Here is a 115,343-nt window from a genome sequence, read left to right as displayed (position 1 = left end):
TAAATTGGACTGGATTTAACATAGCGAGCCGATGGATTAGTTACATCATTAGCACCCACCACCAATGCAATGTCTGCATGAGAAAATTCAGGATTGATTTCGTCCATATCAAATAAATCTGTGTAGGGGACATTCGCTTCAGCTAGTAGTACGTTCATATGTCCTGGCATACGTCCGGCAACCGGATGAATGGCGTATTTTACACTAATACCGCTTGCTTTAAGTTTATCAACAAACTCTCTCAATGCATGATGAGCCTGGCTTGCGGCCATACCGTAACCTGGCGCGATAATAACTGATCTTGCATTTTCAAAAAATTGAAGTGCTTCTTCAACCGTTATGGTTTGTGGTTCTTTTGTGGAATTACTTTTAGTGCTTGGATCGGGTGCATTTGCAACTTTGCCAAATGCACCGAATAAAACATTAAAGATGGAACGATTCATGGCTTTACACATTAAAATAGAAAGAATAAATCCCGAGGCGCCATCCAAAGCTCCGGTAATAATTTGAATGCGGTTTGCTAGCATAAAACCCATCACTGCACCCGTCAGGCCACCGTAGGAATTAAAGATAGCAATGACGACGGGCATATCTGCGGCACCAATAGGTGTCACTAAAAAAACACCAAATATAAATGCAATCGTTAACAAGACATAAAAAAGGAAATTAATTTGAGGGTTAAGACTGAGAAAAACTAACATCGCCACCATGATAAAGAATAAAGAAATATTAACTATGTTTTGTCCTTTATAAGTTAGCGGTCGGGCCGGCAATATGCCATGTAATTTACCAGCTACCATCAAACTGCCCGTAAAAGTTAGTGCGCCTAACATCACTTCGATACAAATGATCCCCATGCTCACATGACCAAGCGAAGTGCGATAACGATAATATTCGGCAATACCAATTAAACAAGCTGCAAGGGCACCACCGGCATGAGAAAATGCGATGCGTTGCGGAATTTTCGTCATAGGAATCCATAACGAAATGGGCAAACTTAAAACTGTACCCAGCACCAAACCTGCGATGATCCATTTATAGGTCACAATGGGATAAAATAAAAGTGTACTTACTACTGCAATAAGCATACCCAACGCTGCAAGGTGCATCCCTCGTCTTGCCGTCTCTGGTGAACTTAATGCTTTAATACCCAGGATAAAACAAACGGAGGAAATTAAATAACTTATTTGCAATATGCTCATGGCTTCACACTCTTCTTATCACCTTTTTTTAACATCCGAAGTATACGATCGGTAATTAAAAAACCACCGACGACATTGATCGTCGAGCAAGTCACTGCAATGAACGCCAAAATGTTAGTCACTATATTATAATTTTCACCCGCCACTGCAATGGAGCCAATTAATGCGATACCTGCTATTGCATTCGTTGCAGCCATGAGGGGGGTATGCATCAACGGCGGGATGCGCGAAATAAGCTGAAAACCGAGAAAACCCGCTAGAACAAAAAGATAGACATCCGCTATTCCAATTTCACTCAGCATCTTTCATATTCCTTTATAAGAAGCTTTATAGATTAACTGCTTGTTTCAGTAAAGGATGGATCGTTTCACCATCATGCGTAATTAAACATCCCTTAATAATATCGTCGGTGAAATCAAACTGCGACGCTTTTAATTGCGGTAAAATGTAGTTTAAAAAATTAAAAATATTCTTAGAATAAAGCTGGCTTGTTTGCAGGGGCATGGTGCTCGGGATATTCATCACACCAATAATCACGACTTGGTGCTTAATAACTATTTTTCCAGGCTCAACAAGCTCGCAATTTCCGCCCTGTTCAACCGCAAGATCAACAATCACTGAACCGGGTTTCATTTGTTTCACCATTGCTTCAGTGATTAACAAAGGTGCCGGTTTACCGGGTATTAAAGCGGTCGTTACAATCACATCTGTTTGGGGTAAGTATTTTTCAATAATATTTTGTTCTTGTTGATAAAATGCCGCACTATGAGCTTTTGCGTACCCAGCAGCATCTTCTGCTTCATGCGTTGTTTCTAAACTGACAAAATCTGCGCCTAAACTTTTCACTTGTTCAGCTGTAATGGGCCGCGTATCGAAGCCAAGAACAACCGCACCTAAACGATGCGCTGTGGCGATGGCTTGCAATCCGGCCACCCCTGCACCAATCACGATAACCTTAGCGGGTAAGATGGTGCCCGCAGCGGTTGTCATCATTGGAAAAATTTTCGGAAGATGATCGGCAGCCATAATGATACTTTTATACCCTGCAAGATTGCTCATGGAACTTAAAATATCCATGGACTGTGCGCGTGCAATGCGGGGTAGTAAGTCAAGTGAAAAAGCCGTAATTTTTTTCGCATTTAATTTTTTTAAAAGATCAGGATAACGCATGGGGGAAAGCGGGCAAATTAAAACACTTTTCTCTTTAAGAAGATTTATTTCATCCGTATGGTCAGGACCATCCAAAGGGCGTTGGACTTTCAAAACAACATCAGATTCACTAAACAAAGACGCGGCGGTGGGTTGGATTTCTGCACCTGCTTTGTCGTAATCAGCATCCGGTATAAAAGCGCTAAGCCCAGCATCCGTTTCTATTTTTACCTTGAGCTCTGCTTTAATCATCTTCATTACAGTTTCGGGAACAGCGGCAACACGATTTTCACCTGGGAAAATTTCTTTGGGAATGCCAATGTTGATCATAAATTCTCCGCTTTTGCAAGGGAACCATCAGAGTTGCTTTATCAAATTGAGCTTTTCAGTGAGCTAACCATTTCAAAGGTGCAGATCTCAGTATTATATAAAGTCTAGTAGGTGAAAAGAAGTGTTTGAGTCGGTATTAAAAAGAGTCGTCCAAAAGATAATTTTAACTTCATTACGCGGCATTTCCGTCTTGAATTGATCAATATAAAATAGAAGAACACTCTTTGTAGGCAGTGCCTATAAGCCAATGATTTACCAAACCAGACTAAACGTATGAAATGCAAAATTATGGCTAGAAATTACTTAGATCAAAATATTTTATCTTATTCCCCTTCTTGACCTTTGATATTAATGACTCTCTCAGCTACATTCAATGCGGAACCTTCAATAAAATTATTATTTAACAATAACTTAGGATAATTAGCTTTAAATTTTTTCGGTTAAAAAGCGCTATACTAAGAGTACGAGCATATATTTTATAAAGAAAAAATAATATTCCAGGGTAATTTAGGTAAGATCATGATTAATATAAAGGATTATGAAAACTTTGAGTTATTAGCTGAGAGTGACTATACAGCTATTTACCGGAGTATGCGTTCAAAAGATGGACAGACCGTTATTTTAAAAACCACGGTAGAAGAGCTCCCTACTCTGTCCGTTAGAGCCTCACTCCAACATGAATATCATGTGCTGCAAAATTTATCGATCCCCGGTTTAAGCAAAGCTCGCGAACTAATTACCCAACAAGACCAACTCATTTTAGTTCTTGACGATGTAGCGGATTATTCTTTAAAAATATTCTTAGATGGCAAACCATTACCTCTTAAAGAATTTTTTACGATTGCGCTACAGATCACAGATAGCTTGGCACAACTACACAGTCATAACATTATTCATAAAGACATTAATCCCAATAATATTGTTATTAAAGCCGATACCCTCCAAGTCCATATTATCGACTTTGGTATCGCCTCAAAAATTGGACAAGAACAACAACAAGATATCCAAAAAAATGTTCTTGAAGGCACACTTGCTTATCTCTCACCTGAACAGACGGGACGAATGAATCGTGTTATTGATTCAAGATCAGATTTATATTCGCTTGGCATTACTTTCTATGAAATGTTGACGGGGCAATTACCATTTGAAGCAAATGATTTTGTCGAATGGGCGCATTGTCACATTGCTAAAATTCCCCCCACAGTTGATAGTATTAATCCTTCTATACCTAAAGCACTCGCGGCTATCATTAGTAAACTATTAGCCAAAACCCCAGAAGAACGTTATGCAAGTGCCGCAGGATTAAAAGCGGACTTAATGATTTGTGCAAAGCAGTGGGAAAATAATCAAACGATTGCTGCTTTCCCCTTAGCTCAATATGAACTATTAAGTAATCTGCAAATTTCACAAAAATTATACGGTAGAGAAAAACAAATTGAACAGTTGCTCGAGGTTTTTAGCCACATTGCCCAAGGACAAAAAGAATTATTATTCGTTCAAGGTTATGCGGGTATCGGTAAAACATCGTTAATTAAAGAAATTCAAAAACCCATCACTGAACAAAGAGGTTATTTTATCAGTGGTAAGTTTGATCAACTAAAACGCGTTACGCCCTACACAGGTTTTATCGAAGCTTTTCAAAATTTAATTAAACAATTACTAATGGAATCGCATGAGCAATTAGAAGCTTATCGGCAGGATTTTTTAAAAGCATTAGGGAATAATGGTCAAGTGATGGTTGATATTATTCCCGCTCTGGAAGCCATTATTGGTCCTCAGCAATCCCTAGCCGAATTATCGCCAACAGCCGCACAGAATCGTTTTATTTTAACTTTTCAAGCTTTTGTTAAAGTGCTAGCTCAACCCAATCATCCTCTCGTTATTTTTTTAGATGATTTACAATGGATAGATAGTGCATCTCTTAAATTATTTTCAGCACTTTTCAGTGATCCAGAATTAAAATACTTTATGATGATTGGGGCTTATCGCGATAATGAACTCACTCAACTTCATCCTTTAGCACTTGAAATTCAAGAACTAGAAAATAATAAAATAATGACGCCAACCGTCCTTAAAATTTTACCTTTACATCTAAAGGATGTTACACATCTTCTTGCTGATACGTTTCATAATAATTCTGAGCAACTACAAATTAAAATGTTAAGCGATGTGTTATTTCGTAAAACAAGGGGAAATCCATTTTACATTAATATTTTTATTAAAATGCTCTTACAAGAAAATAAAATTACTTTCTCCCCACAAAATGGCACCTGGGATTGGGATATAGAAAAAATTGAAGAAGCATCGGTAACTAATAATGTTATCGATTTGTTAACGGGCTGTATTGTTAAATTATCTAAACCTACCCAACACTTATTAACCCTAGCTGCATGTATAGGCCATGTTTTTGATTTACAAAGCTTGAGCATCATCACTGGAAACTCTCTAAAAACGACAGCGCAATATCTTTGGGATGCAGTTGATGCACAGTTAATAACGCCCATCGATGATAATTATCGTTTAATCGAAGGGTTAGATGAAAATGTATCCGGGCCGAAGAGCCAATTAAATAAAATTGTCCAATATCGCTTTATTCATGACCGGATTCAGCAAGCCTCTTATCAGTTACTCACCCATGATGAAAAACAAAAAGCGCATTTAAGTATTGGGCGATTATTGGTGAAAGATGCACCTTTACAAGCCAATGATGAACGATTATTCGATATCTTAAATCATTTCAATCAAGCATTACTTTTATTAACAGATAACGAGGAAAAAGAAAAAGTGTTACAGGCAAATATTTGGGCGGGCTTGAAAGCGAAATCCGCCACTGCCTTTGATGCCGCTAAAAACTACTTTGAAAATAGTTTAAAGCTGATGCCAGAAAATCCATGGAAAACACATTTTAATGAAATGGCGATTTTGTATCGAAATTTGACCGAATGTGAATATTTAACGGCAAACATGCAAGAAGCGGATCGATATTTCGATACACTTATTGAACACTTACAAGATAATCTTCAAAAAGCTGATGCGTACATGATTAAAATGCGTATGCTTAATACGTCGAATCAACATGCTGAGGCTGCCAAATTTGGCTTAGACGCACTCAAGTTATTAAACATTAATTTACCCTATAAACCCAGTGTATTACATGTTTTAAAAGCTATCCTTCTTCTCAAATTACAAGTTGGTGACCCTAGCAAACTTAAAAATGAGCTTAAACCGATGACTGATCCTAAGCTCATTTTGGGGCTTGAAATCATGACCGTCCTTGCAACAATTGCTTATTCATTCAATCATAATTTATTAGGTTTAATTAATTGTGAAGCCACCCGTTTATCTTTAAAACATGGTTATACTAAAGATTCATCAGGATTCATTAGTCTCTATGGATTCATTCTCATCCATATTTTTCATCAATACGTTCAAGGTTTCAATTTTGTCGAGCTTGCTAATAAAATAAGTACATTCTATCCTCCTGTAACGTCTGCTGGTAAAGAACTTACTCTCGGTGGATTTATTAATTATTGGCGTTATCCTCTTGCTACGAGTCTCGGAAATCTAAAAAATGCTTATACATACGGACTTGAACAAGGCGATCTGATGGCGGCTTGGCAAAGTATAGGAATTTACACCAATACTTTGTATGTCATGGGTAGACCTTTAGGAGAAGTGGAAGAGTCTGCGAAAACTGCTTTAGCTTTTAGTAAAAAAGCTAAAGTTTATGAATACTTAGCTGTGACTGAATTGATCCAAAATTCCGTTACTTATTTACAACATCATGATGCCAATTTGGAATTTTTAAATTTTAAGCCGGGTTTAAATAAAGCAGAAAATGCATCACTTTTCGCTTTCAAGGTTAAATTGTTATTTTTACTCAGTGATTATGAAGGCGCAATGGCCGCAGGTATTGAGAATGAAAAATATGCAGCCTTTTCACAAGGATTAGTTACAATTTACGAATATCAGTTCTTTTACGCACTAAGTTTAGCCGCTTGTTACGAAAATATCCCTAAAGCTAAGCAATCGCTCTATTTAAAGAAAATTAAAAAATTACGCGACATCATGCGCAAAAATACCGATTTTTATGCTTTAAATTTCGAGCATTACTATTTATTAATTAAAGCTGAATTAGCCCGCATTCTTCATTATGAACTGGAAGCGCAACAAGGTTATGACCAAGCCATTCAAGCCGCGAAGGAAAACGAATCATTACATGTCATTGCAGTTGCCAATGAATGTGCGGGACGTTTTTATCTGTCTTTAAACAAACCTAAGTTTGCTAAAATTTACCTTCAAGAAGCTCATTATGCTTACGAACGTTGGGGTGCATTAACAAAAGTTAAACAATTAGAGGAAGGTTATCCAAATTATATTGTTAAGCAAAAAAACAATGAAATTTCATTAAGCACTTTAGGTAGAAATACGACAATCACCACCAATACCACAGCTAGTGCCACACTTGATTTTATTTCTATTATTAAAGCCAACCAAGCAATTTCCAGTGAAATTAGATTAGACAAACTTTTGCAAAATTTATTAAAAATTGTAATTGAAAATGCTGGCGCACAACGCGGAGTATTATTAACAGAAAAAAATAAAAAATGGATGATAGAAGCAGAAGGTGATATTGAAAAGCAAACCGTTTACTTAAATCCTACCCAATTTATTGATGAAGAAAGCAATTTACCTTTAAGTCTTATTCAATATTCGCAGCGCACCCTTGAACCGATTATTTTGTCCACAGATTATCATGATGATCTTAGTAGCCATGATCCCTATCTCATTACAGCGAAGCCCAAATCTGCTTTAATGATGCCAGTTCTTTATCAAGGTCAATTGCGCAGCTTACTTTATTTAGAAAACAATAGCATGGCCGATGCTTTCACCCCGTCCCAAGTAGAAGCCTTGCAACTCTTGACCTCTCAGGCTGCCATTGCTTTAGAAAATTCTCATTTATATTTCCAAGCGACGCATGACCAGCTAACGGGATTAGCAAATCGCAACTTGCTTTATCATGTTTTCCAAAAAAGCGCACATCAAGCCAGCATTCATAAGAAAAAACTTGCTATTGTCTTTCTCGATTTAGATTATTTCAAAAAAATAAATGATACGATGGGTCATGAAGTAGGCGATGATTTACTTCGTTATTTTGCTGAGCAAATGAAGGCTTCCATTAAGGAAAATGACTTAGCAGTCCGCTTAGGAGGGGATGAGTTTGTTCTCTTACTCGAAGGAATTGAAAATCCACTTCAAGTTAATACGATCATTAAAAATTTATACGCCCGCTTACAAGAACCCGTTCATTTCAAAGAACATACCATTAAAATTTCTTCCAGCATGGGAATTAGTATGTATCCGAAAGATGGCAATGACATTCACACGTTACTTAAGAATGCTGATACTGCGCTTTATCAAGTTAAAAACCATGGAAAAAATTATCATGAATTCTATTCTCCTGAAATTTTAGAAGAACAAGAATCCATAAACAATATTCACTAACCTTAATTTTTAATTCTCAATTTATGTATCGTATTCCTATTGCATTTTGGAAAAGTAATAGAGAAATACTTGTGTGATTATTGTATATACTTATCAAATATTGAAACCTTTTTTATGCATTACAACCATTGCCTCAGTTGAATTTGATCAAACGAGTTATGAGTTACTATTGTCAATGTTAATGATCAAGGTCTACAACATTGAGTTGAAATGATAAGCGAGCAACAATACGAATAGGTTTAAAAAAACCGTTGTGTGACTTACTCATTCCTTAACAAAATTTAAATGTTGTTTGGCATAAAAACCGTTCACTGCATTTTGTAACTGTTCTGCCAATGCTGAAGGTGGAAGCATTTCCCACTGTACATTTAATAAAGGAACTGGTCTTAAATCATATGTTGTATAAGATTTATCAAAGGCCCAGCCAAAAACATAAAGCAACGTCATCGCTAAATCTCCTGACGTTTTAGGAAATTTGGAATAGAAATTTACGAGTGTATTCCAACGGTCTTGCACTGAACCATTCGTCTGCATAATACTTAGCGCTTTAGCAAAGGCATGGCTTCCATGGGGTTTAAAAATTCGTGCAACATACCCTTGGGGCTTCGAATAAAAATTTAAATAAGCATTTCCAATGAATTGGATATGATCATTGGTTAGGTTTTCAGGATGATGAACAATAGATGCAAACATAGCTAAGTCAGAATCGTCTTTCAAAAGATGATATCGCTTGGCATCTTTCATTTCCTTCACTAACAATTGTGTATTCATGTAAACGATCCTCCACCATAAGGATTAAATAAAAGTAGACAGTATCTACATCGTTTAGTGCCAAACCATCCGCCCAGGCTTACATAATTAGCGCTAAAACACCGGGCCCAGGTCTTAAAGTAAATTACTGACAAAGACAGTAAAGATAGCCTGGGCTGACGGAGCGACACGAAATTAATAGAAATGCATGATAATAAATTAAGAAGGTTAACAATCTATTTTTTTTTCGGGGGAACTTTTTTAGGTCTCATCCCGCGACTACTAAACCACTCATCCCCATACGAAACATAAATCTCCTCACCTTTGCGAATCGTTGCGATAGCCTTAATGCGGGTGAGTTTATTTTTGATATTAATTTTATAATCTGCATTGGGTTCTTCAGCATGGTTGTAGATACTGCCAAAACCTAGCAATAAAGCATAATTTCCCTTGGCGTCGAAATAAAAATCCTCTAAACGCTTATCGCCGCCTTTGGAAACAAGGGTATAACATTCCTCAATTAATTCGCCTTTTTTTATAGTTTTCAGAGCAAAAACACCGTATCCATGCATGCGGGATTTTTTAACAAGTAATTTATTTTGAAAAATTTTGGCTTTCATCGCGGTACCTTACCAATATAAAAAGGGTTAGTGACGTCTCATCAACGTCAATGTTACCAGTATTGTTTTGGAAAGTACTGTAGCTGAGATAGCAAAACATTTCAGCATTTCTATACTTTTTTAGATAACAACATTTTGATACTACGGTTTATTTTGGAAATCTAAGTTGAGATTAGGATAATGATGGGTTAGCCTATAAATTAAAATAGCGGCTTGTTTACTTGCATCATGTAAAGAATCTAAGTCAACTTCTTCGTTCGTAGAATGCTCATCTTTCCCCAGAGGACCTAAACCTACTAAACCGGCAGGTATGATGTCTGCAACATATGAAATATCACCACCGCCCCGTAATTTTGGGGGCAAAGGCTCGAGAACAGGTTTTTTTAATAAAACCCGAATTTCATTATATTGGCTTAACAATTTTTCACCAGCCTGATTAGGCGTCATAGGTGGAATCACTTGGGTAAAGGTTATGTTTGCCTTCGTGTGAGGAAAATGGTTGTCAACAATTTGCTTCATTTTACTTTGAGTATCATTTTTTTGTTCTAACGAGATATAACGTAAATCTCCCCCTGCGTAAGCCATTTTTGCAATAACATTAAATTTACCTGAACCTTCGACTTTCTTTTGAGGAGATCGATAATCAATTTCAGAACCGCCTAATACAATACCGGAATTGATGGTGAGATTTTCAACGTGGCTCAATTCTTTTGCGAAGGCATTTAGAATGCGGGCTAATTCAAAAATGGCCCCACTGCCGACATCAGGTTGGAAAATTAAAGAAGAGTGTTGTTGAATTCCGACGGTCAGTAATTCCCAACTTGTCACGCCTCTTCGTCCCAAACTGGGTGGTCCAGATTCAAAATCAAGAACCACATCGCTCTCTTGAGCTAATTTTTTTAATTCTGCCCGGGCTGTGTTAATGGGATAACCTGCATTTTCCTCATCGCCAATAAAAGCTACCCTAATCGTTGTGTCATCGAGTAAATTAAAACGATTAAGCGCCTTGAGGGCTTCAATGATGACCACATCACCACCCTTCATATCACTGACACCCACGCCTTGCGCCCAATGATTAGATAAAGGTTGAAAGGAATTTTTACCACCCGGAAAAACAGTGTCAAGGTGACCAATGAGAAGTAACCTTTTGCCTTTATTTCCCTTTTTAACACCAAACAAATTTCCTGCGCGATTCATTTCAGTTGGCATTTCTTCCCAATAGGTATCAAAACCCAAGGTGCGCAATTGCGCTTCAAGCAACATCCCAACCTGACGAACTCCCTTAACTTGCTCGGTTTGGCTATTGATATCGACTAAGTCTTTTAAGAGTTTGATTGCTTCTGGCTTACTTTGATCAATGGAAGTACTCAATTTTTTTGTAATTAGATCAATAGGTTCGCCAAAACTAAGCGTTGCGCTTCCTAAGACTAAAAATAGGAATATAAATTTCTGATAAATCGACATAAGGAGTACTTTTTTATTATTGGGCGTTAACTACAAGCTTGTTATTATATTGTTCTCAATCAAAACTATATTAAAATAAGATTAAATCCAAGTTTATTGTAATTTTTAATTGAGCCGAAGTTAGTTCAAGGTTTAAAGTACAGTAACTTCAATAGATCAGAAATCATCAACCTTAAGGAGCGTCTACATGCAGAATCATGATCAAGAAACACGTGAAATTCCTACTAAAGAATATCCAAATCCGAGCGAGGATCAGCCTTCAGATCTTCCAAATAAATAATCATTGCGAGAATAATGTGAGGCCAGATGACGACTTATATTCTTTTTATCGGTGGGAACATTTAGATAAGCGCCGTTATTATGAATTAAGGATTAACAAAGATTTTTTTGGTGATTGGGTGATTACTAAAATTTGGGGTGGAATTAATCAAGCAACAGGTCGCATCATGCATTTTGCCTGTCAAAATCGCGAGGCGGTGGAAAAAACAATTTTGACTATCAAAAAAACTAGAGAAAAGCATGGTTACCTGTGTGTTCACCACGTAAGCTGAAATAATCCTAGAAGGGGAGATAAACTCCCCTTCACACAATTAAGTTTCCAATTTGATCATCATATTTGTGAAATTTTTAAATATCAGTCATCTTAAAATCACTGTGAATTCGATGATTAAACTCCCTATTCATAAAAAACGATTAGCCATTAATGATAGTGCCACCATTGGGATGTAGCACTTGTCCAGATAGATAAGAAGCATCATCAGATGCTAAAAATACATAGCAAGTCGCCACTTCACTGGGCTCGCCTGGACGCTGCATGGGCGTATTGCTGCCAAACTTTTCAACTTTTTCTGCAGAAAAAGTTGAAGGAATCAATGGCGTCCAAATCGGTCCCGGCGCAACTGCATTAACACGGATACCTTGTTTTACTAAATGAGATGAAAGCGAGCGGGTAAAAGAAACAACCGCTCCTTTTGTAGCAGCATAATCGATTAATTCATCATGGCCCTGATAGGCAGTAATAGAAGCTGTGTTAATAATACTTGAATCTTTTTTTAAATGAGGCAGTACGGCTTGCGTTAAAAAAAAGTACGCGAAAACATTGGTTTTGAATGTCTTTTCTAATTGTGCTTTGCTAATGTCGCTAAATTTTTCTTGTACATGTTGTTCTGCGGCATTATTAACTAAAATGTCAATGCGCTTAAATGCTTGCAGCGTTTGTTCTACAACTTCTTTACAAAAGGATTGTTCACTGATGTCCCCAGAGAAAAGTAAACAACGTTGGCCCGTTTGCTCTACAAGCTTTTGAGTTGTTGTAGCATCATTATGTTCATTCAAATAAACAATTGCGACCTGCGCTCCCTCTAAAGCGTAGTAAATGGCTACTGCACGACCGATGCCGCTGTCTCCGCCGGTAATAATAGCCACTTTATTTTTTAATTTACCCGCGGGTCGATATTTTGGATCTAGGCTTTCTGGTAGGGGATGCATTTGCGATTCAACGCCCGGCTGCACATTTTGATGTTGTTTTGGTAAAGTTTTCTTTTTCGATTCATCTTTTGCCATAACTCACCTACTTTTTTGTTAATATAATTTAAAAGACATAAGAAGTAATACTAACACTGCCTTTTTAAAGCGTATCTTAGTGAAAACCCTGAGATGAAATGAACTAATTTTAAAAAATTAATTTTGCGCAAAGAATTTAAGACAAACTGTTTAGCAATTGTGCTAACACATCCATTTGATCTGCTTCTAACGCTGGTTTATCCCAGCGAATACGGTGAATACGTGGAAAACGTAATGCATATCCTGACTTATGACGTGTAGATTTTTGTACTGCATCAAATGCAATTTCTAAAACCAATTCCTTAGCAACTTCACGAACAGGCCCAAATTTCTTTACAGTATGAGTACGCACCCATTTATCCAATTGATAAAGTTCCTCGTCGGTAAAACCGAAGTAAGCTTTCCCAATGGGTAGCAATTGTTTTTCAAACCACAAACCAAAAGTAAAATCTGAATAATAAGAAGACCGTCTACCGGATCCTCGTTGGGCATACATAAGGACAGCATCTACCAAAAAAGGGTCCCGTTTCCATTTATACCAGTGACCGGTTGGCCGTCCAGCAAGATAAGGACTCGTTTTCCTTTTTAACATTAACCCTTCGATAGAAGGGTGCGGTGAATTCATAATGTCTTCGCGTAATTTTTTTAATGATGCTTCATCGGTAAATGATACTAACGGCGACAGAGAAAATCCTTTTAACTTTTTAACGTCAAACCAAGTTTGTAATATCGCCCGTCTTTTTATTAACGGCTCATGACGCAAGTCAATTTGATCTAACATCAATGCATCATAAATAATGATATGACCCGGATAAGTGATTACTAGATTTTTATTGGGCGTTTTACGATTTAAGCGTTGTTGTAAATCATTAAAATTGGCCAGATTATCATTATGATAAACGACAAGTTCCCCATCCAAAATTGCATCAAACGTCATATTGAGAATGACATCGGGAAAAGCTTTGCTAATATCATCGCCTGTTCTACTAAATAAAGCGCGTCCAGCATGGGTACTTACTGCTTGAACACGAATCCCATCATATTTCCATTCCGCAAAAAAATCATCGGGATGAATTTTTAGTAAAGATTTATCATCCAGCGGATGAGATAACATAACAGGATGAAAATTAACACTATTAACAAGATCAGGCTTGGGGGCAGTATTTTCAAGCCATGCAAATAAAAGTTCATAGGGAGGCTTTACAGCATGCCAAACTTCTTCTATTTCACTAATTTCTTTTCCACCATATTCGGCTAGGGCTTGTTTTAAAAATCGTTGCGACACACCGATACGCAATTCACCCGTTCCTAATTTAATAATCGCCCATCGTTCATTTTGAGATGCTGTATTTAACAAATGTAATAAATAATTTTTAATAGCTGATTTATCTGAACTAGAAAAGGTTGTAACAATTTCCTCTATGGAAGGTAATTGTTCAAAATGGGGCATCTGGTTCGGCCATAATAAAGCAACAGTTTCAGAAAAATCACCGACGTAATCCCAAGATAATCGAAATAAAATAGGATCGATAAATTCTTCAACAAGTTCTTGAATCAACGTACGCTTAAAATATTTAAAATTTAAAACACCCGCGATTACGGCAATGGATAACCCACGCTCTGGATCAGGTATGCGAGCAAAATAACTTTTTAACAAAGCAATTTTTTCAAGATGGCTATAAGTGAAATAAAGTTGATTAAGGAGCTCAGCTAGTTCACGCAATTAATCATCCTCATCTTCATAATGTAAATTAGCCACCGCTTTTGCTTGCAAACCTTGCGACGTTGCATAGTACACTAGTGCCTCTTCATTCCCGTGCGTCACCCAAATTTCGGGGGCTTTCACTTGTTGAATCGTCTGAGTCAATTCATTCCAATCGGCATGATCTGAAACGATCAAGGGTAGCTCAACTCCTTTTTGTTTCGCGCGTGCACGCACTTGCATCCAACCAGATGCATAGCCAATAAGGCTATGCGGCAATTTCCTCGACCAACGATCTTGCAAAGCTGATGGCGGACAAAAGACAATTTCACCACCTAAATCCCGCGCATTTTGCGCAGTCACAGGAGTCAACTCACCGAAAGAAAATCCCAAGGATTGGTAGAGTTCGCATAATTTCAACATTGCACCATGCAAGTAAAAAGGCCGATCATAACCTTGCTCACGCAAAGCAAGCATTAAACGTTGACACTTGCCTAGCGCATAAGCCCCAATCAAATGACAACGCATAGGATGCTGTTGCAAGGAAGTCAAAAGTTTATTTATTTCATCTTCAATGGGTGGATGAATAAAAATAGGCAAACCGAAAGTGGCTTCCGTAATAAAAACATCACACGGTACGACTTCAAAAGGTAAGCAGGTTGGATCCGTCCGACGCTTATAATCGCCTGAAATAATGAGCCGGCTACCATGATATTCTAATAAAATTTGGGCGCTACCAATGATATGGCCTGCGGGAATAAATGAAATTTTAACTTCACGATGAACAATTGGTCGATGGTACTTTAACGGCTGCAATAATCCCGCTTGATCTCCATATCTTGCTTTCATGATCTTAAGCGTTTCAGCGGTCGCTAAAACTTTTTTATGACCTGGTCTCGCATGATCGGCATGACCGTGAGTAATAATGGCATAATCAACAGGATAATGCGGATCAATAAAAAATTGCCCAGGCTTACAATAAAGCCCTGCAGATTTTACAGTGATCCAGCTGGTTGGGTGATTAGTCATCTTATTATTATAATTCAATTAACTGATCATATTATTTTGTTTTGATCGAATTAAATAAACTCTCTATATATCATTTGATAACTCGCAATAAAAATCATAATCAACGAAGTCAAGCTTGCCAAAATGAGCAAGGGTTTACCGCCAAAGACTTGATAACTGCCTTCAATTTTATTGACATAACGGCATCGCCACGCCATCAATACGGGCATGAGCGCTTGTAGAATTAAACAGAGTAATCCCGCTATGCCCAAAAGCATGATAAAAGCTTGAGGATAAAACAAAACAACGCCAATAGGCGGAATAAAAGTTGCAAGCATCACGCCCCAACGCGCTTTACTTTCTGCCTTGACTTTAAACCCATCAGCAAGATAATCGGCAAGGCCTAATGAGACACAAGCAAAAGCGGTTAACACACAAATTGATGTAAAACCCCGTGCAAGCATAATAATTGTTTGTTGCGGAACAAAATGTTGTAGCGATGCGAGCAATCCTGTAATAGGTTGATCTAAGGTTTGTAAACGTTCTAAACCGAAATCCCCTTGTAGGGGTACAGAACCAAAAATAGCTGTGTTCCACATAATATAACAAAGTAAAGGCAGTATCGAACCTATAACAATCGCAAGACGCAATTGTTTAATATTATCATCAAAATAATTTCGTAGGCTCGGCACTATAATAGAAAAACCAAAAGAAGTGACAGCAACTGTTACGGCTGATAAAACATAGATCGGTTTTGAAGTTATATAATTGTTTAGATCGATTTGCTGGACGATAAAAAAAATTAACACAAAAATCGTTAAGAGTTTAATCATCATTAATAGACGATTAAATAAATCCACATGTTTAACGCCTGCCATAACAATAGCGCCAAATACACCAACAAAGATAAATGCGCAAACCGCAATGGGTGCGTCAATGCCAATGAGCGCTAAAAGGCCATGAAGAACATCTTGTCCTCCCGCAATGTAGGCTGAGACTAAAGCGTATAAAAAGAATAAATAAACGGTCCAACAAATGATCTCGCCTGATTTACCTAAGGTAGCTTTAGCCATGGAAATCATATTACTTTCTTTTGGAAAGCAGAGATTGACTTCGAGCGTAAGCAAAGCTGTAAAGGTCATTAACATCCAGCAAATGATAAAAAGAACACTGGATCCAAGCACTCCACTTTTAGCTGTGGCGATTGGCAGTCCAAGCATGCCGCCACCGATACATGTCCCTGCAATCAATAAACTACCACCAAATAATTTTGACATAGTGACCGTACTATCGTAAGTAAAACGAATTCTGTAGAGCTTGTTGTAAATCCAGATCAATTTGCTCGTCTTCTTGCGCATTTTGCGGAAAAAAACCTTGTCCATTAATTTTTTTCTGTTGATAAGATGGGTAACTGGGTAATACATTAACGCTGAAATTTTCATTACTATAGGATCTAATGTCTAACAACGTTTTAATAAAAAACGGCTGACTCTCGACAAATCGATTTGTCAGTAGAAGATTGGCAAATGAGCTTATTCGTTGCAGATGATCAGCGCTAATAACTTTTACTGAAAGTATTTCGAGTAAAGATTGATAAAACATACTCAATTGATTAAATGCCTCATCCGCTTTAGAAAAATCAGGATCAGCATCCGCTTCTTCTTTGGTATAAATATTTCTTTCTAAACCTGCTAAATAATTTTTCAAATCAAATTCAACTTGTGTAAGCAATTTTATAAATTGATTAACCTTTCCCATTTGAGGAGAAGGGATCGCTGTCGAGAAAATGCTCATAATGATCCTTTTTTTCTAAGTCCTTAATTTAATCCAATTTATCCTTTATCGCCAGATTATCTTCGTTATATAGAATACTGCGGCCTTCTTTTTTTAACCCTTATAATCGCTTGTTTTTAAACATAATCCTTTGCTCCACCGACTTCGCTCATTGTCCTGTAAAGGGTTAAAGCGGTATTCTAGTAAGAGGACAAAGGAGTGTTGCAATGCGTCATTTTTATAGCCTGGGTCCACTGATCATGACTATCGGCTTCCTGCCTTTTAATGGGTTATTAGGGGCGGCTGCTTCGACGACTGCAATAGATTCGATTGTTCCAGAAAAAAGAATTATAACGCTTGCTCCACCTGCAAAAGAAATAGTTGAAGCACCGAGTGGGTTTATGCATTGCTTCACGGTAAAAGAAGGATGGAATCAAACGCTTTGGGTTCCTGAACATCGTGTTTGCCAATACGAAAATTCATCTCAAGGTGTTGCTTGGATACAAGGCTATTGGAACTGTAGTCAACATAGAATTGATTCAAATGAATGCACAGGTTGGGAATGGAAACCACCGCACTGGGAACCAACATTTGCAGTTTTTTAAAAATTTCTTATAAAAATAAGTGATACGCCGCAGTTAAGTGGATAGCAGCTAAGAGATAAGCATGAATGTTCATGCCTTCTCCCTTGCTTATTTACTATTGGAGTGCGTATGAAATTGAATCTTAATTATTTTAAAATCTTGATGGGTAGTTTCACTATGTTTTGCTTTAGTTTGTTAACCACAAACATTTATGCAGAATATTATATTGCCTATCCAGAAGTTGCGCCTATTTGGGTCGCCAAAAAAGCTAAGTGCGTCCATCATCGTAAAAAAGTAAGACATGTTAAGAAACATTATGTAAAAACCTATCGACCGCGTAACAGTGCTCTTATTTCTGTCTATTATGTTTATCCGCAACCTTCTCCCTGTGGTTGTGGACCTACAGAAGTTAACGTTTCAACTTGCTCAACATGCGCGACTTACAATACTTCTTCGTGTAGTTCTTGTTGGAATCAAAATGCTGCCACCTGTAATTCTTGTGGCAATGGTGTTGGTTTAACCTCATATGATAGAGTTTACTATAATTCGGACAGACCCCGAGGCAGGAATATTTACTATTCTGATTATGGATACGATTTTGCAGATCAGGCGACGGCTGATGATGATCCTTTATACGACCCTAATTTAAACATTGACCGTTAGCTTAGGACGCGCACCATAACGCCGATCACGCATGGCGTAAAAAGCTAGTGCTTTATCAAATTCTTCAGCATTAAAGTCAGGCCAAAACACTTCTGTGAAATAGAGTTCGGTGTAAGCAAGTTGCCATAATAAAAAATTACTAATACGCTGTTCACCACTCGTACGAATCAATAGATCAGGATCTGGAAAATCGGCAAAAGCTGTTTTCTTATGAATTAATTCAAGCGAGATTTCATCACTCCGAAGCTCACCCTTTTCAATATCACTTGCAATGCAACGTAGCGTTTCTCTGATATCCCAACGACCACCATAATTGGCTGCAATAATTAATTTTAGTCCCGTATTACCTGCAGTTAACTTTTCGGCTTTGAGCATTTGTTGACGTAAACGATCATCAAAACGAGTTCGGTCACCGACTATTCTTAATTGAATATTTTGTTCATGAATTTTTTTAACTTCACGTTTCAAAACGGTAATAAATAACTCCATCAGATAACTTACTTCTTGCGCAGGGCGTTGCCAATTTTCACTGCTAAAAGCAAACAGTGTTAAAACTTCAACTTTTTTTTCCGCACAACAGCGAACAATCCGGCGTACAGATTGCGCTCCGGCCTTGTGACCTGCAATCCGCGGTAAATGTTTCTGCTTAGCCCAGCGGCCATTGCCATCCATAATAATTGCAATATGTCGGGGAAGAGTTGTCGCATTCATTAAGTTTTATTGCTCCCTAAACTTTCTTTCCTTAAGCGTTGAGCTCCAGTTACCATTCATTTATTTATCTGTTGTAAGACCTAACTCGCATTCTAGCCTTCCGTTTTTTTTTATCAATCCTTATTTATGGAGTTTTTATCCCTAGTACTTTCCCGTCCCTACTCTTCAGAACTCTACTAAAACGAATGCGGCTTTCCCTTATTCCCTGAGGTATTGGAGCATTATTTTAGGTAAGGCTTTAATTTGATTAGCTATTTAAAATGGTATATGATTGTCAGGTATCTTTAGTACCTGGTGCACTAGTGTGGTATGAAAATAACACGCGAATAGAGGCCCATAATCAGTATCTCGATAGCTTATCCGGACAATGGTGATGCTAAAAGTTGATAGGTACTAAGGACGTTAAAAAAGTAGTATGTTAGCTTAGTTTAGAAGATTAAAGTGGCTTCTATTTGGCTAAATTACAGCGTAAAAAATTAAACATAACGATTTAAGGAGTAAATGTATGTTTAAGAAATTAGTAATTGCAAGTGCAGTTTTAGCAGCAAGTTCCGGTATTGCTTTTGCAGGACATTCTTATAAAGGTGATAGAGATTATAAGGGTGAAATGAGCGTACCAAGTTGTCCAACCTGTGCAACTTATTCTTTTATGTCGGGTCCATATGTTGGCTTAAGTGCTGCAGTTAGAAATAACTACAGTGGCGCGCCAGCTATTTACAAAGGCATCGAAGGCAGATTGTCTCTTGGTTATGCGGGTGTTCTCACACCAGGTTTCTACCTAGCTGGTGAATTATTTGGCGGCGACAGCTTCCAAGTTAAGAACTACAGAAACGCAGATGGTGCCGGAGCTAGATCCACTTGGACATGGGGTGGAAGTATCATCCCAGGCATTATGCTAACAGATTATGTTATGGCATTTGCTCGTGTTGGTGGTGAAAGAACTCGTTTCTCGAACCAAAGTGCAAACGCTTCTGCATGGCATGTTGGCGTTGGTGGTCAAACAAATATTTGCCCAAATTGGGATCTACGTGGCGAATACACCTACAGCAGCTATGGCAGCGTTACGGCGCTTGGTCATCCAAGCACTGACTTGTTCAGTGTTGGCGTTATTTACAAGTTTATGTAAAAATCGTCATAAATCCGAAAGGAGCAGCACTTTAGCTGCTCTTTTTTTTTGTTTAAATTTAGAGGGGACGATTTATAAAAAGAAATTAAATAGAATAAACGGACTTATAAACTTGTTAAATTAAATCTGGTTCACAGTACCAAATCGAATGGTTATTCCTGCATTGATCACAGTCGTATTGAGATCATGCTTTATTGCCTTTAATTGACCGACACTGCCAGTCAGACCGATCGAGTCGGTTAAGGCATAATGAAGTCCTACAACTGGTTCGATGAGAGATCCGCCCCCCAAAGCAAGACTGCCGCCGCCTCCTGCACCAACGAGAACTTCTGCATAAGCTTCTGCGCGACAATTGAAGAAAGGTGCTGTTTGTATGCCAGGACCAATCATCCCAGTCGCATAACCACCTGCATGATTCCCAGCATAGGCAAATGACGCTTGATAAGCCATGAAGAAATAGCGCGAAAGAAGCTGATCGATTTGAAGCGCAACCATATTGATCGGGGGCGTGCCTGACATAAATGTACGTTGGGGATGAAGATAAGTTTGATTAAATAAATGAATGCGAAAAGCTTGGGTAAAAATATTGGTTGTGAGCGGTAAAGCGGTTGATCCTTCTTCTGCAATATCGAGATGGTAAATCAATGCGACCGTTCCGGTTGCAGCTTTGATTTCGCCTTTGGGCGCAACAAGATAACCACCAGACAAACGTGTTGCGAAATGACGGCCTAGCGCAAGCTCTAGACCCAATTGACCGGTTATTAAAACCCCTCCGCCAGAATCAACATTACCGCCACCACCTGCCCCCAAACCTAATTGAGGAACAAGTGCAAAAGAGGTTGACCCTAGAGGATAGTGGTAACCTAATCCACCTAAAACATCCATGTAACCATTTGGAATACCGCTGTAGGCTCCACTTGATTTGACCCACCAAAACCATTCTTTCGTAAAGTAATGATCAAGTTCGGCGCCTATAAGGCTGATCGTACCATCTTGAATTTCGCCCAGTACATTTTTAGTTCCAGCTCTTTGTTTATACGCTTGCAAAATAATAGCGAAGTCATTTCGTTGAAATCCGATGTTGCCTTGGTTACATAAAAAAATATCAGCAAATTTCCACTGATAATTGACTGCATCATGATAATTCACATAAGGGAATTCTAACGGCACATCAAGATCTAAACCGATTTGCTGACTACGGATCAAACCGTCTGGAAAATCAATGTAACTATAGTGCAGCCCGAATCTGACCCATTTAAAGTTGTACATCAGTCCAACATAAGGTTTAATCATCAAACCGCCGCCGACCAAAGATGATCGACCACCACCGCCTCCCGCAAAAAAACCAATATCACCCATGAGATTCGCAACGAGCGGGGCATGAAAACCACCGCCTAGCCCCAAAACAAATAAACCACCTTGCGTGCCCACAACAGATCCATAACCACCAACACCGCCATATACATAAGGCGCTAAGTCAGCGTAATACACTAAGCCCATTAATCCCATCGGACTTAAATGGTTTGGCATTGAGAGCGTATCGTAACTGAAGCGAAAAAAACCGGGCTGTTTTTGCAAGAGTAATGATTTGGGTTGAATATTTTCTATTAACGATTCCGCTTGTAATTCTGACTGAGCCAAAGCAGCAAGCATTAAAATGAAAACTTTTCGATTTAATTTAATATTTCTTTCCATGAAATAAAACATCGGTCAGCAATTAAACACGACGTTGATTAAATCAAATCATTTATGGTTAATCAACTTTTATCTTTTAGGTAAAAATCCTGTAGAAGTCACAGTTACCCTGTAGACGTCGCATTAGGGGAGATTTTAGTCCTGTAAGTGTCACACTTCAGTCCTGTAAACGTCACCAATAATCCTGTAAACGACGCAGTTTATCCTGTGGACGTCGCAGTTCGGAGCTCAAATATTATGTTTTACAATACTTTACAGATCCTAAACATATTAAACACATATAAACATAACAAACAGTTTAGTGGGATAGTTGTCTTTTTTCTTAACTTGTAAAAAGCCACATGTTATGCTTTTTGGGCTTTACGAAAGATTGATAAGGATAAATCAATGGCAAAAATAATTGTAAACGCTACCCATAAAGGGGGCGAAGGAAAAACAACAAATTCCATCATGTTGGCGGAATATTCAGCTTTAGTGCAAAAACTGAAAACCCTCATTATTGATATGGATCCACAAGGAAACTTTTCTGGTCGCTATGTGCGCATGGATTATGATCCTGCTTACAAAGGAGGCAAAATTCCTGCCTTACATCCCGATTTTGAACCTGATTTAGATGATGATTGGGATGGGCGTAGTAGTATTGCTAATATTTTTTATGGTGAAGAAGTCATACCCTATCCCACTTCGATTGCCAACCTCGAATTATTGCCCGCCCACTCGATTAAACTGCAAGAAGCTGAAGCCGTAACCAAAAATGAAGTCGTTGAAAAAGTTCATCTCCAGTTAAAAAAGTTTTTACAACTTCCAGATGTTCAAAAAAATTACGAAATCATTATTATTGATACCCCGCCCTCGAAAGGCCCCCTCACCATTGCTGCGATCAAGGCTGCAACCCATATTGTTATTCCTGCTCAGATGGAACAATTTTCTATCGAAGGAATTTATGGAATGTTGCAATTATGGAAGCAAGAATCATTTTATCGCGCAAAAGAAAATCCTATTGAATTGGTAGGCATCTTACCCAACCAAGTTCGGGACATTAAATTGCATAAGCATTTTTTAAGTGGTTTATGCAAAATGAAGGGGGTTGCCGACTATGTTATGCCTCATGTTATTAAGAAAAGAGCTATTTATACGGAAATTTTAGTTGAGGATGCTAATCCCAAAAGTATTTTCGACTTGCCAGAATCAAATCTTGCGAGAAAAGAATACGAAGGAGCTTGTCGTTATATTATGGAAAAGGTGATGAACTATGGCTAAGAAAAAAGTGTTTCAAATCAGCAATTCATTAACAGAAGGTTTAGAAGAAACAATAACCGCTGCACATCATTATGCGGGTGAATTGAGAGTGGATGTCATACCTATCAAAAGAATTGAAACCGATCCCTCCAATCCGCGTAACTTGTCCGTTAACATTGAAGATCTTTGCCAGGGTTTCAAAGATGGTGAGCCGGATCTTGCACGAAAATCGCAGGAACTTGTTGAATTAGAAACTCTCGCACACTCTATCCGTGAACAAGGCATTATCAATCCTATTTTAGTTTATAAACATGGAGAGAAATATCGACTTATTGCTGGGGAAAGACGAACTCTCGCTTCAGTTTTAGCTGGTAAAACTGAAATCCAAGCCAAAATTTTGGATAGCAAACCGAATGAATTAAAAATTAGTTTGCTTCAATGGATTGAAAATGTTGAACGTTCCGACCTCACCTTATGGGAGCGGTTAAACAATTTAGAAAAAATGCTACAAGCGTATGCTTCCAAAAAAAATATGACTACGGCAGAAGTAACCATCACTGAGCTAAGTAATCTTTTAGGTTGTACAAAACCGCATGCAATGAATTATAAAATAGTATTGATGGCCGAAAACGATTTAAAAAATGCTATCAAAGAGAATAAAATTAAAAACCTTGAAAAAGCAGCTCTTGTTGCGAGCGCGGAAGTATTAAATGTGCGTGAACAATTATTAGCGTCTTGTTTGGAAGGTGCCTCCCTAAAACAAATGAAAGCACTTGCAATAGAAGATACGAATAAAAGAAAACTCCGCTTACTACCTAAAGAGAAACGTGGACGTCGTGCACAAACAATTCATTTTGGGATGACTAAAAATATTAAAGTGGCAAAGCTGTTTATTGATGCGCTCATTGATAGTCAAGCCACGACGCTCAGCACCAATGAACATAGCAATATTGATTGGGAAGATTATGCGTCGGTAACAGAAGCTTTTAAGCAAATTCTTCGTAAGCTCGAAAAACGCTATCCATCTAATAGTTAAAGCAGGATGATTATGAACGATAAAGTGAAAATTACTTTTGTGCTCCCGCAAACATTGCATCTCGAATTAAAGAAAAAAGTGGTGGAAGATGGCTACGATATGAAAGGAAAAAGTAGATGGGTTTCAGAAGCAATCAACGCTTTATTGGCCATGGAAAGTTTTCCTGAATTTGTAAAGATCAATGATGTCATGCGGGGTTTTGAAAAGCTTGAATCCGTTGTTATTTCAAAAGCTTTAAAAAAAGAGTTAGATGCAGCGATCATTAATGTGCGTAAGGTTTATCCAGAAATTAACGGCGTTCAAAGTCGTATTATGCGGACGGCAATTGTACAACGCTTAATTAGGATTAGTTAAGTCACTTAACTTCAACTTAACCCTTTGTATAATAATGAATTATTTAATTTTTAAATCAAAGTTTTTATTGGATTTTTTATAGCTAAATAACCAAATGTGACGTTTGCAGGATAACTTTTTAAGGAAAAAGGTGGTATCTCATGGGCGAGAATAAGAAGACCTTGGAATTGAAGAAACACGTAGCGACTATTCATTCGAGCAATAAGTTGAGCCTTTTGCAACGGAAAATAGCCAATGCGTTGCTTTTTAATGCCTATGAAGACTTACTTAAAAAAGATGAGCATATCATCCATGTTGCAACGTTGTGTAACTTAATTGGTTATGACAGTAACGATCATAAAACGATTAAAAAAGCGTTAGTGAATCTTTTAGCGACAGTTATTGAGTGGAATTTAGTTGATGGCGACCGCTTAGATGCTCAAGGGGTGTGGAATGCGAGTTCTATTATTGCTGATGCAAGCATTGATGGGCCAATTTGTGCTTATTCGTACAGTAATAAAATGAAGAAGTTGTTACACCGTCCTGAACTATATGGTCGATTAAATATGCTCGTACAAGCTAAATTCAAATCAAGTTACGGGCTTGCTTTATACGAGAATTGCATTCGTTATCAAGGGATTGAGCAGACGCCCTGGTTTGATATTTTGAAATTTCGGAAGTTAATGGGTATCGAAGACGGAAAATATAAAATTTTTCGCGATTTTAAGCATCGCGTTTTAGAAAAAGCTGTCGAGGAAGTTAATAAGTTTTCCCCTTTGCACGTGACTCCTTTGTTTAAAAAACAAGGTCGTCAGGTGGTTTCGATTCAATTTGTGATCAAACCATCCGCTCTCAATGCAGGTGAGAGTAAACCCTCCAACTATCGTGCCAGTCTAACTGAAACGATGAAAACATTTGGTTTAGCGCATCGTCAAATTAATGAAATTTTTGCTCAATACGAGGAGAAATATGTCTTAGAAAAAATTCTACTCATTGAATCCTCAAATAGTTTCATCTCTGGAAAAATTGGTAATCTCGCAAAATACTTATTGAGCGCTTTAAAAGAAGACTATAAATCAAACAAAGGGAGTAAAGATGTTCCACAAAAAATCAAATTAATTACTAGCAAGCCTAATCATGTTGAGCACATGGAAGCTTATCGAAAATACCAAAACAAAGAGATTTTAAAATTATTCGAAGCACAAACCTCTTCTAAAAAACGCCTTTGGCTGATTGAGTTTGAAAAACACTTAGGAAAAAGCATGTATCACGACATTTATAAGCGAGATGGATTAAAAAATATACTGATTCAAGATCAGCTCTGTTTATTCGTCAGACAAAAAAAACCTTCCTTCTTGAAAGTCGTTAAGACCTATGAAGAATTCTCTCTTGGAGCTGTGTAAGCCTTTTTTCGTGTTTCACATAGAACATATGGCAAAATTTGGGCAGCCCTGCTTGCTATTCCCTTTGTTTGAAGCTACTTAAACCTCATAACCAAACGGAATGTTATTGCAAGTCGCAGTAAGATTGGTATTATTTGTAATTTTTATTCAGCCGATTGGAATGCTACGGCTTTTTTCCTTGCAAAACTTAGGGATAGGTTAACCTGCGATGTTTAATAATATTCTCATCCTTTGTATTGGCAACATCTGCCGTAGCCCCATGGGCGAAGCCATCTTCAAACATAAATTGAGCCATCTTGAAGTTGCGATAAGCTCGGCAGGGTTGGGCGCGTTAGTGAACTATCCTGCAGATCCCATGGTCCAAGAATTATTAAAGCTTGAAAATATTGATTGTTCGGAACACCGTGCACGTCAAGTCAATAAAATCATGGTAGATGAAGCGGACTTAATTCTGGTTATGGAAAAAAATCATCGTAATGAAATGATACGGTTGTTCCCCAGTTCCTGCGGTAAGGTTCATCTTTTAGGTAAATGGAGTGAGTTTGAAATTGCTGATCCTTACAAAAAACCTAAGGAAATATTTCAAAATGCATATCGTTTAATCGCGCAGGGTGTAGATGAATGGCAAAAGAGGTTATGGAATTAACATGCGATTATTTTTTATGGGTTGTTTGATGTTAGGGTTAAGTGGTTGCTTTATTGCACCTGGGATGAGAATGGAACCCGCTCCTGTTAATCCCCAATCAATTAGGGCTTCAAAAGAAATCAAACCGATCTTTATACCAATTGATGTCACTTTAGTGCGGGAAATGAATCGTTGTAAATACAACCCAGCGCAGACTTACTACATTGGTCCTTACGATATTCTGAATGTCTATGTCTGGGGACACCCTGAATTTAATGTGGTGACGGGTGTCGCACCTTCTGAGCAAGGCGCCAATGCTTCTCTGAATCGAACTATTTCTCCTACGGGTTATCTTGTAAATGCCCAGGGCAAAATTTTCTTCCCCTTAATTGGCTATGTGGATGTTGAAGGAAAAACCGTCGAACAAGTGCGGACTAACCTTATCCGATTGTTATCTAAATATATCCGTCAACCCCAACTTGATGTGCGCGTAATCGGTTTCAGAAGTAAAAAAATCTATGTGATGGGAGAAGTTTTGCATCCAGGCCTACAACCTTTAACAGATTCGCCAACTTCCCTCATTGAAGCAATCAATTTGGCTGGCGGCATGACGCCTGAATCTGCAGATCCTACGCATATTTTCGTGATTCGGGGAAATTACAGTTGTCCGAAAGTCTATTGGCTTAACGCGCATTCTCCAGCAACTCTTTTGTTAGCAGAGAATTTTAAACTTCAGCCCAAGGATGTTGTTTATATTCCTGCAGCCGGTATCACATTATGGAATAGAGCTATCAGCCAAGTGTTACCCACAATCCAATCTGTTTGGTTTTCTTATTCTGTTATTAAGGGAACGAAATAATGTTTAAACGCACGGGTGCTTTTTTGAATGGACTACATGCAAAGTAAGTATGTGGTGGTGGGCGGGGGCCTTATTGGACTCGCCATTGCTCGAGAATTAACGCATGCAGGGCAAGAAGTTCTCGTCTTAGAAAAAAATATCATTCTCGGTGCTGAAACAAGCTTTAGGAATAGTGCAGTTGTCCATGCGGGTATTTATTATTTGCCGCAAACATTAAAAGCTAAATTGTGCGTCGAAGGTCGTAAACTCTTAATTGATTATTGTGATGAGAAAAAAATTGCCTATAACAAAAGAGGTAAATTGATTGTTGCAACTTCTGATCATCAACTTCCCGCTTTAAATCATTTATTATCCACCGCTAAAGCTAATCAAATAAAAGAATTGATACCTGTTACGGCCGCTTACATTTCTAAGTTAGAACCTGAAATTCTAGCTGTTGCTGGATTATATTCTCCTGAAACGGCTGTATTAGATGGGCATTCGCTTTTAAAACATTTTACACAAGATGTGAAAGATGGAGGCGGTACAATCTTGTGTGGTATCGCCTTTCAAAATGCTACTTTCGATAAAAATCATATTAACATTCAGACTAATCATGCTGGGATGACCATCGTAACATCGTATTTGATTAATGCCGCAGGGCTTTGGGCATCCGCTGTGGCAAGGGAAATTGTTGGAATGCCAATACAAGCTATACCTTTTTCCTATTATGCGAAAGGCCATTATTTTGAATTAACAAAAAGTGCCCCTTTTTCACATTTAATTTATCCATTACCTGAAACATCGGGTCTCGGGATTCATGCTACGACTGACTTAAAAGGCATAACTCGCTTTGGTCCAGATGTAGAATGGGTTAATGAAATTGATTACACTGTTTCACCTCACCTACTGCCCAAATTTTATCATGCGATTAAACAATACTATCCAGCGATTAAAGTAGAAGATTTACAACCTGCTTTTGCCGGTGTGCGGCCCAAAACGCTTCCGCCTGATCAACAACCGCAAGACTTTATCATTCAAGATGCAACAGTGCATGGTCTTAAAAATGTTATTAATTTATTTGGAATGGAATCTCCGGGACTCACTAGTTGTTTAGCTATTGCGAAAGAAGTAAGAAGCCGCATCAAAAAGAATTTCCCTTGTCATTAAGTTAACTCATCCCTTAAAATGCATTCGCGTCAGTGTTTTAAGTCTCACTCTAAGCATTTTAGCTTAATGATGGGCCATGATTTTGATCGCATCCCATCGTGGATTTAGTAAAGGAATGATTCGTTTATGGAGAAAGACGTGGGCTATCATATTTCAGTGATTGGTTTAGGTTATGTAGGATTACCAGTCGCAGTCGCTTTTGGTAAGAAACAACGTGTCATTGCTTTTGATATTAATCCAAAACGGATAACAGAGTTACAAAAAGGGTATGATCATACCCAAGAAGTTTCAACTGAGGAATTAGCTGAAACCAATTTACTTTTTACGCATCACGCTACCGATTTAAAGCAAGCTAATTTTCATATCATTGCGGTTCCTACCCCTATCAATTTAGCAAAACAACCTGATCTCTCGCATTTGTTATCTGCCTCAACGTTGGTTGCGCCTCATTTGAAGAAAGGCGATATAGTCGTGTATGAATCCACGGTTTATCCAGGCGTGACCGAAGAAATATGCGCACCTGTCCTTGAGAAAGAATCGGGTTTAAAATGCGGGGTAGATTTTTTTGTTGGATATTCACCCGAAAGACTTAACCCTGGAGATAGTCAATACAGTTTTACAAACATTTGTAAAGTTGTGTCCGGACAAACCCCGGCTATTTTAGACATCATTGCCGACGTGTATGGAAGTGTAGTAACTGCGGGTGTTTTTAAAGCATCAAGCATCAAGGTTGCCGAAGCTGCTAAAGTCATTGAAAATACACAGCGTGATCTCAACATTGCTTTAATTAATGAAATTTCTATTATCTTTAATAAATTGGGCATTGACACCGCGGAAGTTTTAGAAGCTGCCGGTACAAAATGGAATTTTTTACCCTTTAAACCCGGTTTAGTAGGCGGCCACTGCATTGGTGTCGATCCTTACTATCTTACGCACAAAGCAAATATGAGTGGCGTGCACCCGGAAGTTATTTTGGCGGGCCGTCGTATTAATGACAATATGGGTAAATATATTGCAGAGCGGACGGTGAAAGAAATCAATCGATTAGGGAAGCCGGTTAATGGTGCGCGGATTGGCGTGATGGGTCTCACGTTTAAAGAGAATTGTTCAGATATTCGCAATACAAAGGTTATTGATATTATTCAAGAGTTAAACTCTTTTCACGCTAATATTATTTTGCACGACCCACGAGCAAATCGGGAAATGACTAAAAAAGAGTATGATCTTGAAATCGTCGACTGGGATTTGTTTACCGATTTAGATGCGATTATACTTGCTGTGGCTCATGATAGTTACAGAGATCATCCTCTTGAGGATTTTGTCCGCCGACTAAATAATCCAAAATTGATTATCGATATAAAAGGTGTTCTCGATCCGATTAAACTGCGGGAACAAGGTGTGCATGTTTGGCGTTTATAATTAGTAAAACTTGGTAAAATCTACTGTGCAAATATTTGAAAAAATTAAAAATGATTTATTAGTTACACCCAAGACGTGGTTGGTCACCGGTGTGGCTGGATTTATTGGCTCAAACCTAATGGAAACGCTTTTAAAATTAAATCAAAAAGTTGTGGGGTTAGATAATTTTGCAACTGGTTTTCAGTCTAACATTGATGATGTTTTAAAAAAAATGACTCCGTCTCAACGTAACAACTTTATTTTCCATGAAGGTGATATTCGTAATCCTGATGATTGTAAAAAAGCGGTGGAACATTGTGATTATGTACTCCATCAAGCGGCATTAGGTAGTGTGCCTCGTTCGATAGAAATGCCAGAGATGACGCATCAAACGAATGTAACTGGCTTTTTAAATATGTTGATTGCCGCAAAAAATGAAAAGATAAAGCGTTTTATTTATGCATCATCTAGCTCAGTTTACGGTGACTCGGTTGAATTACCGAAAATAGAAACGCATATTGGCAATCCTTTATCTCCTTATGCAGTTTCAAAATTAACAAATGAATTGTATGCAAAAGCCTTTTCGAACTGTTACGGCTTAAATTGCATTGGCTTAAGATATTTTAATATCTTTGGACCACGACAAGATCCAGATGGTCCCTACGCAGCAGTTATTCCGCTATGGATTACTTCCTTATTAAATGGTCAACCTGTTTATGTGAATGGGGATGGAGAAACATCGCGCGATTTTTGCTATATCGACAATGCAGTACAAGTTAACTTACTGGCCGCCTGCGTTGAGAATCCGGATATTGTGAATCATGTTTATAATGTTACAGTGGGTGAACGCACTTCTTTAAATCAGCTGTACCAAATGATTACGGACCATCTCTCCAAAGCGAATCAACCTATTTATCAGGATTTTCGTCCTGGTGATATTCGACATTCTTTGGCAGATATCAGCAAAACAAAAAATTTGTTAGGGTATAAACCAAATTACAATGTACAAGTCGGACTTGAACAAACCATTGCCTGGTTTCAGTCCGAGCAGGGCAATTAAGTCCTGACAAGAAATGAATGTAGGTTGGGTTGTGCATTTGCGCTGAAAAACCATCCTCATAATGGATAATTGTTGATTCTGCGCAAGCGGTTATCAACCTATGGAACTTAAGTTGAAAGGTTATGCAAATACAATCAATTTTAAATAGAAAAATTAAAGTAGCGCTTGTTGGTTGCGGTAGAATTTCAAATAATCATTTCAATGCAATAAACCATCATCAAACCGATTTAGAATTAATTGCAGTCTGTGATCCCAATTCAGATCGTTTAGCGCAGGCGATAACGCAACAATCCGTGAAAGGCTATGCGACACTTGAGCAATTGCTAGTGGAAGAGCCAACGGTTGATGTTGTCATCTTGTGTACGCCAAGCGGCATTCATGCAGAGCAAACTTGTATTACTGCAGAAGCTGGTAAACATGTCATTACAGAAAAACCCATGGCTACGCGTTGGCAAGATGGATTGCGAATGGTTAAAGCTTGCGATAAAGCAAATGTGTACCTCTTTGTCGTTAAACAAAATCGGCATAACAGTACTATTTGTGCATTAAAAAAAGCGATTGAATCGGATCGCTTTGGTCGAATTTATTTGGTGAATTCCAATGTTTTTTGGACGCGTCCGCAAGCCTATTATGATCAAGATGCGTGGCGTGGTACGTGGGAATTCGATGGCGGTGCTTTTATGAATCAAGCGAGCCATTATATCGATTTATTAGATTGGTTAATTGGTCCGGTTGAATCGGTCCAAGCCATGATGGGTACTTTAGCTCGTAATATTGAAGTTGAAGACACAGGGGTTTTAAATATTAAATGGCGTTCGGGTGCCTTAGGTTCAATGAGCGTGACGATGCTTGCTTTTCAAAAAAACTTGGAAGGATCAATTACTATCCTAGGTGAAAAGGGCATTGTGAAGTTAGGCGGTCCGGCACTTAATCAAATTGAACATTGGGAATTTGCCGATGCCAATGATTCCCAAGATGAAATGGCGCAATTAAATTACGAAATCTCTTCGGTGTATGGCACAGGACACTTACGATATTACGAAAATGTTATTAAAGTATTTCGTGGCGAAGCCAAACCTCAAACGGATGGTCGTGAAGGTTTAAAATCGTTGGAACTATTAGTCTCAGCTTATCTTGCCAAAAAAGAATCAAAAACCATTCATTTACCATTGGAGTTATAGTATGGGGAAAGATTTTTTTGTCCACGAATCAGCTTATATCGATTCCGAAGTTAAAATCGGGCAGGGCACTAAAATCTGGCATTTTAGTCACATACTTTCAGAAGTTTCTATAGGAGATCACTGTTCTTTTGGTCAAAATTGTGTGGTGGGTCCGCGTGTTCTCATTGGTCATCATGTTAAAGTCCAAAATAACGTTTCAATTTATGAAGGGGTTATTTGCGAAGATGATGTATTTTTGGGACCTTCCATGGTATTTACCAACGTTATTAATCCCCGAGCGTTTATTGTGCGCCGCGCAGAATTTAAAACAACTCTTTTAAAAAAAGGGTGTGCAATTGGTGCGAATGCAACGATCGTTTGTGGTGTAACCATAGGTGAATATGCATTGGTTGGCGCAGGCTCAACCGTTACCAAGGATATTAAACCGTTTGCTCTCGTGTACGGCGTACCTGCAAAACAATATGGATGGGTTAGTAAGGCAGGAAATAAACTTGTTTTCAATGACAATGATACTGCTTTCGATGCATTTGATCAGAGCCGCTATCGAATAGAAGCAGATACAGTTTATCCAATGTGAAGGAATACAATGAATATAGCTTTTCATGATTTGCAAAGCCAATACTACGAGTATAAAGAAGAAATCAATTTTGCTATTCAAAAGGTACTGAACTCCAGCCAATTTATCATGGGTCCTGAAGTTGAACAATTTGAAGAAGCATTAGGAGAATTTTTAAATTGTAAGCATGTTGTAACCTGCGCAAATGGTACTGATGCAATATTGTTGGCTCTCATGGCCATTGACATCAAACCTGGTGATGAAATTATTACAACACCTTTTACTTTCATAGCAACTGCCGAAATGATCAGTCTGTTGGGCGCCATACCCATTTTTGTTGATATTGAAGCGGATTCTTACAATATTAATGCAAGTCAAATTGAAGCTAAAATTACCGCTAAAACACGCGCCATTTTACCGGTCTCTTTATATGGCCAGCCGGCCGACATGGATGAAATCAATGCTTTAGCACAAAAATATTCGCATCAATATGATAGAAAATTATATGTCATTGAAGATGCAGCACAAAGTTTAGGTGCACTCTACCGCGAAAAAAAATCGGGTAATTTGAGCGATATAGGATGTTTGAGTTTTTTTCCAACTAAACCTTTGGGTTGTTATGGTGATGGCGGAGCGGTTATCGTGAATGACGATTTAATTGCTGAGCGCATTAAAAGTTTAAGAGTCCATGGTCAAACAAAGCGTTATCATCACAAATATATTGGGCTTAACGCACGGTTGGATACCATTCAAGCAGCTATTTTGCAGGTAAAACTAAAGTATTTCCCTGATGAAATTAAGAAGCGCAGTCAGATTGCCAAATATTACAATGAGCAATTGACGAATGCTAACGTGATGTTGTCGTATGTAAAATCAGATCGTACATCTATCTATGCTCAATACTCCATTCGCGTTAAAGAAAGACAAGAATTCATGAACCAACTTAAAGTTCGAGAAATTCCTACAGCTATTCATTATCCGCAGCCATTACATTTACAACCGTGTTTTAATTATTTGAATCATCATAAGGGAGATTTTCCGGTCGCCGAAAATATAGCCAATGAAATTATCAGCCTCCCCATGAGCGCTCATCTAACAGAATTACAACAGCGTTATATTGTTAATGCAGTTCACGAAATTACTTACGATGTTATTCAAACGCGCACAGTCGGATAATTATTAATGATGGTAAAATGCTAAAGACTTTGATCATAATCAGTCTCTTACTTAATGTCTGGTTGCTGTATAAGCAATCAGATCAACTACGTACGAAAATGATTTTTAAGTTTAAAAAAATGATAAAAAAATCGCTCAGTTTTCTGCGTCTTTTTCCGAATGATAACCATGATCAATATGTAAATACGCCTTTTGCTTATCTTGCGAAAGGATTAAAGATTAGCTACCTTGAGCCGCTTCCTTTGAATCAAGGGGTTTCTCTACCCTCTGAGTTAGTGATCCAGCCAGGCCAATATAAATTTCATCATCATCAATATGACATTCAATGTGATGGCTTATATCGCTTTATTTTTCCCGAAAAATATAACGAGCAGCGTATCGTTTATACCGATGATTTACCGCAATTAATGTCTTCTATTGCTTGGATGCTTACCCACGGTGAACAAGATGATAGCTTGTCTTATAATGAATTAAAATTAAAAGCTAAAAATAATAAATTAATATTAACCTGCGAGGCGGCAACGCGTTTTGCCTTAAAATTCTTAACCTCCGTAAAAATAAAGTCACGTGTTATCGGTACACGCGCGCTGAATCAATTAAATACTTATGATGCTGGGCATTATCTCATTGAAGTCTTTAATCAGAATTTGAATAAGTGGGTTTTATATGACATCGACCAAGATGTTTATTTTACCTATCTAGGAAAGCCTTTATCTTTACTCGAAATGATCGACCATTTAAATGGTGATTATGAAATAAATTATATATCCCAAGATATACGAGCCGATGTCACTTCACATTCTGGCAATTATCCCTTTGTTTTTATTAATGAAGCAAGACTCGCCCATTTAAAACATTGGTACAAAAGAATTATGCAATTAACTTATATAGAAGATCATAACGAAAATATTTCTTGCTATGAATTTGGCGTTCAAAGTAATGAGTTTCCCCGAGGCTTTCTTCCCTCAGTACGCTACATTGAAAGGGATCGTTTTATCTTTCAATATTATCAACAAGGAGCATTATGAATAACGAATTGTCAGGGAAAAAAATATTAGTCATAGGCGGTGCAGGGTTAATTGGAAGTCACATCGTCGACCAGCTGGTTCAAACTGACGTGGCAGAAATTGTTATTTATGATAATTTTGCACGCGGTACTTATGAAAATTTATCGAACGCTCTTTCTGACCCCCGGGTAAAAATATTTGAACTAGGTGGCGATATCATTCAAACAGACATCCTTGATCAAGCAATTAAAGGGAAGGATTACGTATTTCACCTTGCTGCCTTATGGTTATTGCACTGCCATGATTATCCCCGCAGTGCTTTTCACGTGAATATCGAAGGAACTTTTAATATTTTAGAAGCTTGTGTAAAACATAAAGTTAAAAAGCTAATCTATTCCTCATCTGCCTCAGTTTATGGCGATGCGGTGGAATTACCTATGACAGAAGATCATATTTACAATAATAAAACTTTTTATGGTGCAAGCAAAATTGCAGGCGAACATATGTGCCGTGCTTTTTATCACCGCTATGGATTAAATTATGTGGGATTGCGTTATATGAATGTATATGGTGCCCGTCAAGATTATAAGGGAACCTATATCGCAGTGATTATGAAAATTTTAGATCGAATCGACCAAAACCTATCGCCCATTGTCTATGGCGATGGTTCACAAGCGTACGATTTTATTTATGTTACCGATGTGGCTCGTGCTAATCTTTGTGCGCTCCAATCGAGTGCAACAGATGAAAACTATAATGTGGGCAGTGGTGTACAAATTAGCATTAAAACCTTAACTGAAAAACTTTTAAAGATTACAAACTCCCCATTACCCATTGAATATGCCCCCGCCGGTCAATCTTTTGTAACGAATCGTATTGGTGACCCAACGCGTGCTGAGAAGGAAATTGGCTTCAAATATTCTATTGATTTAGAAAGTGGATTAAAAGATTTAATTAATTGGCGTAATTCACATAAAGCTTTAGTTGCTAAAAGTCGCTTAAAAGAGGTATGTGCAGCGTGAAAATTCCTATTACAAAAGCAATGTTTGATCATGCTGAAAAAGAGGCGATTATCAAGCCTTTAGAAACGGGCTGGGTTGTTCAAGGGCCAAATGTTAAAACATTCGAAGAAAAATTTGCAGCCTTTACCAAAACGCCGTACGCGCAAGCACTATCCAACTGTACGACTGCTCTTCATTTAGGATTGCTCGTCATGAAGATAGGACCTGGTGACAAGGTCATTGTTCCATCATTCACTTATGTGGCTTCTGCTAACGCGGTCGAATACACAGGCGCAGATGTTGTGTTTTGTGATATTGATTTAAGTACATTCAATATTAATACTCATCATCTTGAGCAATTATTAAAAAATGATCCTGCTATTAAAGCTATAATGCCCGTCCATTTATTTGGTTTATGTGCAGATATGCCTGCTATTATGGCGCTTGCGGATCAATATCAAGTTCAAGTTATCGAAGATGCTGCTTGTGCATTTGATGCGTGGATTGGAAATCAGCATGCGGGTACTTTCGGTACATGTGGTTGTTTTTCATTTCATCCGCGTAAGTCAATTACTACGGGTGAGGGGGGGATGTTAATTACGCATAATGCGGAATTTGCACAATCGATTTCGCAGCTCAAAGATCACGGTGCCAGCAAATCTGATTTAACACGTCACAAAGAAAAGGGGGGTTCTTTACTTCCTGATTTTAAAATGCGTGGATACAATTATCGGATGACAGATTTGCAAGGTGCGTTGGGTGTGGCTCAAATACAAAAAGCTTCGCAAATCATGTCGGGTCGTAGACGGATTGCAAAATTATACGACCATGCATTGCAATCCATACCCCAACTTCTTATTCCAACGTCTCCTGATCATTATCAACATGGTTATCAATCCTACGTTTGCTTATTTCAAGGCAATGAAAAACTAACTCATTTAACCATTGAAAAAATCGATCGACTTAATGCGCAAAGAAATAGTTTTATGCAAGCCTTGGAAGAAAAAGAGATTGCAACACGCCAAGGTACACATGCAGTGCATACTTTAACTTATTATGCGGATCGCTATCAGCATAAGCCTCATGATTTTTTAATGTCTTATGCTGCGGATCGGTTAAGTATTACCTTACCTGTTTATGCCGATATGACAGATGAAGAATTTAATTATGTGATAGAAAATATTCATGAGGCATTGGGCCAATGTGTGGAATTTGTGGCGTAGTTTGTTTTGGTAATGGCACGCTTAATGTAGAGCAAATTAAATCGATGTGTGATGTAATCGCGCATCGTGGTCCAGACGATGCTGGATATTTTGTTGCACAAAAACAGGAACGAAAAAAAAAACGCGGTGGCTATTACCTTAGTTTAACTGATAAAAAATTTCAAACTGTCAATCCCATGCTGCCTACACTTGATTCTCGGTGGGGAATGTCAGAATTAAAAGCGTGTACTTGGAATATTTTTTTTGGACATAGACGGTTAGCTATTATTGATACGAGTGCAGCCGGTCATCAACCCATGAGTGATTTGTCCAAAGAAATTTGGTTAACTTATAATGGTGAAATTTATAATTTTAAAGAATTGAAAACCGAGTTGAAACAACTTGGTTATCATTTTAGGACACATACTGATACTGAAGTTGTGATCAATGCATACTTAGAATGGGGCATTGAAGCGGTAAATAAATTCAATGGCATGTTCGCATTTGCACTATGGGATAAACGAAATAATTATTTTTATTTAGCACGCGATCGATATGGAATCAAACCGCTTTACTACACACAATTATCAAATGGCACACTTATTTTTGGCAGTGAAATAAAAAGTATTTTAGAATACAAAGCTTATGAAAAAGAAATCGATTGTGAAGCACTTTTAGAATATTTTACCTTTCAAAACATCTTCACTGATAAAACGTTATACAAAGATATAAAAATTCTGTCTCCTGGCCACTTTATGATGGCGAATCTTAGTCATGAAACGCCTAGTTTAAAGTCTACACAATATTGGGATTTTCATTTCCAAGAACCTGATTGTAAGGAATCATCTGAATCTTATATTGAAGAGTTAGATCGTTTATTTACTCAAGCAGTTGATCGACAATTAGTTAGCGATGTCGAAATTGGCAGTTATTTAAGTGGCGGCATGGATAGTGGCTCAATTACTGCGCTTGCTGCAAAAAAAATACCTTACTTAAAAACTTTCACCGTAGGTTTTGATTTACATAGCGCTTCTGGATTGGAACTTGCCTTTGATGAAAGAGAAGCAGCGGAACACATGTCTTATTTATTTAAGACAGAACACTATGAAATGGTATTAAAATCAGGAGACATGGAAAGGTGTTTACCAAAATTTGCATGGCACCTTGAAGAACCGCGTGTTGGACAAAGTTATCCTAATTTTTATGCCAGTAAATTAGCAAGCAAATTTGTTAAAGTGGTTCTGGCGGGTACCGGGGGAGATGAATTATTTGGCGGATACCCTTGGCGTTATTATAAAGCTATTAATAATGATGATTTTAACCATTATATCGATAAATATTATCTCTTTTGGCAACGCTTAATCGATAACTCACAAATTAAGAAAATTTTTGCGCCCATTTGGGATCAAGTTTCCCATGTTTGGACGAGAGATATATTCCGTGATGTTTTTCGCAAACAAGAAAGTACGATTGTGAGCCCCCAAGATTATATTAATCATTCACTTTACTTTGAAGCAAAAACATTTTTACACGGCTTGTTAGTCGTAGAAGATAAATTAAGTATGGCGCATTCATTAGAAACGCGCGTGCCTTTTTTAGATAATGATTTGGTTGATTTTGCGATGAAAGTACCCGTTCATTTGAAACTAGGAAATTTACAAGAGGCACTTCGAATCAATGAAAATGAACCTGGGAATAAGGGTCATAAATATTTTGCAAAAGCCAATGATGGAAAATTAATATTAAGAAGTGCTTTAAAAAAATATATGCCTGATCACATTACACAAGGAAAGAAACAAGGGTTTTCTTCTCCTGATGAAAGTTGGTTTAAAGGTGATTCCATTAGTTATGTCAAAAATAAATTAATGGATGCGAATCGATCAATTTATAACTTACTGGACTTTGGATCTGTCGATGAGATTCTACAGAGCCATTTGCAGGGGCATCATAACAAACGCTTATTTATTTGGTCGTTGCTTAATTTTGAAGAGTGGAGTGATCAATTTTACGCGTAATTAACGATCCGTATATTCATTTTCATTAATAACGTTGGCACTTCAATAAATTAAACAACAAAAGGTTAAAGCCATCGTATGAAAAGAACGGTTGAAGAGTTAGAGACGATTAAAGCTAATTCATCTGCCCACCACTTGGGCATAGAATTCATTAATTTGCTCAAATTGTTATGGCACAAGAAAAAATTAAAATTTAATCGATCATTACCCCTCGGCGAATACTTTGTTGATCGGCATGACAAAGCGGAGTTTCTAGGATTTGGTGAAGGAACAACTTTGTATGATACAAGCATCATCTTAGGCGAGGTTATCGTTGGTTCCAATACTTGGATTGGACCATTTGTTTTATTGGATGGTTCAGGAGGGCTCGCGATTGGATCGAATTGTTCAATTTCGGCCGGCGTACAAATTTATAGTCACGATAGCGTTGAATGGGCTATATCCGGTGGAAAAAAACCCTATCAACACGCAAAAACCATCATAGAAGACAATTGTTACATTGGCCCTAATACGATTATTCAAAAAGGAACCCATGTGGGGAAGGGTTCCATTATTGGTGCAAATAGCCTTGTTAACATCAATATTCCCCCCAACTGTAAAGCTTTTGGCTCACCCGTACGAATCATTCAAGAAATGATAGGATGTGAAATTTGAAAGTAGTCGTCATTGATTACCAACTTGGTAATATTAATTCCATTGTCAATATGCTAAAAAAAATGGGTGTGGAGGCAACAATTTCGAACACCGAACATGACATTTTGACTGCGGATAAGCTCATTTTGCCAGGGGTTGGGGCTTTCGATCATGGCATGCAGAATTTACATAATGCGGGACTTATTGATATTTTAACGGAAGCTGTGCTTCATAAACAAATACCTATACTGGGGATTTGTCTTGGGATGCAATTATTATTAGAGGAAAGTGAAGAAGGTCATTGCAAAGGTCTTGGATGGATCAAAGGTCAATGCGTTCGCTTTAATTCTCCAAATAAGGCAATCAAAGTGCCTCATATGGGATGGAATCAAGTGATTTCAGCTCAGTCAAACTATTCCCTGGCAGACGAAACACGTTTTTATTTTGTACATTCTTATCATGCAGTGTGTACTGAACCGCAACATGTTTTGGCGACTGCTCATCACGGTTATGCTTTTCCTGCAATTATTGGCAAAGCGCATATTTTAGGATCGCAATTTCACCCTGAAAAAAGTCATTTATTTGGCATGCACTTTCTTCAAAAATTTATTGAGTCGACATCATGTTGAGAACGCGGGTTATTCCCTGCCTATTATTGAAAAATGGTCAGTTAGTCAAAACCATTCGATTCCAAAAACCGAATTATGTGGGCGATCCAATCAATATAGTTCGAATTTTTAATACTAAAGAAGTTGATGAAGTTATTTTTCTTGATATTAGCAGGACACCGACAGCTACGCCTCCTGCATTTAAGCTCATTCAGGAAATTGCCTCAGAATGTTTTATGCCCATTGCCTATGGCGGCGGCATTCGAACTTTAGAGGATGTAAAAAAATTATTTGCATTAGGCGTTGAAAAAGTTGCACTTAATACAATTGCATTTGAAGATGAATACTTTATTAGCCGGGTTGCCGAACGCTACGGTAGTCAAAGTATTATTGCATCGATCGATGTTAAAAAGAATTTTTTTGGTCATTACAAAGTTTATTCGCATTGCGGCAAAAAAAAACACGCTTATGACCCTGCAAGCTTTGCTGTTGAAATGGAAAAAAAGGGCGCGGGAGAAATATTATTGACTTCTGTAGACCGTGATGGAACCATGAGTGGTTATGATATTGACCTCATCAAATTGGTTACAAAAGTAGTTAATATTCCTCTCATTGCATGTGGTGGCGCGGGCGAAATTAAAGATTTTGCAAAAGCGGTACATGTTGGGGAAGCATCAGCAGTGGCAGCGGGAAGTATGGTAGTTTATCAAGGCCGGAACCGGGCTGTCTTAACACGTTTTCCGAAACGTGCTGAATTAATAAGTCTCTTACCTTAAGAGACAAGGAAGAACATGAAAGCAATCTATTTTACTGACGAAGCCAAGTGGCAGGAAGAATGGCAAAGAATCCAACTTATTCCAAAAAAGCGCTGTACCCGTTGTCTTTATGATGAAACAACACCTACTATTACTTTTGATGTAAATGGCGTGTGTCATTATTGTCACACGCACGATCAATTAGATGCCCAGTATCAAAGTCCGGAAGGTCGCGCAACACTTGAAAGAATCATTGAAAAAATTCGTTATGAAGGTAGAAAAAAACCTTACGATGTTATTGTCGGCGTAAGTGGCGGGTGTGATTCCTCCTTCCTGGTGCACTTTGCAAAAGAAAAAGGATTGCGTCCTTTGGCAGTCCATTATGATAATACATGGAATTCAACCATTGCTGTTGAAAATATTTTTAATGTCTTAGATAAATTAAATGTTGAGTTATGGACTCATGTTGTTGATAACCATGAGTATGATGATTTATATAAATCCATATTGCAATGCGGTACTGCAGATTTAGAAGCGCCCACGGATTTAGCACTTGCTTCGACCTTAAATATGGCTGCTGAGAAATATCGTATTAAATATATTTTTGAAGGGCACTCTTTTAAAACCGAGGGACTTTCGCCGCTGGGCTGGCTTTACATGGATGCAAAATATATTCATAGCATGCATAAAAAGTTTGGAAAAATTAAAAACCTTAAAACCTACCCTCATTTGTGGTTAGGTAAACAAATGAAATGGATGCTATTGAATCGTTTAAAAAAAATTCGTCCTCTTTGGTATATTGATTACAACAAAGAAGACGTTAAAAAAATGCTAACACAGGAATTCGATTGGAAATGGTATGGCGGCCACCATTTAGAAAATCGGATGACTAATTTTTATCATAGTTATTTTTTGCCACGACGATTTGGAATTGATCAACGCATTAACGGCTATGCAGCATTAGTAAGATCTGGCCAAATGGAAAGAGAGGAAGGGTTAGCGCATTTGAAAATCCCGCCTGGGAGCCAGCCTGACCTTATTGATATGATCAAAAAAAGGTGGGAATTAGATGATCAAACTTTTGTTGATTTAATGACGTTGCCGCGTAAAACCTACAAAGATTTTAAAAGTTATAAATCAACTTTTGAAAACTTACGTCCATTTTTCTATTGCATGGCTAAGCTTAATTTAATACCGATGAGTTTCTATATGAAATACACGTTAAAAGATACGACTAAAGGATAAAACAGGTGCAAGCCCAAAAAGAGCATTTCCATTTTACTTTTGCCAACTTAGAAAGTCACTTTGAGCTTGCACTCTCGCTCGGTTATGAAGTTTTACGATGCCAGGACTACCTTGAACGAAAGATGACAACCCACAGCAAGTTATTAGTGAATCGTGTCGATATTGATGTATCGGTAAAAAAAGCAGAAAGGATAGCGAATATTTTTAACAAATTAGGCATTAAAGCGACTTTTTTTGTTCGTCTTCATGCTAATGAATACAACCCTTTCTCGTTTGAAAATTATCGAATTTTAAAATATATCAAAGAAACAGGGCACGAAATTGGTTATCATTCTGAAGTCAATGATGAAGCTGTCATCTGGAATGAAGACGCTACCCATTGCTTATGGCGTGATATCGATATCTTAAATAGAATTTTCGATATTAAAATTACTGGTGTTGCAAGTCATGGCGGTATGACAGGTCTTAATAATTTAGATTTTTGGAAAGATAAAAAACCGAGGGATTTCAATTTAGGTTATGAAGCCTATGACACTGAACCCGAGTTCGATTTATTTCACAATTCTTTATATGTCTCAGATTCCTGTTGGACATACTGGAAATGTTATAATAATGGCAAACTGATTGAAAATGATCATAGAAATCTAGGTGATCATCTTAAACAAGGCAAGCCCCTTGTTTATTCTCTTATCCATCCTGAAAATTATTTTAATCATCATTTTTACGAATAATAGGTAACAAATGATGGGCTATCAATTATCTGAACTTTGTAAATATATTAACGATGATTATGTATTGCATGGCAATGTTAATGAAATTCATGTAGAAAACATTGCAACGCCATTTACGGCTAATGAAAAATCTCTAGTTTTTATTAGTCCAACGCATGCTGATAAACAAAAAATGTTTAACGCCACGAAAGCAAATTTGATTATTTGTGATGATTCTATTCAATTTTGCTCAAAAACTAAAAAAAATTTGTTAGTTGTGCAAGACCCAAAGTATATCTTTGCTAAAATTGCCAATGCGTTTTTTGTAGAAAAACCCGCAAGCGGAATCCATCCGACGGCCATTATTCATCCGGAAGCAAAAATTGCAGAAGACGTATATATTGGTCCTAATGTTTATATTGGCAAATGTGAAATAAAAAAAAATACGATGATTTACGGCAATACTTATCTTTACGACAATGTATATTTAGGTGAAGGTGTGGTCGTGAACGCTGGCAGTGTTTTGGGCGCAGCTGGATGTGGACAAATAAAAGGTAAGGATAATATTTATATTCCTTTCCCTCATATCGGCAGACTCATTATTGAAAACAATGTTGAAATTGGTCCGCAAACTTGTATTGCTAGAGGAGCTCTGGGTGATACGATTATTAAAGAAAATACCGTCATCGATAGCCAAGTAAAAGTTGGCCATAATGTTGTGATCGAAGAAAATGTTATTATTCTTGCAAATGTTGTTATCGGTGGCAGTAGTATTATAAAAAACAATGTAGTTTTGGCTATTGGTGCTCACATATGTGATTACATTACGGTGGGTGAGCATGCTCACATAGGACCCGGTGTGATTATTATGAGCGATGTAGCAGCGCATGCTAAAGTGGTACCGCGGTTGCCACTAACCTTACCCAAATAAGATAATAGACCGTTTATAGTTAAGGACAAAGGAACAATGGATCATGTAGCCTTAAGAGGGTGTCTCCAGCACAGAGGTGACAGTCAATTTATTTTAGACGAATATACTAAGAAAACTTATACCTATGATGATTTTTATCAAGCTGCTTCAGCCATAGCTGGTTTTTTAAGAAAATTGGGATTGAGCAAAAATAGTAGGCTTTGCATTATCCTCGATAATTCTACGGAACTTGCCAAAATTTACTTTGGTTGTTTATATGCAGGTATTACCGTCGTTCCTATTAATCCTTCCTGGACTAACGATCAAGTTAATTTCGTTTTAGAAGATAGTCAGTCTGAGTTTGTTTTAACTGAATCCAAATATATTGCATTATTATCAAAAAACACAGTTAAACCCATTTTAATCAATCGGGATCCTAATTTATCAAACGATATCAATTTCTATAACTTTAGTGAGATGGAAACCTTTCCTGCACTAAATCCTAATGATTATTTAATGACAGATAATCAAGCTATTATTATTTATACTTCAGGTACAACATCGAGACCCAAAGGCGTCGTGCACACCCTTGGTAATTTAGTCGGTAACGGTAATGTATTTAATGACTTGATGAATGTAGGCCCAGAAAATAGATTTTATAATTTATTACCGATGACATATTTAGGCGGGTATTATAACCTTCTCCTTATTCCTTATTTGGCTAAAGCGAGTGTCGTTCTCACCCGAGCTTTTGATGCAAAAACTATTTTAGGATTTTGGGATAAAGTTATTGAGAATAAAATAAATACGTTATGGTTCGTTCCAACCATCATTGCTATTTTACTTAAAATTGATCGCAGTACGATCGCCTCAACTTATTGTAAAAACCACATCCTTCGTGCTTTTGTCGGCACAGCGCCTTTACCCACGACACTTAAGAAGGAATTTGAAAATAAATATGCAATTTCTCTCCTGGAGAATTACGGTTTATCCGAAACTTTATTTATTGCCATGCAAGGGGTAGATACTCCGCATACAGGTGTGGGTCAAGTTATCAAAAACGTTAAAGTAAAAATCGTTAATGAACATGATCAAGAATGTGCAGTAGCGGTAGAAGGGGAAATTATTGTCGAGACCCCTTTTGTTATGAATGAATATGTTGGTCAGCAACATCATTTTAATAAAAATAATCAAACATGGTTTTACACAGGAGATCAAGGCTATCTTGATCAAAACAATCATTTATTTATCACGGGACGTAAAAAAGATCTTATTATCAAAGGCGGGATTAATATTAGCCCAGCAGCTATCGAAGAAGTAATCTACACTTGTAAAGAGGTGGAAGAATGTGCCGTAGTGGGTGTGCCTCATGAAGTTAGCGGCGAAGAAATTGTTGCAGTGGTGAAATTTAAAAATAAAAATAATATAACGAATATTAAAACCCACATAGCCGAAACATGTCGTTCAAATTTAACTACGTTTCAGCAGCCCGATGCCATTGTTGAAGTTGAAGATTTGCCCCATACTTTCACGGGAAAAATCCAAAAATCGAAATTACGTGCCTGGTTGGTTCACTATAAAAAAGATTCACCCAAAAATACCATGCGTTCCATTGCGTTAAAGCAAAATACTTATTTTAAACCCTCTCAAATCGTCGAGCAGTGTAACCAGGCAATTTCTATCACATATAATAATTGGGTTTATGACCTTCAAAGACAAAATGTTGATGTAACCGTTCTGTCTTTAGGTGAAGCTTTTTTTGATATCCCTTTATTTGATTTTACGTCGTTGCCTTATCCTTCCTTATATCATTACAGCCATTCGCGCGGTATTCCCGAGCTACGCCAAATTTTGGCTCAATATTTTCAAGAAGAGTATGATGTTAAATTTGACCCACTCCATGAAATGATTATTACGGCTGGATCAAAGGTTGCCATCTATATGGTCTTATTGGCATTAATCAATCCAGGGGATGAAGTTATTATTCATGAACCTGCTTGGGTCAGTTTTCCAGAACAAGTAAAATTATGCCATGGCGTTCCTGTTTCTGTGCCTTATCATGAGAGTGTTTTTGATTTTGAAAAATATATTACGAATCGTACTAAAGTCTTAATTATTAATAATCCCAATAATCCTAAAGGCTCAGTCCTTTCTTTAGATGAGATTGCTCATTTATATAAGTTGGCAGAAAAATATAATTTATATATCCTATCTGACGAAGCCTATAGTGATTTTGTTGCAAACAAAGAAGAATTCATTTCCATTGGCAATTTTGACAAAGAATTAAAATTTACAATTATTTGTAATTCTATTTCAAAAAATTTAGGGATTTCCGGTTGGCGGATTGGTTATGTAATTGCTAACCGGCAGTTAATCAACCAAATTTTAAAACTGAATCAACATTTAATTACTTGTCCTGCCACTATTTTGGAATATTATATTACGGAAAATTTTTATAATATTTTAAAAGTTACTAAACCTCAAATCACTACTTTATTAACAAAACGTCAATCGGTTATCGAGTATATTAAGAAAATTGGCCTTAGCTGTTTAGAAGGTACTGCAACATTTTATATCTTTTTATCCATTGCAGGATCTAAGCTAGACTCTGATACTTTTTGCAAAAAATTATTAGAAGATTTTCGCATTGGTGTCGTTCCAGGTATTGGATATGGAAAAAGTTGTGATCAATTTGTTCGTGTATCAATCGGTGCTGAACCCCTTGATAAAATATTTGCAGCGTTAGATAAAATTAAAGCTCTGATTTTACTCACTCATGAATTACATCATCTTACTTCACAAGCGGAAGGCCTAAGCGCCGTTGGCACCGTTTAAGGAAATATTTTAATGCTTATCCATTCGTTACCTGATGAAAGAAATGCTGCTAACGGCTGTAGCCAATTAGTCCATGTGTGTGCAGATTTAAAGCCGCATGAATCAGCGATTATTATTTCTGATCATACGACAAAACATTTAGGCGTTCAGTTAGCTGCCGCTGCAGCAACTGTTTCGTCACATGTCATTCACAAAACGATTGCACCTGCAGCAATGCATGGTAAAGAACCAACTGACGAGGTTGCAAACCTCATGGCAAACGCCAATGTAATTTTTGGTATCACAAGCATGTCAATGGCGCATACTGCTGCACGATACGAAGCGACTCAAAAAGGAGCGCGCTATTTAAGCTTACCCGATTACACTACAGAATTATTAAAACGCCCTGCCCTCTACGTCGATTTTAGAAAAATTTCTCCGATTGCCGATCGTCTCGCTCGACTGTTTACAGTCGCGAATAAAATCCGAATTACCACCGAGTTAGGCAGTGATGTGGTTTTAACTATTTCGGGACGAACGGGAAATTCTGCACCAGGTTGGTGTTATGCACCAGGTGTTTTATCTTCTCCTCCTGATGCAGAAGCCAATGTACCACCTGTCGAAACAGAAACAACTGGCGTTTTAATTGTTGATGGCAGCATCCCTTGCGCGGAGTTGGGTTTACTCCAAAGTCCTATTGCATTGACCTTAAAAGGCGGCAAAATTATTGGGATAGAAGGCCAGCATTCGGCAGTATTAGAAGCACTCTTTGAACGCTTTCAAAATGATGCAGTTCGTGTCGCTGCTGAGTTTGGGATTGGATTGAATCCGGCAGCTGAATTAATCGGATCCATGTTAGAAGATGAGGGGTGTCTAGGGACAATCCATATTGGTTTTGGTTCAAATATTACCATTGGGGGGAAAAATAAAGTGCCTTTTCACTTGGATACTATTGTTAGGAATGCTTCTATTTATGTTGATGATGAAATCATTATGGAGAAGGGTACACTTTCGCCACTGTATGCAGGCAATGAATAAGGTTTTGAAGCCATTTTATGAATATTGAAACGATAATTGTGCAATATTTTTTAGAAAAAGATAAATACAATTTGATAGACCGCAAAGGTATTTTAGAATTTAACTACGTTGATAATCAATTTTTTGGTTCATTAGAATTTATTCAAATGATTGCCGAAATGGAAGATCATTTTGCTATCGCTTTTTCAGATGAGCATCTTAAGCATCCACAGTTTGAAACAGTAGGTGGCTTAATCAATATTATTAAAAGTATACAAAAGGAAGACCGTATTGAAAGTCGCACTTATTAATAATATGAATAATAATTTTTTTGCATTAATGCGATTTTTACGCGATAACGGCATTGATGCGGAATTATTTCAATTGGATGTATTAGATCCACACTTTAAACCGGAATGTGATACCTTTGATGATCTATCTGCAAATTCTACACTTCACACAGTGGGCAGTATTAGTTTCAGAGATTTTTATAAAATTCCTTTTTCTTTAAAATTACAAAAACAACTTCGTCTTTTTAAAAAAAAACTTGAATCATTTGACTTAATTATTGCTTGCGGCGGTCTTGCTATTCTTGAAAAAGCTAACATTCGTATTGATATTTTTATTCCGCACGGTGGTGATTTATATCAATCGCCTTTTATGTTTGATTACAGCATTAAAAAATATTTTCCCTATTCATATTTAATGGAAAAATATATTAAATATCAACGGCTAGCTATTTCGAAAAGTCGCGCTATTATTGCGCTTGCAAGTATTGATAGACATATGTTTGATGCTTTAAAGAAGCTACAGGAAAAGTGGATTGATTTGGCTATTCCCATGGTTTATCCCTTGCAAACTAGTCATACAAAAAGATGGGATTTTTTAAGTCAACATGATTTTGTTTTGTTTAGTCATGCAAGACAAGGTTGGAAAACCGCCTTAGATTATAAAGGCAATGATAAAGCTATTCGTGCTTTTGCTCAGTTTTTAAATCAACAAAATTCTTTTTATACACCGATTATGGTGTTATTCGAATATGGCCCTGATGTATCTGCTTCAAAAACGTTAGTAGAGAAATTAGGGATTAAAAAGCATGTGCGATGGATGCCAACGATGGAAAGAAAGTATATTTATGAAGGCTTACATAAAGCCTCTCTCGTTTTTGATTATTTTCATGATGAAGTCGTCAGTTTTGGTGGGGTCACTTTTGAAGGTTTTAGCTGCTCAGCGCCTGTCATTGGCAATAGCTTATTGTCGGCTGTAAAAGGTATCAATCATACGCTCCCGCTCATTCATGCATTTACTGAAGATGATATTTTAAAAGTTTTATTGGACTATAGTATTAATCCAGATAAATATATTCAGCAAGGCAAAAGTGCACGTCTCTGGTTTGATGAAAATGTAGGAGTGGGTCTTGCTAAAAAATATATTAATTTGATGGAGTATTTAGTGGCAGATAAAACAATATCATTGAAAGATCCTAGATTTCAATTGCCCCCGTTGCAACGTTACATAGGGCCAGATCATATCCAATGAATTTGATAAAAAATAATATATGGAACGTATTATTATACGGATGTGGTTTAGTTGTTGTTAATGGCTTATCATTTTTAATGTTGCCCTTTTATACCCGGCAATTTTCACCCGCTGAATATGCAGTCATCGTCTTAATATTTGTTTGCTTACCTTTTACTCGTTATACTTTGCCCTTAGAAGTATGCCAAGCAGCTCCTATATTTTCAGCCGATGATGAAAAAAATAGTTCTCAGTATATCTCGACAGGATTTTGGTTTACGCTTCTGATAAATATTCAGGTGTGTATATACTTTTACATTGCAAATAATTATTGGCATTTTTTAGATTTATCTTCTTTTCACCTCATCACGATCTTCATTTTACTCACCATTGATTGCTTATTTTATTTTACTTCAAATATATTACGATGGCAGCTTAAGCCCTTTAAATATAATGCAATTATAGCAAGCGCAGCAATTTTGGAAGTCGTTTTAACCATCAATTTTGTTCTCAATTTTCATTTAGGTATTTTTGGTGTATTTTATGCTTGGATATTAAGTCGGCTAACTGGATTGTTATTTGTTTTTTTATATACCAAGCAATTTTATACTCTTAGTTTTAATTTTCGTGTATTAAAAAAAATGCTATTTTTCTCTGCACCCTTAGCACTTTCAAATCTTTCTTATAATTTGAACCGCGCCTTTGATCGATGGATTATTGGCAATTTGATCGGGCTGACAGCGGTCGGTATTTATGGAGCGGGGGCAACAATAGGCGGAGTTATAAGTTTTATTATGGCGAGCCTTTCTGCAGCCCTATCTCCTATTATTTATAAAAATCATGAAAACAAAGATTCGCCGGTGCAAATTTTAAGATTATTTTATCTCGTACTTATTCTTTGCATGGTTGTGGCAATGAGCTTAGTTTTATTTAATAAAGATATTTTACATATACTGGTATCTCCAATTTATTATAGAGAACTTGCTGATCAATCTGTGGTCCCTATCATTATGTTAACCACTATTGTTTCTGGGCTTCATATATTTTCACCAGGCTTGAGTATTAAGAAAAAAACCCATTATATTATTTGGTTTAACTTAATTTCTTTTATTGTTAATGTGAGTTTAGCTTATTTGTTAATCATGCAGTTCAATATTACGGGCGTCGCTTTTGCTACGATGTTAAGCGTTCTAGTGAATACTTTATTATATATGGTGTATGGACAAAAATTTTATAAACTTCCTTTCCGTAGTTCACATTTAATATCGCTTGCTTTACTCTTTTCCAGTTTTTATGCAGGCGCGATTTGGTTAGGAAAGCAAGATTCACTTTTAACCTGGCAAGGGGTCTTTATTAAAAGTACCTATGGCTTATTATTTTTCTCTTTGTCACTGGTGCTCTTTTTACGTATCAATAAAAGTTTAACAGGTAGTTTGCAACGTAAGCATGTTTTCGCCTATCAATTCGCTGAAGAAATTCAATAATGTGCGGCATAGTTGGTTTTTTTGATCAAGTCAAAACTCATGATCGTGAAATGTTGCAGAGGATGACTGATAGCCAGAGGCATCGAGGGCCTGATGCTGAAGGTCATTTATTTGAAAAGCTTGGAAAGTTTCACATCGGTTTAGGCCATCGACGCTTATCTATTCTTGATACAAAATCACATGCCAATCAACCAATGCAATTTGCTTCATTGACCATTGTGTATAATGGAGAAATTTACAATTTTAGTGAAATAAGAATTGAACTTGAAAAAGCGGGCTACATTTTCTTTTCGGCAAGTGATACAGAAGTTATTTTAAAAGCTTTTCATTATTGGGGCGTTAAGTCACTTGAAAAATTTCGTGGTATGTTTGCTTTTTGTTTATATGACAGTGCTCAACAAAAAGCTTATTTAATTCGCGACCGCGTGGGTGTTAAACCCCTTTATTTTTTTTATCATCAACGTTCCTTTATGTTCGCTAGTGAAGTTAAGACGTTTTCATTCTCTCCGTTATTTAAAAAAACTTTGTCAGCCAACGCCATTAATTCCTATTTCCAATATGGTTATGTGGGCACACCTCATTCAATTTTTGAAAATATTGTGAAAGTAAAACCGGGTCACTATGTAGAATTTGATCTTCTTGAAAATACTTTTCATGAGCATCAATACTGGGATTTATCCACTTATTATCATTTGCCCAAGTTGGATTTAACTGATCAAGAGGCAACAGAGACGTTGCATCAACATTGTATTGAAGCTTTTTCTTTACGTATGGTTGCAGATGTGCCTGTTGGAATTTTATTAAGTGGTGGTATTGATAGTTCGCTTATTACTGCTATTTTGCAGAATAACACGACACGTCCTTTAGAAACTTTTACCATGGGTTTTGCAGATCAAGGATATGATGAAGCCCTTCATGCCCAGACAATTGCTGCGTATTTAGGCACAAATCATCATCACAAACGTTGTACCTGGCAAGATGCTGAGTCGGTCATTCTGTCACTGAGTACGATGTATGATGAACCGCTTGCTGATCATTCTGCCATTCCTACGGCTTTAGTTTCTGAATTTGCAAAACAAAAAGTGACTGTTGCTTTATCGGGGGATGGCGGAGATGAATTATTTTGTGGATACCCTTCTTATTCGATCAATGAAGCGCGGTTTAAAAACTTAGATCACATTCCCTTTAAATACCTTTTGGTTCATTTACTTAGTTTGATACCTGATCCTTTACTTGTGGGTTATCAGCTTAATTATGATTGGTATAATCGTTATCTCAAATTAAAAACATGCTTAGGTTCAAAAACGCTTGAAGCTAAATTTCAAGCAGTTATAAAAACATTTACTTATGATGACATTAAAAAATTATTTAGCAAAATATTACCTAACCATTCGCTTACCAAAAATTATGAAAATCTTGAGACCATTGAGCGAATGATGTTTTACGATTTTAAACATTATTTACCCGATAATTTAATGGTGAAGGTTGACCGCGCTACTATGCATTTTTCTTTAGAGGGAAGGGAGCCTTTACTTGATCATAAGATTTTAGAGTTTGCTGCTCGCTTACCCCTTCGTTTAAAGAAAAATAAATTAATTTTGAAAAAAATACTCAATAAATATTTACCGGCCTCGATGTTTGAACGAAAAAAACAAGGCTTTGGTTTACCCCTTAACGAATGGTTAAGGAAAGAATTAAATTATCTAATGAAGCGATATTTAGATGAAACCAATATAAAAAAACAGGGCATATTTGATCCGAAATATGTTAAAAATTTATCCCGCGCATTTAGTTTGAGTAAGACGCATGATCAGCGAGTTTGGACGTTAATTGTGTTCCAGCTGTGGTATGAAAAAAATTTTGCAGAGTCATTTTAGGATTGAAGGAGATTAACTATGGATCTTAAGCTACTAGAAATATTGTGCTGTCCTACTTGTCAAGCCAAGTTGAACTACAAAGCAAGCCAGTTCAATAGCAAAGGACATGTTGTCGAAGGCGAATTGTTATGCCCTAAATGTACTAAGGTTTATCCTATCATTCGTTCTGTGCCGCGTTTTATTTCGATGGACAATTACGCAGATTCTTTTGGTTATCAATGGAATTTATACAAATATACGCAAGTTGATCGATTTTCTAAAACTAAACAATCACAACAACGTTTTTATTTAGAAACAGGTTGGACAAAAGAGACAATGCAAAATAATTGGGTCCTTGAAGTAGGGTGTGGTAATGGCCGATTTCTGGAAGTTTCTTCAAGATCGGATTGTCAAGTTGTCGGAGTAGATATGAGCTCGGCCATTGATGCCGCGCAAGAGTTATACCAAGATAAGGATAACGTCCACTTAATTCAAGCAAGCATCTACGAGCTTCCTTTTAGAGAACAAACTTTTGATAAATGTTATTGTATTGGTGTCATTCAACATACTCCTAGTCCTAAAAAGTCAATTACTGCTTTGCAATCAGTTGTAAAAAAAAATGGCGAACTTGCTTTAACTATTTATGAACGGAAACCATGGACATTATTATATGGAAAATATTTGCTTAGACCGCTGACAACCCGCATTAACAAAAAATTGCTTTTATGGAGCATCAAGATTGTAAGTCCGTTACTTTTCATCATGACCGAAATTTTATTTAGAATTCCTTTCTTAGGTAAATGCTTTAAATTCATCATTCCCTACGCAAATTATGTTGAAATGACAGATCTATCGATGAAGCAAAGGTATGAATGGGCAATCCTAGATACATTTGATATGTTAAGTCCGGCTTATGATTCACCCATGACGGAAAAAGAAGTTTGCCAGTGTCTAGAATTATGTGATATTAAAAATATCACACGGTTACCTAATCCCGGAGTGAATGTAGTCACAATCAAATAACGAAAAATCAAAAATAGTTAGTTTATAATCTAACATTCTTAATGATAATATCCTTCTCATAAGTGGGTAAGGGACTGAATAAGCTTTAATTGGATGGAGATGAGGGATGTTATTTTATATAGATCATTTTATGGAAATCTGGTTATTACCCCCTGGGAATGTTCTATTATTAAGCCTCATTAGTTTTATATTATGGCGAATCTGGCCTGTTATGGGGAAAGTGTTTCTAACTGCTGCAATATTTAGCTTAGGAATACTTAGCATGCCGCTTATTGCTGAAACATTAATGCAGGGTTTGCAATCTCAATACGCACCTTTATCAATAGGAGAACTGACGGCCGATAAGTCGCATCAATCTGCTATTGTCGTGCTTGAAGCTGGATTAAATTATGCAACGCCGGAATATGATGCTCCTACCGTTTCAGAAAGCACGCTGTCGCGGATTCGTTACGCTGCCTTTTTACATCGGAAAACACAAATTCCAATTTTAGTTTCTGGAAATGATCCTTCCAGATTAGAATATAATCAAGCTGATTATATGGCTCAAGGTTTACAGGATTATTTCGGTGTGCCAACTCGCTGGAAAGAAGCGGGAGGCTATAATACTGCCCAAGAAGGTATATTATCAACAGAGATGCTAAAAAAATCTGGGATAAATAAAATATACCTCGTCACGCATGCTCTACACATGCCAAGAGCAATGTATGCCTTTCGTAACAAAGGAATGACAGTGATACCCGCACCAACAGGGTTTAGAGGTTTTGAAACTTCATTGGGTAAAATCTCCAAATTTTTACCCACCATGGATGCTTTAAACACAAGTGCCGTAGCTCTTCGTGAATATATCGGAATCGTATGGTATCAGTTATATTACCGTTTTTAACTGTTGGCTTACTCAGTATCTATGGAATGATTACCAAATGAGTATTGGATCAATTGAATGAATGAAAGAATGCGTAATGTTCTTATCATCACGGACTTATTTTATGCCTCGCCTAGAATTCCTGGCTTATGTAAATATCTAGCGGATTTTGGCTGGAAAGCAACTATTTTGACCGCGCCGCTGGGTAACACAAATAGAGAACGATTGGTTGTGCCAACCGATGATGCAGAAATTTTTGAAGTGCCTTACAAAGGTATGATTAATATTTGTAAAGGTATGATGGGACTTAAGCATAATCAAAGTGTATTTGCACAGTTAGGTCAAAAATTTCTCTCTGCGCGCGAAGAAACTTTAATGGAATCCGTTTTATTTAAGTTGTTTATCTGGGGCGCGACGCTTTTTGCTTATCCAGATGAGATGCGTGGGTGGCGGTTACCTGCCATCGCTGCTGGCAAGAAGCTTTTGCAGGAAGGGAAGTTCGACGCTATTTTATCGAGCTCTTTTCCCGTTACAAGTCATCTCATTGCCTGCAACCTTTCCCGATCTTTAAACATTCCATGGGTGGCTGACTTGCGAGATCTCTGGACGCAAAATCACAACTATCTTTATCCAAAACGAAAATTGATTGAAACGCGGTTAGAGAAAAAAACGCTTCATCATGCTGATGCGTTGTCAACGGTATCTAACTCCCTAGCGAAAAAATTACAGGATCGATACGAAAATAAATATATGTGTGTCATCCCTAATGGATTCGATTCGGCATTGATTAATGATCCCTGCGCGCCCCTAACATCGGAATTTACGATTACTTATACGGGACTTGTCTATCGAGGCAAGCAAAATCCAGGAAGATTATTTCAAGCACTGCATGATTTGTTTGAAGAAGGTAAGCTCGATTATCGTAAAGTCAAGGTTCGGTTTTATGGTGTGGTGCAGAAATGGATTGCTCAGTTAACTAAATTATTTGGCCTCGAAGAAATTGTTGTGCAGCACGGGCCTGTGCTACGCGATGATGTTATAGCCAGGCAGCGAGAATCGCAAGTTCTTCTTTTATGTGGTTGGGAAGAAGAGTATGAAACAGGGGTGTTGCCCTTGAAAATGTTTGAGTATTTCGCTGCGCGACGTCCAATTATTGCAACAGGAGGAACACCTAACGAGCAATTTCGCAATATATTGGCACAAACCAAAGCCGGGCATGATGGCATAACCCTTGATGATATTAAGCATATTCTTTATGAATATTATTGCAGTTTTTTAACAAGCGGAGCGGTTGCCTATCAAGGCATACCATCTGAGATGGATAAGTATAATCATTATGAAATGGCAAAAAAATTTACGCACGCTCTTAATCAAGTTGTTTTAACAAGAAACCAACTCAATTAGATTAACTAAATACTTCAAGATAATCACTAGCGGCTTTCAGTAAATTGTCGTGATGCCCAATATCAAGCCAATATTCATGGATAGGAAATGTTGCCACATGAAACCCTTTTTTTACTAAGTGATTGAGTAAATGTGGCATATCACAATAAGTATTAAAATTAAGGTGGCGGAGTATTTCAGGTTCTAAAATATAAATGCCCCCATTAACAAAATAATTTTTTATTGGTTTTTCTTCGATATCAATCAACCTTGAATCCATTTCATCAATATGAACCAGTCCGAAAGGTATTTTACTTTGGTGCTGACGCACACAAATGGTGGCTATGGTTTTATCTTTTTTTTCCTGGTGAAAATCAAGAACATGACCAAAGTTAATGTTTGTTAAAATATCTGCATTAATGACGAAAAAAGGTTTATGTTCAAGGAAAGGTAATAAACTTAAACTACCAGCCGTGCCAAGTTCCTCAACTTCTTGAATATATGAAATATTAATACCCCAGCGTTCTCCTGTACCAAAATAGTCACGAATCATTTCAGATTTATAATTCAGGGAAAAAATATAATTTTTAAAGCCGCTTTTAATCAAGTTTTCTAAAAGTATCTCTGCAATCGGTTTATTACCAATTTTGATTAATGGCTTAGGGCAGTCCAGCGTTAGGGGACGTAACCTTTTCCCCACACCACCCGCCATTAAAATGATCCAATTATCTCGGGTGCGTTTTTCAAAAAAACTTTCATAAGTTTCTAAGCCGATGACTTGGTTGCGACCATCAACGATTGGGATATGCAAAATATTGAGAGCGTGCATGCGCATAAGAATTTGTTCTTGGCTTTCTGAGATGTTAGCAAAGACAGGATTTTTATTCATAATCTTATCAACGGTCGCTTCAAGCGGTGCATGTTTCAATAAATACCTTCTGATATCACCATCCGTAATGATACCAAGTAACCTTTGATTTTCATCAACGACTAATAAGACACGTAGAGACTTTGCATCTAGCAATTGAATGGCAGTGATGATCGGCGTATCAATGCGAATGAGTACATCTTTCCAATGGCACACCGCCTTGTCCATAAACACTCCATTTTAAGGTTTAAAGTTAGCTCTTATCCCTAAGACGCTAATATATCCAATAAAAAAATCCAATGCTATAATTCTTGCCGGCTAAACGTTTTGCCCTTATTTTACGAATTTAAGATCAATGTTAATTAGGTTAAAAAAGGCATTTTACGATGGGCAGGGATAAAGTTTTTATTATTGCTGAGGCGGGTGTTAATCACAATGGCGAACTTGCGGTTGCGAAACAGCTGATCGACGTTGCAGCTGATGCGGGCGTTGATGCGGTTAAATTCCAACTATATCGCACGGAAGAATTGGTGGTTGCCCAAGTTCCTAAAGCCGATTATCAAATAAGGAATGCAAAAGATAAAACTGAAACTCAATTTGCAATGTTAAAAAAATTGGAATTCAACAACGAACAATTTTCTGAATTAATTCAATATACGAAATTAAAAGGCATTCAATTTTTATGCTCGGCCTTTGATCTCAACAGTATTGACCGGTTAATTCAATGGGGGCTTACCACGTTTAAAATTCCTTCGGGCGAAATTGATAATCTTCCTTACTTACGAAAAATTGGAAAGTTAAATCAGCGCGTGATTTTATCAACAGGAATGAGCTCATTAACTGAAGTAGAACAAGCGCTTAACATTTTGCTGACGAGCGGTACACAGCGTAACAATATTACCATTCTTCATTGTACAACTGAATATCCGGCTCCAATTAACGAAATAAATCTCAAAGCCATGGTAACCATTCGAGAGACATGTAATATAGCTGTAGGATACTCCGATCATACTTTAGGCATTGAAGCCGCGATTGCAGCTGTTGCCTTGGGTGCAATGATCATAGAAAAACATTTTACGCTCGATAAAACAATGTTAGGCCCGGATCATCAAGCTTCTTTAATCCCCTCTGAACTTAAAGAAATGGTTTCATGCATACGCAACATCGAATTGGCTTTAGGGGATGGTATTAAAGTACCAAGTCAAACAGAAATAAGGAATCGAGATATAGCCCGCAAAAGTATTGTTGCCAAACGAAAAATCATGATGGGTGAGATATTCACAGAAGATAATTTGGCAATTAAGCGAGCTGGGAAGGGAACCTCCCCAATGATGTGGGATGCAGTCATGGGTCAAGTTGCGCAACAAAATTATTCTCAAGATGACTTAATATGAAACGTAAAATTTGTATAGTGACTGGCACCCGTGCGGAATATAGCTTATTAAAACCGTTGATTGAATTATTTAATAATGAAAATCATTATGACGTTCAACTCATTGCAACATGCATGCATTTGTCTCATGAATTTGGTTTAACTGCCACCGAAATAGAAAACGATCAATTACCCATTGCAGACAAGATTGAAATGCTACTTAATTCCGATACAGCTTGCGCCATTTCTAAATCCATTGGCATAGGCGTCATGTCTTTTGCTGATTCGCTTCGCCGTTTAGAACCCGATTTACTTTTAGTCGTAGGCGATCGTTTCGAAACATTAAGTGTGGTAATCCCTGCTTTTATGATGAAAATTCCGATTATTCATTTGCATGGTGGCGAAACGACAGAAGGTGCTTTTGATGAAGGCATTCGTCATTCCATTACCAAGATGAGCCATCTTCATTTTACTTCCACAGCCTTACACCGCCGACGCGTTATTCAGCTAGGAGAAGATCCTGACCGTGTCTTTAATGTGGGGGCGATAGGAGTAGAAAATATAAAGAAATTAGTATTAATTCCTAGAGCAGAATTAGAACGTCAGCTTGATTTTAATTTTCTTGAAAAAAATATTTTAGTTACTTTCCATCCCGTTACTTTAGAAAAAAGTAGTTCTGAGAAGCATTTCAATAATCTCTTGTCGGTTTTAGATCAATATAAACAGCTGGGAATTATTTTTACTAAGGCAAATGCTGATCCAGATGGCAAAATAATTAATTCAATGATTGATAAATTTGTTCATAAAAACTCTACTCGGGCCCAATCATATATCTCAATGGGTCATGAAAAATATTTAAGTGCAATGAATTATGTTGATGCTGTTGTGGGAAATTCTTCAAGTGGTATTATTGAAACACCCAGCTTAAAAAAAGGGACGATCAACATTGGTGACCGGCAAGCGGGCCGGAGTCAGGCAACAAGCATTATAAATTGTCCTCCAGAGGCAGCGGATATTGAGGCTGCTTTTGAAAAATTATTTTCTCACGACTTTCAGGCTCGACTTAAAGATGTCGTGAATCCTTACGAAGGGCAGGATACAAGCAAAACAATTTATAATCACATCCATCATTACCCTTTTGCTCAAAGAGCTTTAAAAAAGAAATTTTATGACGTTCAATTCTAAAATGCGCCATTTAGCAATTATTCCTGCGCGCGGTGGTTCCAAGGGATTCCCTAAAAAAAATATGAGGGTATTGCTTGATAAACCAATGATTGCTTATAGCATCGAAGCAGCTCAGCAATCAAAGTGTTTTGATAAAGTAATCGTGTCAACAGAATGTGACGAAATAGCGAAGATAGCAAGTGCTTTTAAAGCGGATGTTCCCTTTGTCAGACCGAAAGAATTGGCAACCGATACGGCTAAAATTTTGGATGTCATTTTGCACACCCTTGATTTCTTCGAAAGTAAAAATCAGTTTTATGATATGGTCACGTTATTGCAACCCACTTCACCGCTAAGAACGGCAGAAGATATTCGTTTGGCCATGCAATTATTAGTTGAACGCGAGGCTGAAAGTATTGTTAGTGTTTGTTCCACCGATCATTCACCCTTATGGACTAATGTTTTGCCAGAAGATCAGAATTTAGAGCATTTCTTAGATCCCAAAATAATGCAAAAGAGGCGTCAAGAGTTACCAGCTTACTATCGGATTAATGGTGCCATCTACATGATTAAAACTAGTGTTTTAAGAAAGGCACGTTCTTTTTATACCGCACAATCCTATGCTTACGTCATGCCACGCAATCGTTCCATTGATGTCGATGAAGCATTAGATTTTTATTTATGTGAAACCCTTTTGATGAATAGATAACCTCATGCCGCACCCGATTCGTCTTATTGCCCGCTTAGACATTAAAGGACCTAATCTTGTTAAAGGCATTCACTTAGAAGGCTTAAGAGTCCTAGGAAGGCCTGAAGAATTTGCAGAATATTATTACAAGCAAGGCATCGATGAATTATTTTACATGGATGTGGTAGCCAGTTTATATGAACGCAACAGCTTAAGTCATATGATAGCTGATCTTGCGAAAAAAATTTTTATTCCGTTAACCGTGGGGGGCGGGATTCGAAGTCTTGAGGATATTCATACGGCTCTTAGGTCAGGTGCCGATAAAGTTTGTATTAACACTGCAGCCATAAAAAATCCTGATTTAATTAAACAAGCCGTTAAAAAATTTGGTTCTTCAACCATCGTTGTTGCCATTGAGGCAATCCGTCAACCTGAAGGTCATCATTTAGCCTATATTGACAATGGCAGAGAATTTACAGGTGTTGAAGTTATTAGCTGGGCTAGAACGTTAAGTATGCTAGGAGTAGGTGAGCTTATCATTACTTCAGTGGATCATGAGGGAACTGGTTTGGGGTTTGATATTAACTTACTAAAAAGCATAACTGATGTTACCGAAGTGCCCATCATAGCGCATGGAGGAGCCGGTAAAGCAAATGATTTAATCGATCTTTTCACTCAATCAACCGTATCAGCTGCAGCAATTGCTTCAATCCTCCATTATCATTATCTCACGGAAGCTCGAACGAAACTTGCGTCCCCTGAAGAGAGTAAAGAAGGTAATTATACATTCTTAAGAGGGAGTGCAAGCAATTCGAAGATTAATCCGTGTGATCCCGCCACGATAAAAACAAAACTTATCGATGCCGGCGTTTTCTGTCGTGTATAAAAGAGTGAACCTTGCCTTGGAATGGGTATTTTGATATAACTAGCCAATATTTAAAATGGCTGAGTCACGCCAAAAGGAAAAATATTATGGAAGAAAAAAATGTTCTTAAAGGAAATTTTGAGACCAAAAAAAAAGTTATCCTTGAAGAAAATCCGCAAGACAATCTTACAAACAGTCAACAAATTGCTAAAGATTTAAAAGAAACGGTTCTCCAAGCCTTGGGCGGCAGCATGGTGTACGTTGAGCGTACAAATTTATCTTGGGATGGGAATTCAGATAAAAAAGGTGAATAAAGATGTCTTCACTTTCTGTAGAATTCGAAGAAATCTTGAGTCAATTGAGTTTAGCTAATTTAAACAAACTCGAAGCAACTTTACTCGCCAACGCCAAAAATAACTTACCCTATTGTGATAAAAAGTTAGATCATTTACGCGCTTTGCTCCCACCCCAAAAACAAGAAAGCGCGATCATTATCAGTGCAGGCCCCAGTATACATCGTCGAAAATCGATCCAATGCATTCTTGATTCGTCCTATGAGGGATGTATTATTGCGGTGGATGCCGCCTATGTTGCTTGTTTACGCGCGGGTTTAATTCCTGACTTTGTCGTATCACTTGATTCTCATGCTACGCGCATGGTGCGCTGGTTTGGCGATCCCAACCTTGCTGAAAATACCAAAAATGATGATTATTTTAAACGTCAAGATTTGGATGTAGAATTTCGAAAAAATGCTGAAACCAAAAATCAACAAAACATTGAATTGGTTAATCGTTATGGGCATCTCACTAGAGGCATTGTTTCTTCCTCAATTCCTTCTAATGTTTTAGATCGATTATTACAAGCTAAGATGGATCTTTTTTGGTGGAATCCGTTAGTCGATGATCCTTATTCTGAAAATAGCTTAACCAAACGCTTATTTGAAATCAATCAACTTTCAGCTTTAAATACCGGAGGCAACGTAGGCACATCAGCGTGGGTATTTGCAACGGATGTTTTAACTATTCCTCACATTGCGATGGTTGGAATGGATTTGGGATATTATGCCGATACACCTTACACGATGACCCAAACTTATCCCCAAATCGTTCAATATAATGAATCGCCAGATCAATTGGACAAATATTTTGTTAACTATCAATTCCCACTCACCCAAGAAAAATTTTATACCGATGTGACTTATTATTGGTACAGAAGAAATTTTTTAGAATTGCTGCAACAATCGAAAAGCCGCACCGTTAATTGCACGGAAGGGGGAATATTATTTGACGACAGGCTGCCTTGCATTTTTTTGAAAGATTTCTTAAATGGTTAAAATTCTTTTTATTAATCCTGTTATACGCGAAGAAGATAATCCTAAACATATTCCTTATGGAATTGCTTTGTTGGCAGCGATTGCAATTAACGATGGGCATCAAGTTCAAGTTTACGATGCGAATGCGTGGCGTAAAGGAGATGAAGTCTTAGAACAAGTATGTGCAGCAGACGATTGGGATATCATTGCGATTGGCGGGTTGACTACTGCATTTGGTTATATCAAAAAGGCATGCAAAATTGTACGCCGTATTAATCCGCAAACTTTTATTCTCGCTGGCGGTGGTTTTTTAACGAGCATGCCTCGGGAAATAATGGATTGGATGCCTGAGATAGATTTGGGTGTAGTGGGTGAGGCTTTTGTAACCTTTCCAGTGGTATTGCGTATGTTTGACGAGCATAAATTAATTAAAATACCTTTGGATTTTCAAAAAACATTGGGCATTATTTATCGCAAATCAAATGGCACGCCCGTTTTGAATGGTGTCCGCCCCAATATTCCTAACTTAGACGCGCTTCCCTGGCCTGCATGGGAATTATTTCCACTTGATATTTACTTTGCTAATTCTAAATTACTCTTTAGCGAAGAATCATTTACCTCCAAACGTCGTTTAGATGTTAATGGTAGCTTGGGGTGCAATCTCATTTGTCGTTACTGTTGGCATTTAGGTACAACGGGCGATATGGTCATTGAAGAAAATGAAGATGGCATTAATGATGTTAGGTTTACCTACGGTAGAAACATTCGTTATCACTCGCCTGATTACATCGTTAACATGGTGCAATATCTTAGAGATACATATGATATCGACTTCATTAGTTTTATTGATGAAAATATGATGACAATGGATGCTTATAGTAAGAGAACATGGATTTTCGATCTATGTGAAGCATGGATTGCAGCGGGTCTACAGCCCACATGTCGAAGTAAAGGTATTCCGCATGATGATAGTTGCAAGGGTGTGCATTGGGGTGGCACGAGTCATGCAACCTTACATCGAAAAGAATCCCTGGAACACATGTTTAAAGCAGGATGTTCACAGTTAGTTTATGGATTAGAAAGTTTCGATCGAGACATTCTCAAAACACTTGGAAAAGGCTCTACACGAGAAAAAAATATAAATAGTGTTGCCATTTGTCAGTCTGCAGGAATCAATCCAATTCCAAATATTATTATAGGTTTTCCCGAAGAAACATTTGAAAGCATTCGCAATACCATCACCGCTTTGTTGGAACTTGGTATTCATGCTAAGCCTCATTTTGCAACGGCCTATCCAGGTAGTGAATGGTATTACGATTATAAAGACAGCATTATTGAACAATATAAAGGTAATTTAGAGGCATATATCGCAGATCTTGGTGATGCAACCAAAATTACAGCAACGATCTCACATCGATTTTCCGCGATGGAGTTGTTAGGTTTGCAAAAGATTGTGGAACTCCGTGACTTGCGGTTGCTTGAATTAACACAAATACATTGGAATGAAGCTGACCAGTTTATGAAACCTTTAGCCACGCCCAAAACATCTTTCAATATGGTAAAAAAGAAAATTCAAGCCCCCTTAGCTAAAGTTGTAGGTTGAATTTAAGCGAGGAAAGTTGCATAAAATTCGTATAACTGTTGTTGATTATCAGATGAGTAATATTTTTAGCATTAAAAATATTTTTGATCATCTGGGATTTCAAGTTAATTTAAGCTCCTTGCCTGAGGATATTATTAAAGCAGATGCACTCGTGATTCCGGGCGTCGGGGCTTTTGGCCAAGCCATGACAAATTTAGCAACTTTAAATTTGCTTGAACCCATTAAGGCATTCATTCATTCAGGCAAACCTTTTCTGGGTATTTGTTTAGGCTTGCAACTACTTTTCACGAAAAGTTATGAATTTGGCGTTCACCCCGGTTTAAACCTTATTGAAGGCGATGTGATTAAATTTCCCGCTGAGATTGCGGGGAATAATATGAGAATTCCAAATGTAGGTTGGAATTCTATTTCGCAAAACAGAAATTGGCAGCACACACCGCTTGAGAAATTAAAAAATAATGAGTTTCTTTATTTCGTCCATTCTTATTATGTTAAACCTCGTGAGGAAAAATACATTTTATCAACCTCACAATTTGGAGATTTAAACTATTGTTCATCGCTAATTAAAGATAATATATTTGCAACGCAATACCATCCTGAGAAGAGTGGCGAAGTAGGATTGGTCATTTTAAATAACTGGATACAACAAATAAGATAATTTATGCCTTTAGAAACAAAATATGGATTACCCGCAAAAGTCATTTTTTGCCAAAGATGTGTTACCTCCAATCAACGTCCAACTTCGTCGATTGAGTTTCAACATCAAAAAAATAGCAAAAAAAATACATTGAATATTGATGTCCACGGGGTCTGTGATGCTTGTCACCAAGCAGAAATAAAAACTAAAATTGATTGGCAGCAACGTGAAACGGAATTAGTAAAGTTGCTTGATCAATATCGCCGTAACGATGGTCAGTATGATTGTCTTATTCCCGGCAGTGGTGGCAAAGACAGTGGCTATCAAGCCCATATTTTGAAACATCAATACGGAATGAATCCGCTCACCATTACTTGGCCCCCTATTCTTTATACAGATTATGGATATCAAAATTGGAAAAATTGGATTGAAGTTGGCGGATTTGACAACCTCACCTTCAAACCCAATGGTCGAGTCATGAAACTGTTAACCAAATTATCTATTGAAAATATCTTGCATCCTTTTCAAACATTTATCTTAGGACAAAAGAATTTAGCGCCAAAAATTGCAGCGCAAATGAATATTGATTTAATTTTTTATGGTGAGAGTGAAGCTGAATATGGTAATCCAATTGCTGAAAATGCTTCGTCTTTGCGAGATCAATCTTACTACATGACTCAAAATCTTGATAATCTTTATTTAGCTGGTCTTTCGCTAAAAGAGTTACAAGAAGTTCATCATTTAACATTGAAAGATCTTATGATTTTTTTACCGGCAACCGTCGAAATGTTGAAGCAAAGGCCAATTGCAGTACATTACTTAGGCTATTATTTACCATGGGTACCGCAAGAAGCTTATTACTATGCGGTCGAAAATACGGGTTTTAAGGCAAGACCGTTTCGAACACAAGGGACATACAGTAAGTACGATAGCATCGATGATAAGATAGATGATTTACATTACTATACGACTTTTATCAAATTCGGCATTGGGCGAGCGACATTCGATGCCTCACAAGAGATCCGCAACAATCATATTTTACGAGATGAAGGTGTAAAATTAGTTGAGAAATTTGATGGTGAATTTCCGGACAAATATTTTAAAGAAATTATGGATTACATTGACTTGCAACCGGAACGATTTATTGAATTATGCGATCAAGCGAGATCCCCACATTTATGGGTGAAAGTAGCAAACGAATGGCGACTTAGACATAATGTTGGTGGGACAGGTGTTGATGACGTCAGCAATACTACAAGGTATGCACATGGAACATAAGAATACTCAACTTAAATATAACTTACCGACCACAGTTATTTTTTGTAAAAAATGCGTCATCTCCAATCAACGTCCAAGAATTACATTTGATAAACACGGTGTTTGTTCAGCTTGTAATTATGCGGCGTATAAGTCTCAAATTGACTGGAGCGAGCGGGAAGTTGAATTGATCAGTATGTTGAAACGATTCAAACGTACTGATGGCGGTTATGAAGTGCTTGTGCCTTCCAGCGGTGGTAAAGATAGCGCTTACATCGCGCATGAATTGAAACATAAGTATGGGATGAATGTCTTAACAGTAACTTGGGCACCTCACTTATACACTGATATTGGTTTTCAAAACTTTCAAAATATGATGCATGTCGGTGGGGTAGATAACATCTTAGCAACCCCCAATGGTATTGTGCATCGAAAATTAACGAAATTATTTTTTGAATTGTTGGGGGATCCTTTCCAGCCTTTTATTTATGGCCAAACCAATTATCCACTTCAAATTGCAGTAAAATTTGGTATTCCCCTTATCATGTATGGTGAGAATGGCGAAGTTGAATATGGCGGAGATATGAAAAATGCTTTTCGACCGACTAGAGATTATAAAGTTGATCATCTTAAGCATTATTTTTCAGGTATATCACCGCTTGATTTACTTAAATTGAATATTTTAGAAAATGAAATCAAAACTTACCTTGCACCCAGTGTAGAAGAATTAGATAAACTTCAATGTGAAATTCATTTTTATGGATATTATAAAAAATGGGTGCCACAAGAAAATTATTATTATTGTACCGAACATACAGGCTTCAAACCTAATATTGAGAGAAGTGAAGGAACGTACTCTAAATATGCTTCCTTAGACGATAAAATAGATGGATTTCATTATTATTTAAGCTTTATCAAATTTGGTCTAGGCAGAGCGACATCTGATGCTGCCCACGAAATTAGAGATGCTCACTTAACGAGAGAAGAAGGTGTGCAGTTGGTAGATAAGTTTGATGGCGAATTTCCCGCTAAATATTTTAAAACTTTTTTACAATATTGCAATATTTCAGAAACGTATTTCTGGGAAGTGATAGAAAGCTGGCGTTCTCCTCACTTATGGAAAAAGGTCAATAATGAATGGAAATTACGCCATACGATTGCCCAAACTGGTGCAGATGATTTTGACGAGATGATGATTGCTGCAGCTGTAAATGAAAAATATCGACCAGGTTAATCGGCTTATTTGGGAAATCGATAATTACGAACATATCGAGAAGTATGGTTCCCTGCAGCGCGGTTTGTTTATTTCATACTGGATGCTCATTCGTTATACGCTCAATCTAAAAGTCGCAGCGCTAGCTGGGTATGATTTGTCACCACCCTCTGTTAAAAAAACTTCCTCATGGAGGTATAAAGTTAGTTTTCTTTTGAATGCTTATCAATATCGGTTAAAAGCCAAAAAAGCTGATTTTTTATTCATCAGCCCATCAATTGGTAATATTGATGATGGGGAATATGTAGAAAATATTTATCACGATTTATTTGCTCAATACCTTATTAAGCAAGGCAAAAAAGTTTTAATTTTAGAACAACCTAATGTGGCTTGGAGAGGGTTTAAAAAAAGAAAATTTAATGTTCCTACTTATGCCATAACTTGGTCTTATTTAAAGCGGAAATTAAAAAGTATCTTCTTATCGCCTTTCGTGAGGATAAAAGATGACAAGATTAATGAATTTAATCTCATTATCAATACCATCATCAAAAAGCATATTCCTAATAATGATACGTTCGTTAAAGAAATAAAATCTCATCTGTTATTTAACATTAAAAATATAAAATTTTATATCGATATGTGGGAGGATGTGGTTAAAAAGTGCAAACCGCGCGCTGTCATGATGCAAGATATTTGTTGTGGTGCAAGTGCAGGTATTGCTTCACTTGTTTTTAAACACCATCATATTTTAGTGATTGAAGATCAACATGGATTAATCGATATTCAAGATATTCAATTCAATTATGGTCTTAAATTGAAGGTTAATCCTCATTACAATCATTTTATGCCGGATTATTTTTTGATTTACGGTAAAAGGTGGTTACAGAATATGAATATTGCTTCCCATAAAATTATTATTGGCAATCCTTATCATGCTCAAGCAAAAGAAAAATATAGTAATTTATCGCCTTGTTATGACTTATTAGTTATTACAGACAGTGAGCGTCCTGATTTCACCTATGCCAAAGTAAAAACTTTATTGGCAAGTCCTTACCAAATTTTATTGCGTCCTCATCCTCGCGAACTAAGTGTCGCACATGAACGATATCGAGAATTATTAGCTTTCAACAATGTGACTTTGGATACTGACCGGGATGTGTATCGTTCAATTCAGCGTGCCAAGATTGTTATTTGTATAGTCGGAAGTTTTATATCCACCGTGGTATGGGAGGCGTTAGCATTAAACAAGCCTGTATTATGTTATCTCAATCATTTTGCAGCGTTAGACCACACATATCATACTGATTTTATTAATTTTTATGATGATGATCAGAAATTACTGAATGCGATCGATGCTATTTTAAGTGAAGATAAAGTATTCGATTTCCCTTTTGCAGATTTTTACGCATTGGATTGGCAGAAAAAATTTGGTAAGTTAGTAAAACAAATATTATAACTATTAAGTATTATAAAGGTGTGGCTTGTATCGATGTAGATTTTCTCTCATCCATTTGATCGTTTCAGATAACCCTTGTTGCAACGTATATTGAGGTTCCCAATCGGTTAAGGTTTTTAGCTTCACATTTGATCCTAGCAGCCGTTCTACTTCACTATGTTTTGGCCGTAATCTTTTTGTGTCTTCGACAATGGTTGCTTGTGGATTAATTTGATTAATAATCTCTTGCGTTAATTCACCCATGGAAATTTCTTTTTGCATTGCAATATTAATTTCTTCGCCTGCCATGTTTTCTGATTTACAAATAGCAATAAATCCGCTAACTATATCTTGAACAAAGTTGAAGTCGCGTGTTGGAGTTAAGTTTCCTAGTTTAATACATTGTTCACCCGCTAAGAGTTGCGTAATAATAGTAGGAATAATGGCTCGTGCAGATTGACGAGGGCCGTAAGTATTGAATGGTCGAACAATAGTGACAGGAAGACCGAAGCTACAGTGGAAAGATTCTGCAAGTCGATCAGCCGCAATTTTAGTCGCTGAATAGGGCGATTGACCTTTCATGGGATGCTTTTCATCAATGGGCACATAAGTAGCAGACCCATATACTTCAGAGGTAGAAGTCACTAACAGTTTTTCAATTGCGTAATCCCGCGCTGCTTGAAGTATATTGAGTGTGCCATTGATATTGGTGGTGACATAGCTTTCAGGAGAATTATAACTAAAGGGAATAGCAATTAATGCGGCTAAATGAAAAACAACTTCTACATCTTTCATTGCTGCTCTAACACAATGAAGATCTCGAATATCGCCTGCAATAACTTCTATTTTATCTTGCATTGTTTGATGGAAAGAATCAATCCAACCCCAATGATTGAATGAATTGTAATAAACGAATGCTCTAACTTTGCATTGTTCTTGGATTAATCTTTCGACTAAATGACTACCAATAAATCCATCACTGCCAGTGACTAAAACGGTTTTATTTTTTAAATCCATAATTAAATCATTTAAACTCGAATGCCAGCTAAATGTTGAAATGCTTTGCTTTGTTGAGATAAATCATCAAATCGTCCAGAGCAAATAATTTCGCCTTTTTCAATGAGGTGAATCATATCATAATCTTTGATCGTTGAGAGACGATGTGCAATGGTAATGATAGTTCGGCCCTGACTTGCTTTGTCTAAAGCTTGCGTGATGGCAAGCTCAGTTTGGTGATCTAAAGATGCGGTCGCTTCATCCATAACTAAAATACTAGGATCATGATATAAAGCGCGCGCAATACCAATACGTTGTCGTTGCCCGCCTGATAAATTAATGCCATTTTCCCCAAGCGACGTATTTAAACCTGCTTTACATTTTTCTTTAACAAAAGTGCTAAGTGATGCCATTTCTAAACAATGCCATACTTTTTCTTCATCAATGTGGGAAGGATCTACACCAAATGCAATATTTTCACGAATGGTAGTCTCATAAATATAAATCATTTCTGGAATATAACCAAAATGCTTAAACCACATCGGAAGATTAGTTGCGGTGATCTCAGTTTCATCAACGTATAATTGACCGGAGGATGGCGATAAAATTCCTAAGACGATATTGAGTAAAGTTGTTTTACCCGCACCCGACGTACCAATTAAGGCAATTTTTTTATTTTTGGGAATCGTTAAGTTTATATTTTTTAGAATAACTTTATCTTCATAGCTAAAAGAAATATTTTTTAAATGAATAGCCTTAGACAAAATGACGGGGAATTGCAAAGGATTTTCGAGGGCGAGCATGGGTGAACTTTGCTTAAAAAGTTCATACTTATTAAGTTCTAAATAAATTTTATTTAAAGAAGGATAACCATACTTAATATGGGCAAGAGATTGTAATAAACGATTAACACTTGGTAACAATTGAATTGCTGCAATACCAAAAATTGAAATAAGCACTAACATTTGCGAGCTGGTGTATCCGGTGTAAATAAATAGAAGCATTAATGATAATACAACCGAGACCAGAATGCTCTCCACTAAAAAACGTGGGCATTGCTGGAAGACAGATGCAAATCCATCAGCCTCTGCGATATTATCAGCATAATTACTAACTTTAGCGATAAAAAAGTATTCTTTTTGATAGATTTTAGTTTCTTTAATTCCTCCCAAACCTTGAATTACACTTTGCGTTAATTGAATATGACTTTGCGAGCGAATGTTGCCAAAATAATTAATTTTATGTCTAATTTTTTTAATGAAAAAGAATGCGGTAATAAAAATGGCCGCTACGACAATTAAAGAAAAAACCGGATTAATAATCAGTAAGGCTAGTATAATGATGCAAGAAGTCACACCTTCGTTTAATAAAGTACCAAATTGGGCAATGGTATTTGAAAGAATAAATATTTCTACATTAATATTGTTAATTAATTCAGGGGAACTACATTTAATATGATATGAATAAGGAAAATGAAGATAGGAATGAAATAATTTCTTTTGAATCTTAGCAACTAATCCCCCTAAAAAGGAAACTTGTTTTTTTAAAACGAGGAAAGCAGTAATATTTTTTAACCAAAACGATAAAATCAAAAAAATGATGGTTAATCCCAGAATCTCTTTGTGACCAAGGTTAACGGCTTTTATAAAGGCTGTATTAGATAAATAATTTGGATCAATCAAAATATTGATAAAGGGAATGATCACACCAATCCCCAGCAAAGATAGAAGCCCCCCACAAAATAGTAAGCCTAAGAATTTAAGGAAATTTTTGTGATCATTTGCGTCTAATAAAAATGAAAATCTAATCCAAAAATCTTTCACCCGTTCCATCCTTCTATTTGGCTAAGCTATCGGGTTTTTAATAAGATATTTTACTAAAAGCATGGCATTTAAGCGCTATTAAGAATAATAGGCTGACTGATTTGAAAATCAAGATTTAGGATGCTGAATGGCGTGTTAAATTCACATAAATACTTTATCCAGTGAATAATATCGTTAGTAAAATTAATTTCCCAGGATAATAAGAAACGAAAGATAGAGATAAGCCGCGTTTATAAAAACTACATATTTTATCATATAGGTTTTTTTTGTAGCCCTCCTCGCAGAGGTGGGGCTGACTAATAATTTACAAAATAAATAATCTATGGGAAAATTCCCAGGGTTTTAATTCTCATATTAAATTTTATATGATTGAGAAAGGAATATATGCAGGACTATAAAGTATGCACATCTTGTGTAATGGACACCACAGATCCTCTTATTTCCTTCGATGATCAGGGTATTTGTCATTATTGTAACGAACTCGCAGTTAAGTACAATGCGGGTAAAAATTTGAGTGTGAGCCAAATTGAAAATGATTTAAAAAATGCTGCAACCCTCATTAAAAAACGCCAAGGCGGAGGGAAATTTGATTGCGTTTTAGGATTAAGCGGTGGGGTAGATAGCTCTTACGTTGCTCATCTTGTTGTTGAAAAAATGGGATTAAGTCCTTTAATAGTCCATTTTGATAATGGATGGAATTCAGCAATTTCTGAGCAAAATATCAAAAATATTGTTAAATGTCTGCGGCTTGATATTACAACTTGTAAGTTGAATTGGGATGAATTTAAAGATCTTCAAAAAGCTTTTCTATCAGCGTCAGTAATGGATATTGAAATGATTACTGATAATATCATTTATGGTGCAGCAGTCCAAATTGCAAAGCAGCATAAAATCAAGTGTATTGTTTCAGGCGTAAATTTTGCAACGGAAAGTGGTTTACCCAGTGCCTGGCGTTGGGAAAAAATTGACGCAAAGAATATTCGAGCAATCCATCGGCGTTTTGGAAAACGTTCCATCAGCAGCTTACCCCTATATGGATGCTGGCAACTGCTTTTTGACCGTTTTTTCAATGGAATATATCATTTTTATCCCCTTAATTTAATCCGCTATAACAAAACAGAAGCCATGCTTTTTTTAAAAAAGAGATTTGATTGGAACTACTATGGCGGCAAGCACTATGAATCAATTTTTACTAAATTTTATCAAGCCTATATTCTTCCTACCAAGTTTGGCATCGATAAAAGACGGGCTCATTTATCCAGCTTATTAAGGAATCAAGAGATAACGAGGGAGGCAGCTCTTGCAGAATGTGACAAGCCTGCCTATGATTTATTAACCTTAGAACAAGATAAGGATTACATCGCTAATAAGCTTGGTTTTTCCAGAGATGAGTTTCAAGCGATCATGGATTTGCCGCCGAAACATCACCACCATTATCCTTCTGAAGTTCGCTTCATTACAAATTTAACAAAATTATCTCGTTTTATGAAAATAAAACAAAACGCCTTTGCTTAAGCGTTCTCATTTTTATCCCCTTTAAAAATCATGATGAGGCTTGTAGTTCAATTGAATAAGTGATAGAAATTTGATTCAGTTTTACCTAACTGATTAAGGGATAAAGGGAATATTTAATTGTATCTGCATAAGTAAATAATAATTAATATGCAATTTGCTAGGAAGAGTAACATGGATAAAATGAGGAAACCCCTTGATGTTTCTTTAGGAAATGATTTCTTAGAGAAAATTGAATTACGTGCAATATTGTATCCCATATGGGTAAATAAATGGTTTATTTCCCTAATTATGTTGATTACTTTGCTTATCGGCATTACCTACGGATACTTAAAAACTCCGCTTTATTCAAGTAACGTTTTGCTGCAGCATGAAGAAAATGGCACTCTTTTAGGAATAGAAAGTTTTCCAGCCGCTTCATTGCTATCCTCAAAAAGCAAATCTGCCGCAGATGTGCAAACTGCACTCATTAAATCACGGTACATTTTGGAGCCTGTGGTCCGGGCATTAAAATTAGATATTATTGCTCAACCTCATCACTTTCCTATTATTGGCAGCTGGTATGCAAGGCTTCATAACGGCTCAATTGATAAACCTTGGTGGGGATCAGATCGATATACCTGGGGCGGAGATAAAATTGTAGTATCTGACTTTATTGTTCCCCAGACAGAAGAAGACAAACGCTATACACTCGTTGCATTGGATAATAATCAATACGAATTATACGATGAAGATAATCAATTTGTTTTAAAAGGTGAAGTTGGTAAAAAAAGCAGCGCCTTAACAGACCAGGGCGAAGTTATAATCACGGTGCAGACACTCGTTGCAGGCATGAACACGGAATTTAGAATTTTTAAAAAACCCCTGCAGCAAATAGTGGACCAATTATCACAAAAAATTCAAATCAACGATTTATATCAAGAAACCCAATTACCGAACCCCACAGGCATTTTAAAATTAACTTTAATAGGGACAAGTCCACAAAGTGTTATTAATATATTAAATGCTGTAGCGAATACTGTTACCGATAAAAATGCACAAAAAAAGGCACAAGAAGCAACGCAAAGTCTTGGCTTTATCAATCAACAATTACCTAGCGTAAAGAAATCTTTAGATGAAGCTGAGAATAGACTGAGTTCTTATCTTGCCAAAGAAGGCATGATTGATATTAGTTCGGCGTCTAAAATTTTGCTTAATAATATCATAGCCACTCAAAAAACTTTAAATACAGTACAAATGAATAAAGCAAGTGCTCTGAAAAAGTATACGCGTTTGCATCCTTTTATCATAAGCATTAGTAACAAAGAAAATTACCTTAAAAATGAATTACAATCCTTACAAAAACGATTAAGTACGCTGCCAGCACGCGACCAATACGCAGTAAGCTTAATGCGTGAAGTTAAAGTAAAAAACCAATTATATTTAATTCTTTTAAACAAAATTCAATCTTTGCAAGTTGCGAAGGGTAGTACCATTAGCGATGTCAATGTTTTAGGTTATGCCACAATTCCTCACAAACCTTTACCAATCGGTATATTTTTTATTGGCCTATGTAGTCTTCTTACAGGTTTTATATTGGGTGTCTCCTGGATTTTCTTTCACAAATTATTGAATCGAAAAATTTCCGACCCCTCTTTTATTGAAAGTCGTTTTGGGCTTTCCAATATGGCTATCATTCCTTATAGCGATAAGCAAATTCGTTTTCAAAATGTTTCCTATAAAGATAAACAAGTTGCCATGCTGGCCCAGTCTGATCCCAAAAATGCCTCTATTGAAGCATTACGAAGTTTTCGGACGGGTGCGCAGTTTGCTATGCTGAATGCTCCCAATAATATCATTAGCATTCTCGGGGTTTCGCCTGCGGTCGGAAAATCTTTTATTTCGGTAAATTTTGCTTATTTACAAGCGGAATCTGGTAAAAAAATAATGCTTATTGATGGAGATATTCGCAAAGGTCATTTAAAGGATTATTTTACCTCAGGTCGTGTTAAAGGGTTAAGCGAAGTGATTTGTGGTACGAGTCGTCTTGATGAAGTCCTTATTAAAGGGCCGTTGCCTAATTTAGATTTTTTACCGGCCGGTGCTTATCCACCTAATCCTTCTGAATTGCTGATGAGTGATCAATTTAAACAATTATTAGAATATGCCTCAACAAACTATGATTTAGTTATTATTGATACTGCGCCTATTCTTGCAGTGACGGATGCGGCAATTATTGCTCGCTATGCAAGTGGCAATTTCTTAGTTTTAGCATCAGATACTCATCTTGTTTCAGAAATTGAGCTCGCTATTAAACGCTTTGACTCTAATGGAGTCGAAATAAAAGGTGTCATTTTCAATTTTTCCAAAGAACAAAAAGGTATCTATCGTAATGGCAATATTCCTACCTACCAATATCAGTATGAATATAAATAATAACTTCACCCTTTAAATGGATGTTGAATTTGCAAAGTAAGGATGTAATTAATTCATGATGAAATTAAGCGCTAAGTTTATATGAAAACGGTCATCTTAGCTGGTGGTCTGGGCACTCGATTAAGCGAAGAGACTGAAGTTAAGCCTAAACCTATGGTCGAAATAGGCGGCAAACCTATTTTATGGCATATCATGAAAATTTATACTGCGCATGGTTTAACGGATTTCATTATTTGTTTAGGCTACAAAGGTTATTTAATTAAAGAATATTTTGCCAATTATGCGCTGCATATGTCAGATGTTACTTATAATTTGGAAGATGACAGTATTGAGCTTCATCATAAAAATGTTGACCCTTGGCGAGTTACTTTAGTCGATACCGGGGAAGATAGTATGACGGGCGGTCGTTTAAAAAGGATTAAACGATTTTTAACAGATGAGGATTTTTGTTTTACTTACGGTGATGGCGTTAGTAACATTAATATTCAGGAAACCATTGCTTTACATCGTAATTCTTCCACATTAGCAACGGTCACAGCTGTTCAACCCCCCGGTCGGTTTGGCGCAATCAAACATGATGGAGAACGGGTTACTCGATTTGAGGAAAAACCAAATGGGGAGGGCGGATCGTGGATTAATGGTGGATTTTTTGTATTGTCGCCCAAGGTTTTAGATTACATTGACCATGACAAAATGTCTTGGGAACAAGAACCCATGCAACAGTTAGCTGCCGAAGGAAAGATGGCGGTATATTTTCACAATGGATTTTGGCAGCCCATGGATACCCTTCGAGACAAGCGGCAATTAGAAGAGTTATGGCAATCGGGCAATCCTCCATGGAAGCTATGGTAATGGACAAATCTTTCTGGGCTAATAAACGTGTTTTTATCACTGGACATACGGGTTTCAAGGGCAGTTGGCTAACGACTTGGTTAAAATTATTAGGCGCATCAGTCACCGGTTTTTCGCTTCCTCCTCAAGGTCATCCTAATTTGTTTGAAGCTGCCAAAGTAGCTGAAGGCATTCATTCTATTGAGGGCGACATTCTACATTATCAAGATTTAGCGACAGCTATTCAAAATGACCAACCTGAAATAATTTTTCACCTCGCAGCGCAATCATTGGTGCATTATTCCTATCATAATCCTATAGAAACCTATCAAGTCAATGTCATAGGCACAGCCAACTTGTTGGAAGCGGTACGGCATGTACCAGGCGTTAAAGGCGTTTTAGTTATTACCAGTGATAAATGTTATGAAAATCGAGAATGGGTGTGGGGCTATAGAGAAACTGATGCGATGGGTGGCTTTGATCCCTATAGTAGTAGCAAAGGTTGCGCTGAATTGGTGGTATCTGCTTACCGTCGTTCTTTCTTTAATGCAGCCCATTATGAAACCCACGGCGTTGCGCTTGCCTCAGCCCGAGCTGGAAATGTTATTGGCGGCGGCGATTGGGCGAGTGATCGATTAATTCCAGATTTAATTCGTTCATTTGTTCAAAATGAAGAAGGCAAAATTCGTAATCCCGCTGCATGTCGGCCGTGGCAAAACATTCTCGATATTTTGTACGGGTATATCTTATTAATGGAGCAGCTCTATAGGAAAGGTCCTGAGTTTGGGGAAGCTTGGAATTTTGGCCCTACGGAAGAAAATGTCAAACCAGTTTCTGTGATTGCGGATAAATTATTATCGCTCTGGCAGGAAGATGCGAAATGGAGTGCAGTTGAAGTCGGTAAAAAATTACATGAAGCAATATGCTTACGATTAGACTCCAATAAATCTCGCATGCTCTTGGGTTGGCAGTCCCAAATGAACATTGATCATGTTTTAAGTCACGCTGTTGAGTGGTATAAAAATTTCTACAGACTTGCTGATATGAGTGAATTTACCCAAAAGCAGATTATTGAATATGGAATGTTGAGGAACCTATGATCAAAGAGCCCTTACATGCTTGTCGTTTTTGTGAAACGCCGCTAAACGCTACCTTAATTGATCTTGGCATGTCCCCACTCTCTAATTCATTTTTGAAGAAAGATGAGCTGCAGAAAAAAGAGAAATTTTATCCCTTACATGCAAGAATTTGTAATGAATGTTTTTTAGTCCAGTTACCTGAGCTTCAGTCGCCAGAAAATATTTTTAAAGATTATGCCTATTTTTCTTCCTATTCGGAGAGTTGGTTACAGCATTGTGCCTCTTATACCAACATGATCGTAGAACGATTCAAAATAGATGCAAAGTGGCAAGTTGTAGAATTAGCAAGTAATGATGGTTATCTTCTCCAGTATTTTGCCGCAAAAAAAATCCCCGTCTTAGGAATAGAACCTGCCGATAACGTCGCACAAGTGGCGCGTGATAAGGGCATTCCAACTGAATCAGTCTTCTTTTCCAAGACAATTGCTGAACAAATGCGTTCATCGTGGGGGAAACAAGCGAATTTAATTATTGCTAATAATGTTTTAGCGCACGTTCCTAATTTAAATGATTTTGTTGCGGGTATTAAAGTTTTATTAGCGCCAAAAGGCATTGTTACCCTTGAATTTCCGCATTTGCTGCGCCTCTTACAAGAAAATCAATTCGATACAATTTATCATGAACATTTTTCTTATTTTTCATTACTCACAGCCGAAAAAGTTTTTTCTCAAAATCAACTTTGCATTTTTGATGTTGAGGAATTAACTGTTCATGGCGGTTCTTTGAGGCTATACGTGAAACATTGTGAGGATGAAGAGCAAACTGTTCAGCCCAGGGTCGCAGCATTACTTGCTCTAGAAAAAAAGGTAGGGCTCGATAACATAAAATCCTATGATGTTTTCTCAGCCAATGTTACGCGATTAAAAACGCAGTTATTAACCTTCATGAACCAAGTGAAAGCGGCAGGTAAAACGATAGCAGGGTATGGCGCTCCGGCAAAAGGTAATACATTATTAAACTATTGCGAGATTTCAGCGCAACTTTTGTCGTTCACAGTTGACAAAAATCCTCACAAACAAGGGATGTACCTCCCTGGTACGCATATCCCTATTTTGCACCCGGACGAAATTAAAAAGGCAAAACCAGATTATCTATTAATCCTTCCTTGGAATTTAAAACAGGAAATTATTAAACAAACCGATTATATTCGAGAATGGAATGGAAAATTTGTGATTCCCATTCCCGAACTGCAAGTGCTTTAAAATGCATTTTAAAAAAACAAGTCTGTTGGGACTCTATATTCTGGAACCTTCTCCTCTAAGTGATGAGCGAGGTTTCTTCGCTCGAACTTTTTGTAAGCGAGAGTTTGAAAGCCAAGGTTTAAAAAGCGAATTTGTCCAATGCAATATTTCTTATAATCATAAGGAAGGAACGCTGAGAGGATTGCATTATCAACAATCTCCTCATGAAGAAACTAAAATAGTTACATGTCGACGAGGCCGTATTTATGATGTAATTGTGGATATAAGGCCCCGCTCACCTACCTTAGGAAAATGGATCGGTATCGAACTCTCGGCAGATAATTTACAGGGAGTTTATATTCCAGAAGGCTTCGCGCATGGTTTTCAAACACTGACCAACGACGCGGAAGTTTCTTATTTAATGGGAAATTATTTTAATGCAGAAGCAGCTACAGGTATCCGCTATGATGACCCCCACTTGAATATCTCATGGCCGAATCCAAAAATGATTATTTCACAAAAAGATAGAAATTTGCCTCTTTTTAATTTATGAATTCAGTCTTTGTCACCGGTGCAAGTGGTTTTATAGGGAGATTTACTCTTGCTCTTTTGATTAAACACAATTATCAAATTCATGCTATTTACTCCCATGCTTTACCTGTCTTCAACCATCCACAAATTAAATGGCACCAGCTAGACCTTCATGATCACTCCAAAGTCGATAGGTTGATGCGGGAAATAATGCCAACGCATTTACTTCATGCGGCTTGGTTTGCAAAGCCAGGTGAATTTTGGACTTCACCGCTCAATAACCAGTGGTTAAAAAGCAGTCTTTTTCTATTTAATTGTTTTATTCAAACTGGCGGCAAGCGGGCGGTTATGGTAGGAAGTTGCGCGGAATATGAATGGGGTTTAGAGCATTGTAGTGAAAGTAAAACGCCCTGTCTCCCGCAAACGTTGTATGGAAAATCTAAATATGCTCTTTATTCCCTGACTAAAAAGCTTGCTTCACAAAATCACATCTCATTAGCTTGGGCGAGATTATTTTTTTTATATGGTCCTTTTGAACATACAGATCGACTCGTCGCCTCAGCCATAGTGAGTTTAATGAACCGGCGAGCTTTTCACGTTCAAAATAGTAATCAATTGAGAGATTTTCTGTATGTTGTCGATGTCGCAGATGGTCTTGTATCTCTATTAAATTCCGATTGTCAGGGATCGATCAACCTTGCCTCTGGTAGCCCTGTTTTAATTAAAGATTTAATACAGCATATTGCTAAACAGTTGGAAGGGACTCATCTGGTAAGTTTTGGAAATTTAGATGCAAGGCAAGACCAGATCACAGCTGATACATCGCGGTTGCAAGATGAATTAAAATGGCAGCCAAGTTACACACTTGATACTGGCCTTCAAGAAACAATTAAATGGTGGAAAGAACGCTCTTATGACTAAAATTCTATATATTTCATTGAACGGAATGACTGAACCATTAGGAGAGTCACAAGTCGTTCAATATCTTCTTAAGCTTAGTAAAAGTCATTCGATTTATTTGCTTTCATTTGAAAAACCCTGTGATACTAAAAAACACGATCACATGGCTCAAAAAATTAAAGAAGCAAATATTGAATGGAAATATTTTATTTATTCTAATCGATTTGGAGTCTTCTCAACTGTTTGGCAACTCATGATGGCTTTTTTTTTATTGTCTCGGTGGAGTTACAGAGAAAAAATTAAAATTGTGCATGCTCGAAGCCTCATTCCAGCTGTATTGGGCGTACTTTTGAAAAAAACCCAAAAAATAAAATTTTTATTTGATATCAGAGGCTTTGCAATTGATGAAAAAATTATTGATGGGCGGTTAAAAGCAGATTCACTGTTAACACGTGTATTAAAAAAAATGGAAGCTTTCGTCTATAAACAAGCGGATCACCTTGTTACGTTGACCCATGCTTCTGTTCCGATCATAAAAGATTTTTATCAAGTCCCGACCGAAAAAATTACGGTGATTCCAACATGTGCGAATATCGAACTTTTCAAAAAGTTGGATAGGACCGAACGCGTTAGATTGCGGACAGCTCTGGGATATTCACCCCAAGATTTCGTGATCTTGCACAATGGCTCTTTAAATGGCTGGGTCGATTTTGATGCTGAATTAAAGCTATTTAAAGCTTTATCTCTTTACAAGCCAGATGCAAAGTTTTTATTCTTAAATCAAAATCAACAAGCATTTATTGAAGAAAAGATTGAAGCTTATCAGTTAAAAAAGGCCAATTGTAAAATTTATGCGGCTGATTTTGCTGAAGTACATCATTTTTTGAATATATCTGATGTTTGTGTTTTTTTTATCAAACCTTCACTTGCCAAACAAGCTTCTGCGCCCACAAAATTTGCAGAACTCATTGCTTGTCATTTGTTCTCTGTGACCAATACGAATTATGGCGATATGGAATTTTATTTAAATAATTATCCTTTGGGTCTTTTGCTAGAATTGAAAGCAGTGCATGATAATCCGCAGCAAGCAGCTCTAAAATTGATAGAATTTTTTGACAATGCTTGTCATACTTCCCCAAAGGTTGAAAAAAGCTTCGATCAGCTCTTCAATGAGCATTTTTCTAATCAGATAGCTATTAATAGGTATAATTGCGTCTATGCAAGTCTGGTTAAGGAACATGGATGAAGATATTACTGTTAGCGAAATATGATCAGGCGGGTGCAAGCTCACGCTATCGCACTCTTCAATACTTATCTTATTTACAGTCTCAAGGCATTGAAGTTGTGGTTAATTCGCTTCTTGATGCTAAATATATAAATTATATTTTTTCAAATAAAAAACCTTCGTTTCTTTATTATGTGAAAGCTTATTTTAAAAGAGCTTATCTACTCACTTTTCAAAAGAAAAAATATGATTTATGTTGGATTGAAGGAGAGCTTTTTCCCTATTTACCATTTGGCCTCGAGAATTTTTTTTTACCAAAGAAATATATCGCTGAATATGATGATGCTATCTTTCACAATTATAATTTGCATCGCATTAAATTAATTAGAGCTTGTTTAGGAAAAAAAATTTCCAAAGTTATGAAATATAGTCATCATGTTATTGTTGGAAATGAATATGTTAAAGCCTACGCATTAACAGAAAAAGTTGCAAATATTACTATTTTGCCTACAGTTGTCGATGCTAATATTTATAAACCAAATAAGTCTACGACGCGTTTACCCGATTCTAAAATTATTATTGGATGGTTAGGTTCTCCAACAACCGTTAAGTATCTTAATATCATCAAGTCCGCACTCCTTGCCGTTGCAAAAAAAACTAATGTTAAGCTTTGTGTCATTGGAGGGGAGTATGAAGTGGAGGGCATTGAAACTGAATCATTTCACTGGCCGTCGAATTGGTCTGAATCGGAAGAAATTGCTCTACTTAATCAAATTGACATTGGCATAATGCCCCTCATTGAATCTCCTTGGGAAAAGGGTAAATGTGGTTTTAAACTTATTAAATACATGGCTTGCGCCAAACCCGTGATTGCATCGCCTGTTAGTATGAATTGTGAAATTGTTGAGCATGGCATTAATGGGTATTTAGCTGAAACATTGGCAGACTGGGAGTTATATTTACTTAAGCTTATTGAAAATGCGCAAGAAAGAAAACAATTTGGAGAGGCGGGAAGAATGCGCATGATTAAGAAATATAGTTTACAAGCGACTTCGCCTACTTTGCATCATATTCTAGCTAACACTTAATTCAAATAAAATAGTTTAATTAATTCAATTACCTAGACAAATAAGGTTTAACATGTGTGGCATTGCCGGTGTTATTAATTATCAAGAAAACATGCTATCAACGTTGCAGCTCGCATTAAAGCATCGGGGTCCCGATGCCCAAACTGTTTATCGAGAAAAAAATGTTGCGCTTGTCCATACCCGATTAGCAATTCAAGATGTTGATCATGGCATTCAACCATTTTTTTATAAAAATTATGCCATTATTTTTAATGGCGAAATATATAACCATCAAGTTTTACGCCAATCCTTGACAGAATTTTCCTTTCAAACGGAAAGTGATACGGAAACGTTGCTTTATCTCTTTATTAAATTTCGATATGAAATGTTTACTCTGATTGATGGCATGTTTGCTTTTTGTATTTATGATAAATTAAATAATAAAATTATTTTAGCAAAGGATCGTGCCGGTAAAAAACCCCTTTATTTTCACAAAACAAATCGCGCCTTCTTTTTTGCAAGCGAATTAAATGCACTCAAATTAATCACCCCACTTGAACCTTCGCATGAAGCTATTCAAACTTATTTAAAAACAGGCGTAATGTGGAGGCCTCATACCGCCTATCAAGAAGTTTATAAATTAGACGCGGCCTCCTATTTAGAAATCAATACGAAAAATTTGTCTTTTCAGATTAAATCCTATTTTAATTTTTTAGCTTATTTTCAGTCGTCAAGCTCTCCCTTAAAATTTGCGCAAGCTGTGGATAAACTTAATGATTACTTAAAACAAAGCGTTGCAGATCGTATTGCAGCAAGTGATGTTGAAGTGGGTGTTTTTCTGAGCGGTGGGATTGATAGCAACTTAATTGCTGCGCTCGCAGCTCAAATTAAGCCGGGTATTAAAACATTTACCGTTAAATTTTCTGGTATGTATGATGAATCCGTGCTTGCTAAGTTAGCTGCTAAAAAATATCAAACTACCCATATAGAATTAAACATCGATTCGCATATCAAGCAAGATATAGAAAAAATATTACTATCCTATGGCGAACCATTTATGGATAGTAGTGCTATTCCAAGCTACTATGTTTCGCAAGAAGCAGCTAAACATGTTAAAGTTGTTTTAAGCGGTGATGGCGCTGATGAGTTATTCGCAGGATACAGACGCTATGTGCCGGCCATGTATTCTTTTGCTACTTATCTGAGCTTCCTTACGCCGTTACTTAAAATTCTTCCCCATCCTACTCATAAAAAATCTGTTTATAATTATTTCTACCGTTTATTAACGACCGCCCGTAAACAAAATTTAGATTACTACTTATCGACCACAACAGATATTTTTGAGGATGTTTTATCAATTGATAATAACCCAGTTACTGCAAATCTTGCTGAATTTGTTCAATCCATTTTTTCGAATTCGACATTAAGTTCCTTAAAAAAAATGCTTTATATTGATTTTAATGTTCTTTTGTTTTGTGACTTACTCGTTAAAATGGATATCGCTTCAATGGCTCATTCTTTAGAAGTGCGCAGTCCCTTTCTTGCTAAAAATCTACTTGAATTTGCCCCGGGATTACCCGATGAATATAAAATCAAAAATTTTAAAACTAAATTCATATTACGCAAATTAGCAGAACGTTATTTACCCACTCAATTAATTAATCAACCCAAGCGTGGATTTGAGGTACCTTTAAAGCATTGGGTGGATAACGACTTGCGTGAGCCTATATTTGACCGATTACAACCAGGTAGTTACGCTACGAATTATATACCTTACGCATTGATAGGCCCCTTATTAGCCAAAAAGTTAAATATTTCTCCAGAAAAACGTGCCAAGATCTTATGGTCGCTTTATTGTCTTGAAGTTTGGTATGCCAATGAAAAAACCGAAAGGTCGAGGGTCTCAAATTATATTTAGGTTGAAGCTCTATTTAAATTTATAGATAATTCCATGCTAATGTCAAAAAATACCACTCGCTGATGAGGATTCTACGAGTTGGAAGGTTTTTATTGTAAAACAGAGAAAACAGGGAGTAGGGATTTATGCATAGTCAGCATAACGAAGTTGTCAGGAAGCGATTTGAAAAAGATGCAAAAGCATTTGATGCTATTTATCAATGTAAAAAAAGCGAATTTTCTGGGTGGTTTAATCGTTTATTTAGAAAACCGATATTTGAACGTTATGACATTGCTTTTGAAGCAATGGGTGATTTAAGAAACAAATCAATATTGGATGTAGGATGTGGATCAGGGGTTTATGCTATCCAATGCGCGATGAAAGGGGCAAAGCGCGTCAAGGGTGTTGATTTCTCTTATGCCATGCTGAAAATCGCAAAGGAACGTGCTGAAGTTCATCATTTAAATGACCAATGCGAATTTGAACTCATTGATTTTATGCAAATGGAAAAGCAAGAGCAGTTTGACTGCGCAATTGCAATGGGTGTGTTTGACTATTTACCTGATCCTTTACCCTTCCTAAAACATTTAAAGTCTCTGACTAAAACGCGCATTATTGCTTCTTTCCCCGGCCATTCACTCATTCGCGAGCCGTTAAGAAAATTACGCTATTTGCTCACATCTAAAGGCACAGTCTTTTTTTATCGGCAGGAAGATATTCAAAAATTAGTGGATCAAGTTAAGTTCAGTCATGTTGAAATTCGTCCGCTAAAGACAGGGAGCGGTTTTATTCTGATTGCGGATATTTGATTCATGCAAAATAAGGATGGTAGCGGGGTGAGGGGATGAAAAATATCCAATCCCTATTAAAGCGAACGATAGACGTAGTCATTTCTTTCTTTGCGATCATTGTATTAACACCGTTTTGGATTGTTATTGCCATTGCGATTTACTTCGAAAACCCGGGCCCGATTTTTTATCTTCAAGAGCGGGTGGGATATAAAGGTAAACCTTTTAAATTATTTAAATTTCGCAGTATGGTTGTAAATGATATTCCGCCGCTTGAGCTGGGTTCGATCAAACATAACCACAGCTTAGTGACGCGAGTAGGTTACGTTTTGCGTCGCTTTAAACTGGATGAAACGCCGCAATTTCTTAATGTGTTGATAGGCACAATGAGTTTAATTGGTCCGCGACCTTGTCTTTTAGGTCGTATTCCATCCATGAGCCAAACTGAACAATTACGCTTTAATGCATTGCCAGGCTTAAGTGGTTGGGCCGAAGTTAATGGTAATGTGGATCTAACTTGGCAGGAACAAGTCTGGCTTGATGTGTGGTATGTTAAACATCACCATTTATTACTGGATGCTTTCATCATAGTGAAGACTTTCATCGTCGTTTTATTCGGTTCAAAAAAAAATGATATTGCTTTAAGCAAAGCCTATGAGCAGTTTAGTAATCTAGATAATTAACTCTTAAGGATAATGATGCGTATTCTGGTGGTGGCTCCTCATCCTGATGATGAAGTGCTGGGTTGCGGTGCAACCATGGCGAAAATGGCCTCTTTGGGTCATGAAGTGTTCGTCGTCATTGTAACCAAAGCAGGACCACCTTTATTTTCTGAAAGTTTTGTCCAGCAAGGTCGGGACGAGGCTAAAATTGCTCACCACTTGCTAGGTGTTAAGGAAACTTTTTTTTGTAATTTACCTGCAGCAGCGCTGGATGGCGTTCCCCACTGTGAAATTAATGCAGTGCTGAATGAAAAATTTAAAGAAATTCGTCCTGATATAGTGTTTATTCCCTTTGTCAGTGATCTTCATCTTGATCATCAACATGTTTTTTTGTCCGCACTCGTAGCGGCAAGGCCCAATCAAACCCATTATCCTCACAAAATTTTAGCTTATGAAACACTCTCTGAAACCAACTGGAACGCATCCTATGTAACCGCTGGGTTTCAACCGAATTTTTTCGTAGATGTAACGGATTTTCTGCAACTTAAGTTAAAAGCTTTTGCAGCTTATCAATCCCAATTAAAAAGTTTTCCCCATGAACGTTCGCTAGAAGCATTGGAAGCACTTGCCCGAGTAAGAGGAGCGAGTGTTTGTCGAAAAGCAGCCGAAGCGTTTGTGCTTATCCGTGAAGTGATGAATTAATGATTGCTATGCTTCCAAAGAATCAACTCATTATCATTGGCGCCGGTGGACACGGAAAAGTGGTGCTCAGCACAGCGCTTGCGTGCAATAAAACTGTTCTCGGTTTTATTGATAATGATCAAACGATTCATCACACCGAACTTAATGATTACCCCGTATTGGGTGACATTGATTTCATACATCGGAATCAACATGCTTATGCAGTATTGGCTATTGGTCATAATGCAACGCGCAAAAATATTGCAATACAACTTTCTCCTGATTTGAAATCACCTGCGTTAATCCATCCAGCTGCCTATGTCCACCCGTCAGCACAAATTGGTTGTGGAACTGTTGTTTTTGCAGGAGCAGTTATTCAACCCGATGTGATTATTGGTGAGCATTGCATCATTAATACCGGCACAACAGTCGACCATGATTGTGTAATTGGAAATTTTGTTCATCTCGCTCCAGGCGTTCATTTGGCTGGTAACATCATCGTGAAAGAAGGTGCATTTTTAGGAATAGGCAGTGTTGTTATTCCCAATACGCTCATTGGTGCTTGGGCCATTGTCGGTGCTGGAAGTGTTGTCATCAAACCCGTTCCTCCCGATCTCACAGTTATGGGTGTGCCTGCTAAGGAATTTGCATGATCAAATCTCAGTTAAATAAATTATCAAATCGTTTTGAATTTCCAACGTGGCCAAGCTACGCCGATGATGAAATTGCCAAAGCCACCGAGCCTCTATTACAAGGTAAAACTAACTATTGGACAGGCCAAGAAGGAAAATTATTTGAGGCAGAATATGCCAAAAGTTTAGGGATGAAATATGCAGTGGCGGTCATGAATGGTACGGTTGCGTTAGAAGCGGCTTTAATTGCTTTAGATATCGGTGAAGGCGATGAAGTGATTACTACCTCTCGAACTTTCATTGCTTCTGCAAGTTGCATCATCATGCGGGGAGCGAGGCCAATCTTTGCTGATGTAGATTTAGTGACGCAAAATATTACGGCCGAAACCATTGAGCCACACATTACTGCGCGTACGAAAGCCATTATCGTTGTGCATTTAGCAGGGTGGCCTTGCGAAATGGATACCATCGTTGCCATGGCAAAAAAATATAATCTTTATGTCATTGAAGATTGTGCACAAGCACATGGTGCCCGGTACCAAGGTCAACCAGTGGGCAGTTGGGGTGATATTGCAGCATTTTCTTTTTGTCAGGATAAAATCATTTCTACAGGGGGCGAAGGCGGCATTGTTGTCACGAATAATAAAACGTGGTGGGAAAAAATTTGGGCCTTTAAAGATCATGGCAAAAGTTATAATACCGTGATGCAAAAGCATCCTCCTGGTTTTCGATTCCTTCATGAATCGTTTGGCACTAATTGGCGTATGACTGAAATGCAAGCTGCTATTGGGCGGGCTCAATTAGCTAAATTACCCAACTGGCTTAAAATTCGTCGTCAAAACGCGGCTCTATTGAATGATCAATTCCAACATATTCCTGGATTTCGCCTCACGGTCCCGCCGCTTGATGTTGAACATGCTTATTATAAATATTATATTTTTATTGAACCAGAAAATCTGAAGAGTGATTGGGATCGCGATACTATTTTACAAGCTATTAATAAAGTTGGCGTCCCTTGTTTTAGTGGCAGTTGTAGCGAAATTTATTTAGAAAAAGCTTTTACAGAACGTCATTTAGCCCCGGAAAAACGGTTGGTTCATGCTAAACTATTGGGTGAAACAAGTTTAATGTTTCTAGTACACCCCGGTTTAACGCGAATTCACATGCTTTATACTGCAGATATAGTGAGAGATGTAATGCGTAAGGCAATTCGTTAAGAAGTTATAGAGCTGGAGCAGGGATGATGTTTAATTTTTTTTTAAAGTGGCGCAACCGCTCTATCGCTTTTTCTTTAGATTTATGCATGATAATTTTTGCATGGTTCAGTGCCTATTGGCTTTATTATGATTTGCACGCGATTCCTCAAGATGAGTTTTCTCGCGCGCTTATTTGGTGCGGACCCATTTTAGTTGTACAAGCCTTAATGTTTTGTTTATTCGGCTTGTATCGAGGTGTATGGCGTTTTGCTTCCATCCCTGATCTCGTTCGAATTTTGAAAGCAGTGATCATCGGGACATTGGGCATTTTGCTCATGCAACTTATCAGTCGATTTGAATATCCACTGCCGCGTGTCATACCCTTACTTTATTGCATGGTACTTGCCCTAGGTCTTGCAGGACAACGATTAGTTTTTCGTTGGTTAAAAGACTATCGTCATTTTTTTCGCAATGCTAAACGCGTCCTTGTGGTCGGAGCAGGGGATGCAGGCGAGAGTATGGTGCGCGATTTAGTTCGCCATGCAAAACATCTTTATCAGCCCGTTATTTTTGTTGATGATAATCCGGTTAAAATTGGCCGAGATATTCATGGGATTCGTGTGGCAGGAAAATGTAAACAAATTGCCAAACTCGTGGAAAAGTTTCAAATAAACCTTATTTTAATTGCGATTCCTTCCGCTTCCTCGGCGGAAATGCGAAGGTTAGTCAATTTTTGCGAAGAAACTAAGTTACCCTTTCGTACTTTGCCTGGCGTCACTGATTTAGCGACGGGTCGAGTTGATATTAAACTGTTACGTAACATTTCTTTGGAAGATTTATTAGGCCGCGATCAAGTTCAATCTGATTGGGAGCAAACCGGTCAATACTTAAAAAAGAAAACAATTCTAGTGAGTGGCGGTGGCGGATCCATTGGCTCTGAATTATCCCGGCAAATTGCGAGTCTTAATCCTAAACGATTAATCGTTATTGATCACAGTGAATTTAATTTGTATTCCATTGATCACGAATTAAAGAAAAAATATCCACATTTAGAATTGCAAAGTATCTTATTAAATATTAATGATGAAGTGGGTTTGCAACAAATTTTTTCCGATTTTCATCCCGACATTGTTTTTCATGCTGCAGCTTATAAACATGTTCCTTTACTTGAAACGCAAGGGCGAATGGCTATATCGAATAATATATTGGGAACCTGTGTTCTTGCTAAAACAGCTGTGCAGTACGGCGTAGGAAAATTTATTCTCATTTCTACGGATAAAGCTGTAAATCCTATGAATCTTATGGGTGCAAGTAAACGCGTTGCTGAAATGATTTGTCAAAATTTACATGAAGATACAGGTACCAAATTTATCACGGTTCGTTTTGGTAATGTTCTCGATTCAGCAGGTAGCGTGGTTCCCCTTTTTCGAAAGCAAATACAAGAAGGCGGGCCTGTTACGGTAACCCATCCGGATATAACGCGTTATTTTATGTCCATTCCTGAAGCTGCTCAGCTCATTATGCAAAGTGCAATGTGTGGTAACGGGGGAGAGATTTTTGTCTTAGACATGGGTGAACCGATTAAAATTAATTATTTGGCCGAGCAAATGATTAAATTAGCAGGAAAAAATTTAGGGCATGATATAGAAATTATTTATACGGGACTTCGTGCCGGAGAAAAACTTTATGAAGAATTATTTTACGATCATGAACAATTACAAAAAACGCCATATCATAAAATATTGTTAGCAAAAGCGAGTAAAGTTGATAAGCATTTATTGATGAATCTATTAACGGAAATGGATCATGCTTGCCAAATAAATAATGTTGCCTCGATTTATAAAATCCTTAATGAATTAGTACCAGAATATAAACCTATTCCGCATGAAAAAGTTCGCATTCTCAAAGTGATGTGACAATTTAAACTGTAACCCTCATATAATGGAAATATTTATGAATTTGAAGGAAGAAAAAGAGCCCAGCAAATCAAATCCTATTAATCCAAAAGAAGATTTTCCCACACCACCACCCAAAGATTCTGAAGAAAATCCACAATGATTATGGCTTAACAATAACGCGAGTATGGCCGTCATCAAATTCTTGATTGAGCCACTTAGCATCATTGGTAAATAGTCTAACGCATCCATGACTATCGTGATAACCCGGAACCGTTGGTGATCCGTGCAATGCAAAGCCGCCTTTAAAAAACATGCAGTACGGCATGGGCGCTCCACCCTTGCCAACTGGAAATTTTGTAGAAAAACAGCCACTGCCTTGCTTAGTGTAAATTCGATAACGTCCTGGCGGCGTACTGCAGCGCGATCGAACATCGGCGCAATAACTTTTACCTCCAGAAATCGGTCCCCAATATTCAAGCCGGCCGTTGGCGCCGTAAGCACCAAAGGCTAATTGTCCTAAGGATACGATAATAACTTTTTCGCCCGGTGGGTCGATATCGTTGGGAAGAGGAGAGTAAAGTAAAGGATCGTTGGATATAGTTTTAGGTATGGCAATCGTCATCCCTTTATGTAGCCGCGTATTCATACGGTTAATTCGCATTACTAAATTAACTTGCTCTGGCTCTTTAAATAATTTTTGCCAGGTATCGCCACGTTTAACGACATAACAAAAGTATTTTGGATTATCACATAATTCGGTGGTGATACGTTTTGCGAAGACTGGATTGATTAAGCAAAAAAATATAACGAATGCCGCAATCACGATCGCAACCATGCTGCCTCCCTCTATTCCTTAAAGCGGCAGTCCGTTGCGTTTTTTTGTTTGTCCTTATATTAATTGTACAACTAAAGTACTGTTAAAATATAAAATTGTACAAAAATTAATCTCTAGTAAAATCAAAGTTCAAAACGAAATAAGCCTTGGTTGGAGGTAGCCGAGCGGGCTACAGTCGAGCTAATAATACGCTTCGCGACTAATTCCTGTAAATGTTGATCTAAGGTAAACATGCCCTGGTCCCCACTGGTTTGAATGGTCATTAACATGTGGGCAATTTTATCTTGGCGAATCAAATGACGGATCGCTGGCGTGTTAAGCATCACTTCAAAAGCTGCAACGCGGCCACTATTAATTCTTTTTACTAAAGTTTGGCACACAACAGCTTGTAAGGTTTCTGAAAGTAAATTGCGAATGCGACCTTTTTCGGCCGTAGGGAACATATCGACTATACGGCTTATTGCAAGTGGGGCTGAGCTTGCATGGAGTGTAGCCATAACCAAATGACCGGTTTCCGCCGCAGTTAAAGCGAGACGGACTGTTTCAACGTCCCGCATTTCTGCTAACAAAATAACGTCGGGATCTTGGCGAAGTGAAGCGCGTAAAGCAGTAGCAACATCAGGCGTATCCCGATGGATTTGCATTTGGTTAATAGCACTTTTTTTAACGGGGAATATAAATTCTATTGGATCTTCAATAGTCAAAATATGACAGGCCCGCATCGCATTAATATAATCAATCATAGTCGCAAGAGTTGTGCTTTTGCCTGACCCCGTGGCACCCGTTACTAGAATTAATCCATGAGATAGGTTGAGTAAGGATTTCAATACCAAAGGTAAGTTTAATTCTTCAAAAGTCGGAATTTTTTCAGGAATGACCCGGAAAACACCTGCAATGCCACGGCGTTGATGCAAAATACTTAGACGGAAATTCCCTACTTTGGGATAAATAACTGCAATGTCACCCACTAAATTTTTTTCAAAATCCTTTTGCTGAGAAAGCGAAAGCGCGCTATAAATTAACCGCTGGGAGTCTTCAGGTGTTAGAGCGGGCGTATCACTGATCGGGGCTAATTCCCCATCAATGCGAAGCAATGGCGGTTGTGCTGGCAGTATATGTAAATCGGAAGCTTTTTCTTTAATCGCTTTTTTTAACAGCTCAATTAATTCCATAACTATCCCTACGTATATCAAGTTTAGGAGAAATAGACTTTGATCATAAAGAAAACCACGCCGAAGCGACAGGGTTTTTCAAAACAAGAAATGAGTAGAAGGCTTTAAGTTAATCCGAAAGGTATACCGAAATATTGCGCAATCTTTGGGGTTGAATTCCATTCAGGAAAGGTCAAGGTGTAGCGGTGAATGCACTTAAGTATTAGGCATTCACCTAACCATTTTAAGAAGAGGCGGCGGCACGTTTTTCATGGGAGAGATGCTCAAGCTCGGGCTCAGCAGAAACATTGGTCGTTAAGCTACGCGTTTTAGTCAAACATTCAGGATAGTGCTCAGAAATGAAAGTGATTAATTTTTCACGTATTTCACATCTTAAGTTCCATAAGATACTTGCATTTTCTGCACTAACCAGTGCGCGAATTTCCATCGTACTTTCTCGCATTTCCGTCACTTGAAACGCGCTGACTTTACCATCCCATAATTTAGATTGGGTTAAAAATTCATTAAATTTTTGACGTATCGTTTCAATGGGCAAGGTGTAATCCGTATGTAGAAAGACCGTCCCAAGTAGTTGAGTCGTGTTGCGGGTTAAGTTAAGCAAACCTTTACTGGTAAAATAATCGGTCGGCAGAATTAAGCGGCGTAAATCCCAGAGTTTCACCACAATATAGGAAAGGGTGATTTCTTCAACTTGCCCAAACTCATTTTCAATGACAACGGTGTCACCAATACGAATGGGTTGCGTGAAGGCTATTTGTAAACCGGCAAAGAGTCTTCCTAAGCTTTGTTGACTTGCGAAAGCGCCGACGGCACTCACTATACCTGCTGTGGTTAAGAGACCTGCACCAATGTTTTTGACACTATCAAATATCATTAAAATAGCGGCTAGCGTTATAGTAAAAACAATGGCTAGTACTACTCTTTTTAGAATAACAACTTGCGTGTTAATTTTACGTGTAGTGAATGGGTTTTGATCATGACTATATTGTCTGATAATGATTTTTTCGAGCACATTGATCATTTGCACCGAGATCCAACCTATCATCCCGATTAAAATGACTTTAGCTGCTTTTTCTAAAGCAATGCCGGGCGCACCGGATAAGTTAAGCATAGGAATGAGCATCGTAAGCATTAAAAGAAATACGACTGCTTGAATGCTATTTCCAATAGCCGGAATAAAAATTTGTAATAAGGTATGGTTGTTTTTATCGGCCCATTGCCAAACTCTTAATTTTCCTACCCGGAGTATATTAAATACGAGCCAGAAGAAGGCGATAAACTCAATAAAACCAAATAAATAATGGACGGGGGTTAAGTTAGCCCCTGAGATGAGCGGGGTTTGGGTTAAGCTTAAAATATTCACCGCCATATAAAGGCCGTAACTAATCAGTAAAAAGAGTAAGGGTTTTTTCGTCACTTCTAATACAAAACCTGCAAAAGCTAACCAGCGAGGGGTTTGCCCTTCTTTGGCACTTTTTTTACCCCAAACATAGAAAATGGCGGAAGTGAGGCCGACGATAAAACTAATTCCGACCCATACAGAGAGGGGAATAGCGGCATCGGGTAATTCTGCAATTCGTAAAAGCTGATTCAGTTTCATGGAAGGCCTGTAATTAAATTGAACAAAAGGATATTTTAAACCATATTCAGCAACTGGCAACCCAAACATAAGATTTTGATTAAAATATGATCAATATAATCGATTTAATCACGCAAACACCAGACATCTTGATAAACATGCAAGGAATATAGGTTATTTTATATATTCAGTACAATTTATACAAAGTCACTCAATTTAATAAAGTTGTCATTTTAAGGTAGTGAGAAGCCAATCCGGAACTTGCAGAGCGACTGGGAAAAAAACCATTCCACTCTGCAAGTGATGATGTAGTACTTATTGATTAGCTATTACCGGTTAAACAAACGTCCTGCCAAAACACCAACTAGCATGGCTATACCTATTGTCCTGATAGGACTTGACCTGACTAAGCCAAGCGCTTGATCTTGCCATCGTTGCGATTGATGCCTTACTTGCTCAATAGATTGATGCACTGCATTTTTAGCCAGATCCTTCGCATCATCATAAGTTTGATAAATGGAATTTTTAGTCTCTTGGAAATCATTTTTAATTTTTTTGATATCTTCCTGCAAAGGTTTTAAGCGTTCTATATTCGATTCTGCAGCTAAATTATATTTTTGTGGATTATTCATATGATTTCTCCCTTCATTTTTATCCAATGTGTTTCTGAAAATCATTTTGAAATTATATTTAAATTAACCAACCATGTTTTTTGGTAAAAGAATCAATTTCCTTTTTAGCTTGATCTTTTTCATAGCCATAATTTTTTTGTAAATAGCCCGAAAGTTCTTCATAAGAACCTTTCATGGCTGTAATGTCATCATCAGTTAGTTTTGCCCATTGTTGCTTTAGCTTGCCTTTCACTTCATGCCAATATCCACTAATAATATCTTTATTCATAGGTAATCCCCTTATTATTTTTTTAAAATAATTTTTAAAAAATTTAAATAAAAACTGCTGTTACTAGAAGTAAAAAAAGTAATTTAATGCAATGTAAAAAGAATGAAGCAGTATGTGAACTGATGTTGCATGAGATCTACTATAGCGAATTTGTTTTTAAAAGTAAACCCAGTAAAGAAATGTACAAGTCATTTCCGCCTAATTTTTCTAAATTAATTTTTTTGAATTTAAAAAAAGCTAAAGTAACGAGAGGCACATATTTATATGATGGTTAATAGTTATCTCTTTAAATATTTAATTTTAACGTTTCACTATGCAATAGAAAAATGAATGTTTAGAAAACATACCAATATTAAAAGGGGATCACAGGCTTAGTCTTGCAATAAATACGAATTTCTAGAACAACCTTTATTTCATGTGCTCATTCTTATTATAAAAAATTCATGTGGGGGGATTGATTGAAAATGTTTTTAGATGAAAAAAACTAACATTACAAACACGGCACTTTCCCTTTAAACCTAGAGAATAAGAAAAATAAAAAGCTTGGTCTTTCGACCAAGCTTTTAGCCGACAACTAGTAAGCTGTTGTTGTTACAGTCTGTGGTTCTGTATAGGTGGTGGTGGTCGAGCGCTTCACAGCTGGGGTCATGCCAGGTTTGGAGGTGTAAGTGGTGGTCGTGTGATGCGAAACTGGCGCAACTGGGGTTCGGTAAACCGTATTGGTACAACCAGCTATCATAACAATCAGTGCTGCAACAAAAAGTGTTTTTTGCATGAAACAGACTCCTGTTAATAAAACATGGAAATTCAATGTTATCAGCTATTTAAACGACTTGCGACTGATTACCAGCTAAAAGCATCTGTCGTTGAGCGATTTAAATCGTCTGTGTAAACGATAGGATCAGGGTGATCTGCTTTTTTACAGCTATAGATAATATTAGTAGGGCGGTCCGCGTACGTGTGGGGGATAACCATGCAGTTTGCAAAAACAGATCGAATTGTATTGTCGATTCTTTTAGAGTAAGCATCGGTTAAGAATGGATTTGCAATGATGTTAAAAATAGCAATGCCTTGTTTTGTTAAATGATGATGCACACTATGCATATATTCTCGGGTTAAAAATTGAGCCGGGATTGCTTTAACGTCACTGTAAACATCTGTCACAATTGCATCAAATAATTGTTGATGGATTCGTAAATAGTGCCTTGCATCATCAATCATTAAATTTTCTTTGATTTCGGTGCGAAAGTGCGGGACCACTACTTTTAATAACTGCTGATCAATGTCAACATAGGTAAAGTTATTTCCAAAAGTGTTTTCAGCTGACAATGAAAAGCCACCCGCTCCCAAAACGAGAATCGCTTTATTACTTAATTTTAAATCGCGAAAGAGAATTTTTTTAATCATTTCAATATATGGAAAGCCCTGGCCGTGATCGTTAGTGTAAGCACTTAACCCCGAGTTGATGACCAAAATTTTTTCTTGCGAATTTTGTTGCAATTTAAGGACTTCATAGTTGGCATAATTATTCGTGAGCGTAAATCGTGCGCTCTCCTTGCTTACATTTAAAATAAACAGGAAAACACTGACACTCACGGCAAAAAGTAGAGTCAAGACAAAATCTTTGTCACGCGTTAATAATAAGTTTAATCCTAGCAATAAAGTTGCATTGATAAAAATGGTAAAACCAATGCCAAAATAATGGAAAAAAATGACTGTTGTGCCAATAGAACCTAAAAATGAACCGATGGTATTTAATGCAAGGGCTTGTCCACCAATTCGTCCTGCTGTTTTTTCTGTCTGTAATCCGTTTAATACAATAGGAATAGTCTGTCCCAAAACAAATATTAAGGGTGCAATAATGACTAACAGATAAAGAATGACCGGATAAAAAATATGCTGACCAAGCACCCCTTCTAAGAAATTGAAAAAATAATTAATGAATACGTAGGATAAGCCTATTCCTAGCCAAAAAGCTGCAAGGAGGAAGTTGCGTCGTAATAAAGAACGAGCATCCCCACTGTAAGCTCCCCCTTGTGCATAACCGAGAGCGAGGAACAATAAGAAAATACCAATAATTAAACTCGTTACAATTACACTGCCACCAGCGACCGGGAGTAATTGGCGAATGGTGATCATTTCCACTGCGATTGAAACAAATCCCTCAGTCAAAATAATAAAAAGGATGAGGGCATTGGTAGTGAATTGGCTAGGTGCTGCAGTTCGTTCAAACATATCTATTATTCCTTGCAACCTTGATTTCACTTCTGCTCAATCGAGGCTACACTCAAGCGTATAGATTGCAAAAGGATCGGGATCATGGATGTTCTCAAAGCTATCGTATTTTTTATGATAATACTAGGTTATCAATCACTTCCTGCCGCTCAAAATGATTTCAGCGTATTGGACGCATCTAAATACCGTAAAACTATGCAACACGCACGTAACGGCATCTCTGGATTTTTACAGGAACATGCGAGGATTTCTGATATCAATAAACGTATCGTGTTAATTGCGGCAGCTCTGCAGGATATTCCTTATAGTAATAAGGAAACGATTGGCGAAGGAGATTGGATGGCGACCCATTCTACTTACCGTGCTTCCGCACTTCACCTCCAGCAATCTCCACTTTATCGATTAGATTATTTTGACTGTCAAAGTTTTGTCCAGACTGCAATGGCTTTATTATTTGCACATGATCTTGCGAGCTTCGATCAACATTATTTAAAAATAAGTTACGGTGCGGCAGGTCTTAAACAAAATATTGTTCATTTTTATAATCGTAATCATTTTGTAGAGGCGGATTTTAATCCACTGAATCGTCAACAGGGTTATTTAAAAAATAGTACGGACCAATTAGGTGAAGTTCAAAACCTTACGGTTACCATTAATCGTAAGTTATGGATGCAGTCAAAACTTGAAGACCTCGAACACACCATTAAAGTATTGAATAAAAAAGATGGCCCGGCGATGGTTAAACGTTTCTCGACTTTGTATCAACATTTAACTTTTCCTCGATTAGCGAATACTTCAGTAACGATTGATTATTTACCCACTTGGCAATGGGTGCAGCGTAGTAATCAGGGACATTTCTTTATAAAGGAAGCGATTTTAAAAAATATGCCGACACCTGCATTGGTTGAAATTGTTGTGGATAGTAATAAGTGGTTAATCGGGAGAAAAAAAATCCAAGATGTCATCGGCACAAAACTTGCGATAGCTCACGTAGGCCTTCTATACCGCACGCAATTTAAACGAGGGGAGGAAATCTATAAAAAAATAAATTGTTCTTACAATCGTGAGGATGAAAGTGAATGTCAGGTACAGTCGATTATTTGCCGTGCCAGTTTTTGTAATGAGCTAATGTTTGTGCATGCAACGCGTTCCTATCCTAATCACTATTATTGGTATGAGCTTGAAGGCAAAACGTATTGCAAGGCTTCTTTACCGAAAGGTGTGCAAACCCATCGAACTTGTAATCGCGTTGAAACTATTCCCTTTCAAGAATACATTACGAACCAACAGTACGGTATGTATTGGTATTTATCCAATCCGGCGATCTTAGGTATTCATGTTGAAAAAATAACCTCTCCGAGCGCTCCATCGTCAGTTTGAGGGCAGGTTCATCATTACCTTTGGTTTCAATCGTTAAAAGGACGATGACTTGGTTTGTTTGCATAGGATCTCAGATTATGCTGTGGCTTACCAACAACGAACCAGGAAAGAAACCCCAGAATAACTTGCGGATAAAGCAAGCAAAGCAATTCTACTAGCGATTTAAGATCAAAAAGTTGCAAGGGTATTTTTTAACCGTTATGTCCTCAATGAGCGCGTGTTGGTTTCGGAGTTATTCTTGTAATCAAGGTAGCGTTTCAAATTTGCGATAATTTCTTTACTGGTAATTTCGAGTGCGCCAAAAAGTTGTGCGCTTTCAGGAGTGAGGTTATCAAAACCGTAATTAGAGCGTAATTGTTTTTCTAGCCAGCCCGCTGAGTACATCGAAGCAGCACTTAGGAATAACGAGAAAGAACTTGCACAAGCTGTGCCCAGTCCAACAAGGGCGATGGTGGCCCAGCGAATGAGGGTATTAGCAGTTTTTTTATAATTATTGCGCGGTTTTAATAGGGTTTCTTTATGCAAAATATAATATTTTTCTACAATGCTTTTGATTTCCTGAGTAAGTAATATCATTTGAAGAATTTCATTATCTTGTAAGTTAGAGCACGGGGCTTGATTGAATTGGTGAAGTGCATTTTTGATATCCTTAACGGCGCCATAAAATGCTACATATTTTTTAAAATCTAAACTCCCGCTCCCATTGGTATCAGCGTCTTTTTTGAGTGAATCACGTTTTTCTTTAAAAGCCGTAATCAAGATGAGCAAGTGTTTAAGCTCCTTGCTTTTAGCAAAACGTGATTGTGTTGAAGTTTCATTAAAAAAACGAATGCCCATAAAATCCTCAGTTCATATTAATACTTATAAGGAACATCATAATAAAAAAAAGGACTGAAAGAATAGCTATTTAAAAGCGAATCGCAAAGCGTAAAAATGCGGAGTATAAAAAGGGGACATAATTTTCAACGGGATTGAGTTCAGATTCACCATAACCACCCGTATAGTTTAAACCAATTTCTCCCATCACTCGTTCGGTGAAATTATAGTTTAAACCTAAACCAAAAGTGGGGCTCGCACGCCAACAATTGGTTAACTGATCATAGCGGTGTACGCCTGCAACCCCTGCACTAGAATAAGCCCGTATCGCTGTGTAAGGAATAAAAACCATGAATTTAGCCATCAAACTTGCGGTCTCAGTGTGCGTAACCAATTCAGTTAAACCATATTCAAATGCAACTAAACTCATTTCATCAAAATTAATTTTTGCATTAGGGTAACGCAAATAATTGGTTTCAAGGGCAAAAGTGGGCATTAACTCATACCCTAGGAAAAATCCCCAAATCGCGCCCCCCTCTTTCACGGTTTGAGGGGTCGAGATAATGAGAGCATCATTGTCTGTATCTCCTGGAACAAGCATTTGCCATGTGGTTGATCCATAACCGGTGATGAAGCCTAGATAAAAAGGACGACGGTACAGTTCCTCATAAGCGTTGGTACTTGCATGTGCTACTGTGAGTAATAAATGCAAGACCAGAGGAATAACTAAATATGATTTTGGTTTTGTCTTAGCAATTAAAGGAAAATACTTCAAAAATGTCTCTCGTTAAGTACAACGTTTACCGGTAGTGCTACACAAATTACCGAGTGAATCTCGACCTCCTAAAAGATAACAATTCCAATCATCCATACACGTTTGAAATTGCGTGTCTTTTTGATAGGCGCAAGCCTTCTGCTGTGAGCCAAAGACGGCCAACATGCGCTTATAGATTGTATTCATATCTCGACACATTCCTGCCGGTAGTCCAGATTCAGTGCAGTGACATTGTGCGACCGCACGAAAAGATTGACAAAATTGTGGATGAGAAGCAGACACGGCTTGCGGGCAATTAGAATGAGTGGGAGAAACAAACCATGACAAAAAGCCTGGTTCGCTGAAAGTGTCAATCGAAAAAGTTAAGGCGATAAAACATCCCAATGCTACTAAAAGTTTTCTAGCCATCCCTGATCCTTTTGAAAAGTTAAGAGTGTTAGCTCCTATATTAGAGTGAAGCTGATCAAAGAGTAAACTGAAAAAGTATTATTTTGATAAAATTCTTAGTTTCACAATTTGACTACTGCGTTCCCAAAGTTCTCTACCAAGTCGGGGTAAACCCGCATTAAAAAAAAGAAGGTAGTTAAGCCATGCAAAGCCTGTATAAGTTACTGGAATATATTTGAAGCCCCGTTTTAAAAGGAAAAGTGTTATCCAAGCAGCGAACTTAGCAGACATGAGGCCGGGGCCCATGCGTGAAGTGAAGGCTGAATGGACAAGATGCCGATATTGAATCGTGTCATCATAAAAATAGTTTCGCGCAAATTTAGCGAAATTTCTTTTCGATTGTGCATACGGGTAAAGTTTTTTTATACCAAAGCAGGGATGACATTCAATTTCAGATCCGACGGCCCAAATTTCGAGAGGGACAAAACGTTGGGGTTGTAACCTTTTCAACTGCTCAATGAAGTAAACGTAGGAATCACAATTCGCTTCTTGCGTATGATCGTGTTTAGTACCATGCGCTAATAAAAGAATATCGGCGGTTTTAAGGGCATTGTCACATCGCTGATAATTATCGTATTGATAGTCAACGCCGTATTGCAATGCGGTGATATGGGCACCTTCTTTCTTAAGAAAGTGCAACAAATTTGAGCCCAGCGCACCGTGCGCCCCCGTCATCACAATGTGTTTTCCAGCTAATGGCAAAGCCGTACCAAAAAGATAATCGACTAGCTTAATGTAGCTACCATAAAAATGATTAGGATAAACATGATGCATGGCATGGTATTGCGTAGAAACAAAAACTCCGCCGCGGTAGGGTTTAAGGGAGCCTAATGAACGATGATGGAAATCTAAGCCTTGACTAAAGACAATCGATCCGAATAAACAAGTTTCGAGAAAGCCAGCCATGACCACAATGCTGCTCGAAAAAATAAGCAAGCAAAGTACAATTCCGCTTAGTGTCATGCAATATTCAAAAAAAACATGCTGTAAGAGATTTTTTTTTATCCAGACCTTTCGAATTTGCAAATCTGCAGGAAAAAAACGATGGTGAACACCATGTAATTTTCCGAGGAGCTTTAAAACAGAATGCTCAGCTTTCATAAACCGATGTAAAGCATAATGGATAAAATCAAAGAAAACGGTGCCTATTAAAATAGCGCACAGGATTTGTAAGACAGTAATGATGATCATGGCTGATGATTTTCATCGGGGTTGAAAGATAGTTTCGGCAAAAGATAACTCAACCATTTTGGTAAATACCAATTCCATTTTCCCAATATGGTCATAAAGGCAGGTACCATGATGGTACGGATTAAGAAGGCATCTACAAAAATAGCGATAGCGATTCCTAAGCCGAAGGCTTTGACTAATAAAATATCTGCGGAAATAAAAGAAAAGCAAATTAAGATGACAATAATGGCTGCACTAGTAATGATCTTACTGCTGTGAACAATCCCGTAGCAAATACTTTCGACACTATCGCCTGTTTGCTCATATCTTTCTTTGATACGGCTTAATAAAAAAACTTCGTAATCCATTGAAAAGCCAAACAAGGCACAAAAAATAATGATTAATAAACTGATATCGATGACCCCTTGCGCTTCAAAATTAAGCCATTGCGCAAAATGCCCTTCTTGAATGATAAAAACCAGTATGCCATAACTTGCAAACAAGCTTAAAATATTAACCACGATGGCTTTAATGGGAAGAAAAATCGAATGAAATAAAAGTAGTAAAATAATGTACGTTAAAGAAATGACCCATAAAAAAGCATAAGGAAAAATTTCTCCAATCCGATGTAAAACATCAACCGTATTAGCAGGTGCTCCTGTTACTTGCAAGTTCAACCCACGAACTTTAGTGTCACGAATTGATTCAACTAAGCTTCTTGTTTCAGATGAATCACTGCCCGTTTTGCTGACAATATTAACGACACTAAATTCATCATTGGTCGTTAAAGTCAAAAGTTGTTTACCAGAGTCGGGTAATTGAGCGCGACCTTTAGTATAAAGCATTTGATACTCAGTATTTTTGAGTAAAGGTGTAGTTGAAACAATGCTGTCGACCCGCGCAACACGGGGATCGTGACGCATCTTTTGTACCCAATGATATAAATAATCTAAATTGGTTTTTGTTAAAATTTTACCTCGCGTGGGTTCTGCAATCACCGTGATGGGGGTAAGCTCGCCTTCAGTAAACTTTGATTTAAATACATCAAATACTTTTCTACTTTCAATTTTTTTGGGCAAAATTCGGTAATCCGAGATACCAAAGTCGACCAATAAAAAAGGTGAGCCTAGAATGAGAAGGGTCGCAAGAATCCCAATAAAATACAGCCAGGGCTTCGCAACAACTTTATTGACGATCCACCACCAAATGCTGCTGTTTGGTTTGGGATTTGGTTTGAAAAACTGAATTGAAAAAAGGTTAATGTTAGCTTTTAAAATGGCTAAAAGCGCAGGTAAGACGACTACTGAAACAAATACAGCTACCCCCACTGCAATTAATCCACCAACCCCCACTGAAAATAAAACATTAATGGGGAAAAGTAACAAGGCACTTAGACTGATAAAAACCGCAAGGCCGCTAAAAAATACCGCTTTACCAGCGGTTGCAAGCGTAATCGCTAATGCCTCAGGAATAGAAGGCTCAATTTTTAACTCTTCACGGAAACGATTAATAATAAAAAGCGCATAGTCTAAACTTAAACATAAACCAAGGAGTAACGCGATATTGAGAGTAAACACCGATAGGGAAAGGTAGTTCCCGAGAAGATAAAGCAAGCTCAAAATAAAAACGGCGCAAATCCCATCTAAAATCATCGGCACTAAGGCTGCAACCACTGAACCAAAAACAAGTAATAAAGTAATCACGGCGACAGGTGTGGCAATATATTCAGCTTTAATCAAATCCTTTTCAGTTTGTTTCTTCATATCATTAAGAAAAAAAGGTTCGCCACCCAAGCGCATTCTGAGATGCGCAGGACGCATAATAGATGCGCGTAGTTTTTCCAATTCCTGGTCAGTTAAATCATGATTTCCTTTTATAAATACAACTGCATAAGCGGTGCGCTTATCTTTAGACACTTGTTTTTCATTGTCATCTGGATAAATAATTTTTGCGGCAAATCGATTGGTTTTTAATTGATGTAAAGAATTTCTAATTTCTTGAAATAATTTAGGATTCTTAGTAAAAGATTGTCTACTTTCATACATAATCACAAATTGATTTTGTCGAAAAGGAATTTTTTCTTTGAGCAAAGTGTTAGTGATGGCACTTTGTGAGCCTGGATCTATAAATCCCGTTTCACTGAAATGACTCACAGCTTTTGGAATAAGAGGAATGCACAACGCCACACTGATGATGCAAATCAAAAGTACGTAGTAACGAAGCTTATAAAGTATTTTACCGAATCGATAGAAGCGTGCTTGTTTCATCTTAAGGCTCATTGACAGTTAATTGATGATGTTTTAATTTTTCTAAGGGGTAATGGGTATCTCGCCAAATCACACCTTTGTTTTTATAGGTAGAAAGAAGAGATATTAAAACAATATAAAGAATCATTACCATGGATAGAGGGTATAAAAAAGCAAAAAATGGATTCATCCGAAAAGCGATTGCGACACGTATACTAATAATAAAAGTTAATATAATGTTGAGACCATTGACCCAACCTAGTGGGCCTGAAAAAATTATTACCATCAATAAAGGTAAAAAATAATAAATAAAAGCAAAAAGATAATTAGCTGCGACTGCAAGTGATGAAAAATTAAAAAAGGCAAAACTATTTTTCTTTAAACCCTCAATCATATCAGAACCTGTTTGATACCATTCGCGCTTAACCCAATCACCTCCGGTTACAATAGCTTGCTTGTAGCCTTTGTTTTTTATAATCTTCCCTAACATCAAGTCATCAAGACAAGATAAAGCAATGCAGCGGTGTCCGCCTACAGCTTGGTAAACATCTTTTTTGACTAGGTTAAATGCCCCATGACCAATAGATTTTTTACTCCAGGGTTTTGAAACCCGCCAAGGTTTAAAAGCCATGCAATAGGAAATATAACTGCCTAATAAAATAACTTTTAACCAAAAGTTGTTGCGAAGGTGTCGTTCATAAATAGTAAGATGATCAAGTTTATTTTTTATAGCAAAACTAACTGCTTTTGTGAGGATCTCCGGTGCCACAATCACGTCAGCATCCGTAAATAATAACCATTCCCCTTGCGCTTTCTCAGCAGCAAAATGGAGGGCATGATTTTTACCAAGCCAATTTTCTGGCAATTGTTGAATATGGTAAACCTTTAAATGGCCATATTGTTCTGCAAGATTACTAAGAATGTGTGGAGTCGCATCCGTGGAACGATCATTAATGGCAATGATTTCCATTTTAGGATAGTTCAGATTGAGAAGAGACCGGGCTGCCGTCTCTAGCGTCGCTTCTTCATTAAGGGCACTAAAAATAATGGAAACTGAAGGTAGTTGAGGGGTAGCTAAATTTGTTTCTTGCCGTAAATCTTTAATTGAAGTAAAGCCAATCGTAAATTCAATTAGCGTAAAAAGAAGATGAGTTAAGGTAAGCCAGGCAATACACAGTAAAACCATTTCCATTGGTAAGACCTTTCAGCCATTGATTGGGATCTTAAAATTTTCGATACATTTCAAACCCAAAATTGTCGAACTGTCATTAATGACCCAGTACATTCTAGAGGGCCATAAGGAGATCTTAACCAATGTTTACAATGATAGCGAGGGATAATAGGGAGATTGTTTATCATTTTCCTTACTTATTATGGTCTTAGAAGTGGGGTGTCAACTCGAAAGCGATGCGGCAATAATTAATCCTTAAGCATTTATAACTATAATACCCCAATCAAAAATTAGAACGACAGGTATCCTTGATGAAAGAACGCTCCGTAGCTGAAATGTATCAACGTTTTTATGAATTTTTTGTGAACGCGAACATCAATAAAAATTTAAAAGATTTTATAGAAAAAAATCCTGAATTTGCGCGATTTGCCCAAGAATTTAATGCGATTTTCGTTACGCATGCCAATGAGCATGCTGCCAACTTTTACGGCCCCGCTTATCTGTATTCCGAAACAAAAGTAGAGAAAAGTTGTGACATGTTGCTTGCAGAATATTTTTCATCATTTGTACATAAAAACATAATGATCTTGTCAGTTCAGGCTGATCCCAAACGTTTTATTCAGTATCTTTCAAACCATCCAGACTTGAGAGATTTTCTTTATGATAAAATAGCTCTTTTAACCGATTTAGCTCAGAAATGGTTTGAAATAAATTTTCCGAAAAATGTCCAGACAATTTCTAGAATCATTGAGAATTTTAATCAATATGAAGGGGATGCTTTAAATGACGCTGTTAAATCGGTTCAAAGGGAATTAGGTCTGCTCAATCCGCATTGCTCACCTTTTTATTTAGAAAATTTAATAAATAAAATTACGAATCCGTTTTATTTTACTAATGCCGATGAAATTATTTTAGCAACGTTGTTAAAATGTGGCATTACTGTGAACCCAAATGATCACCAAAGATTAAGAGCCTGGCGTATTGATGCGTTGCAGCCATTCTTGGAAGATTATAAAGAGGGAGTCATGAATAATATTCAGGACGACTTTGCAAGGGTGGTAAAAGTAGTCATGAATCGTTTCCTAAAGAATACAAGTAAAAAGAAAGATGACAACAATAATAACAACGTTTCCTCAGTAAGCACTACTATGTTTCCTTCCACGGGGACTCCAGGAACCAGAGGCCCTTTGCCTTCTCCGAATTTACCTAGAAGACCAAGTAACAGGCATTAAAGATAATATTCAAAACATCTTATCCAGCAGGTTCATAATGGCCTTGCTGGTTGAGGAAAACGACAATACAAAGGTAAATTAGCATTCTAGGAAAATAAAAATAATTTTCAATCTAATTATTTCTTAAGAATTAACCTTTACACTAGACTGAATAAAAATAATAACTACAGGCTTGAGTTCAATGAAAAAAGAAAAAATCATCACGATGTATCAAAAATATTATGAATTTTTTGTCAATGCAAACATCAATCGCAATATTCGGCATTTTATAATTGCCCACCCGGAATTTGAAGATTTTGCCCAACGCATGCATGCAGTTTTTTCAAGGTATGCTAAATCCAATAATGAAGACTCCAATTCTGCTGAAAGTGGATATATTTCCTCAGATGAAGAACAAGCGAATCATGCAGCTCTCCTTAATAAATATTTTTCTTCGTTTCAAGGGCGCAACTCGGTGCAAATTAACCCTGCGCCTTTTAAAAAGTTTCTAAAAGACTATAAAGAAATTACAAATTTGTTGGAGAGCAACCTGACCTTGCTAGCGCAACTGGCTGAAGCTTGGTTCAAAATTAATTTTCATCATTACAATGATGAATTAGTTCTTCCACGAATGAAGGCTTTAGGTAAGCTGTTTTATATACAGTCACTCAATCGCCCTATTCGTGATGCGGGTAGAGAATTAAGTGAAATTAATTTTAATTGCTCCCCTTTCTTTGTGCAAAGACAAGCAAACCCAATTATGAATAAATTTTATTTGAAGCATGTTGATGAAATTGTTTTAGCTAAATTAGAAAATAATCGTATAACAATGAAAGAAACCGATATAGATGAGTTAAGAAAAAAATGTGCTGCAAGGATAATGTTTTTGACTAATAATCCGTTTACGTTTGCCCATCATAATAATGATGCAGAATTTACAAAAATTATTGCAGATTTGGTAACTCATTATCAGAATGTTGATAACAACAATAACAACAATAACAACAATAACAACAATAACAACAATAATAACAATAATAACAATAATAACAATAACAATAACAATAAAATGCAAATTAACGCTTCAGGCTCCGGGCCCGGTTTGTTTGCTTCCGTTGGGATTTCCCGTTATAAAAAAGCGAAGCAGAAGATGAAAATTGTAATGAACAAATTTGCTAATAAGTCTTCGTGAAAACTTTTACCCCCCTCTCTTCACTTAACTGAGCCGGAATTTGCAGTTACAAGTGATTTAGTTTTGAGCAGGGAGGCTGGGAAGATAGGGTAGTATAATTTTGGTAACTATATTACAATTTTGTGCATTCTTACAATAATGAAATAAAAAACTATACTCCTTCTCTTCATTTAAACCCCAATTAAGAGATTATCAATGAAAAAATATGCTGCTCTTCTCACAGTGATTTCTGCAATTGCGCTTCCCAATCTTACTTTGGCTCAACCTCCACTCAATTTAACCTGTGCTAAGCGACATATCGTGACTTATTATGAGTCCGGTTTGTACGAAAAAGAAGTGGCAGCTATTGTATCGAAAGCAGAAAAAAATTTAATAAAGAAAATTACTGAAAATAATGCCCTACGGCATCCCCGCAAACTTGCTATTGTTTTGGATATTGACGATACCAGTCTCACAAACTTTCCTGATCACAAAAAAAGGGATTTTAATAATTCTGAGGAAGCAATCGATGCAAGTTATCGCCAGGCAGACGCCCCTGCTATTCAACCAGTTTTAAACTTATACAATTTGGCGATTAAGAATGGTGTAGAGGTATTTTTTGTTTCTTTTCGCCCCGAGGCAGTACGTTCCTATACCATCACGAATTTACAAAAAGTGGGATTTTATGGATGGAGCGGACTTTATTTAGCGAATGAAAAAGAAGTCCAATTGCCCCCTGCGTGTTATAAAACCGCGGTCCGCAAAATTTTAACCGAAAAAGGCTACCAAATTGTCTTAAACTTGGGCGATCAGGTAAGTGACGTTGAAGGTGGTTTAGCTGATTTTACTCATCTCATTCCAAATCCTTTATATAACACTTCACCAACTGCTTGTTTGGCAAAATTAAACTGACTTCACCCTATAACTGCCCATTCCAGCTTAAAAGTTGAGGGAAAGAAATGAGCCTTTCCCTCCCTTCCATTTGAGATTAAACTGAAATAATTACCGTATTACACGAATGGAGAGTGTTTTGGGTAAAGGACATAACCACGCTATTCCTGGTCAACACAAAGAACGACCTCTCATTATTGCCTTGCTACTAACTTCTGCATTTCTTATCGTTGAAGTCGTCGGTGGTTTCCTGACCGGAAGTCTTGCACTTATTTCAGATGCCGCCCATATGCTTACCGACACGGCAGCTTTGGCGATTGCTCTTGCTGCCATTCGTATCGGGCGTCGACCCACGGATGCATTGCGAACTTTTGGTTATTATCGATTTGAAATTTTGGCAGCAGCTTTTAATGCCGTCATGCTTTTCTTAGTCGCTATGTACATTTTATATGAAGCTTATGCAAGACTAAAAAATCCACCCGAGATTCAATCATTGGGTATGTTGGTGATTGCGAGTATTGGGTTGATTGTAAATCTTATTTCTATGTCTCTTTTAGCTGGTGATAAAGATAAAAGCCTTAACGTTAAAGGCGCTTACCTCGAAGTATGGAGTGATATGTTAGGTTCCATTGGCGTTATTCTCGGGGCCATCATTATTTACTTTACGCAATGGGTTTGGGTGGATTCTCTCATTGCAGTAGGAATTGGATTATGGGTATTACCGCGTACGTGGATTTTATTGAAAGAGAGTATAAATATTCTTCTTGAAGGGGTGCCGGAAGGAATTGACATGTTGCAATTAGAGCAAGTGCTTCGTGAAGTTGAGGGTGTGGTCGATATTCATGAGCTGCATGTTTGGGCAATCACGAGCGGTAAGGTTAGTTTAACCGCTCACGTTGTCATTGCAGCAGGATACGATTGTGACGCAGTCACAACTTCGCTGAAAGAACTTTTGAAACAAAAGTTCAATATTACCCATACTACGCTCGAACATGAGCGAAAAAAATGCGCGGAAGATTTTACTCACTAATCCCGGGCTAGATAATCCTTTCCATATTGCGCTAAATAATCATGATAATTACCCAAATAGTTACGTGCGCCATGATGTTCCGTTAACGCAATGACACGCGTCGCGATATGATCGATAAAAAAGCGATTATGACTAACAAACAAAACTACGCCCGGAAATTTTGTAAGTGCTTCATGCAGTGCATCAATTGATTCAAGATCAAGATGGTTAGTAGGTTCATCCAGCACTAAAACATTATGTTGTTGTAAAATGAGACAAGCGAGCATAAGCCGGGCCGATTCTCCGCCACTTAAAACCGCAATTTTTTTATGAATATCATCGCCGCGAAATAAAACTTGCCCTAATACGCTTCGCATCAATTGCGGAGCCACGCTAACTTGATGTTCTAACCATTGCCATATCGTTTGATGGCCAGGCATTTGGGTGCGGTAATCTTGCGCAAAATATCCCACTGAAACTGTTTCACTCCATTCGAATTGCCCTTCATCGGGAGGAACAATTTTTAACAGCGTTTTTAATAAAGTCGATTTACCAATACCATTTGGACCGATGACTGCGCATTTATCCCCACGGTGTAACACAAAGGAGATATTTTTTAGTAATTCTCTTTCGCCATATTTTTTAGAAATTTTATCCACTTTTAAAACTTGTTTACCAGAAGCCCGCTGCGGTACGAAATTAAAAAAAGGTTTGATAACGGATGAATCTTTAATATCAGGCATTTCAATGCGTTCAATCATTTTGACTCGCGATTGCGCTTGTCTTGATTTAGCAGCACTGGCACGAAAGCGATCCACAAAGCGTTGCATGACTTCAATTTGCTTTTCTTTATGTTGAACTTCATTTTGTTTTTGCAATAAAGTTTCTTCTTTCGCTAAAATAAATTGATCATAATTGCCGACATAATCAGTGATCGTGCTGTAATCAATATCAAGAATATCAGTTGAAAGACTATTTAAAAATTCGCGATCATGTGAAATAAAAATAAGTAAGCCTTGAAATTCATTTTTTAAAAAATCTTCAAGCCATGCAATTGAAACTATATCCAAGTGATTCGTTGGTTCATCTAAGAGCATAATATCTGGTTTTTGAAATAAAACTTGGGCAAGTAAAACGCGTAGTTTGTAGCCTCCGGATAAAGCGGATAGGGGTCCGTAGTGGTATTTTGCTTCAATACCTAATCCGACTAATAACGTTTGGGCAATTGATTCTGCATCATAACCAAGTTGATGCATAATTTTTTCTTCTAACGCCGCTAACCGATAACCTTCGGCATCACCAAAAACTTCTTGCGTTAATAATTTTTCTTTTTCGCATAATGCATCCCATAAAATGGCATTACCGCGAATGACAACATCAATAATGCGTTCATTTTCGTAACTGAAATGATCTTGTTTTAAAATACCGGTCGTCATCATTTTGGGCTTGCCAATAATGCCGGTACTAGGGAGTTCCTCACCTGCAAGAATTTTTAGAAAAGTGGATTTTCCAGTGCCATTTGCGCCTACAATGCCATAACGCTGCTGCGGTGACAAAATCATCGTGACATCACGGAATAAAGTTCTTTGACCTATCTCCATGGATAAATTTTTAATATCTAACATACTTAGTACTATCAGCCTCGTTTATATATATAAATCTCGTGAGATACAGCCTAGTTACCACGCAAGGCTTCACTCGTTAAGACAGGAAGGGGAATTTTATCATGCCGAAAAGATCACGTAGTATATATCATTTTTTTCCAAGCTAAGTAACCTTTGAATCTTTTACCATTAACATCTTAATTTAAGTGACATTAATTTAAAAATTTATAAAAAACATAATTAAATCAATTGATTAACATGCAAGTGACTTATTTGTATTAATATTGAAACGCTGTTTACCTTGTATACTTAAGAAAAAGACAAGTGAGGACGGCAATGGACAATCGCAATGACTCCAACAACAATAACAATAAAAATCCTCTGCTTACCGAATTATATTCGTATGAACAAAGTGCAAAAATTCAAATTGAGGCGGTCATTCATTACCCATCCCAAATAAATGCAGCAGGTGCAATGGAAATAGATAGTGAACTGGAAAGCATCACAGGGCCAGTAGGTATCAATTCAGGACCAGTAGATGAAGAGAGGCTTCATAAGTTTTTACTAGATGGGGAAGCTATCATTCGCAAAGTGCAGAAAAATTTAAAAATGCTTTCCGCGAGCGATCCTTCTTTAAAAGAGAAATTACCTAACCTTCAAAAGCTAGAATTATTGATCCACTTTGGGAGAGAAATACTGGACAGGGAAACAAGAGGGAAGCAGCTCATGGAGCAGCTTGAAGGCGCTTATTCAAATCAAGATTTAGATAATCCTATATTGTTTACTGCTCTACAGAATTATGTGAATGATACCTCGGATTTTCTTGAAGAATTTGAACGAAATTATAAAGATTCAACTTATGCCATCATTCTTATCGCTAAATTAGCTTATAGACTTCAAAATTGGGTCAATTCCATTAGTGTAGAAATAAGGACCAATGGAACTCCAGGTTCAAGCTTTGAATCAAAAGCTGCATTAAAAAAAATTAAAGCACGTGAAGCGATGGAGGACATTATAAATAGATTGAGCCTGACCATCCCTCAACAGCGAGAGCAAAAAAAATCTTTTCTTGAGCGTTTTAAAAATAATTCATCTTCTCCTAGCTCAGAATCTCTTATTATAAAAGATATAGAAAATATTAAGATGGACAAGAGTCTATTCGATAATGATAAACTTAAGAAAATTTGGGATCTCCTGCAGGAAAAGCATAAATTAGATTTTAAAAATAATTTGCCATTTAAAACTCAAATAAATGTTCTATTAGCAAAGTACGAAGATGCCATCGCTCCTGACAACAAGCCTGGCGAACAAGAGATTACCAAAAAATTAGATCAATCATCATCAGCTCATTCGCCGACTCGCAAATAAATTTTTGTTTTGGCTATGTAAACAGTCTTTTTTTGTTTCTTTTTATAAGCTACTCTACTTCCCCAATAACAGATATTTTTATGCTTAAAGCTTTATTGCGAAAGGTCTTATGTTTAGTCATTATTCTCCTGCTTCCCTAACACTTTTTTGCCAACAACAATTAACTCTGAAAAAAAAGCTTAAATTTGGCTATTACTTGGTTTTAGCTAAAATGCAAGTGATGTGGCGGGGGTTTCATGTTTGGGATGAAGTAGCACCGCATATTTATCTAGGGCAAATCCCCACCGTGAAACTTGCAGAGAAGCTCACAAATAAAATACCGAATTTAAGTTTAGTGGTCAGTGTAGTTGAACCTTCAGAGTTTACTTACAAAACTTTTCCTGAAGCTTCCTCTATGCAGACGCCAGCGCAATGGAAAGCACTCGGGGTTGAACACTATTTATTAGCGACCCCGGATTTTGGTGCAGAATTACCCCCACCAGAAGTTAAACAGGTGATTGGTATGATCAAGCAATATACGGACCAAAATTTAGACGTTTACATTCATTGCAAGTCAGGAGAAGGGCGAAGTTCAACACTCATGGCAATTTATCTCCTCATTACTAAAATGCGGAATAAGGAACTCACCACAGACGCAGCGATTGATGAGACTTATCAATTCATTCGGGCCAAACGCGGTCAGGTCCATTTTAGAGAAGAACATTTAAATAAAATTAAGGAAATTGTTACCTATATTCTATCAACCCCATCGCTTGATGAAGCGGAAACACCCGTTATAGCTACACAAGCACTATTGGATCGACTCGATGGTTACGTTGCAACACCTGATGCAAAAGAAAAAATATCTCAATTAATATCCATTAAATCGCTAATGATTTATGGTTGTGAATATGCGAAATCAATGCGGGAGGAGATCATAAAAAAATTTATTAAAGAAATTGTTACGGCTGAAAATGCGGAATGGGTGATTAATTTTATGCGCCAACAATCAGTGGTGCATAGCCTTGTAAAACCCTCCATTTTTTATCATGATCTTAATTTGAAAACTAAAAAGCTTTTAAAAATCCTCACGGAATTGAAGCGTGAACTTGCCGAGCATTTTGCTGAACAATTGGGTTGTGATCAAAATTTTTTAATGAGTCAAATGATCGGTGAACAAATGTCTTCAGAAAAGGTGGATGGGAATACAATGCAGTTTTAAAATTTAAAGGCATCGCCTTTCTCAGAGGCGATCCTACAGTACTTGTATGGTCGCGTGAAGAAAGCGCAGTATATCTGGAGCAGTTTGTTCAGACAGTCTTTGTTTAAGATATCAGCGGATTTGAAGATGGGGGTCGCAAGCGCTGCAGAAATTGCACTATACTGTTGATTGGTTTTTTAGAACGCAAAGGCTTTTGTGATGCCGGTGTTTCATAATCATTATTATTAAACCATTAACTTAGAGATTGCCCTTTCTTGCAGATAGAGCTTAAATTATCCTTAAAGAATGGTTTTATGTTTTTAACCCGATTTTAATACCGATAAGATTGATTATCTTCATTATCTGAGTCTGGATCATATTGCGAATCTATTTCGTTGGTATCATCATTTTGTGTGTTATGAATGAATTCTATATAACGTTCAATTTGTTCAATCATTTGAAAAGTGATCGTACCCATCAAAGGTTGTAAAGATACATCCGCATTCGCTAAGACGAGAGCGTCTACCACGGGCAGTAAACTAACCGGGCTAAAAAACTGTTGATCATGCGCACTATTCTTCAAGACATTATTGAATAATTGATTAATATTATCCAAACAACTAGCGAGTTTATAATAGTTTTTCTCATTACTATAATGATTACGATTAAGAAGCTGAGACATATTCTCTATCGGATCAGGCGACGGATGTGCAGCTTGACTTAAACCAGTTTGTCCGAGGAAATAATTTTTATAAAGCTTTAAGACAGCTGATGCATCATCAAAGATTACGTCGGTCGCTAAACAATTATCTACAGGTAAGCTGATAGAACCATCAATAATTAATCCATCCTGTTTCCTTTTATATTTATTTATTGTTTGTTGATTTGAATTACTGTAGAAAAATTGGCTGGGGTTATCTAAATAGCCTGGATCACGTTTCTGACTTCGACCACGAACTAATTCACTTAGTAATGGAAATTCATTTTTATTAAGTACATCGTTTATATTTCGGTAGCTCTCTACTTCTTCTCTATTACCTGAAAGTTCTGAATTTAAATAATAAGGGTCATTGAAACTTCCCGTGCCAGGATTTCTGTTAAAAATTAAATCCCAAGCAAGGACTTGCGACACATTATTATTATCCTGTCGCGTCGTTTGCCCGATTACAATACCAGATAATTTAATTAACTCTTGTGGCGTGTGTAATAAGAAAGGGTTTTTCTTATTGGCCTCGACTACGGCATAAATTTGTAAAAAATGGGTAAATTCGCCATGTGCAACGCCAGAACCAATATCTTTTGGTAAATAACCAAAGGCAAGAATAAAGCTTCGAAAAACATTTTCTTCGGGGAAATCAAAAAGAACAGGAACAGCGTCGGATGTCTGAATGTTCACTCTGCGTAGATTGTCTCTATCAATACAATCGATTTGTTGTTCTTGATTAAAGCCATTCTGTTGACACCATTCTTTCATAATCTCAGTTAAGATATGACAATGGCTAGCCTGTTGGCCATTGTTTTTTACAAGGTTACGACCAGCTAGTTTATTTTTGTCTTTTAGTCTTTGTTCAATTTCTTTTTCCAATTTTTTAAAGGCATCATTCATGACAGCGGGCGTCAAAGCCATTGCCATTCTTGAGAAATCGTCAACCACAGCAGTGGGATATAAGGGATTCGAAAAAATTCGGTGAATTTCATCTTTAAAAACGCTTGGTGAATTCGACAAAGACATTTTATCTTTTGACAATCCATGGGTATGAAATAGCTTAAGTTGATAAACAATTTGATTCAAATGATTCTGGTCCATGGGTGGTGCGAATTCATTTGGAATGAATTGCCACTTAAATTGGAATGCATTTATTACATCATTAAATTCATTTTCAGGTAAGTTTTTTACTCGATCAAAACAATAGTCACGCGTTTTATCGTCTGCCAACATCAACAATTCTTGAATAACGCGCAATTGCCCTCTATTATTAGAAAATATATTTAATTGAGCAAGTTTCAGAAAATCCTGATCGGAGAGTTGGTTCAATAAATGTATTAAGACATCCGCTTTTTTATTAATAATAAGAAAATGTATATTTAGGTAAGATATCGGAGAATTACTTTGAATATTTCTTGATGCACTTGTTAATAAATCAAAAGGATCTAAAGGTCCTAATTTACTTTCCCATTTTTTTATATTTTCTAAATCAAAATTTTCGTACAGGTGGCCCAGGAACTCTGGATCCATAATAAGATCGAGTAAAGCTTTATTTAAAGTAGCGCTTATCTGAGGTGATGTTTGATTTGTGTCACTTTTATAATCAAAATTAATAATGTAATCAGTCAGTGCCGCATTAGCAACCCTGACTGCTTGTTTAAATATTTCAGCCATTAAATGGGGCGAAATAAACTCTCGTTCAAAGAAATAGTGAATCGTATCTCTCTCATGAATTTCGACCAACTTAGTGGTGACATAGGTATGAAATTCATTGATACCTAGAGAA

General features: G+C 37.3%; 100 protein-coding genes (2 of these 100 running past the window's edge). 69 read left to right on the top strand and 31 right to left on the bottom strand.

The window, feature by feature from the left end; genetic code table 11:
• The 3 genes in view from H0W64_10775 to H0W64_10765 are tightly spaced (at most 25 nt apart) and all read right to left on the bottom strand, a layout consistent with a single transcriptional unit that may run on beyond the window.
• On the bottom strand, window positions 1–1,202 hold the 5' portion of the coding sequence (locus tag H0W64_10775; protein MBA3662205.1) for an NAD(P)(+) transhydrogenase (Re/Si-specific) subunit beta. Its footprint begins 181 nt before the window's first position; 1,202 of the gene's 1,383 nt are visible here — the first part of the coding sequence; its start codon is at window positions 1,200–1,202; the stop codon falls past the left edge of the window.
• Window positions 1,199–1,504, bottom strand: coding sequence for an NAD(P) transhydrogenase subunit alpha (locus H0W64_10770; GenBank protein ID MBA3662204.1), 306 nt, complete (start codon window positions 1,502–1,504; stop codon window positions 1,199–1,201). Before H0W64_10770 ends, H0W64_10775 begins: the two co-directional genes overlap by 4 nt.
• Window positions 1,505–1,529: 25 nt before the next feature.
• Window positions 1,530–2,678 carry a Re/Si-specific NAD(P)(+) transhydrogenase subunit alpha gene (locus H0W64_10765; protein MBA3662203.1) on the bottom strand — a complete coding sequence of 383 codons (1,149 nt, stop codon included), beginning with the start codon at window positions 2,676–2,678 and terminating at the stop codon, window positions 1,530–1,532.
• A 522-nt stretch (window positions 2,679–3,200) separates the two neighbouring features.
• Here H0W64_10765 and H0W64_10760 point away from each other — a divergent pair.
• Complete coding sequence (locus H0W64_10760) at window positions 3,201–8,186, top strand: diguanylate cyclase (protein ID MBA3662202.1); 4,986 nt, start codon at window positions 3,201–3,203, stop codon at window positions 8,184–8,186.
• Window positions 8,187–8,450: 264 nt separating this feature from the next.
• Here the strand turns inward: H0W64_10760 and H0W64_10755 are convergent, their stop codons facing one another.
• The 8 genes from H0W64_10755 to H0W64_10720 all read right to left on the bottom strand — a co-directional run bounded on the left by H0W64_10755 (window position 8,451) and on the right by H0W64_10720 (window position 17,087).
• Complete coding sequence (locus H0W64_10755) at window positions 8,451–8,957, bottom strand: hypothetical protein (protein MBA3662201.1); 507 nt, start codon at window positions 8,955–8,957, stop codon at window positions 8,451–8,453.
• Between the two features lie 215 nt (window positions 8,958–9,172).
• Window positions 9,173–9,556, bottom strand: coding sequence for an SET domain-containing protein-lysine N-methyltransferase (locus tag H0W64_10750; GenBank protein ID MBA3662200.1), 384 nt, complete (start codon window positions 9,554–9,556; stop codon window positions 9,173–9,175).
• Window positions 9,557–9,697: 141 nt separating this feature from the next.
• Window positions 9,698–11,020 carry a M20/M25/M40 family metallo-hydrolase gene (locus tag H0W64_10745; protein ID MBA3662199.1) on the bottom strand — a complete coding sequence of 441 codons (1,323 nt, stop codon included), beginning with the start codon at window positions 11,018–11,020 and terminating at the stop codon, window positions 9,698–9,700.
• A gap of 693 nt (window positions 11,021–11,713) precedes the next feature.
• Complete coding sequence (locus H0W64_10740; protein MBA3662198.1) at window positions 11,714–12,583, bottom strand: SDR family oxidoreductase; 870 nt, start codon at window positions 12,581–12,583, stop codon at window positions 11,714–11,716.
• A gap of 136 nt (window positions 12,584–12,719) precedes the next feature.
• A complete protein-coding gene (locus H0W64_10735) occupies window positions 12,720–14,306 on the bottom strand; it encodes a cisplatin damage response ATP-dependent DNA ligase (GenBank protein ID MBA3662197.1) in 1,587 nt (528 codons plus the stop codon).
• A complete protein-coding gene (locus H0W64_10730; GenBank protein MBA3662196.1) occupies window positions 14,307–15,314 on the bottom strand; it encodes a ligase-associated DNA damage response exonuclease in 1,008 nt (335 codons plus the stop codon).
• Window positions 15,315–15,364: 50 nt separating this feature from the next.
• Window positions 15,365–16,570 carry a tryptophan/tyrosine permease gene (locus tag H0W64_10725; protein MBA3662195.1) on the bottom strand — a complete coding sequence of 402 codons (1,206 nt, stop codon included), beginning with the start codon at window positions 16,568–16,570 and terminating at the stop codon, window positions 15,365–15,367.
• Window positions 16,571–16,580: 10 nt separating this feature from the next.
• A complete protein-coding gene (locus H0W64_10720; GenBank protein MBA3662194.1) occupies window positions 16,581–17,087 on the bottom strand; it encodes a hypothetical protein in 507 nt (168 codons plus the stop codon).
• A gap of 206 nt (window positions 17,088–17,293) precedes the next feature.
• Between H0W64_10720 and H0W64_10715 the strand changes: the two genes are divergently transcribed.
• Together H0W64_10715 and H0W64_10710 are read left to right on the top strand one after the other, a co-directional pair.
• The gene (locus tag H0W64_10715) at window positions 17,294–17,671 is read left to right on the top strand and encodes a hypothetical protein (GenBank protein MBA3662193.1); all 378 of its coding nucleotides are present in this window, start codon (window positions 17,294–17,296) and stop codon (window positions 17,669–17,671) included.
• A 108-nt stretch (window positions 17,672–17,779) separates the two neighbouring features.
• Window positions 17,780–18,313, top strand: coding sequence for a hypothetical protein (locus tag H0W64_10710; GenBank protein ID MBA3662192.1), 534 nt, complete (start codon window positions 17,780–17,782; stop codon window positions 18,311–18,313).
• Here the strand turns inward: H0W64_10710 and H0W64_10705 are convergent.
• On the bottom strand, window positions 18,296–19,024 hold the full coding sequence (locus H0W64_10705) for an isoprenyl transferase (protein MBA3662191.1): 729 nt from the start codon (window positions 19,022–19,024) through the stop codon (window positions 18,296–18,298). The two genes, H0W64_10710 and H0W64_10705, sit on opposite strands and share 18 nt — an antisense overlap.
• Before the next feature lie 505 nt (window positions 19,025–19,529).
• On the opposite strand from H0W64_10705, the gene H0W64_10700 reads away from it, so the two are divergent.
• Entirely contained in the window at window positions 19,530–20,150 is a 621-nt protein-coding gene (locus tag H0W64_10700; protein MBA3662190.1) for an outer membrane beta-barrel protein, read from the top strand.
• Window positions 20,151–20,270: 120 nt separating this feature from the next.
• Here the strand turns inward: H0W64_10700 and H0W64_10695 are convergent, their stop codons facing one another.
• Entirely contained in the window at window positions 20,271–21,845 is a 1,575-nt protein-coding gene (locus H0W64_10695) for a hypothetical protein (protein ID MBA3662189.1), read from the bottom strand.
• Between the two features lie 387 nt (window positions 21,846–22,232).
• Between H0W64_10695 and H0W64_10690 the strand changes: the two genes are divergently transcribed.
• The 31 genes from H0W64_10690 (at window position 22,233) to H0W64_10540 (ending at window position 55,924) form a co-directional block, all read left to right on the top strand.
• On the top strand, window positions 22,233–23,105 hold the full coding sequence (locus H0W64_10690) for a ParA family protein (protein ID MBA3662188.1): 873 nt from the start codon (window positions 22,233–22,235) through the stop codon (window positions 23,103–23,105).
• Window positions 23,098–24,120 (top strand): ParB/RepB/Spo0J family partition protein, encoded by a 1,023-nt coding sequence (locus H0W64_10685; protein MBA3662187.1) that lies wholly within the window; start codon window positions 23,098–23,100, stop codon window positions 24,118–24,120. The genes H0W64_10690 and H0W64_10685 overlap by 8 nt, the downstream gene beginning before the upstream one ends.
• A 12-nt stretch (window positions 24,121–24,132) precedes the next feature.
• Window positions 24,133–24,474 carry a hypothetical protein gene (locus H0W64_10680; protein MBA3662186.1) on the top strand — a complete coding sequence of 114 codons (342 nt, stop codon included), beginning with the start codon at window positions 24,133–24,135 and terminating at the stop codon, window positions 24,472–24,474.
• Between the two features lie 140 nt (window positions 24,475–24,614).
• Entirely contained in the window at window positions 24,615–25,856 is a 1,242-nt protein-coding gene (locus tag H0W64_10675; GenBank protein MBA3662185.1) for a replication initiation protein, read from the top strand.
• 208 nt (window positions 25,857–26,064) lie between these two features.
• On the top strand, window positions 26,065–26,502 hold the full coding sequence (locus H0W64_10670; GenBank protein MBA3662184.1) for a low molecular weight phosphotyrosine protein phosphatase: 438 nt from the start codon (window positions 26,065–26,067) through the stop codon (window positions 26,500–26,502).
• Window position 26,503: 1 nt separating this feature from the next.
• Window positions 26,504–27,340 (top strand): polysaccharide biosynthesis/export family protein, encoded by an 837-nt coding sequence (locus H0W64_10665; protein MBA3662183.1) that lies wholly within the window; start codon window positions 26,504–26,506, stop codon window positions 27,338–27,340.
• Window positions 27,341–27,376: 36 nt separating this feature from the next.
• Complete coding sequence (locus H0W64_10660; GenBank protein ID MBA3662182.1) at window positions 27,377–28,489, top strand: NAD(P)/FAD-dependent oxidoreductase; 1,113 nt, start codon at window positions 27,377–27,379, stop codon at window positions 28,487–28,489.
• Between the two features lie 126 nt (window positions 28,490–28,615).
• Window positions 28,616–29,908 (top strand): nucleotide sugar dehydrogenase, encoded by a 1,293-nt coding sequence (locus H0W64_10655; GenBank protein MBA3662181.1) that lies wholly within the window; start codon window positions 28,616–28,618, stop codon window positions 29,906–29,908.
• 25 nt (window positions 29,909–29,933) lie between these two features.
• Window positions 29,934–30,947, top strand: coding sequence for an SDR family oxidoreductase (locus tag H0W64_10650; protein ID MBA3662180.1), 1,014 nt, complete (start codon window positions 29,934–29,936; stop codon window positions 30,945–30,947).
• Between the two features lie 122 nt (window positions 30,948–31,069).
• Entirely contained in the window at window positions 31,070–32,128 is a 1,059-nt protein-coding gene (locus H0W64_10645; protein MBA3662179.1) for a Gfo/Idh/MocA family oxidoreductase, read from the top strand.
• A gap of 1 nt (window position 32,129) precedes the next feature.
• Window positions 32,130–32,705, top strand: coding sequence for an N-acetyltransferase (locus H0W64_10640; protein ID MBA3662178.1), 576 nt, complete (start codon window positions 32,130–32,132; stop codon window positions 32,703–32,705).
• Window positions 32,706–32,714: 9 nt separating this feature from the next.
• Window positions 32,715–33,860, top strand: coding sequence for a DegT/DnrJ/EryC1/StrS family aminotransferase (locus H0W64_10635; GenBank protein MBA3662177.1), 1,146 nt, complete (start codon window positions 32,715–32,717; stop codon window positions 33,858–33,860).
• A gap of 119 nt (window positions 33,861–33,979) precedes the next feature.
• A complete protein-coding gene (locus H0W64_10630; protein MBA3662176.1) occupies window positions 33,980–34,888 on the top strand; it encodes a hypothetical protein in 909 nt (302 codons plus the stop codon).
• Window positions 34,885–35,889: an NAD-dependent epimerase/dehydratase family protein gene (locus tag H0W64_10625; GenBank protein ID MBA3662175.1), complete on the top strand. Its 1,005-nt coding sequence runs from the start codon at window positions 34,885–34,887 to the stop codon at window positions 35,887–35,889. The genes H0W64_10630 and H0W64_10625 overlap by 4 nt, the downstream gene beginning before the upstream one ends.
• Window positions 35,877–37,091, top strand: a complete 1,215-nt coding sequence (locus H0W64_10620) for a DegT/DnrJ/EryC1/StrS family aminotransferase (protein ID MBA3662174.1) — start codon at window positions 35,877–35,879, stop codon at window positions 37,089–37,091. Before H0W64_10625 ends, H0W64_10620 begins: the two co-directional genes overlap by 13 nt.
• Window positions 37,070–39,085 (top strand): asparagine synthase (glutamine-hydrolyzing), encoded by a 2,016-nt coding sequence (gene asnB, locus H0W64_10615; GenBank protein ID MBA3662173.1) that lies wholly within the window; start codon window positions 37,070–37,072, stop codon window positions 39,083–39,085. The genes H0W64_10620 and asnB (H0W64_10615) overlap by 22 nt, the downstream gene beginning before the upstream one ends.
• Before the next feature lie 78 nt (window positions 39,086–39,163).
• A complete protein-coding gene (locus tag H0W64_10610; protein ID MBA3662172.1) occupies window positions 39,164–39,739 on the top strand; it encodes an acyltransferase in 576 nt (191 codons plus the stop codon).
• Window positions 39,736–40,347 carry an imidazole glycerol phosphate synthase subunit HisH gene (gene hisH / locus H0W64_10605; protein MBA3662171.1) on the top strand — a complete coding sequence of 204 codons (612 nt, stop codon included), beginning with the start codon at window positions 39,736–39,738 and terminating at the stop codon, window positions 40,345–40,347. Before H0W64_10610 ends, hisH (H0W64_10605) begins: the two co-directional genes overlap by 4 nt.
• Entirely contained in the window at window positions 40,341–41,102 is a 762-nt protein-coding gene (gene hisF, locus H0W64_10600) for an imidazole glycerol phosphate synthase subunit HisF (GenBank protein ID MBA3662170.1), read from the top strand. Before hisH (H0W64_10605) ends, hisF (H0W64_10600) begins: the two co-directional genes overlap by 7 nt.
• A gap of 15 nt (window positions 41,103–41,117) precedes the next feature.
• Complete coding sequence (locus tag H0W64_10595) at window positions 41,118–42,326, top strand: N-acetyl sugar amidotransferase (GenBank protein ID MBA3662169.1); 1,209 nt, start codon at window positions 41,118–41,120, stop codon at window positions 42,324–42,326.
• Between the two features lie 5 nt (window positions 42,327–42,331).
• The gene (locus H0W64_10590) at window positions 42,332–43,057 is read left to right on the top strand and encodes a hypothetical protein (protein MBA3662168.1); all 726 of its coding nucleotides are present in this window, start codon (window positions 42,332–42,334) and stop codon (window positions 43,055–43,057) included.
• A 10-nt stretch (window positions 43,058–43,067) separates the two neighbouring features.
• Window positions 43,068–43,967, top strand: coding sequence for a hypothetical protein (locus tag H0W64_10585; GenBank protein ID MBA3662167.1), 900 nt, complete (start codon window positions 43,068–43,070; stop codon window positions 43,965–43,967).
• 36 nt (window positions 43,968–44,003) lie between these two features.
• Complete coding sequence (locus H0W64_10580) at window positions 44,004–46,781, top strand: aminotransferase class I/II-fold pyridoxal phosphate-dependent enzyme (GenBank protein MBA3662166.1); 2,778 nt, start codon at window positions 44,004–44,006, stop codon at window positions 46,779–46,781.
• A 12-nt stretch (window positions 46,782–46,793) separates the two neighbouring features.
• Window positions 46,794–47,798 carry a hypothetical protein gene (locus H0W64_10575; GenBank protein ID MBA3662165.1) on the top strand — a complete coding sequence of 335 codons (1,005 nt, stop codon included), beginning with the start codon at window positions 46,794–46,796 and terminating at the stop codon, window positions 47,796–47,798.
• Between the two features lie 17 nt (window positions 47,799–47,815).
• Window positions 47,816–48,088: a hypothetical protein gene (locus tag H0W64_10570; GenBank protein MBA3662164.1), complete on the top strand. Its 273-nt coding sequence runs from the start codon at window positions 47,816–47,818 to the stop codon at window positions 48,086–48,088.
• Window positions 48,069–49,316, top strand: a complete 1,248-nt coding sequence (locus H0W64_10565) for a hypothetical protein (protein MBA3662163.1) — start codon at window positions 48,069–48,071, stop codon at window positions 49,314–49,316. Before H0W64_10570 ends, H0W64_10565 begins: the two co-directional genes overlap by 20 nt.
• On the top strand, window positions 49,313–50,779 hold the full coding sequence (locus tag H0W64_10560) for an oligosaccharide flippase family protein (protein ID MBA3662162.1): 1,467 nt from the start codon (window positions 49,313–49,315) through the stop codon (window positions 50,777–50,779). Before H0W64_10565 ends, H0W64_10560 begins: the two co-directional genes overlap by 4 nt.
• Window positions 50,779–52,656 (top strand): asparagine synthase (glutamine-hydrolyzing), encoded by a 1,878-nt coding sequence (gene asnB, locus H0W64_10555; protein ID MBA3662161.1) that lies wholly within the window; start codon window positions 50,779–50,781, stop codon window positions 52,654–52,656. Before H0W64_10560 ends, asnB (H0W64_10555) begins: the two co-directional genes overlap by 1 nt.
• 18 nt (window positions 52,657–52,674) lie before the next feature.
• Window positions 52,675–53,658 (top strand): methyltransferase domain-containing protein, encoded by a 984-nt coding sequence (locus H0W64_10550; protein ID MBA3662160.1) that lies wholly within the window; start codon window positions 52,675–52,677, stop codon window positions 53,656–53,658.
• A gap of 106 nt (window positions 53,659–53,764) precedes the next feature.
• Window positions 53,765–54,541 (top strand): YdcF family protein, encoded by a 777-nt coding sequence (locus tag H0W64_10545; protein MBA3662159.1) that lies wholly within the window; start codon window positions 53,765–53,767, stop codon window positions 54,539–54,541.
• 57 nt (window positions 54,542–54,598) lie between these two features.
• Entirely contained in the window at window positions 54,599–55,924 is a 1,326-nt protein-coding gene (locus tag H0W64_10540) for a glycosyltransferase (protein MBA3662158.1), read from the top strand.
• A gap of 1 nt (window position 55,925) precedes the next feature.
• Here H0W64_10540 and H0W64_10535 read toward each other — a convergent pair whose 3' ends face one another.
• Complete coding sequence (locus H0W64_10535; GenBank protein ID MBA3662157.1) at window positions 55,926–56,999, bottom strand: CBS domain-containing protein; 1,074 nt, start codon at window positions 56,997–56,999, stop codon at window positions 55,926–55,928.
• Window positions 57,000–57,157: 158 nt separating this feature from the next.
• Between H0W64_10535 and neuB the strand changes: the two genes are divergently transcribed.
• The 11 genes from neuB to H0W64_10480 all read left to right on the top strand — a co-directional run bounded on the left by neuB (window position 57,158) and on the right by H0W64_10480 (window position 68,338).
• Window positions 57,158–58,165: an N-acetylneuraminate synthase gene (gene neuB / locus H0W64_10530; GenBank protein MBA3662156.1), complete on the top strand. Its 1,008-nt coding sequence runs from the start codon at window positions 57,158–57,160 to the stop codon at window positions 58,163–58,165.
• On the top strand, window positions 58,162–59,328 hold the full coding sequence (gene neuC / locus H0W64_10525; GenBank protein MBA3662155.1) for a UDP-N-acetylglucosamine 2-epimerase (hydrolyzing): 1,167 nt from the start codon (window positions 58,162–58,164) through the stop codon (window positions 59,326–59,328). Before neuB ends, neuC begins: the two co-directional genes overlap by 4 nt.
• Window position 59,329: 1 nt before the next feature.
• Window positions 59,330–60,016: an acylneuraminate cytidylyltransferase family protein gene (locus H0W64_10520; GenBank protein ID MBA3662154.1), complete on the top strand. Its 687-nt coding sequence runs from the start codon at window positions 59,330–59,332 to the stop codon at window positions 60,014–60,016.
• 4 nt (window positions 60,017–60,020) lie between these two features.
• The gene (gene hisF / locus H0W64_10515) at window positions 60,021–60,881 is read left to right on the top strand and encodes an imidazole glycerol phosphate synthase subunit HisF (GenBank protein MBA3662153.1); all 861 of its coding nucleotides are present in this window, start codon (window positions 60,021–60,023) and stop codon (window positions 60,879–60,881) included.
• A gap of 86 nt (window positions 60,882–60,967) precedes the next feature.
• The gene (locus tag H0W64_10510; protein MBA3662152.1) at window positions 60,968–61,174 is read left to right on the top strand and encodes a hypothetical protein; all 207 of its coding nucleotides are present in this window, start codon (window positions 60,968–60,970) and stop codon (window positions 61,172–61,174) included.
• A 2-nt stretch (window positions 61,175–61,176) separates the two neighbouring features.
• Window positions 61,177–62,193: a motility associated factor glycosyltransferase family protein gene (locus H0W64_10505; GenBank protein ID MBA3662151.1), complete on the top strand. Its 1,017-nt coding sequence runs from the start codon at window positions 61,177–61,179 to the stop codon at window positions 62,191–62,193.
• On the top strand, window positions 62,186–63,775 hold the full coding sequence (locus H0W64_10500) for a B12-binding domain-containing radical SAM protein (protein MBA3662150.1): 1,590 nt from the start codon (window positions 62,186–62,188) through the stop codon (window positions 63,773–63,775). Before H0W64_10505 ends, H0W64_10500 begins: the two co-directional genes overlap by 8 nt.
• 52 nt (window positions 63,776–63,827) lie before the next feature.
• Complete coding sequence (gene hisH, locus H0W64_10495; protein MBA3662149.1) at window positions 63,828–64,433, top strand: imidazole glycerol phosphate synthase subunit HisH; 606 nt, start codon at window positions 63,828–63,830, stop codon at window positions 64,431–64,433.
• 3 nt (window positions 64,434–64,436) lie between these two features.
• Window positions 64,437–65,690: an N-acetyl sugar amidotransferase gene (locus tag H0W64_10490; protein ID MBA3662148.1), complete on the top strand. Its 1,254-nt coding sequence runs from the start codon at window positions 64,437–64,439 to the stop codon at window positions 65,688–65,690.
• Window positions 65,680–66,903, top strand: a complete 1,224-nt coding sequence (locus H0W64_10485; GenBank protein MBA3662147.1) for an N-acetyl sugar amidotransferase — start codon at window positions 65,680–65,682, stop codon at window positions 66,901–66,903. The genes H0W64_10490 and H0W64_10485 overlap by 11 nt, the downstream gene beginning before the upstream one ends.
• The gene (locus tag H0W64_10480; protein MBA3662146.1) at window positions 66,881–68,338 is read left to right on the top strand and encodes a hypothetical protein; all 1,458 of its coding nucleotides are present in this window, start codon (window positions 66,881–66,883) and stop codon (window positions 68,336–68,338) included. The genes H0W64_10485 and H0W64_10480 overlap by 23 nt, the downstream gene beginning before the upstream one ends.
• A gap of 3 nt (window positions 68,339–68,341) precedes the next feature.
• On the opposite strand, the gene H0W64_10475 is transcribed toward H0W64_10480, so the two are convergent.
• Both H0W64_10475 and H0W64_10470 read right to left on the bottom strand, forming a co-directional pair.
• Window positions 68,342–69,334, bottom strand: coding sequence for an SDR family NAD(P)-dependent oxidoreductase (locus H0W64_10475; GenBank protein ID MBA3662145.1), 993 nt, complete (start codon window positions 69,332–69,334; stop codon window positions 68,342–68,344).
• An 11-nt stretch (window positions 69,335–69,345) separates the two neighbouring features.
• On the bottom strand, window positions 69,346–71,136 hold the full coding sequence (locus H0W64_10470; protein MBA3662144.1) for an ABC transporter ATP-binding protein: 1,791 nt from the start codon (window positions 71,134–71,136) through the stop codon (window positions 69,346–69,348).
• A gap of 384 nt (window positions 71,137–71,520) precedes the next feature.
• Here H0W64_10470 and H0W64_10465 point away from each other — a divergent pair, with 384 nt between their 5' ends.
• The 16 genes from H0W64_10465 to H0W64_10390 all read left to right on the top strand — a co-directional run bounded on the left by H0W64_10465 (window position 71,521) and on the right by H0W64_10390 (window position 89,709).
• The gene (locus H0W64_10465) at window positions 71,521–72,651 is read left to right on the top strand and encodes an N-acetyl sugar amidotransferase (protein ID MBA3662143.1); all 1,131 of its coding nucleotides are present in this window, start codon (window positions 71,521–71,523) and stop codon (window positions 72,649–72,651) included.
• A 171-nt stretch (window positions 72,652–72,822) separates the two neighbouring features.
• Complete coding sequence (locus H0W64_10460; GenBank protein ID MBA3662142.1) at window positions 72,823–75,063, top strand: polysaccharide biosynthesis tyrosine autokinase; 2,241 nt, start codon at window positions 72,823–72,825, stop codon at window positions 75,061–75,063.
• Between the two features lie 81 nt (window positions 75,064–75,144).
• Complete coding sequence (rfbF, locus tag H0W64_10455; GenBank protein MBA3662141.1) at window positions 75,145–75,915, top strand: glucose-1-phosphate cytidylyltransferase; 771 nt, start codon at window positions 75,145–75,147, stop codon at window positions 75,913–75,915.
• Window positions 75,915–76,994 carry a CDP-glucose 4,6-dehydratase gene (rfbG, locus tag H0W64_10450; protein ID MBA3662140.1) on the top strand — a complete coding sequence of 360 codons (1,080 nt, stop codon included), beginning with the start codon at window positions 75,915–75,917 and terminating at the stop codon, window positions 76,992–76,994. The genes rfbF and rfbG overlap by 1 nt, the downstream gene beginning before the upstream one ends.
• Window positions 76,991–78,235, top strand: coding sequence for a class I SAM-dependent methyltransferase (locus H0W64_10445; protein MBA3662139.1), 1,245 nt, complete (start codon window positions 76,991–76,993; stop codon window positions 78,233–78,235). The genes rfbG and H0W64_10445 overlap by 4 nt, the downstream gene beginning before the upstream one ends.
• Before the next feature lies 1 nt (window position 78,236).
• A complete protein-coding gene (gene rfbC / locus H0W64_10440; GenBank protein ID MBA3662138.1) occupies window positions 78,237–78,767 on the top strand; it encodes a dTDP-4-dehydrorhamnose 3,5-epimerase in 531 nt (176 codons plus the stop codon).
• Entirely contained in the window at window positions 78,764–79,666 is a 903-nt protein-coding gene (locus tag H0W64_10435; protein MBA3662137.1) for an NAD(P)-dependent oxidoreductase, read from the top strand. Before rfbC ends, H0W64_10435 begins: the two co-directional genes overlap by 4 nt.
• Complete coding sequence (locus tag H0W64_10430) at window positions 79,659–80,891, top strand: glycosyltransferase (protein MBA3662136.1); 1,233 nt, start codon at window positions 79,659–79,661, stop codon at window positions 80,889–80,891. Before H0W64_10435 ends, H0W64_10430 begins: the two co-directional genes overlap by 8 nt.
• Complete coding sequence (locus H0W64_10425; protein ID MBA3662135.1) at window positions 80,888–81,958, top strand: glycosyltransferase family 4 protein; 1,071 nt, start codon at window positions 80,888–80,890, stop codon at window positions 81,956–81,958. Before H0W64_10430 ends, H0W64_10425 begins: the two co-directional genes overlap by 4 nt.
• 52 nt (window positions 81,959–82,010) lie before the next feature.
• On the top strand, window positions 82,011–83,855 hold the full coding sequence (gene asnB, locus H0W64_10420; protein MBA3662134.1) for an asparagine synthase (glutamine-hydrolyzing): 1,845 nt from the start codon (window positions 82,011–82,013) through the stop codon (window positions 83,853–83,855).
• A 125-nt stretch (window positions 83,856–83,980) separates the two neighbouring features.
• Window positions 83,981–84,643 (top strand): class I SAM-dependent methyltransferase, encoded by a 663-nt coding sequence (locus tag H0W64_10415; protein ID MBA3662133.1) that lies wholly within the window; start codon window positions 83,981–83,983, stop codon window positions 84,641–84,643.
• A 35-nt stretch (window positions 84,644–84,678) separates the two neighbouring features.
• Window positions 84,679–85,305 (top strand): sugar transferase, encoded by a 627-nt coding sequence (locus H0W64_10410; protein MBA3662132.1) that lies wholly within the window; start codon window positions 84,679–84,681, stop codon window positions 85,303–85,305.
• A gap of 15 nt (window positions 85,306–85,320) precedes the next feature.
• Entirely contained in the window at window positions 85,321–85,986 is a 666-nt protein-coding gene (locus H0W64_10405; GenBank protein MBA3662131.1) for a PIG-L family deacetylase, read from the top strand.
• Between the two features lie 8 nt (window positions 85,987–85,994).
• Window positions 85,995–86,618 (top strand): acetyltransferase, encoded by a 624-nt coding sequence (locus H0W64_10400; protein ID MBA3662130.1) that lies wholly within the window; start codon window positions 85,995–85,997, stop codon window positions 86,616–86,618.
• A complete protein-coding gene (locus tag H0W64_10395; protein MBA3662129.1) occupies window positions 86,615–87,814 on the top strand; it encodes a DegT/DnrJ/EryC1/StrS aminotransferase family protein in 1,200 nt (399 codons plus the stop codon). The genes H0W64_10400 and H0W64_10395 overlap by 4 nt, the downstream gene beginning before the upstream one ends.
• A 26-nt stretch (window positions 87,815–87,840) precedes the next feature.
• Window positions 87,841–89,709, top strand: coding sequence for a polysaccharide biosynthesis protein (locus tag H0W64_10390; GenBank protein ID MBA3662128.1), 1,869 nt, complete (start codon window positions 87,841–87,843; stop codon window positions 89,707–89,709).
• A 142-nt stretch (window positions 89,710–89,851) separates the two neighbouring features.
• Here the strand turns inward: H0W64_10390 and H0W64_10385 are convergent, their stop codons facing one another.
• From H0W64_10385 to H0W64_10355, 7 genes are all read right to left on the bottom strand, one after another.
• Complete coding sequence (locus tag H0W64_10385; protein MBA3662127.1) at window positions 89,852–90,526, bottom strand: L,D-transpeptidase; 675 nt, start codon at window positions 90,524–90,526, stop codon at window positions 89,852–89,854.
• Window positions 90,527–90,648: 122 nt separating this feature from the next.
• Window positions 90,649–91,698 carry a PilT/PilU family type 4a pilus ATPase gene (locus H0W64_10380; GenBank protein MBA3662126.1) on the bottom strand — a complete coding sequence of 350 codons (1,050 nt, stop codon included), beginning with the start codon at window positions 91,696–91,698 and terminating at the stop codon, window positions 90,649–90,651.
• A 223-nt stretch (window positions 91,699–91,921) separates the two neighbouring features.
• On the bottom strand, window positions 91,922–93,298 hold the full coding sequence (locus H0W64_10375) for a mechanosensitive ion channel (GenBank protein MBA3662125.1): 1,377 nt from the start codon (window positions 93,296–93,298) through the stop codon (window positions 91,922–91,924).
• 308 nt (window positions 93,299–93,606) lie between these two features.
• Window positions 93,607–93,909 carry a hypothetical protein gene (locus H0W64_10370; GenBank protein ID MBA3662124.1) on the bottom strand — a complete coding sequence of 101 codons (303 nt, stop codon included), beginning with the start codon at window positions 93,907–93,909 and terminating at the stop codon, window positions 93,607–93,609.
• Between the two features lie 58 nt (window positions 93,910–93,967).
• On the bottom strand, window positions 93,968–94,177 hold the full coding sequence (locus H0W64_10365; protein ID MBA3662123.1) for a CsbD family protein: 210 nt from the start codon (window positions 94,175–94,177) through the stop codon (window positions 93,968–93,970).
• A gap of 574 nt (window positions 94,178–94,751) precedes the next feature.
• The gene (locus H0W64_10360) at window positions 94,752–94,952 is read right to left on the bottom strand and encodes a hypothetical protein (protein ID MBA3662122.1); all 201 of its coding nucleotides are present in this window, start codon (window positions 94,950–94,952) and stop codon (window positions 94,752–94,754) included.
• A gap of 68 nt (window positions 94,953–95,020) precedes the next feature.
• Window positions 95,021–96,412, bottom strand: coding sequence for a fused MFS/spermidine synthase (locus H0W64_10355; protein MBA3662121.1), 1,392 nt, complete (start codon window positions 96,410–96,412; stop codon window positions 95,021–95,023).
• A gap of 84 nt (window positions 96,413–96,496) precedes the next feature.
• Here H0W64_10355 and H0W64_10350 point away from each other — a divergent pair, with 84 nt between their 5' ends.
• Complete coding sequence (locus H0W64_10350; protein MBA3662120.1) at window positions 96,497–97,792, top strand: DUF1460 domain-containing protein; 1,296 nt, start codon at window positions 96,497–96,499, stop codon at window positions 97,790–97,792.
• A gap of 198 nt (window positions 97,793–97,990) precedes the next feature.
• Here the strand turns inward: H0W64_10350 and H0W64_10345 are convergent, their stop codons facing one another.
• The 6 genes from H0W64_10345 to H0W64_10320 form a co-directional block, all read right to left on the bottom strand.
• Window positions 97,991–98,629 (bottom strand): hypothetical protein, encoded by a 639-nt coding sequence (locus H0W64_10345; protein MBA3662119.1) that lies wholly within the window; start codon window positions 98,627–98,629, stop codon window positions 97,991–97,993.
• Window positions 98,630–98,699: 70 nt separating this feature from the next.
• Window positions 98,700–99,383 (bottom strand): hypothetical protein, encoded by a 684-nt coding sequence (locus H0W64_10340; protein ID MBA3662118.1) that lies wholly within the window; start codon window positions 99,381–99,383, stop codon window positions 98,700–98,702.
• 12 nt (window positions 99,384–99,395) lie between these two features.
• The gene (locus H0W64_10335; protein MBA3662117.1) at window positions 99,396–99,791 is read right to left on the bottom strand and encodes a hypothetical protein; all 396 of its coding nucleotides are present in this window, start codon (window positions 99,789–99,791) and stop codon (window positions 99,396–99,398) included.
• 78 nt (window positions 99,792–99,869) lie between these two features.
• A complete protein-coding gene (locus tag H0W64_10330) occupies window positions 99,870–101,021 on the bottom strand; it encodes a sterol desaturase family protein (GenBank protein MBA3662116.1) in 1,152 nt (383 codons plus the stop codon).
• Window positions 101,018–103,267 carry an MMPL family transporter gene (locus H0W64_10325; protein MBA3662115.1) on the bottom strand — a complete coding sequence of 750 codons (2,250 nt, stop codon included), beginning with the start codon at window positions 103,265–103,267 and terminating at the stop codon, window positions 101,018–101,020. Before H0W64_10325 ends, H0W64_10330 begins: the two co-directional genes overlap by 4 nt.
• A gap of 1 nt (window position 103,268) precedes the next feature.
• Window positions 103,269–104,438 (bottom strand): glycosyltransferase, encoded by a 1,170-nt coding sequence (locus H0W64_10320; GenBank protein ID MBA3662114.1) that lies wholly within the window; start codon window positions 104,436–104,438, stop codon window positions 103,269–103,271.
• Between the two features lie 290 nt (window positions 104,439–104,728).
• Here H0W64_10320 and H0W64_10315 point away from each other — a divergent pair, with 290 nt between their 5' ends.
• The 4 genes from H0W64_10315 to H0W64_10300 all read left to right on the top strand — a co-directional run bounded on the left by H0W64_10315 (window position 104,729) and on the right by H0W64_10300 (window position 108,720).
• Window positions 104,729–105,649, top strand: coding sequence for a hypothetical protein (locus H0W64_10315; GenBank protein MBA3662113.1), 921 nt, complete (start codon window positions 104,729–104,731; stop codon window positions 105,647–105,649).
• Window positions 105,650–105,830: 181 nt separating this feature from the next.
• Window positions 105,831–106,820, top strand: a complete 990-nt coding sequence (locus tag H0W64_10310) for a hypothetical protein (GenBank protein MBA3662112.1) — start codon at window positions 105,831–105,833, stop codon at window positions 106,818–106,820.
• 195 nt (window positions 106,821–107,015) lie between these two features.
• Window positions 107,016–107,711: an acid phosphatase gene (locus H0W64_10305; protein MBA3662111.1), complete on the top strand. Its 696-nt coding sequence runs from the start codon at window positions 107,016–107,018 to the stop codon at window positions 107,709–107,711.
• A 106-nt stretch (window positions 107,712–107,817) separates the two neighbouring features.
• A complete protein-coding gene (locus H0W64_10300) occupies window positions 107,818–108,720 on the top strand; it encodes a cation transporter (protein MBA3662110.1) in 903 nt (300 codons plus the stop codon).
• On the opposite strand, the gene H0W64_10295 is transcribed toward H0W64_10300, so the two are convergent.
• Window positions 108,717–110,324 carry an ABC-F family ATP-binding cassette domain-containing protein gene (locus H0W64_10295; GenBank protein ID MBA3662109.1) on the bottom strand — a complete coding sequence of 536 codons (1,608 nt, stop codon included), beginning with the start codon at window positions 110,322–110,324 and terminating at the stop codon, window positions 108,717–108,719. The genes H0W64_10300 and H0W64_10295 overlap by 4 nt on opposite strands.
• A gap of 315 nt (window positions 110,325–110,639) precedes the next feature.
• Between H0W64_10295 and H0W64_10290 the strand changes: the two genes are divergently transcribed.
• Complete coding sequence (locus tag H0W64_10290; protein ID MBA3662108.1) at window positions 110,640–111,671, top strand: hypothetical protein; 1,032 nt, start codon at window positions 110,640–110,642, stop codon at window positions 111,669–111,671.
• A gap of 109 nt (window positions 111,672–111,780) precedes the next feature.
• Window positions 111,781–112,872 (top strand): dual specificity protein phosphatase family protein, encoded by a 1,092-nt coding sequence (locus tag H0W64_10285; GenBank protein ID MBA3662107.1) that lies wholly within the window; start codon window positions 111,781–111,783, stop codon window positions 112,870–112,872.
• A 310-nt stretch (window positions 112,873–113,182) separates the two neighbouring features.
• Here the strand turns inward: H0W64_10285 and H0W64_10280 are convergent, their stop codons facing one another.
• Window positions 113,183–115,343: the 3' portion of a Fic family protein gene (locus tag H0W64_10280; GenBank protein ID MBA3662106.1), read on the bottom strand. It continues 998 nt past the right edge of the window; 2,161 of the gene's 3,159 nt are visible here — the last part of the coding sequence; its start codon lies off the right edge, out of view — the gene reads right to left on this strand; the stop codon is at window positions 113,183–113,185.

This window comes from Gammaproteobacteria bacterium (genome assembly GCA_013816845.1).
GTDB lineage: Bacteria > Pseudomonadota > Gammaproteobacteria > DSM-16500 > DSM-16500 > Aquicella.
Note: the sequence above shows the minus strand (reverse complement) of the source record. Positions and strands in the feature narration are given on the sequence as shown.

Coding starts and splice junctions, on each gene's coding strand:
- H0W64_10490 (MBA3662148.1), top strand. CDS start 64,437: ATGCCTTTAGAAACAAAATATGGATTACCCGCAAAAGTCATTTTTTGC.
- hisF (MBA3662170.1), top strand. CDS start 40,341: ATGTTGAGAACGCGGGTTATTCCCTGCCTATTATTGAAAAATGGTCAG.
- H0W64_10370 (MBA3662124.1), bottom strand. CDS start 93,909: ATGAATAATCCACAAAAATATAATTTAGCTGCAGAATCGAATATAGAA.
- H0W64_10325 (MBA3662115.1), bottom strand. CDS start 103,267: ATGAAACAAGCACGCTTCTATCGATTCGGTAAAATACTTTATAAGCTT.
- H0W64_10730 (MBA3662196.1), bottom strand. CDS start 15,314: ATGACTAATCACCCAACCAGCTGGATCACTGTAAAATCTGCAGGGCTT.
- H0W64_10670 (MBA3662184.1), top strand. CDS start 26,065: ATGTTTAATAATATTCTCATCCTTTGTATTGGCAACATCTGCCGTAGC.
- H0W64_10715 (MBA3662193.1), top strand. CDS start 17,294: ATGCGTCATTTTTATAGCCTGGGTCCACTGATCATGACTATCGGCTTC.
- H0W64_10290 (MBA3662108.1), top strand. CDS start 110,640: ATGGACAATCGCAATGACTCCAACAACAATAACAATAAAAATCCTCTG.
- H0W64_10465 (MBA3662143.1), top strand. CDS start 71,521: ATGCAGGACTATAAAGTATGCACATCTTGTGTAATGGACACCACAGAT.
- H0W64_10690 (MBA3662188.1), top strand. CDS start 22,233: ATGGCAAAAATAATTGTAAACGCTACCCATAAAGGGGGCGAAGGAAAA.
- H0W64_10705 (MBA3662191.1), bottom strand. CDS start 19,024: ATGAATGCGACAACTCTTCCCCGACATATTGCAATTATTATGGATGGC.
- H0W64_10595 (MBA3662169.1), top strand. CDS start 41,118: ATGAAAGCAATCTATTTTACTGACGAAGCCAAGTGGCAGGAAGAATGG.
- H0W64_10480 (MBA3662146.1), top strand. CDS start 66,881: ATGAAAAATATCGACCAGGTTAATCGGCTTATTTGGGAAATCGATAAT.
- H0W64_10660 (MBA3662182.1), top strand. CDS start 27,377: ATGCAAAGTAAGTATGTGGTGGTGGGCGGGGGCCTTATTGGACTCGCC.
- H0W64_10545 (MBA3662159.1), top strand. CDS start 53,765: ATGTTATTTTATATAGATCATTTTATGGAAATCTGGTTATTACCCCCT.
- rfbF (MBA3662141.1), top strand. CDS start 75,145: ATGAAAACGGTCATCTTAGCTGGTGGTCTGGGCACTCGATTAAGCGAA.
- H0W64_10295 (MBA3662109.1), bottom strand. CDS start 110,324: ATGTTAGATATTAAAAATTTATCCATGGAGATAGGTCAAAGAACTTTA.
- H0W64_10400 (MBA3662130.1), top strand. CDS start 85,995: ATGCTTCCAAAGAATCAACTCATTATCATTGGCGCCGGTGGACACGGA.
- H0W64_10655 (MBA3662181.1), top strand. CDS start 28,616: ATGGAGAAAGACGTGGGCTATCATATTTCAGTGATTGGTTTAGGTTAT.
- H0W64_10535 (MBA3662157.1), bottom strand. CDS start 56,999: ATGGACAAGGCGGTGTGCCATTGGAAAGATGTACTCATTCGCATTGAT.
- H0W64_10635 (MBA3662177.1), top strand. CDS start 32,715: ATGAATATAGCTTTTCATGATTTGCAAAGCCAATACTACGAGTATAAA.
- H0W64_10380 (MBA3662126.1), bottom strand. CDS start 91,698: ATGGAATTAATTGAGCTGTTAAAAAAAGCGATTAAAGAAAAAGCTTCC.
- H0W64_10375 (MBA3662125.1), bottom strand. CDS start 93,298: ATGAAACTGAATCAGCTTTTACGAATTGCAGAATTACCCGATGCCGCT.
- H0W64_10300 (MBA3662110.1), top strand. CDS start 107,818: ATGGAGAGTGTTTTGGGTAAAGGACATAACCACGCTATTCCTGGTCAA.
- H0W64_10575 (MBA3662165.1), top strand. CDS start 46,794: ATGCTTATCCATTCGTTACCTGATGAAAGAAATGCTGCTAACGGCTGT.
- H0W64_10710 (MBA3662192.1), top strand. CDS start 17,780: ATGAAATTGAATCTTAATTATTTTAAAATCTTGATGGGTAGTTTCACT.
- asnB (MBA3662161.1), top strand. CDS start 50,779: ATGTGCGGCATAGTTGGTTTTTTTGATCAAGTCAAAACTCATGATCGT.
- H0W64_10305 (MBA3662111.1), top strand. CDS start 107,016: ATGAAAAAATATGCTGCTCTTCTCACAGTGATTTCTGCAATTGCGCTT.
- H0W64_10385 (MBA3662127.1), bottom strand. CDS start 90,526: ATGGTTGCGATCGTGATTGCGGCATTCGTTATATTTTTTTGCTTAATC.
- H0W64_10745 (MBA3662199.1), bottom strand. CDS start 11,020: ATGTCGATTTATCAGAAATTTATATTCCTATTTTTAGTCTTAGGAAGC.
- H0W64_10610 (MBA3662172.1), top strand. CDS start 39,164: ATGAAAAGAACGGTTGAAGAGTTAGAGACGATTAAAGCTAATTCATCT.
- H0W64_10680 (MBA3662186.1), top strand. CDS start 24,133: ATGAACGATAAAGTGAAAATTACTTTTGTGCTCCCGCAAACATTGCAT.
- H0W64_10415 (MBA3662133.1), top strand. CDS start 83,981: ATGCATAGTCAGCATAACGAAGTTGTCAGGAAGCGATTTGAAAAAGAT.
- H0W64_10585 (MBA3662167.1), top strand. CDS start 43,068: ATGATGGGCTATCAATTATCTGAACTTTGTAAATATATTAACGATGAT.
- H0W64_10310 (MBA3662112.1), top strand. CDS start 105,831: ATGAAAAAAGAAAAAATCATCACGATGTATCAAAAATATTATGAATTT.
- H0W64_10580 (MBA3662166.1), top strand. CDS start 44,004: ATGGATCATGTAGCCTTAAGAGGGTGTCTCCAGCACAGAGGTGACAGT.
- H0W64_10625 (MBA3662175.1), top strand. CDS start 34,885: ATGAATAACGAATTGTCAGGGAAAAAAATATTAGTCATAGGCGGTGCA.
- H0W64_10500 (MBA3662150.1), top strand. CDS start 62,186: ATGGTTAAAATTCTTTTTATTAATCCTGTTATACGCGAAGAAGATAAT.
- H0W64_10425 (MBA3662135.1), top strand. CDS start 80,888: ATGAAGATATTACTGTTAGCGAAATATGATCAGGCGGGTGCAAGCTCA.
- rfbG (MBA3662140.1), top strand. CDS start 75,915: ATGGACAAATCTTTCTGGGCTAATAAACGTGTTTTTATCACTGGACAT.
- H0W64_10675 (MBA3662185.1), top strand. CDS start 24,615: ATGGGCGAGAATAAGAAGACCTTGGAATTGAAGAAACACGTAGCGACT.
- H0W64_10285 (MBA3662107.1), top strand. CDS start 111,781: ATGTTTAGTCATTATTCTCCTGCTTCCCTAACACTTTTTTGCCAACAA.
- H0W64_10695 (MBA3662189.1), bottom strand. CDS start 21,845: ATGGAAAGAAATATTAAATTAAATCGAAAAGTTTTCATTTTAATGCTT.
- H0W64_10740 (MBA3662198.1), bottom strand. CDS start 12,583: ATGGCAAAAGATGAATCGAAAAAGAAAACTTTACCAAAACAACATCAA.
- H0W64_10335 (MBA3662117.1), bottom strand. CDS start 99,791: ATGGCTAGAAAACTTTTAGTAGCATTGGGATGTTTTATCGCCTTAACT.
- H0W64_10550 (MBA3662160.1), top strand. CDS start 52,675: ATGGATCTTAAGCTACTAGAAATATTGTGCTGTCCTACTTGTCAAGCC.
- H0W64_10630 (MBA3662176.1), top strand. CDS start 33,980: ATGATAAAAAAATCGCTCAGTTTTCTGCGTCTTTTTCCGAATGATAAC.
- H0W64_10395 (MBA3662129.1), top strand. CDS start 86,615: ATGATCAAATCTCAGTTAAATAAATTATCAAATCGTTTTGAATTTCCA.
- H0W64_10540 (MBA3662158.1), top strand. CDS start 54,599: ATGAATGAAAGAATGCGTAATGTTCTTATCATCACGGACTTATTTTAT.
- H0W64_10700 (MBA3662190.1), top strand. CDS start 19,530: ATGTTTAAGAAATTAGTAATTGCAAGTGCAGTTTTAGCAGCAAGTTCC.
- H0W64_10320 (MBA3662114.1), bottom strand. CDS start 104,438: ATGGAAATGGTTTTACTGTGTATTGCCTGGCTTACCTTAACTCATCTT.
- H0W64_10685 (MBA3662187.1), top strand. CDS start 23,098: ATGGCTAAGAAAAAAGTGTTTCAAATCAGCAATTCATTAACAGAAGGT.
- H0W64_10345 (MBA3662119.1), bottom strand. CDS start 98,629: ATGGGCATTCGTTTTTTTAATGAAACTTCAACACAATCACGTTTTGCT.
- asnB (MBA3662134.1), top strand. CDS start 82,011: ATGTGTGGCATTGCCGGTGTTATTAATTATCAAGAAAACATGCTATCA.
- H0W64_10485 (MBA3662147.1), top strand. CDS start 65,680: ATGGAACATAAGAATACTCAACTTAAATATAACTTACCGACCACAGTT.
- H0W64_10760 (MBA3662202.1), top strand. CDS start 3,201: ATGATTAATATAAAGGATTATGAAAACTTTGAGTTATTAGCTGAGAGT.
- H0W64_10620 (MBA3662174.1), top strand. CDS start 35,877: ATGTGCAGCGTGAAAATTCCTATTACAAAAGCAATGTTTGATCATGCT.
- H0W64_10390 (MBA3662128.1), top strand. CDS start 87,841: ATGTTTAATTTTTTTTTAAAGTGGCGCAACCGCTCTATCGCTTTTTCT.
- H0W64_10645 (MBA3662179.1), top strand. CDS start 31,070: ATGCAAATACAATCAATTTTAAATAGAAAAATTAAAGTAGCGCTTGTT.
- H0W64_10460 (MBA3662142.1), top strand. CDS start 72,823: ATGGATAAAATGAGGAAACCCCTTGATGTTTCTTTAGGAAATGATTTC.
- H0W64_10360 (MBA3662122.1), bottom strand. CDS start 94,952: ATGCAAAAAACACTTTTTGTTGCAGCACTGATTGTTATGATAGCTGGT.
- H0W64_10510 (MBA3662152.1), top strand. CDS start 60,968: ATGGAAGAAAAAAATGTTCTTAAAGGAAATTTTGAGACCAAAAAAAAA.
- hisH (MBA3662149.1), top strand. CDS start 63,828: ATGAGTAATATTTTTAGCATTAAAAATATTTTTGATCATCTGGGATTT.
- H0W64_10410 (MBA3662132.1), top strand. CDS start 84,679: ATGAAAAATATCCAATCCCTATTAAAGCGAACGATAGACGTAGTCATT.
- H0W64_10430 (MBA3662136.1), top strand. CDS start 79,659: ATGACTAAAATTCTATATATTTCATTGAACGGAATGACTGAACCATTA.
- H0W64_10365 (MBA3662123.1), bottom strand. CDS start 94,177: ATGAATAAAGATATTATTAGTGGATATTGGCATGAAGTGAAAGGCAAG.
- H0W64_10640 (MBA3662178.1), top strand. CDS start 32,130: ATGGGGAAAGATTTTTTTGTCCACGAATCAGCTTATATCGATTCCGAA.
- H0W64_10475 (MBA3662145.1), bottom strand. CDS start 69,334: ATGGATTTAAAAAATAAAACCGTTTTAGTCACTGGCAGTGATGGATTT.
- H0W64_10350 (MBA3662120.1), top strand. CDS start 96,497: ATGGATGTTCTCAAAGCTATCGTATTTTTTATGATAATACTAGGTTAT.
- H0W64_10720 (MBA3662194.1), bottom strand. CDS start 17,087: ATGAGCATTTTCTCGACAGCGATCCCTTCTCCTCAAATGGGAAAGGTT.
- H0W64_10755 (MBA3662201.1), bottom strand. CDS start 8,957: ATGAATACACAATTGTTAGTGAAGGAAATGAAAGATGCCAAGCGATAT.
- rfbC (MBA3662138.1), top strand. CDS start 78,237: ATGCATTTTAAAAAAACAAGTCTGTTGGGACTCTATATTCTGGAACCT.
- H0W64_10770 (MBA3662204.1), bottom strand. CDS start 1,504: ATGCTGAGTGAAATTGGAATAGCGGATGTCTATCTTTTTGTTCTAGCG.
- H0W64_10520 (MBA3662154.1), top strand. CDS start 59,330: ATGCGCCATTTAGCAATTATTCCTGCGCGCGGTGGTTCCAAGGGATTC.
- H0W64_10725 (MBA3662195.1), bottom strand. CDS start 16,570: ATGTCAAAATTATTTGGTGGTAGTTTATTGATTGCAGGGACATGTATC.
- H0W64_10315 (MBA3662113.1), top strand. CDS start 104,729: ATGAAAGAACGCTCCGTAGCTGAAATGTATCAACGTTTTTATGAATTT.
- H0W64_10330 (MBA3662116.1), bottom strand. CDS start 101,021: ATGATCATCATTACTGTCTTACAAATCCTGTGCGCTATTTTAATAGGC.
- H0W64_10355 (MBA3662121.1), bottom strand. CDS start 96,412: ATGTTTGAACGAACTGCAGCACCTAGCCAATTCACTACCAATGCCCTC.
- neuC (MBA3662155.1), top strand. CDS start 58,162: ATGAAACGTAAAATTTGTATAGTGACTGGCACCCGTGCGGAATATAGC.
- H0W64_10570 (MBA3662164.1), top strand. CDS start 47,816: ATGAATATTGAAACGATAATTGTGCAATATTTTTTAGAAAAAGATAAA.
- H0W64_10505 (MBA3662151.1), top strand. CDS start 61,177: ATGTCTTCACTTTCTGTAGAATTCGAAGAAATCTTGAGTCAATTGAGT.
- H0W64_10445 (MBA3662139.1), top strand. CDS start 76,991: ATGATCAAAGAGCCCTTACATGCTTGTCGTTTTTGTGAAACGCCGCTA.
- asnB (MBA3662173.1), top strand. CDS start 37,070: ATGTGTGGAATTTGTGGCGTAGTTTGTTTTGGTAATGGCACGCTTAAT.
- H0W64_10435 (MBA3662137.1), top strand. CDS start 78,764: ATGAATTCAGTCTTTGTCACCGGTGCAAGTGGTTTTATAGGGAGATTT.
- hisF (MBA3662153.1), top strand. CDS start 60,021: ATGCCGCACCCGATTCGTCTTATTGCCCGCTTAGACATTAAAGGACCT.
- H0W64_10560 (MBA3662162.1), top strand. CDS start 49,313: ATGAATTTGATAAAAAATAATATATGGAACGTATTATTATACGGATGT.
- H0W64_10665 (MBA3662183.1), top strand. CDS start 26,504: ATGCGATTATTTTTTATGGGTTGTTTGATGTTAGGGTTAAGTGGTTGC.
- H0W64_10405 (MBA3662131.1), top strand. CDS start 85,321: ATGCGTATTCTGGTGGTGGCTCCTCATCCTGATGATGAAGTGCTGGGT.
- neuB (MBA3662156.1), top strand. CDS start 57,158: ATGGGCAGGGATAAAGTTTTTATTATTGCTGAGGCGGGTGTTAATCAC.
- H0W64_10750 (MBA3662200.1), bottom strand. CDS start 9,556: ATGAAAGCCAAAATTTTTCAAAATAAATTACTTGTTAAAAAATCCCGC.